The 115,343-nt window shown below is 73.4% G+C and carries 90 protein-coding genes and 1 pseudogene (1 of these 91 running past the window's edge); 45 read left to right on the top strand and 46 right to left on the bottom strand.

Translation table 11 applies throughout. From position 1 onward, the window contains the following. Both V9U70_RS22290 and V9U70_RS22285 read right to left on the bottom strand, forming a co-directional pair. Positions 1 to 1,428 carry the 5' portion of a hypothetical protein gene (locus tag V9U70_RS22290; protein WP_336677864.1) on the bottom strand. It extends 138 nt beyond the left edge of the window, so the window shows 1,428 of its 1,566 coding nt (coding positions 1–1,428); the start codon lies at positions 1,426 to 1,428; its stop codon lies beyond the left edge, outside the window. A 341-nt stretch (positions 1,429 to 1,769) separates the two neighbouring features. Then, positions 1,770 to 3,152, bottom strand: a complete 1,383-nt coding sequence (locus V9U70_RS22285) for an NsdA family TPR-like regulatory protein (RefSeq protein WP_336677862.1) — start codon at positions 3,150 to 3,152, stop codon at positions 1,770 to 1,772. Positions 3,153 to 3,489: 337 nt separating this feature from the next. On the opposite strand from V9U70_RS22285, the gene V9U70_RS22280 reads away from it, so the two are divergent. From V9U70_RS22280 to V9U70_RS22270, 3 genes are all read left to right on the top strand, one after another. After that, entirely contained in the window at positions 3,490 to 4,176 is a 687-nt protein-coding gene (locus tag V9U70_RS22280) for a bifunctional DNA primase/polymerase (RefSeq protein WP_336677861.1), read from the top strand. A 61-nt stretch (positions 4,177 to 4,237) separates the two neighbouring features. Next, entirely contained in the window at positions 4,238 to 5,062 is an 825-nt protein-coding gene (locus V9U70_RS22275; RefSeq protein WP_336677860.1) for an ABC transporter ATP-binding protein, read from the top strand. Next, positions 5,059 to 6,702, top strand: coding sequence for a transporter (locus V9U70_RS22270; RefSeq protein ID WP_336677858.1), 1,644 nt, complete (start codon positions 5,059 to 5,061; stop codon positions 6,700 to 6,702). The genes V9U70_RS22275 and V9U70_RS22270 overlap by 4 nt, the downstream gene beginning before the upstream one ends. A 295-nt stretch (positions 6,703 to 6,997) precedes the next feature. Here the strand turns inward: V9U70_RS22270 and V9U70_RS22265 are convergent, their stop codons facing one another. Together V9U70_RS22265 and V9U70_RS22260 are read right to left on the bottom strand one after the other, a co-directional pair. After that, the gene (locus V9U70_RS22265) at positions 6,998 to 7,891 is read right to left on the bottom strand and encodes an alpha/beta fold hydrolase (protein WP_336677872.1); all 894 of its coding nucleotides are present in this window, start codon (positions 7,889 to 7,891) and stop codon (positions 6,998 to 7,000) included. An 822-nt stretch (positions 7,892 to 8,713) separates the two neighbouring features. After that, complete coding sequence (locus V9U70_RS22260) at positions 8,714 to 9,406, bottom strand: iron-dependent transcriptional repressor DtxR (RefSeq protein WP_336677857.1); 693 nt, start codon at positions 9,404 to 9,406, stop codon at positions 8,714 to 8,716. A gap of 233 nt (positions 9,407 to 9,639) precedes the next feature. On the opposite strand from V9U70_RS22260, the gene V9U70_RS22255 reads away from it, so the two are divergent. Next, entirely contained in the window at positions 9,640 to 10,395 is a 756-nt protein-coding gene (locus V9U70_RS22255) for an SIS domain-containing protein (protein ID WP_336677856.1), read from the top strand. A 118-nt stretch (positions 10,396 to 10,513) separates the two neighbouring features. Here V9U70_RS22255 and V9U70_RS22250 read toward each other — a convergent pair whose 3' ends face one another. Further along, a complete protein-coding gene (locus V9U70_RS22250; RefSeq protein ID WP_336677854.1) occupies positions 10,514 to 11,950 on the bottom strand; it encodes a PAS domain S-box protein in 1,437 nt (478 codons plus the stop codon). A gap of 423 nt (positions 11,951 to 12,373) precedes the next feature. Further along, complete coding sequence (pdxH, locus tag V9U70_RS22245) at positions 12,374 to 13,012, bottom strand: pyridoxamine 5'-phosphate oxidase (RefSeq protein WP_336677852.1); 639 nt, start codon at positions 13,010 to 13,012, stop codon at positions 12,374 to 12,376. A 400-nt stretch (positions 13,013 to 13,412) separates the two neighbouring features. On the opposite strand from pdxH, the gene V9U70_RS22240 reads away from it, so the two are divergent. Then, complete coding sequence (locus V9U70_RS22240; RefSeq protein WP_336677851.1) at positions 13,413 to 14,516, top strand: citrate synthase 2; 1,104 nt, start codon at positions 13,413 to 13,415, stop codon at positions 14,514 to 14,516. A 126-nt stretch (positions 14,517 to 14,642) separates the two neighbouring features. Here V9U70_RS22240 and V9U70_RS22235 read toward each other — a convergent pair whose 3' ends face one another. From V9U70_RS22235 to V9U70_RS22225, 3 genes are all read right to left on the bottom strand, one after another. Beyond that, positions 14,643 to 15,746, bottom strand: coding sequence for a methyltransferase domain-containing protein (locus V9U70_RS22235; RefSeq protein ID WP_336677849.1), 1,104 nt, complete (start codon positions 15,744 to 15,746; stop codon positions 14,643 to 14,645). After that, complete coding sequence (locus tag V9U70_RS22230) at positions 15,743 to 15,871, bottom strand: hypothetical protein (protein WP_336677848.1); 129 nt, start codon at positions 15,869 to 15,871, stop codon at positions 15,743 to 15,745. Before V9U70_RS22230 ends, V9U70_RS22235 begins: the two co-directional genes overlap by 4 nt. A gap of 644 nt (positions 15,872 to 16,515) precedes the next feature. Next, positions 16,516 to 16,668: a hypothetical protein gene (locus V9U70_RS22225; protein ID WP_336677874.1), complete on the bottom strand. Its 153-nt coding sequence runs from the start codon at positions 16,666 to 16,668 to the stop codon at positions 16,516 to 16,518. A gap of 171 nt (positions 16,669 to 16,839) precedes the next feature. On the opposite strand from V9U70_RS22225, the gene V9U70_RS22220 reads away from it, so the two are divergent. The 3 genes from V9U70_RS22220 (at position 16,840) to V9U70_RS22210 (ending at position 20,079) form a co-directional block, all read left to right on the top strand. Beyond that, positions 16,840 to 18,084 (top strand): NsdA family TPR-like regulatory protein, encoded by a 1,245-nt coding sequence (locus V9U70_RS22220; RefSeq protein ID WP_336677846.1) that lies wholly within the window; start codon positions 16,840 to 16,842, stop codon positions 18,082 to 18,084. Positions 18,085 to 18,086: 2 nt separating this feature from the next. Then, positions 18,087 to 18,401: a 4a-hydroxytetrahydrobiopterin dehydratase gene (locus V9U70_RS22215; protein WP_336677844.1), complete on the top strand. Its 315-nt coding sequence runs from the start codon at positions 18,087 to 18,089 to the stop codon at positions 18,399 to 18,401. A gap of 559 nt (positions 18,402 to 18,960) precedes the next feature. Next, positions 18,961 to 20,079 (top strand): MarR family transcriptional regulator, encoded by a 1,119-nt coding sequence (locus V9U70_RS22210; protein ID WP_336677842.1) that lies wholly within the window; start codon positions 18,961 to 18,963, stop codon positions 20,077 to 20,079. Positions 20,080 to 20,181: 102 nt separating this feature from the next. On the opposite strand, the gene V9U70_RS22205 is transcribed toward V9U70_RS22210, so the two are convergent. The 10 genes from V9U70_RS22205 to V9U70_RS22160 form a co-directional block, all read right to left on the bottom strand. Further along, complete coding sequence (locus tag V9U70_RS22205; RefSeq protein WP_336677871.1) at positions 20,182 to 20,703, bottom strand: TetR/AcrR family transcriptional regulator; 522 nt, start codon at positions 20,701 to 20,703, stop codon at positions 20,182 to 20,184. Between the two features lie 236 nt (positions 20,704 to 20,939). Next, positions 20,940 to 21,674 carry an enoyl-CoA hydratase family protein gene (locus V9U70_RS22200; protein ID WP_336677840.1) on the bottom strand — a complete coding sequence of 245 codons (735 nt, stop codon included), beginning with the start codon at positions 21,672 to 21,674 and terminating at the stop codon, positions 20,940 to 20,942. Continuing rightward, on the bottom strand, positions 21,671 to 23,260 hold the full coding sequence (locus V9U70_RS22195) for a 4-coumarate--CoA ligase family protein (protein WP_336677839.1): 1,590 nt from the start codon (positions 23,258 to 23,260) through the stop codon (positions 21,671 to 21,673). Before V9U70_RS22195 ends, V9U70_RS22200 begins: the two co-directional genes overlap by 4 nt. Positions 23,261 to 23,397: 137 nt before the next feature. Continuing rightward, positions 23,398 to 24,570, bottom strand: coding sequence for an acyl-CoA dehydrogenase family protein (locus V9U70_RS22190; protein WP_336677837.1), 1,173 nt, complete (start codon positions 24,568 to 24,570; stop codon positions 23,398 to 23,400). Next, entirely contained in the window at positions 24,567 to 26,534 is a 1,968-nt protein-coding gene (locus tag V9U70_RS22185) for an acetyl/propionyl/methylcrotonyl-CoA carboxylase subunit alpha (RefSeq protein ID WP_336677835.1), read from the bottom strand. The genes V9U70_RS22190 and V9U70_RS22185 overlap by 4 nt, the downstream gene beginning before the upstream one ends. 7 nt (positions 26,535 to 26,541) lie before the next feature. Continuing rightward, complete coding sequence (locus tag V9U70_RS22180) at positions 26,542 to 28,149, bottom strand: acyl-CoA carboxylase subunit beta (RefSeq protein WP_336677833.1); 1,608 nt, start codon at positions 28,147 to 28,149, stop codon at positions 26,542 to 26,544. After that, a complete protein-coding gene (locus V9U70_RS22175) occupies positions 28,146 to 29,903 on the bottom strand; it encodes an acyclic terpene utilization AtuA family protein (RefSeq protein ID WP_336677869.1) in 1,758 nt (585 codons plus the stop codon). Before V9U70_RS22175 ends, V9U70_RS22180 begins: the two co-directional genes overlap by 4 nt. A gap of 74 nt (positions 29,904 to 29,977) precedes the next feature. Next, positions 29,978 to 30,781, bottom strand: coding sequence for a TIGR03084 family metal-binding protein (locus tag V9U70_RS22170; RefSeq protein WP_336677831.1), 804 nt, complete (start codon positions 30,779 to 30,781; stop codon positions 29,978 to 29,980). 302 nt (positions 30,782 to 31,083) lie between these two features. After that, a complete protein-coding gene (locus V9U70_RS22165) occupies positions 31,084 to 31,239 on the bottom strand; it encodes a hypothetical protein (RefSeq protein WP_336677829.1) in 156 nt (51 codons plus the stop codon). Between the two features lie 89 nt (positions 31,240 to 31,328). Beyond that, the gene (locus tag V9U70_RS22160) at positions 31,329 to 32,297 is read right to left on the bottom strand and encodes an EamA family transporter (protein ID WP_336677827.1); all 969 of its coding nucleotides are present in this window, start codon (positions 32,295 to 32,297) and stop codon (positions 31,329 to 31,331) included. Positions 32,298 to 32,492: 195 nt separating this feature from the next. Between V9U70_RS22160 and V9U70_RS22155 the strand changes: the two genes are divergently transcribed. Both V9U70_RS22155 and V9U70_RS22150 read left to right on the top strand, forming a co-directional pair. Continuing rightward, on the top strand, positions 32,493 to 33,407 hold the full coding sequence (locus V9U70_RS22155; RefSeq protein WP_336677826.1) for a LysR family transcriptional regulator: 915 nt from the start codon (positions 32,493 to 32,495) through the stop codon (positions 33,405 to 33,407). Between the two features lie 129 nt (positions 33,408 to 33,536). Then, positions 33,537 to 34,694, top strand: a complete 1,158-nt coding sequence (locus V9U70_RS22150; RefSeq protein WP_336677825.1) for a serine hydrolase domain-containing protein — start codon at positions 33,537 to 33,539, stop codon at positions 34,692 to 34,694. Positions 34,695 to 34,780: 86 nt separating this feature from the next. Here the strand turns inward: V9U70_RS22150 and V9U70_RS22145 are convergent, their stop codons facing one another. Continuing rightward, entirely contained in the window at positions 34,781 to 37,708 is a 2,928-nt protein-coding gene (locus tag V9U70_RS22145) for an FAD-binding and (Fe-S)-binding domain-containing protein (protein ID WP_336677823.1), read from the bottom strand. Between the two features lie 242 nt (positions 37,709 to 37,950). On the opposite strand from V9U70_RS22145, the gene V9U70_RS22140 reads away from it, so the two are divergent. The 7 genes from V9U70_RS22140 (at position 37,951) to serC (ending at position 44,595) form a co-directional block, all read left to right on the top strand. Next, positions 37,951 to 39,465 carry a sensor histidine kinase gene (locus V9U70_RS22140; RefSeq protein WP_336677821.1) on the top strand — a complete coding sequence of 505 codons (1,515 nt, stop codon included), beginning with the start codon at positions 37,951 to 37,953 and terminating at the stop codon, positions 39,463 to 39,465. Further along, entirely contained in the window at positions 39,462 to 39,899 is a 438-nt protein-coding gene (locus tag V9U70_RS22135) for a roadblock/LC7 domain-containing protein (protein WP_336677820.1), read from the top strand. Before V9U70_RS22140 ends, V9U70_RS22135 begins: the two co-directional genes overlap by 4 nt. Further along, on the top strand, positions 39,896 to 40,267 hold the full coding sequence (locus V9U70_RS22130; protein WP_007449967.1) for a DUF742 domain-containing protein: 372 nt from the start codon (positions 39,896 to 39,898) through the stop codon (positions 40,265 to 40,267). The genes V9U70_RS22135 and V9U70_RS22130 overlap by 4 nt, the downstream gene beginning before the upstream one ends. Beyond that, the gene (locus tag V9U70_RS22125; RefSeq protein ID WP_336677818.1) at positions 40,248 to 40,892 is read left to right on the top strand and encodes a GTP-binding protein; all 645 of its coding nucleotides are present in this window, start codon (positions 40,248 to 40,250) and stop codon (positions 40,890 to 40,892) included. The genes V9U70_RS22130 and V9U70_RS22125 overlap by 20 nt, the downstream gene beginning before the upstream one ends. Continuing rightward, positions 40,889 to 42,151 carry a cytochrome P450 gene (locus V9U70_RS22120; RefSeq protein ID WP_336677816.1) on the top strand — a complete coding sequence of 421 codons (1,263 nt, stop codon included), beginning with the start codon at positions 40,889 to 40,891 and terminating at the stop codon, positions 42,149 to 42,151. The genes V9U70_RS22125 and V9U70_RS22120 overlap by 4 nt, the downstream gene beginning before the upstream one ends. Further along, positions 42,148 to 43,386: a cytochrome P450 family protein gene (locus V9U70_RS22115; RefSeq protein WP_336677814.1), complete on the top strand. Its 1,239-nt coding sequence runs from the start codon at positions 42,148 to 42,150 to the stop codon at positions 43,384 to 43,386. Before V9U70_RS22120 ends, V9U70_RS22115 begins: the two co-directional genes overlap by 4 nt. 90 nt (positions 43,387 to 43,476) lie before the next feature. Then, a complete protein-coding gene (gene serC, locus V9U70_RS22110; protein ID WP_336677812.1) occupies positions 43,477 to 44,595 on the top strand; it encodes a phosphoserine transaminase in 1,119 nt (372 codons plus the stop codon). A 150-nt stretch (positions 44,596 to 44,745) separates the two neighbouring features. On the opposite strand, the gene V9U70_RS22105 is transcribed toward serC, so the two are convergent. From V9U70_RS22105 to V9U70_RS22080, 6 genes are all read right to left on the bottom strand, one after another. Then, a complete protein-coding gene (locus V9U70_RS22105) occupies positions 44,746 to 45,159 on the bottom strand; it encodes a DUF4259 domain-containing protein (RefSeq protein ID WP_336677811.1) in 414 nt (137 codons plus the stop codon). Positions 45,160 to 45,261: 102 nt separating this feature from the next. Further along, positions 45,262 to 45,717 carry an Asp23/Gls24 family envelope stress response protein gene (locus V9U70_RS22100; RefSeq protein ID WP_336677809.1) on the bottom strand — a complete coding sequence of 152 codons (456 nt, stop codon included), beginning with the start codon at positions 45,715 to 45,717 and terminating at the stop codon, positions 45,262 to 45,264. Between the two features lie 226 nt (positions 45,718 to 45,943). Beyond that, a complete protein-coding gene (locus V9U70_RS22095) occupies positions 45,944 to 46,624 on the bottom strand; it encodes a class I SAM-dependent methyltransferase (protein WP_336677807.1) in 681 nt (226 codons plus the stop codon). A gap of 10 nt (positions 46,625 to 46,634) precedes the next feature. Next, positions 46,635 to 47,138, bottom strand: coding sequence for a GNAT family N-acetyltransferase (locus V9U70_RS22090; RefSeq protein ID WP_336677805.1), 504 nt, complete (start codon positions 47,136 to 47,138; stop codon positions 46,635 to 46,637). Positions 47,139 to 47,191: 53 nt separating this feature from the next. Continuing rightward, positions 47,192 to 48,067, bottom strand: a complete 876-nt coding sequence (locus V9U70_RS22085; RefSeq protein WP_336677803.1) for an ABC transporter permease — start codon at positions 48,065 to 48,067, stop codon at positions 47,192 to 47,194. Next, positions 48,064 to 49,170 (bottom strand): ATP-binding cassette domain-containing protein, encoded by a 1,107-nt coding sequence (locus V9U70_RS22080; RefSeq protein ID WP_336677801.1) that lies wholly within the window; start codon positions 49,168 to 49,170, stop codon positions 48,064 to 48,066. The genes V9U70_RS22085 and V9U70_RS22080 overlap by 4 nt, the downstream gene beginning before the upstream one ends. Before the next feature lie 111 nt (positions 49,171 to 49,281). On the opposite strand from V9U70_RS22080, the gene V9U70_RS22075 reads away from it, so the two are divergent. Together V9U70_RS22075 and V9U70_RS22070 are read left to right on the top strand one after the other, a co-directional pair. Beyond that, a complete protein-coding gene (locus V9U70_RS22075) occupies positions 49,282 to 50,118 on the top strand; it encodes a TetR/AcrR family transcriptional regulator C-terminal domain-containing protein (RefSeq protein WP_336677799.1) in 837 nt (278 codons plus the stop codon). Between the two features lie 31 nt (positions 50,119 to 50,149). Beyond that, the gene (locus tag V9U70_RS22070; RefSeq protein WP_336677797.1) at positions 50,150 to 50,554 is read left to right on the top strand and encodes a PPOX class F420-dependent oxidoreductase; all 405 of its coding nucleotides are present in this window, start codon (positions 50,150 to 50,152) and stop codon (positions 50,552 to 50,554) included. Between the two features lie 107 nt (positions 50,555 to 50,661). On the opposite strand, the gene V9U70_RS22065 is transcribed toward V9U70_RS22070, so the two are convergent. Continuing rightward, positions 50,662 to 51,687, bottom strand: coding sequence for a YncE family protein (locus tag V9U70_RS22065; RefSeq protein ID WP_336677795.1), 1,026 nt, complete (start codon positions 51,685 to 51,687; stop codon positions 50,662 to 50,664). Here V9U70_RS22065 and V9U70_RS22060 point away from each other — a divergent pair. After that, positions 51,686 to 52,450, top strand: a complete 765-nt coding sequence (locus tag V9U70_RS22060) for a GDSL-type esterase/lipase family protein (protein WP_336677794.1) — start codon at positions 51,686 to 51,688, stop codon at positions 52,448 to 52,450. The two genes, V9U70_RS22065 and V9U70_RS22060, sit on opposite strands and share 2 nt — an antisense overlap. A 52-nt stretch (positions 52,451 to 52,502) precedes the next feature. Here the strand turns inward: V9U70_RS22060 and V9U70_RS22055 are convergent, their stop codons facing one another. Together V9U70_RS22055 and V9U70_RS22050 are read right to left on the bottom strand one after the other, a co-directional pair. Then, positions 52,503 to 53,141: a TetR/AcrR family transcriptional regulator gene (locus tag V9U70_RS22055; RefSeq protein ID WP_336677793.1), complete on the bottom strand. Its 639-nt coding sequence runs from the start codon at positions 53,139 to 53,141 to the stop codon at positions 52,503 to 52,505. A 326-nt stretch (positions 53,142 to 53,467) separates the two neighbouring features. Next, positions 53,468 to 55,759, bottom strand: coding sequence for an exo-beta-d-1,3/1,6-glucosidase (locus V9U70_RS22050; protein WP_336677867.1), 2,292 nt, complete (start codon positions 55,757 to 55,759; stop codon positions 53,468 to 53,470). A 151-nt stretch (positions 55,760 to 55,910) separates the two neighbouring features. Between V9U70_RS22050 and V9U70_RS22045 the strand changes: the two genes are divergently transcribed. Continuing rightward, entirely contained in the window at positions 55,911 to 56,510 is a 600-nt protein-coding gene (locus tag V9U70_RS22045) for a TetR/AcrR family transcriptional regulator (RefSeq protein WP_336677791.1), read from the top strand. Positions 56,511 to 56,703: 193 nt separating this feature from the next. Here V9U70_RS22045 and V9U70_RS22040 read toward each other — a convergent pair whose 3' ends face one another. Continuing rightward, the gene (locus V9U70_RS22040; RefSeq protein ID WP_336677790.1) at positions 56,704 to 57,717 is read right to left on the bottom strand and encodes a CPBP family intramembrane glutamic endopeptidase; all 1,014 of its coding nucleotides are present in this window, start codon (positions 57,715 to 57,717) and stop codon (positions 56,704 to 56,706) included. 197 nt (positions 57,718 to 57,914) lie between these two features. Here V9U70_RS22040 and V9U70_RS22035 point away from each other — a divergent pair, with 197 nt between their 5' ends. Further along, positions 57,915 to 58,700 carry an SAM-dependent methyltransferase gene (locus V9U70_RS22035; RefSeq protein WP_336677789.1) on the top strand — a complete coding sequence of 262 codons (786 nt, stop codon included), beginning with the start codon at positions 57,915 to 57,917 and terminating at the stop codon, positions 58,698 to 58,700. A 290-nt stretch (positions 58,701 to 58,990) separates the two neighbouring features. Here V9U70_RS22035 and V9U70_RS22030 read toward each other — a convergent pair whose 3' ends face one another. Further along, positions 58,991 to 59,401: a very short patch repair endonuclease gene (locus V9U70_RS22030; protein WP_336677787.1), complete on the bottom strand. Its 411-nt coding sequence runs from the start codon at positions 59,399 to 59,401 to the stop codon at positions 58,991 to 58,993. Between the two features lie 176 nt (positions 59,402 to 59,577). On the opposite strand from V9U70_RS22030, the gene V9U70_RS22025 reads away from it, so the two are divergent. The 4 genes from V9U70_RS22025 to V9U70_RS22010 all read left to right on the top strand — a co-directional run bounded on the left by V9U70_RS22025 (position 59,578) and on the right by V9U70_RS22010 (position 65,478). After that, complete coding sequence (locus tag V9U70_RS22025; RefSeq protein ID WP_336677785.1) at positions 59,578 to 60,807, top strand: DNA cytosine methyltransferase; 1,230 nt, start codon at positions 59,578 to 59,580, stop codon at positions 60,805 to 60,807. A gap of 99 nt (positions 60,808 to 60,906) precedes the next feature. Further along, positions 60,907 to 61,917 (top strand): DUF4928 family protein, encoded by a 1,011-nt coding sequence (locus tag V9U70_RS22020; protein ID WP_336677783.1) that lies wholly within the window; start codon positions 60,907 to 60,909, stop codon positions 61,915 to 61,917. 363 nt (positions 61,918 to 62,280) lie between these two features. Beyond that, positions 62,281 to 63,072: an SDR family oxidoreductase gene (locus tag V9U70_RS22015; protein WP_336677781.1), complete on the top strand. Its 792-nt coding sequence runs from the start codon at positions 62,281 to 62,283 to the stop codon at positions 63,070 to 63,072. Between the two features lie 138 nt (positions 63,073 to 63,210). Then, positions 63,211 to 65,478 (top strand): serine/threonine-protein kinase, encoded by a 2,268-nt coding sequence (locus V9U70_RS22010; RefSeq protein ID WP_336677779.1) that lies wholly within the window; start codon positions 63,211 to 63,213, stop codon positions 65,476 to 65,478. Between the two features lie 150 nt (positions 65,479 to 65,628). On the opposite strand, the gene V9U70_RS22005 is transcribed toward V9U70_RS22010, so the two are convergent. After that, a complete protein-coding gene (locus tag V9U70_RS22005; protein ID WP_336677777.1) occupies positions 65,629 to 66,114 on the bottom strand; it encodes a hypothetical protein in 486 nt (161 codons plus the stop codon). Between the two features lie 59 nt (positions 66,115 to 66,173). On the opposite strand from V9U70_RS22005, the gene pip reads away from it, so the two are divergent. Next, the gene (gene pip / locus V9U70_RS22000) at positions 66,174 to 67,148 is read left to right on the top strand and encodes a prolyl aminopeptidase (RefSeq protein ID WP_336677774.1); all 975 of its coding nucleotides are present in this window, start codon (positions 66,174 to 66,176) and stop codon (positions 67,146 to 67,148) included. 80 nt (positions 67,149 to 67,228) lie between these two features. On the opposite strand, the gene V9U70_RS21995 is transcribed toward pip, so the two are convergent. Further along, the gene (locus tag V9U70_RS21995; RefSeq protein ID WP_336677773.1) at positions 67,229 to 68,470 is read right to left on the bottom strand and encodes a hypothetical protein; all 1,242 of its coding nucleotides are present in this window, start codon (positions 68,468 to 68,470) and stop codon (positions 67,229 to 67,231) included. 905 nt (positions 68,471 to 69,375) lie between these two features. Further along, entirely contained in the window at positions 69,376 to 75,669 is a 6,294-nt protein-coding gene (locus V9U70_RS21990) for an RHS repeat domain-containing protein (protein WP_336677771.1), read from the bottom strand. Positions 75,670 to 76,334: 665 nt separating this feature from the next. Here V9U70_RS21990 and V9U70_RS21985 point away from each other — a divergent pair. Next, positions 76,335 to 79,037: an FG-GAP-like repeat-containing protein gene (locus tag V9U70_RS21985; protein ID WP_336677770.1), complete on the top strand. Its 2,703-nt coding sequence runs from the start codon at positions 76,335 to 76,337 to the stop codon at positions 79,035 to 79,037. 196 nt (positions 79,038 to 79,233) lie between these two features. Here V9U70_RS21985 and V9U70_RS21980 read toward each other — a convergent pair whose 3' ends face one another. From V9U70_RS21980 to V9U70_RS21970, 3 genes are all read right to left on the bottom strand, one after another. Next, the gene (locus tag V9U70_RS21980) at positions 79,234 to 80,223 is read right to left on the bottom strand and encodes an aldo/keto reductase (RefSeq protein WP_336677768.1); all 990 of its coding nucleotides are present in this window, start codon (positions 80,221 to 80,223) and stop codon (positions 79,234 to 79,236) included. A 434-nt stretch (positions 80,224 to 80,657) separates the two neighbouring features. Further along, positions 80,658 to 81,992: an MFS transporter gene (locus tag V9U70_RS21975; RefSeq protein ID WP_336677766.1), complete on the bottom strand. Its 1,335-nt coding sequence runs from the start codon at positions 81,990 to 81,992 to the stop codon at positions 80,658 to 80,660. Positions 81,993 to 82,121: 129 nt separating this feature from the next. Next, a complete protein-coding gene (locus V9U70_RS21970) occupies positions 82,122 to 82,562 on the bottom strand; it encodes a MarR family winged helix-turn-helix transcriptional regulator (RefSeq protein WP_336677764.1) in 441 nt (146 codons plus the stop codon). A 133-nt stretch (positions 82,563 to 82,695) separates the two neighbouring features. Between V9U70_RS21970 and V9U70_RS30620 the strand changes: the two are divergent. After that, positions 82,696 to 82,869: pseudogene (locus tag V9U70_RS30620) on the top strand (ribbon-helix-helix protein, CopG family); the annotation flags it as partial. Between the two features lie 139 nt (positions 82,870 to 83,008). Here the strand turns inward: V9U70_RS30620 and V9U70_RS21960 are convergent. Continuing rightward, positions 83,009 to 84,463 carry an NCS2 family permease gene (locus tag V9U70_RS21960; RefSeq protein WP_336677763.1) on the bottom strand — a complete coding sequence of 485 codons (1,455 nt, stop codon included), beginning with the start codon at positions 84,461 to 84,463 and terminating at the stop codon, positions 83,009 to 83,011. 251 nt (positions 84,464 to 84,714) lie between these two features. On the opposite strand from V9U70_RS21960, the gene V9U70_RS21955 reads away from it, so the two are divergent. Then, positions 84,715 to 85,035, top strand: coding sequence for a DUF2530 domain-containing protein (locus V9U70_RS21955; protein WP_336677761.1), 321 nt, complete (start codon positions 84,715 to 84,717; stop codon positions 85,033 to 85,035). Positions 85,036 to 85,135: 100 nt separating this feature from the next. Then, a complete protein-coding gene (locus tag V9U70_RS21950; RefSeq protein WP_336677759.1) occupies positions 85,136 to 87,610 on the top strand; it encodes a cation-translocating P-type ATPase in 2,475 nt (824 codons plus the stop codon). Positions 87,611 to 87,654: 44 nt separating this feature from the next. Here the strand turns inward: V9U70_RS21950 and V9U70_RS21945 are convergent, their stop codons facing one another. The 3 genes from V9U70_RS21945 to V9U70_RS21935 form a co-directional block, all read right to left on the bottom strand. Next, positions 87,655 to 88,539 (bottom strand): calcium-binding protein, encoded by an 885-nt coding sequence (locus tag V9U70_RS21945; RefSeq protein WP_336677758.1) that lies wholly within the window; start codon positions 88,537 to 88,539, stop codon positions 87,655 to 87,657. 232 nt (positions 88,540 to 88,771) lie between these two features. Further along, positions 88,772 to 91,972: a sacsin N-terminal ATP-binding-like domain-containing protein gene (locus tag V9U70_RS21940; protein ID WP_336677866.1), complete on the bottom strand. Its 3,201-nt coding sequence runs from the start codon at positions 91,970 to 91,972 to the stop codon at positions 88,772 to 88,774. A 200-nt stretch (positions 91,973 to 92,172) separates the two neighbouring features. After that, complete coding sequence (locus V9U70_RS21935) at positions 92,173 to 93,099, bottom strand: DUF3027 domain-containing protein (protein ID WP_336677756.1); 927 nt, start codon at positions 93,097 to 93,099, stop codon at positions 92,173 to 92,175. A 416-nt stretch (positions 93,100 to 93,515) separates the two neighbouring features. Here V9U70_RS21935 and V9U70_RS21930 point away from each other — a divergent pair, with 416 nt between their 5' ends. From V9U70_RS21930 to V9U70_RS21915, 4 genes are read left to right on the top strand one after another with little or no spacing between them, the layout of a single operon-like run. Beyond that, the gene (locus V9U70_RS21930; protein WP_336677755.1) at positions 93,516 to 94,955 is read left to right on the top strand and encodes an MFS transporter; all 1,440 of its coding nucleotides are present in this window, start codon (positions 93,516 to 93,518) and stop codon (positions 94,953 to 94,955) included. Positions 94,956 to 94,982: 27 nt separating this feature from the next. Further along, complete coding sequence (locus V9U70_RS21925; RefSeq protein ID WP_336677754.1) at positions 94,983 to 95,459, top strand: DUF2771 domain-containing protein; 477 nt, start codon at positions 94,983 to 94,985, stop codon at positions 95,457 to 95,459. 40 nt (positions 95,460 to 95,499) lie between these two features. Then, positions 95,500 to 96,222: a futalosine hydrolase gene (locus V9U70_RS21920; RefSeq protein WP_336677753.1), complete on the top strand. Its 723-nt coding sequence runs from the start codon at positions 95,500 to 95,502 to the stop codon at positions 96,220 to 96,222. Further along, positions 96,200 to 97,087, top strand: coding sequence for a 1,4-dihydroxy-6-naphtoate synthase (locus V9U70_RS21915; RefSeq protein ID WP_336677751.1), 888 nt, complete (start codon positions 96,200 to 96,202; stop codon positions 97,085 to 97,087). The genes V9U70_RS21920 and V9U70_RS21915 overlap by 23 nt, the downstream gene beginning before the upstream one ends. A 44-nt stretch (positions 97,088 to 97,131) precedes the next feature. Here the strand turns inward: V9U70_RS21915 and V9U70_RS21910 are convergent, their stop codons facing one another. Next, entirely contained in the window at positions 97,132 to 97,515 is a 384-nt protein-coding gene (locus V9U70_RS21910; protein WP_336677749.1) for a cold-shock protein, read from the bottom strand. A 169-nt stretch (positions 97,516 to 97,684) separates the two neighbouring features. Here V9U70_RS21910 and V9U70_RS21905 point away from each other — a divergent pair, with 169 nt between their 5' ends. Next, positions 97,685 to 97,924: a hypothetical protein gene (locus V9U70_RS21905; protein WP_336677747.1), complete on the top strand. Its 240-nt coding sequence runs from the start codon at positions 97,685 to 97,687 to the stop codon at positions 97,922 to 97,924. A 34-nt stretch (positions 97,925 to 97,958) separates the two neighbouring features. Here the strand turns inward: V9U70_RS21905 and V9U70_RS21900 are convergent, their stop codons facing one another. Next, positions 97,959 to 98,594, bottom strand: coding sequence for an HAD family hydrolase (locus V9U70_RS21900; protein WP_336677746.1), 636 nt, complete (start codon positions 98,592 to 98,594; stop codon positions 97,959 to 97,961). Between the two features lie 179 nt (positions 98,595 to 98,773). On the opposite strand from V9U70_RS21900, the gene V9U70_RS21895 reads away from it, so the two are divergent. Genes V9U70_RS21895 through V9U70_RS21880 form a run of 4 tightly spaced genes read left to right on the top strand, consistent with a single transcriptional unit; the run spans position 98,774 to position 102,833 of the window. After that, positions 98,774 to 99,805 (top strand): FecCD family ABC transporter permease, encoded by a 1,032-nt coding sequence (locus V9U70_RS21895; protein ID WP_336677745.1) that lies wholly within the window; start codon positions 98,774 to 98,776, stop codon positions 99,803 to 99,805. Further along, on the top strand, positions 99,802 to 100,980 hold the full coding sequence (locus V9U70_RS21890; protein WP_336677744.1) for a FecCD family ABC transporter permease: 1,179 nt from the start codon (positions 99,802 to 99,804) through the stop codon (positions 100,978 to 100,980). The genes V9U70_RS21895 and V9U70_RS21890 overlap by 4 nt, the downstream gene beginning before the upstream one ends. Next, a complete protein-coding gene (locus V9U70_RS21885; RefSeq protein ID WP_336677743.1) occupies positions 100,977 to 101,855 on the top strand; it encodes an ABC transporter ATP-binding protein in 879 nt (292 codons plus the stop codon). Before V9U70_RS21890 ends, V9U70_RS21885 begins: the two co-directional genes overlap by 4 nt. Before the next feature lie 3 nt (positions 101,856 to 101,858). Next, positions 101,859 to 102,833, top strand: a complete 975-nt coding sequence (locus V9U70_RS21880) for an ABC transporter substrate-binding protein (RefSeq protein WP_336677742.1) — start codon at positions 101,859 to 101,861, stop codon at positions 102,831 to 102,833. A gap of 19 nt (positions 102,834 to 102,852) precedes the next feature. On the opposite strand, the gene V9U70_RS21875 is transcribed toward V9U70_RS21880, so the two are convergent. Further along, positions 102,853 to 104,361, bottom strand: coding sequence for a hypothetical protein (locus tag V9U70_RS21875; protein WP_336677740.1), 1,509 nt, complete (start codon positions 104,359 to 104,361; stop codon positions 102,853 to 102,855). Between the two features lie 54 nt (positions 104,362 to 104,415). Between V9U70_RS21875 and V9U70_RS21870 the strand changes: the two genes are divergently transcribed. The 3 genes from V9U70_RS21870 to V9U70_RS21860 all read left to right on the top strand — a co-directional run bounded on the left by V9U70_RS21870 (position 104,416) and on the right by V9U70_RS21860 (position 109,507). Then, the gene (locus V9U70_RS21870; protein WP_336677738.1) at positions 104,416 to 106,917 is read left to right on the top strand and encodes a helicase C-terminal domain-containing protein; all 2,502 of its coding nucleotides are present in this window, start codon (positions 104,416 to 104,418) and stop codon (positions 106,915 to 106,917) included. 35 nt (positions 106,918 to 106,952) lie between these two features. Further along, positions 106,953 to 107,705 carry a YqjF family protein gene (locus V9U70_RS21865; protein WP_336677736.1) on the top strand — a complete coding sequence of 251 codons (753 nt, stop codon included), beginning with the start codon at positions 106,953 to 106,955 and terminating at the stop codon, positions 107,703 to 107,705. 158 nt (positions 107,706 to 107,863) lie between these two features. Next, positions 107,864 to 109,507 (top strand): DNA repair helicase XPB, encoded by a 1,644-nt coding sequence (locus tag V9U70_RS21860; protein ID WP_336677734.1) that lies wholly within the window; start codon positions 107,864 to 107,866, stop codon positions 109,505 to 109,507. Between the two features lie 23 nt (positions 109,508 to 109,530). Here V9U70_RS21860 and V9U70_RS21855 read toward each other — a convergent pair whose 3' ends face one another. Next, positions 109,531 to 109,722 (bottom strand): hypothetical protein, encoded by a 192-nt coding sequence (locus V9U70_RS21855; RefSeq protein WP_336677732.1) that lies wholly within the window; start codon positions 109,720 to 109,722, stop codon positions 109,531 to 109,533. Positions 109,723 to 110,159: 437 nt separating this feature from the next. Here V9U70_RS21855 and V9U70_RS21850 point away from each other — a divergent pair, with 437 nt between their 5' ends. After that, positions 110,160 to 112,235, top strand: a complete 2,076-nt coding sequence (locus tag V9U70_RS21850; RefSeq protein WP_336677730.1) for a HelD family protein — start codon at positions 110,160 to 110,162, stop codon at positions 112,233 to 112,235. Between the two features lie 103 nt (positions 112,236 to 112,338). Here the strand turns inward: V9U70_RS21850 and V9U70_RS21845 are convergent, their stop codons facing one another. Further along, positions 112,339 to 113,028 (bottom strand): copper homeostasis protein CutC, encoded by a 690-nt coding sequence (locus V9U70_RS21845; RefSeq protein ID WP_336677728.1) that lies wholly within the window; start codon positions 113,026 to 113,028, stop codon positions 112,339 to 112,341. A 267-nt stretch (positions 113,029 to 113,295) separates the two neighbouring features. Here V9U70_RS21845 and V9U70_RS21840 point away from each other — a divergent pair. Beyond that, positions 113,296 to 115,343, top strand: a 2,048-nt coding sequence (locus tag V9U70_RS21840) for a heavy metal translocating P-type ATPase (RefSeq protein ID WP_336677727.1), incomplete at its 3' end; no start/stop codon positions are given.

Genomic DNA, 115,343 nt, shown 5'->3' with positions numbered 1-115,343 from the left:
CTGGCCGCCCTTGCAGACGGTCTTGTTCTTCTTGGCCTGCCGGGACCAGGTGGCGTAGTGCTCGTCGGCCGCGGCCGACGCCTTCCACGCGCGGGTCAGCGACGACGTCAGCTCGGCGTGCCGGGGCAGCTGGTCCAGGGTCAGCGCGTCGAGCCGGGTCACCAGGTCGCGGCGTTGCTGGGCGGCTCCCCTGAGGTCGGTGTTCGCCTGGTCCAGGTCCTTGCATGCCTTGACCTTCTCGACCGCGCTGATCACCGCCGCTCGGCTGTTGTTGCTGTCGGCGAGCAGCTTGTCCAGCGCCTCGGCCTGGGGCTTGGCCGGATCGACGGTGGGCTCCGCCGTGGGCTCGGCCGTGGGGGACGCGGCCTGCGAACTCTGCGCCGCGACCGGCTGCTTGTCGTCCTTGCCCGGGTCGTCGCCACCGCTCATCAGCGCGCCCGCGCCGAGCCCGACGACCGCGCAGCCCACGACGACCGCGGCGATCAGGGGAACGTGCGCCGACCGCCTGCGCGGCGGCGCGTCGGCCGGGTACGCCGCCCCGCCCGGCTCCTGACGGCTCTGGAGACCGGGCGGATGGCCCTGCGAGGTCGTGGGCGGCAACGGGGCGCCCTGCCGGGGCCGGTGGCCCTGCCGGTACGGCGGAGGCTGCTGCCCCGCGTCGAGCTGCGGCATCTGCTGGGTGGCGCCCGCCGGCTCGTCCGTACGGAACAGGTTGTCGAACTCCGCGGGCGGGTGCCGGTCCTCCGGCCCCCCCGCCCCGGTCCCGTAGGGGGCCCCTGCGGGCACCGCCGCTATGTACTGCGTCGCGTCCGCGTCTCCGCCCTGCGGCGGCACTCCGGCGGGCCCTGGGCCGCCGGGGACGGGAGCGATGTACTGCGTGGCGTCCGCCTCCCCGCCGGGAGCACCGTGGGCCCCGTGAGCGCCGGTCCCGGACTCCGGCGGCAACGGCTGGGCGTACGGCAGGGGCTGGGCCGGAGGCCGGTGCGCCTGCTGGTGCGGCTGATAGGCCCCGGGCTGCTCATACGGCGCGGCCTGCTGATACGGGCCGGGCTGCTGATACGGCCCGGGCTGCTGGCGCCCCTGATACCCCTCCGGCTGCTGGTACGCGCCGGACTGCTGGGGCTGCTGGTACGCGTCGGACTGCTGGTACATCCCTTGGCCCGGCGGCTGCTGCGCGGGCGGCAGGGGCTGGGCCTGCGGATAGCCGTAGTGGCCCGGCGCCTCCGGCTGCGGCGGCGCGTCGGACTGCGGCCCCCAGGGGCCGCCCCACGGCTGCCCGCCCGCGGGCGCCGTCTGCTCGCCGCCCTGCCCTGCCGCGGGCCCTCCCGGGCTCCACGGGGCGCCCCCGTCGGCGGGCAGCACGACACCCTCGTGCGCGGGTCGTGCGGCGGGGAGCTGCTGCTCGCCGCCCTGTCCGCTCTGCGTCACCAGGACTCCTACGTGTGAACCTACGGAATCGTCGGCTCACGCTATCGGGTGGTCGCCCCCCTCCGCCAAGCGCGTGGTACCCCTCACCACCCCTTCACAGGGCAGGTAACATCCGGCCGGTCCCCGGCGCTGTCGACGGCCGGCGCCGTCAACGCCCGGTGCCGTCGACGGCGGGCGTCAGCAACGACCTGGGGCGTCAACGGCTGCGTCCTGGACACCCGTTGCCGTGGGCGCCCATCCCGGCCCACCGCGGCCGCGACGCGCCCCGCCCCGTGGCCCCGGGCCCTCGGGCCGCAGGACCGCGCGGGGCCCGGTCCGCCGCACTCCGGGCCCCGGGGCGTTCAGGCCGCCTGGAGCTCCAACCGCTGCCCGAACTCCCGCACCGCGGGCTCCTCGGCATACGGGGCGAGGCGCTGCTGGAGGTCGTCGAGATACTCGGCTCCCCGACTGGAGCGCACCGTCCCCAGCAGCTCCATCGCCCGTGTGCCCGTGTGGCAGGCCCGCTCGACCTCGCGCTGCTGCACCTGGGCCGAGGCCAGCAGCACCAGCCCGATCCCCCGGCGGCGGGCCCGCGTCCGCGGCAGCGCGGCCAGCGCCTCCTCGGCCCGCCGGGCGGCCTCCTCCGCCTGCCCCAGGTCCCGGTGGCAGTGGGCCAGTTCGTCCGCGAGGTAGCCCGCGTCGAAGTGCGCGATCCAGGCCGGGTCGTCGCCGGTGTCCGGATCGGCCTGCTCCAGTGCGGCGACCGCCCGCCCCGTCACCACCTGGCAGGACCGGGCGTCGCCGAGCAGGGCGTGCCCCCGGGCCTCCGCGGCGTAGAACATCGCCTGGGCCCGGGGAGTGACCTGCCCCCGGGCCCCTTCCTGGGCCGCGCGGGCCAGTTGGGCGATCTCGCGCGGGTTGCCGAGCTGGGCGGCGAGGTGGCTCATCGATGCGGCGAGCACATAACCGCCGTACGCCCGGTCGCCCGCAGCCTGCGCGAGCCGCAGGGCCTGGATGTAGTACCGCTGGGCGAGACCGGGCTGACCGGTGTCGACGGCCATGTAGCCGCCCAGCTCGCTCAGGCGCGCCACCGCGCCGAACAACGCGCGCCCCACCTGTTCGCGGTAGGCCCCGGTAAGCAGCCCGGAGACCACGCTGTTGAGGTAGTGCACGAGGACGGGGCGCACATGGCCGCTGCCGAAGCGGTGGTCGAGGTCGGTGAGGGCGGCGGTCATCGCCCGCACCGCCTCGACGTCGGTCATGCCGACCCTGGCCCCCGCCGTCCGCTCGACCTGGGGGTCCGTGCCCGAGATCAGCCAGTCGCGGCTGGGCTCGACCAGCGCGGAGGCGGCGACCGCCGAGCCGGTGAGCAGATCACGCCGGCCCACGTCGCTGCGCCACAGCTCACAGACCTGCTCGACGGCGCCGGCCACGGTCGGCGCGTACTGGAGGCCGACGCCAGAGGCCAGGTTCTTGCCGTTGGCCATGCCGATCTCGTCGATCGTGACCGTACGGCCGAGCTTGCGGCCGAGCGCCTCGGCGATGATGCCCGGGGCCCGCCCCCGCGGCTGCTGGCCGCGCAGCCAGCGGGCGACGGACGTCTTGTCGTAGCGCAGGTCGAGCCCGCGTTCGGCCCCGACCATGTTCACGCGGCGCGCGAGGCCCGCGTTGGAACAGGCGGCTTCCTGGATGAGCGTCTGGAGCCGTTCGTTGGGCTGGCGGGCTACGAGAGGCCTTGCTGCCATATGTCCCCCTGGAACAGTAGGTATGGGCAGTGATCGGTGGAAGGGGATCACTGCCCGGCGCATACACAAGAAATGCGCATATTCCTCGGCATTCGGTACGGTCGCGGCGTGTTGACGCCGTGACCGCGGCTCTGTCGATGGTTCCGGTGCGGCTCCTGACGGCCCTCTTGCCGGTGGCCCGGCGACGCCGGCGGCGGTGGTCCCGGTGGTGGTTACCCGCCCTTCGGCGCGACGCCGCACGCGCGCCCCCGCCCATGCACCGATGCGCCCCGTGTGAGGGCGCGGTGCGCCGTGTCCCCGCCCGCCACGCCCGTAACTCCGGTTGGCGGCGGGAGTTGTGCTGGTCGTGGAAGAGCCCATCGGAGTCACGGAAGCCGCACAGGTCCCTCAGCAGCGGGGGGACCACCTGCTCGACGCCGCGGTGCGGTATGCGGAGGAGCGTCACTGGGACGTGTTCCCCGGCACCTGGCTGGAGGCGGTGGACGGTGCGGAGCGCTGCTCCTGCGGCGAGCCCGCCTGCCCCCGGCCCGGCGCGCACGCGCCCCGGCCCGACTGGGCGGGCGGGGCGACGGGCAGCGGCGCGGCCGCCCGGCGCCTGTGGACCCGGCAGCCGCGCGCCTCGGTGCTGCTGCCGACCGGGCGCGCCTTCGACGCGCTCGACGTCCCCGAGTCCGCGGGGTTCCTGGCGCTGGCCCGGATGGAGCGGATGGACGTGACGCTCGGCCCGGTCACCCGCACGCCCGACCGGCGCATGCTGTTCTTCGTCCTGCCTGGCGCGGCGGCCAAGGCCTTTGAGCTGGTGCGCGCGCTGGGCTGGGACGCCGCGGCGATCGATCTGACCGCCCGCGGCGAGGGCCACTACATCGCCGCCCCGCCGACCCGGGTCGGCGGACGCGGGGCCGTGCAGTGGGCCCGCAGGCCCACCCACGCCAACCGCTGGCTGCCCGAGGTGGAGGAGTTGATCAGCCCGCTGTCCTACGCGTGCGCACGCGCGGCGGCCGACGCGCGCACCCGCGTCCCGTAGGGGCCCGGCGCCCCTTTCGTAGGGTGGTCCCTGTTCAGCGGGGATATCGAAAGGTTGTGCCATGCCGGACCAGGCAAACGCACGTACGGAGACAGAGGCGGCGGGCGGTGCGCGTCCACCGCGGCCCGCCGTGCGCATACAGGGGCTGTGGAAGCGGTTCGGGGACCAGGTCGCCGTGTCGGGGATCGATCTGGAGGTCCCGGCGGGGAAGTTCATCGGGCTGGTGGGGCCCAACGGCGCGGGCAAGACGACCACGCTCTCCATGGTCACCGGGCTCCTCCGGCCGGACATGGGCACGATCGAGGTCGCGGGCCACGACGTGTGGGCGGACCCGGTCGAGGTGAAGTCCCGGATCGGGGTGCTGCCGGAGGGGCTGCGGCTCTTCGAGCGACTCTCGGGGCGTGAACTGCTCGCGTACAACGGCCGGTTGCGGGGGCTGCCCGGCGACGAGGTCGACAAGCGGGCCACCCAGCTGCTGGACGTGCTGGACCTCGCGGGCTCGCAGCACAAGCTGGTCGTGGACTACTCCACCGGCATGCGGAAGAAGATCGGGCTGGCGGCCGCCCTCCTCCACAACCCCGAAGTGCTCTTCCTGGACGAGCCGTTCGAGGGCGTCGACCCGGTCTCCGCCCAGACGATCCGCGGTGTGCTGGAGCGCTACACCCGGTCCGGGGCGACGGTGGTCTTCTCCAGCCATGTGATGGAGCTCGTCGAGTCGCTGTGCGACTGGGTGGCCGTGATGGCGGCGGGCCGGATCAAGGCCCACGGCACGCTCGCCGAGGTGCGCGGCGACGCGCCCTCCCTTCAGAGCGCCTTCCTCGAACTGGTCGGCGCGGGCGGCCGGGACGCCGGCGACTCCCTCGACTGGCTGGGCGGCTCCCGATGAGCGTGCTGGACGCCCCGGCGGGCGCCGCCGCCCCAGCGGCCTCTGCCCAGGGCCTGACCTCCGTCTTCGTCCGGCTGAAGCTGACGCTCCTGCGGAACGGGCTGCGGCAGTCGTCCGGGCGGAAGGCCGCGTTCGTCGTCTCGCTCGTCCTCACCCTGCTGCTCGCCGCCGGCCAGGTGCTGGGCCTGGTCCTGCTGCGCGGCAACGAGCACGCGGGCACGGTCGTGGTGCTGCTCACCGGCGTGGTGGCGCTCGGCTGGGCGGTGCTGCCGCTGTTCTTCCCGAGCGGGGACGACACCCTCGACCCGACCCGGCTGGTGATGCTGCCGCTGCGGCCCCGGCCGCTGATCCGGGCCCTGCTGGTGTCCTCGATGATCGGCATCGGCCCTCTGTTCACCCTGTGCCTGGTGGCCGGCTCGGTGCTCGCGCTGGCGCACGGGGCGGCGGGCGTGGCGTTCGGGGTCCTCGCGGTCCCGCTGACGATGCTGCTCTGCGTGGCGCTGTCACGCGCGGTGGCCACGGCCAACGTCCGGCTGCTGAACTCCCGCAAGGGCCGCGACCTCGCGGTGCTCAGCGGGCTGGTGATCGCGGTGGGCATCCAGTTCGTCAACTTCGGCGCGCAGCGGATCGGCCAGTCCGGCGGACTCTCGGCCCTGGAACCCGCGGCGGACGTGGTCCGCTGGCTGCCCGGCGCCTCCGCCGTGGGGGCGGTGGACTCGGCGTCGGACGGCGCGTACGGGGTCGCGGTCCTCCAGACGTTCATCACGGTGGGCGCCCTGGCCGCGCTGGTGTGGATGTGGCAGCGGAGCCTGACGCGGTTGATGACCTCACCGGACGGCTCGACGCTGGCCGCGGCGGAACCGTCCCGCAAGGAGTCGGGGACCGGCCGCACCGGTCTCTCGGCGCTGCTCCCGGAGGGCCGCACGGCGACGGTGGTCCAGCGCGGCCTGCGGTACGTGGCGCGGGACCCGAAGACGAAGGCCGCCTGGGTGACGGCGTTGGCCATCGGGGCGATCGTGCCGCTGCTCAACGCGTTGCAGGGCGCCGGCTCCGTGTACTTCGCGTGCTTCGCCGCCGGGATGCTCGGCATGCAGATGTACAACCAGTTCGGTCAGGACACCTCTGCCTTCTGGATGGTGGCGCTGACGATCTCCTCGACCCGGGACGCTTACGTCGAGCTGCGGGCCCGGGCGCTGACCCTGTTGCTGATCACCCTGCCGTACACGCTGGTGGTCTGCGTGGGGACGGCGGCGCTGGTCGGTGACTGGCAGTCGCTGCCGGGGGCGCTGGGACTGTCCTTCGCCCTGCTGGGCGCGATGCTGGCGACGGGGGCGGTCGCCTCGGCGCTGTCCCCGTACTCCATTCCGCAGGACGGCGCGTTCAAGAACGCCGTCCCGGGTCAGGCCGGTCTGGTCTGGATGTCGATCCTCGGCGGCATGCTGGCCGCCGCGCTGCTGGCCGCGCCGGTGATCGCGCTGACGGTCTGGGCCCACCTCGCGGACCACCACGACGGGCTGTGGCTGCTGGTGCCGGCCGGTCTCGGCTACGGGGCGCTCGTCGGGTGGGCGGGGCTGCGGTTCGCCGCACCGCGCACCGCGAACCGGCTGCCGGAGATCCTGGCGGCGGTCAGCAAGGGCTGACGCACCGGCGGGCGGCGGACCGGGGCGGGGCAGGGACAGCCCCGGGCCAGGGCGGGGCTGGGCGGGGCGGCCAGGCTGGACCGGTGCGGGCGGACGGGTACGGGGCCCGGGCTCATGGGCTCGCAGCGGGTCGCACGGGCGGTGCGGGTCACACGGGCGGTGCCTGGTCGCACGGGCAGCACGGCGCGCACGGGCAGCACGGCACGCGGGCGGTGCGGCACGCACGGGCCAACACGGGCTGCGGGCTGCGGGCTGCGGGTCGGGCGCCACGCTCGGGTCGGCCGCTCCGTGCGGCTTACGGCGCGACCGGTTCGCGATCCTCCCGGCTGTCCTCCGCGAGCTGCTCCAGGAACGGCTCCACCGCCGCCCGCCAGCCCTCCGGCTGGTCGTAGTGGACGAGGTGCCCCGCGTCCGCCACCTCCGCGTACTGGCCGCGGGGCAGCACCCGGACCATCTCCTGGGCCTCGGCACGGCCCAGCTCACCGTCGAGGCCGCGCAGCACCAGGGTGGGGCAGCGCACCTGGGCCAGCTCGTCCCAATGGGCGTCGAAGACCCAGGTGGCGCGGGAGCGGAGCATGTGGCGGCGGGAGAAGACCGGGCGCCAGCCGTCCTCCCGCTCGGCCATCACCTCGGCGTAGAACTCGCCGCGCGAGGGGTTCGGCCGTTCGACCCAGGGGTCGTCCTCGCCGAACCACTTCCGTACGTCGGCGAGGGTGGCGAAGGGCAGGGGCCAGGCGTCGAACCAGTCGCTCCACTCGCGCTGGGAGGCCGCACCGAGGGAGGAGGCCCGCATGTCGCAGATGACGAGGGCGCGGACGAGGTCGGGGCGCTTGGCGGCGAGCTGCCAGCCGGTGAGCGCTCCCATGGCGTGACCGACGATGGTGACGGGGCCGAGTTCGAGCTGTTCTATCGCGGCCTCGACGTCAAAGACGTAGGCGTCGCGGGTGAAGGGGCCGTCGGCGGGCTTCTCGCTGCGGCCGTGGCCGCGCTGGTCGAGGCCGACCGCACGGTAACGCTCGGCGAGCCAGCGGGCGGTCGGAGCCCAGTGGGAGGCCCGTCCCATCAGTCCGTGCAGCAGTAAGACCCCCGGCGCGCTGTCGTTCTCCGCACGCCCCTTGGGCGGATCGGCGAACTCCCACGCCGCGAGGCGTACGCCGTCGAATCCGGTCACATCGATGCGCCGCACCATGAATCCTGGCATCTCCTTCTGGTCCTCGATCACCCTGGCCCCCGCTCGCCGTGTGGTCGCACCCCGCCAGGCTATCGAACATTTATTCGAGAACAGGGTTTCGCCACCCAACACCCCACCTTCGAGTGACACCCGTCAACGATTGACGCCGTCCGTCGGGGGGAGATCTTCACCGGGAGGCGGGCCGCTCGGGGACAAGGGCCCGCAGGGGACGACCTTGAGAGCTCGGGGCTCCGGGTCGACACAGGGGAGGACAGGCCCCGGCGTCCTCGGACGCCGGGGCCGCACCTCGTCCGGGAGCGGCGGCCCCGGAGCCGACTCCGGGACGGGCCCTCCAAGGCCGCCGGGCCCCCTGCGGCCACCGCCGGGGCCACTGCGGCGGCGATGGACGGGCCCGCTTCGACAACAATGGCGAGCGGTGGCGCGACGCCCGCCCCGCCCTTCAGAACCAGGGCGCCTGGAAGCCCGCCACCGGACACCGTCCGGTGCGCGTGCCGGTACGACGGGTGCATGCCCTGCTCCCTCCCCGACCGTGCCGACCGCAGCCGGCCGACACCCTCAGGTCCTCTGCCTGGCCTCAGCCTGGCACGGGATGCGTCCGGGCGCTGCGATTCCGGACGGAAACCGGGAAGCGCACATCACGGTTCGGTCGCCATGACGGCCCCGAAACCGCCGTCGCCGGGGCCGCGTCGGCGCCCCGCCCCGGCGACGCGGGCGGACGCCGCGCCCTCTCCCCGGCGACGAGGACTGCCGACGCCTCAGCGCTCGGCGCCCCACGACTGCCGACACCTCAGCGCTTGGCGCCCGACGACTGCCGACACCTCAGCGCTTGGCGACGAAGACGTGCGACGCGATGTCCGCGCCGAGCTCGGCCGCCTCCCCGCTGGAGCCGACCAGCACCCCGCCGGGCGACTCGGTCACGCTGACCACGGAACCGGGCTGCACCCCGGCCCTGCGCAGCGTGTACATCAGCTGGGCGTCGGTCTGGATCGGCTCCCCGATCCGCCGCACCACCACCGTCTTGCCCTCTGGGCCCGGGTCCAGCTCGGACAGGCTCACCATGGACTCGTCCAGGAACGGATCGGCCTCGGCCTCCTCGCCCAGCTCCTCCAGCCCCGGGATGGGGTTCCCGTACGGCGACTCCGTCGGGTGCCGCAGCAGCTCCAGCACCCGCCGCTCCACCGCCTCGCTCATCACGTGCTCCCAGCGGCAGGCCTCGGCGTGCACCTGCTCCCACTCCAGGCCGATCACGTCGACGAGCAGGCACTCGGCGAGCCGGTGCTTGCGCATGACGCGCGTGGCGAGGCGGCGGCCCTCCTCTGTCAGCTCCAGGTGGCGGTCGCCGGCGACCTGGACCAGCCCGTCGCGCTCCATGCGGGCCACCGTCTGACTGACGGTGGGACCACTCTGGTCCAGCCGTTCAGCGATGCGGGCGCGCATGGGGACCACACCTTCCTCTTCCAGTTCGAGGATGGTGCGGAGATACATCTCCGTGGTGTCGATCAGTCCGGACATACGTGCCCCTCGGTGCTGTGACAAAAAACGTCGTGCGACGGCCCTGCCCCAATTCTGACCCATCGCGACGCCAACCGTGCCGCCCCGGTGCGAGACCACCCGGTCGAGGCCGTCAGGCGCTATTGACAGGCCACTGGTCCAGACCGCAACGTGATCGGCGGCACCGGCATTCCCAGCCGTCGGACGCCCCTGTGCCCCCTCCCGCCCCACCCCCGCCGAAAGGGCTCTCCTCGATGAGCGAAAGCAAGCTGGCCGGTCAGTTCTTCGACGCAGCGATCGGCTTGCTGACCCGGGTGCGGGACGAGGAGTCGGGCAGCATCGCCGCCGCCGGCACGGCGATCGCCGACACCGTCGTGGCGGGCGGGCGGCTGTTCGCCTTCGGGGCGGGGCACTCCTCGCTCGCCGCCCAGGACGTCGTCTACCGGGCGGGCGGCCTGGCCCTGATGAACCTGCTCACCGTCCCCGGCACCACGGGTGTGGACGTCATGCCGGCCACGCTCGGCTCTGCGCTGGAGCGGGTGGACGGCCTGGCCTCTGCGGTCCTGGACTCCAGCCCCGCCACCGCCGGGGACGTCCTCGTGATCATCTCGCTGTCGGGGCGCAACGCCCTGCCCGTCGAAATGGCCCAGAACGCCCGCGCCCTCGGACTGAAGGTCATCGGCGTCACCTCGGTCGCCTACGCGGAGAACACCCGCTCCCGGCACACCTCCGGCGGGTTCCTGCGCGACCACTGCGACATCGTCCTGGACAGCAAGATCGCCATCGGTGACGCGGAGCTGACGGCCCCCGGCGTCGAGGCGCCCTTCGCCCCGGCCTCCACCGTGGTGACCAGCGCGATCATGCAGGCGATGATGGCGGCCGCCGCGGAGGAGCTGGTGGCCCGGGGCGTCGAGCCGCCGCTCCTGCGCTCGGGGAACGTCGACGGCGGCCACGAGTGGAACGGCCGGGTCATGACGGAGTACCGGGAGCGGATCTTCTACCGCCACTGACGGCACACCGGGCCGCGCCACGACGGAACGCGCCCACGGGAGCCCGCCCTCCGGACGCCACCACGGGGACGCCCCCCGGGCCGCACCACGGGGGCGGTCCCCCCGGGCCGTCGCCCCGCTACGGCGCGCCCGCCCCGTCCGCCTGCGGCCCCGACGTCGCCCGGGCCAGGTCGACCGCGCCCGCGACCCGGGCCGCCACCGTCTCCGCGTACGCCGTGTCCGGGCGTTCGAACGCGGCCCGGTTCGCCGCGCGCAGGAAGGTCAGCACGCCCAGCGTCCGCCCCCGGCTGCGGAGCACCGCGCACAGCGCGTGCGCCGCGTCCGGGGGCCAGCGGCGCTCGGCCGCCCAGGCCGGGCCCGCGTCGGCGGAGGCCACGCTCGTACGGACCGTGCCGGTGCGCTCGACCGACGCGAGCGCGGGGTGGCCGGGGCCGTAGCGGGCCGGGGCGGAGCCGCCGGAGACCGGGAGGCAGGGGCCCGGGGCGTCGAACGGGGTGGCCGCCGTACGGACCAGGCGCTCGCCCGCCACCAGGTCGACCAGGACGTGGTCGGCGAAGCCGGCCAGCGCGAAGTCCAGCAGGGCGGTCGCCGCCTCCATCGGGTCCTCGCATTCGGACGCCGCGCGGGCCGCCCGGTGCAGCTGGCTCGTCCGGAAGCGCAGCCGGTCCGCCTCCTGCTCCGCGAGCTTCGCCGCCGTGACGTCCCGGAACAGCCAGCCCAGCCCGAGCGGAACCGGTTCTTCCGTCAGCGGCGACGCCAGCCGCAGGAAGCCGCTGCGCCAGCACCGGCGGCGCTCGCCCTCCGCGGTCCGCAGCGTCACCCAGAACTCCGCCGGGTCGCTCGGCGCACCGTCGGCCAGCACATGCTGAAGGGCGGCCTCCAGCTCCTCGACGCCCTGGGCGACCAGCTCGCCGAGGGGGCGGCCCAAGAGGCCGGTGCGCCCGCCGCCGAGCGCGCGGGCGGCGTAGGCGTTGACCACGGTCGGGCGGAGGTCGACGTCGACGAGCACCACGCCCCAGGCCGCGTCCTCCAGCAGCGCCTCGCTCAGCGCGATGGCCCGCTCCAGATCGATCTGGGCGTGCACCTCGCTGAACGCGCAGTAGACCCCGGCAGGCCTCCCGTCCGCACCGCGCACCCCGGCGGACTGGGTCCGCACGAGCACCCGGCCGCCGTCCTTGCGCAGCAGCGCGAACTCGTGCACCTGCCGCCCCGGGGCGCCCATGGCGGCCATCAGCCGCGCCTGTACCTCGTCCGCGTCGGCCCGGCGCACCGCCCAGCCGGCGAACCCGGTGCGCCCGACGGCCTCCTCTGCGGACCAGCCGAGAATGCGCTCGGCCTCCCGGTTCCAGTGGGTGACGGCGCCGCGTGCGTCGAACGCGCAGAGCGCGGCGTCCATGCCGTCGAGCAGAGCCGCCAGCAGCCGGGAGCCGTCCGGCCCGTCGCCGGCCCCGCCGCCCCCGGGTCCCTGGCCCCCGGGCCCACCCGGCCGCCCGCCGCCGGGAACCTCGTCCGGCCCGAGCGCGTCGGTGGTCCCGCTGCTCCTGGAAGCACTCACTCCGTACCCCCCGCAGAACGTGTCCGCCGTTTCCCCTCGCGTCGCCGCGCGTATCGCCGCACGTCACACCATTCAACTCGAACGTGGCGCGGCGCACAGCCCTCTTCGCCGAATAAATGGCTTGAACCGCAGAGGAGACGGCTCCTAGGCTGAGACCAGCGAAGAAAGGAGGTGTTCCGGAAGTGATTTCTTTTCGGACTCGTGAGGTGACTGCGGGCTGACGCCCGTTCGTCGCGCTCTTTGCCGTGCAGGCCGGACGTCGGCCAATCCACAGCAGTCACCGACCCGCAGGCTCGCCGGTAAGTCCGGCCGGCTCCTCTGTGCACGGAGGAACCAGAGCCTGCGGGTTTCTGCGTTGCCGGGGCCCGGCTCCGGGAGCGAGGCCCCCGAACTCACAGGGGCGGGCGGTGAAGGCCCCCGCGCTCACGGGCAGAGCCGCTCCACCCGCCAGGCCGCGGGCGTCCCCTCCCCCTCGCGCACGTACCGCAGCCGGTCGTGCAGCCGGTTCTCGTGGCCCTGCCAGAACTCGATCGCCTCCGGAATCACCCGGAAGCCGCCCCAGTGCGGCGGGGCCGGGACCTTCTCGCCCTCCGGGTAGCGGGCGGCCAGCTCCTCGTAGCGGGTGATCAGCTCCTGGCGGGAGCCGACCGGCGTGGACTGGGCGCTGGCCCACGCGCCGAGCTGGGAGCCGTGCGGGCGGGTCCGGAAGTAGCCGACGGTCTCCTCACGCGGCACGCGGGAGGCGGTGCCGGTGACGATGACCTGGCGGGCCATCGGGTGCCAGGGGAAGAGCAGCGAGACGTACGGGTTCGCGGCCAGTTCGCGGCCCTTGCGGGAGTCGTAGTTCGTGAAGAAGACGAAGCCCCGGGTGTCGTACTGCTTCAGCAGCACGGTGCGCGAGGACGGGCGGCCGTCCGGGGTGGCGGTGGAGACGACCATCGCGTTGGGCTCGTGCAGCACTCCGCCCACGGCGACCTGGCGGAACCAGCGGGCGAACTGGTCCATCGGATCGGAGCTCAGGTCGTCCTCGGTGAAGTCCTCCGAGCGGTACTGCTCGCGCATGGCCGCCGGATCGGTGGTGCAATCGGTGCGGGGGCCGTCGAGGCCTTCGGGAGGCCGCGTGGCCCCCGACGGCCGGGGGCCACGGCCGTCGCCGGAGGAAGGAGCATGGTGCGCGGCTGCGCGATCCGGTGCGGGCACAGCGTGATCCGGACGCGGCACGGAGTGATCTGATGTGGGCACGGAACCCATCCTGCCGCAGCGACCGAGTGTGCCCGGCGTCGAGGGGCCGTAACCGCGCACCGCCGAAATGGGGCCCTGTGCCGGATGTCACGCTTCCCCGTATGGGAGGAACCCGCCAATATCTTGGGGCGGGCCCCTGTGGCCTTCGTACAGCGGCGGCCGTCGTCCCCTGCCTTCGTAGGTCCACGGCCGCCGACCGCCGATCTGAGGGAGCCGCCTGATGTCCGACTTCGTACCCGGTCTTGAGGGAGTCGTCGCGTTCGAAACGGAGATCGCCGAGCCGGACAAGGAGGGCGGTTCGCTCCGCTATCGCGGGGTCGACATCGAGGACCTCGTCGGCCAGGTCTCCTTCGGCAACGTGTGGGGCCTGCTCGTCGACGGGGCGTTCAACCCCGGTCTGCCGCCCGCCGAACCGTTCCCGATCCCCGTCCACTCCGGTGACATCCGCGTGGACGTGCAGTCGGCGCTGGCCATGCTCGCCCCGGTGTGGGGCCTGAAGCCGCTGCTGGACATCGACGAGGCGACCGCCCGCGACGACCTGGCGCGCGCGGCCGTGATGGCCCTGTCGTACGTCGCCCAGTCGGCGCGCGGCCAGGGGCTGCCGATGGTGCCGCAGAGCGAGATCGACAAGGCGCAGTCCGTGGTGGAACGCTTCATGATCCGCTGGCGCGGCGAGCCGGACCCCCGGCACGTCAAGGCGGTCGACGCCTACTGGACGTCCGCGGCCGAGCACGGGATGAACGCCTCCACCTTCACCGCCCGGGTCATCGCCTCGACCGGGGCCGATGTGGCGGCCGCCCTGTCCGGCGCGGTGGGCGCGATGTCCGGCCCGCTGCACGGCGGCGCGCCCTCCCGCGTCCTCGGCATGATCGAGGAGATCGAGCGCACCGGCGACGCGACGGCGTACGTCAGGAAGGCGCTGGACCAGGGCGAGCGCCTGATGGGCTTCGGCCACCGCGTCTACCGGGCCGAGGACCCGCGCGCCCGCGTGCTGCGCCGTACGGCCCGTGAGCTCGCCGCACCGCGCTTCGAGGTGGCGGAGGCGCTGGAGAAGGCCGCGCTGGAGGAGCTGCACAACCGGCGGCCCGACCGGGTCCTCGCCACCAACGTGGAGTTCTGGGCGGCGATCGTGCTGGACTTCGCGGAGATCCCGGCGCACATGTTCACCTCGATGTTCACCTGCGCCCGCACGGCCGGCTGGTCCGCGCACATCCTGGAGCAGAAGCGCACCGGCCGCCTGGTGCGCCCGTCGGCGACCTACGTGGGGCCGGGGACGCGCGACCCGCGCGAGATCGACGGATACGCGGACATCGTCGCGCTCTGAGGCGGGGCGGCGGGCGACCGGGGCGGCGGGCCGGGGCCCGGCGCTCCCCTGGCGGCCTGGACCAGCGCCCGGGCGCCCCGGGGCGCCCGGGACACCGGCCCGTCGAGTGCTCTTCCAGGGCGGCCCCTACGGCCTCGTGGGCCCGATCGGAGCACCCTGGTCACGAAGCCAGACGCGCTGCCCCCGGTCGGTCACGGTCAGCCCGAACTGATCGGCGTCGGGACGGCCGAGCCTTTCGTACTCCTGCCAGACCTGCTCGATCTCCTCCCACAGAAGCCCCGGCCCGTACTGCCACACCTCCTCCCCGCTCGCGGTCGTCGCGGCAGCCCCGTCCTCACGCGTCGCCCACACCCGGGCGCCTGCCCCGGTGGCCTGGTGGACGAGCCGCACGCCCGGCAGCCGGGCCCCCGCGTACAGCGCGAACCCGAGGGTCAGCAGCCGGGCGGGGTCCAGGCCTGCGGCGCGGGCCCTCCCCTTGCCCCGCACCTCATGGAGGTCGGCCGCGCGGTGCGACCGCATCGGCATGTAGGACGCCCCGCCGCAGAACGTCCCGGTCGCGGTGGCGTCGCCCTGGACGTGCAGCCGGACCAGCGCCCCGGACCAGAACGCGCGGGCGAGCGGAGCTACCACGATCCCGCCGGGCCGGACCTGTCGGAGCAGCGCGTACGGCACGTGACGGAGGGCGCACGTGGCGATCAGCCGGTCGACCGGGGCCAGGCCCGGCCACGGCTGCTCGCCGTCCCCGACCCGCAGGTGCGGCCGGTACCCGGCCCGCGCGAGGGCCTCGGCCGCTCGCCGGGCCAGGGCGGGGTCCACTTCCACACTGTGGACCCGATCGTCTCCGAGCCGCTCCGAGAGCAGCGCGGCGACATATCCCGTACCGGTGCCGATCTCCATGACCCGCTGCCCGTCCTCCACTCCGAGCAGCCCGAGCATCCGGGCGACCATCGACGGCATCGAGCTGGACGACGTCGCCACACCGGGTCCGTGCTCGGCCCCGTCGTCGATCTGCGTGACGACGGGTTCGTCGCTGTTGACCAGGGCCAGCCACGCGTCCGCCCCCACGACCGGCTCGCACCGGTCGGGCGACTGCCGCCAGATGTCCGCTGGGACGAACCGGCTGCGCGGTACGGCCTCGAACACCTGCCGCCACCGGGCGTCCAGGAGCCCTCGGTCGGCGAGAGCCTGCACCAGGGCCGGATAGGTGGGGGCCTGCTGTGCGGTGCTCACGGCTGCGGGGCGTGCTGAGGGCCGCTGCCGTCCGGAGAGGGCTTGGGCTCCGAGGGCGGGGCCCACGGCTTGTCGGAGGGTGCGCCGCCGTGCTTGCCGTCGTCGGTCAGCGGGGTACTGCTCATCGTGCATCTCCTCTGTGTGGTGGGGTCGTTCAGCTGCCGGGGGGAGGGAGTCGGTCGAGACCGTACGGCGGAAAGAGGTTGACGCGACACGGACAGCCGCCCTCGGCACAGGCGCGGCACAGGAGGTCCCGGCCTTGTTGCGTGTGCCGTACGGCGGTGGCCGGGGCGCGCCAACACGTCTCACAGGCGAGGACATCCGTAGCCGACCTGCGGATCACTCTGCTTCCCGGAGGGTGGCTGCCGTCGTGTGACACGGACAGGCGCATCCCGGCCGCAGGCAGAGTTCATGCGCGGCGGCCAGATGCGTCATGCAGGCCCCGCGGCACACAACGCCGTACGAGCCCTCCGCGCCGGCCGGCACCTCGTCTGGATGGATCTCCGCTTCCCCGGACAGATCGGCTTTGGTGGTGCGGTCACCGCGCCTCAGCAGCGTCACACCGTGCTCGGGGCAGTGGGCACCGCTATGGTCCTCGACCGGGAAGTCGTGCACATCGCCCTCCGCGTAGCACCTCATCCCCGAGTCTTCCGCCAGGCACGGGCCAGTTCGGCGGCCGTCGGGCAGCAGAATCCGGTTCGGCAGGTGGAACAGTGCTGAGTGTGCCCGAGCCACATCCGGTAGGCGGCGTCTCCCGAAGCAGCGGTCCTCACGACGCGCCCTCGGCACAGGCGGTGCACGTGCAGGCGGGGAACCGGTGCGACAGTTCGGTCCCTTCGAGCGGTGTCACCTCGAATTCTTCCCGCAGGACTCGAACAGTGCCGGTGCGATTCACCTCATACACCTTCAGCGTCATCGGCACGGTCGTCTCCCTGTCCAAATCGGTGGGCTCTGTCATTCCGTTGCGGGGCCCGTTGCCACCGCCTGATGATGTGCCACTACTCCAAGGAGGAAATAGGCCATTGCATGGCCACGCGTGGCCATCTGGCGGCCACGGCCGGGAGAGCGGACGATGGCGCCTCACACTGAACACATGGGCCGTAATGACGCGCTACGAGCCGCCCGCTTACGCCGTGCGTGGCGGACCGTCGAGGCCGCTGCCGGAGCACTGACCGAGCACGGGCAGCAGCTCCTGGGTGACCGTCAGTTCACCGTGTCTGCACGGACGTGGCGCCGCTGGGAAGGCGAGCGACCGGGGTGGCCGGCGGAAGAGACCGCGATCGTGCTCCATGACGCCCTCGGCCGGTGGCCCGAGGACCTGGGCTTCACGACACCACCGGGCTGGATGCGGCCCGAGCACCATGAGGAGGAACAGGCGAACCGCCGGGCCTTCAACTCCGTCACCGCGGCGGCACTCGTCGCCGGTCCGGTGAGCCCACAGCACGTCGACCCTGCTCTGGTCGACTACTTCCAGCAGCAGTTGGAGGGGCACTACCGGGCTGACATGCTCCTTGGCCCCCACGACCTGATCGGCACGGTGTCCGCGCAGTACCAGCTCATCGACAAGTTGGTGCGCTCCGCGAAGGGCGAGACGCGGCGTGGTCTGCTGCGCGCGGGCGCGGCCTATGCGGCGCTCATCGGCTGGCTGTACCAGGACGCCGGCGACATGGACGGCGCGGCGTTCTGGCGAGGCGTGACGCAGGAGATAGCGACGCGATCCCGCGACTTGCACCTCATCGGGTATTCGCTGGTGAATCAGGCACAGGTGCGTACCGATCTGGGCGACGGCCATGCGGTCCTCGAGCTGTGCGAGGCCGTCCTGGACGATGCCGACCGACTCGTTCCGAAGGTGAGGATCATGGCGATGCAGCAGCAGGCGCACGGGGCCAGCCTCACGGGCGAACGGCGTGCTGTCGATCACCTCCTGGACCAGGCCGAACGCTTGCTGCCCGCCGTTGACGACGACCTGCCGTGGGGCAACGCATGCCGCCGCACGCCGGGATACCTGGAGGTGCAGCGGGCCACCTGTTACGGACGGCTCGGCCTCGGCGCCGAGGCCGGAGCCCTGTGGGCGCACGTGCTGGCGGGGGTGCCCGAGACAGCTCGCCGAGACCGCGGGGTGTACATGGCTCGACAGGCAACCGCCGCCGCAGCAGCCCGCGAGCCGGACCAGGCAGTGGAGATCGCCCGCGCCGTGGCCACGATTGCTGTCGAGACCCGCTCCGCCCGTATGCGTCGAGAGCTTGCCGCGCTGGAACGGGCGATGCGCCCGTGGCACGATGCCCCGGTCGGCCGGGACCTCGGGGAGATCCTGGCACCGGTGGCCGAAGGGAGCTGACGATGGGCAAGGACCCGCTGTCCGACAAGGAGATCACGGCGAGACTGGCCGAGTTGCCGGGCTGGGGGCGCGAAGGAGACACGATCACCCGCGCCTTCGGCATTCGGTATCACGGTGGCGTCGCCATGATTGTCAACGTCGCAGACTTCGAGCGGCTCATCGGCCACCACGCGGACATCGACCTGCGATGGGACCACGTGCGGTTCAGGATCACCACGCATGACGCCGGGCACCGGCTCACCGCAGCCGACTTCGCTCTGGCCGCTCGGATCGACCGGATCGCTGCCGCGCACGAGGCGCAGCCTCACAACGCTTGACCTTACGAGGCCAAGAAGTCACCGGAGTCGGTCTGCGCCAGGGAGCAGCCCTGGCCTGGGGGTGGTGATGCCACACTCATCGGTACTCCGAGCCAGTCGGCCAATGTGCCTGACCCCGTGGCGGGCGCGCTCTCCGGCACGGGGCCGAGTCGGTCGGCCTACGTACTCGGCCCGGTGGCCTCGCCGCTCAGCTCCCGGCGCCCGGGTCCCGCTGCCCGTGCCCCGGGACCCGGGCTTCGAGACCCGGTGCTGCCCGTTCACTCCTCCGAGGGACGTGTGCCGAGGCTCCGCCCCGAAGCCCGGCCCCCGAGCTCCGGGCGTCGAGACGCGGGGCCCGGGATGCGAGCTTCTTCTTTGACCGGCGGGTGCAAGAAGGGGGTTGGGGTAGACCTCCCCTGCCTCCCCACCCCGTCACGGCCAGCAAGTATGACTAATCGTGACAGCTTGCGGCGCAGCGTCACGACTGCTTACGGTGCCAGAACCAAACGACCCCGACACGGTGTAGGAAGCACCAGGCCGGGGTCTCACCGCAAGATCGCTACCCTAGAAAGACGATCCCGTGGCTACCCAGCACCCTAGCCCCGCCCTGCTCGCCCCCGCACACTCCGCCGCGTACCCGATGGCCAAGCCCGGGTACGGCAAACGCTCCGCGCCGGACCAACATCCCCGCACACGTCACGACTTCGCCCTCCTGCCGACGCGTGAGCGGTACGTCGCCGGATTCGTCGACCACCTCCCCGAGGGCGCGGCCATGAGCGTCAAGCACCTGGCCAAACAGCTTCCGCTCTACGGACAGCAGGCCGTCTCCACCGCGTTGACGGCGCTCTCCGTCGCCGGCCACCTGCGGCGCGTCCGGTGCGCGGTCGGCGTGGGCGACGAGACACGGTGGGTCTTCCGCACCTTCTGGTCGCGCACCGCACGCGACAACGAGTGGTGGAACGCCTACCTCGCCGCCGAGGAGGCCCGGGGCACGCGATCCGCGCCGGGGGCGCCGCGCCCCGACACGACTCCCCCTCGGGCGCCGGCCGAGGAGCCGCCTCCCGCGCCGCAGGAGGGCCCCTGCACGGAACAGGCCCCCGCCGCCCCGCAACCCCCAAAACCCACCGCCGTGCCGCACCAACGCCCCCGGCCCCAGGACCCGTACGCGGCATCCGCCCCCGACGCCGGCCCGGTCGCCGCTCCTTACCCACCCCGGCCTTCCGCAGCCGCCCCCTCCGCTCCCTCACCGGCCTACCTCGCCCTGGCCCGGCTCGGCCGCACGGACCACCGCCTCGCGCTCTCCGCCGCCGACTGCGCCGCGCTGGAGGCCCCGGCGGCGCAGTGGCTCGCCCGAGGCGTGACCGTCGACTACCTCACCACCGCCCTCACCGCCGGGCTGCCCGCCCACGTCGACTCCCCCGTCGGGTTCGTCCGCCGCCGTCTCGTCGACAAGGCCCCGCCCCTGCTGCCCGCCGACAGCGCCCCGCCCGGCGGCCCCGCCCGGCGCATCCTGGTGGAGTGCAGCGACTGCGGCGTCCCCGGGCGGCCCGAGGCCCTCCCCGACGGCCTCTGCCGCCCGTGCCGCACCGCCCACCGCACCGAACCCGCCGCGCCCTGCGCCGACGTGCCCGCCGCCGACGTGCCCGACGACATCAGAGCGCGCATGGCCGACCTCCGCGGTCTGCTCAGAGCACCCTGAGGCCGGCGTCCGGGGCCTGCTCCGGGCCCCTGGAGGCCGCCCGCGTCAGGGTTCCTCCGGTGAGGCCCCCGGGCCCGTCTGACGGCCGCGTCCCCTGCCCCCTCAGCCCAGCCCCTCGTCCACCAGTGCCGCCCACTGCTCGACCACCCGGGCGCGCCGGGCGGCGTCGTCGGTCAGCAGGTTGGCGAGGCCGAGGCCGCGGGCCATGTCCAGCAGGCCCTGGACCGTCTCGCGGGAGCCGGGGCGGGACTCGTCGGCGCCGAGGAGTTCGACGGCGATGCGGTGGGTCTCGCGTCCTACCCGTGCTTCCAGTTCCGTGACGCGCGGGCGGAGCTGGTCCTCGTTGGAGGCGGCGACCCAGAGCTGGAGTGCGGCCCGGAACAGCGGCCCGGTGTAGAGGTCGACCAGGGCGGCGACCACTTGGGCGCGGCCCTGGACGGGGAGCGCGCGCAGGGCCGCGGAGCGTTCCTCGGCCACGTACTCCACCGCCCCCGTGAACAGGTCCTCGCGGGTGGGGAAGTGGTGCTGGGCCGCCCCGCGCGAGACGCCGGCGCGTTCGGCGACGACGGAGACGGTGGAGCCCGCCCAGCCGTGGTCGGCCAGGCAGGCCACCGCGGCCTCCAGGAGGCGTTGGCGGGTCGCCCTGCTGCGGTCCTGCTTGGGGGCGTTGGCGGGCTTGGGGGCAGGAGAGGGCTTGGCGGCAGGGGAGGGCTTGGAGGCGGGGGAGGGCTTGGAGGCGGGGGGCGACGTGAACCCGCCGGCCGGCTCGGGCCGCTCGGACCCGTCGGCCGGCTCGGGCCGGCCGGGGGCGCCGGCGGGGTCGGAGTGGCCGGGCGGCGCCCCAGCCGGGTCAGAGGAGGTCACCGCACCCATGCTGCATCCCGTCGTTCGAGGAAGGCCGTCATCCCCTCCCTGGCCTCGTCGGAGGCGAACAACGCGGCGGAGCGGGCGATGAGGTCTTCGGCGTACTGGTCGAAGTCCCTCAGCACCGTAGCCGTGACCAGCTCCTTCGATGCCGCCAGCCCCTGCGGGGACGCCCTGCGCAGCCCCTCCAGGACCGGCAGGAGTGCCGTGTCCACGTCCTCGGCGGCCAGCGTGACCAGCGAGATCCTGGCCGCTTCCGCCGCGTCGAAGCGTTCCCCGGTGAGGTAGTAGCGGTGCGCGGCGGTCCGGTCGAGGCGGGGCAGGAGCGTGAGGGAGACGACCGCGGGGGCCAGGCCCAGGCGGGATTCGGTGAGGGCGAAGGTCGAGGACGGGCCCGCCGCCGCGATGTCGCACGCGGCCAGCAGGCCCAGGCCGCCCGCCCGGACGTGGCCGTCGACCCGGGCCACGACCGGTTTGGGGAGCGCGACGATGTCCCGCAGCAGGCCGACGAAGGCCTCCGGTTCCGGCGGCGCGGTCAGGTCCGCCCCGGCGCAGAACGTCGTGCCGGTGTGGGTGAGCGTCACCGCCCGTACGGTCTCGTCTGCGGCGGACCGGGCCAGCGACGCGCGGAGTCCGGCCACCAGGGCGGCCGAGAGCGCGTTGCGGTTGGCCGGGGAGTCCAGGGTCAGCGTGGCGATGCCGCGCTCACGGGCCGTGTGGATCAGGGTCACTTCTGCTCCGTCTTCTCCCGGTCGCGCAGCTCGCGCCGGAGGATCTTGCCGGAGGCGGCCCGCGGTACCTCCGCGATGAACTCGGCCTGCCGGACCTTCTTGTAAGGGGCGACCCGCTCGGCGACGTAGGCCATCACGGCGTCGGCGGTCAGGCTCTCGGCCGCTGCGGACGGGCCCCGGACGACGTACGCCTTGGGGACCTCGTTTCCGTCGGCGTCGCGCACCCCGATCACCGCCGCGTCCGCGAGGTGCTCGTGGCCCAGCAACAGGGCCTCCAGCTCCGCGGGGGCGACCTGGTAGCCGTTGTACTTGATCAGTTCCTTGACCCGGTCCACGACGTACAGCCAGCCGTCCGCGTCGACGTGGCCGATGTCCCCGGTGTGGAGCCAGCCGTCCGCGTCGATCATGGCGGCGGTGGCTTCGGGGCGGCCGAGGTAGCCCTTCATCACCTGCGGGCCCCGGATCAGGATCTCGCCGTCCTCTCCCGGCTCCGCGTCCCGCGCCGGGCCGTCCAGCGGGGCGATCCGCATCTCGGTGCCCGGCAGCAGCTTGCCGACCGTGCCCGGCGGCGGGTGCTCCACGGAGAGCGGGACGACGTGCGTGCCGGGCGACAGCTCCGTCATCCCGTACGCCTGCCGGACCGGGGGCAGCCCCAGGCGGGCGGAGCAGGCCGCAGCCAGTTCGGCGTCGAGCGGGGCGGCGGAGCTGACGATGTACCGGAGCGAGGAGAGGTCGTACTCCCCCACCAGCGGGTGCTTGGCGAGCGCCAGCACGATGGGCGGGGCCACGTACAGGCCGGTGATGCGGTGGGTCTGGACGGCCTGGAGGAACTGCGCCAGGTCGAAGCGCGGGAGCACGACGATCGTCGCGCCGCAGCGCAGGGGAACGTTCATCAGAGCGGTAAGCCCATAGATGTGAAAAAAGGGCAGAACGGCCAAAATGCGGTTGCCCTCGGTCACCGGGATGACCGGTCGCAACTGCTCCAGGTTGGTGGCGATGGAGCGGTGCGTGAGCATCACGCCCTTGGGCGTGCCGGTGGTGCCGGAGCTGTACGGGAGGGCCGCGACGTCCACGCCCGGGTCGATGGCGACCTCCGGTTCGGGGGCGGTGGAGGACAGCATGTCGAGGACGGAGGTGTGGCCCTCCGCCCGGTCGCAGACGAAGATCTCCCGGACGCCGCCGGCGAGTTCGGCCGCCCGCCGGGCCGTGGCCAGGAGCGGGGAGACGGTCACCAGCCAGCGGGCCCCGCTGTCGCCCAGCTGCTTGGCCAGCTCCTTCGGGGTGGCCAGCGGGTGGGCGGTGGTGACGGAGGCCCCGGCGCGGGTGGCCCCGTAGAAGACGGCCGGGTAGGCGATGGTGTTCGGGCTGTGCAGGGCCAGGACGTCGCCCTTGCGGAGTCCGGCCTCGGCGAGCGCGGCGGCGATGCGCCGGTGGAAGCGGTCGAGCTGGGCGTACGTGAGGGAGGCGCCGTCCGTCCCGTCGATGAGGGCGACGGTGTCGCCGAACTCGGCGGCCCCGCCGAGGACCGCTTCGTGGATGGGTGTGTCGAGGGCCGGTACGTCTGCGTACTCGCTGCGGAACACCATGGCAGTCCCCTGTCGTCGCGGCGGTCGCGGCTCCGGAGGGCTCCGGAGCCGCGGTGGCGCTGTGCGGGTGTGAAGGACCAGGATCGCCCGTGCGCCCACGGTTCGGGGAGGGTCCGGACCGGACCGGGGTGCGCGGGTCAGTACGACTTCGGCAGGCCGAGCGACTGGTGCGAGACGTAGTTGAGGACCATCTCGCGGCTGACCGGTGCGATCCGGGCCACCCGGGACGCGGTGATCAGGGAGGCGAGCCCGTATTCCCGGGTCAGGCCGTTGCCGCCGAGGGTGTGGACGGCCTGGTCGACGGCCTTGACGCAGGCCTCGCCGGCCGCGTATTTCGCCATGTTCGCGGCCTCGCCCGCACCGGCGTCGTCGCCCCGGTCGTAGAGCCGGGCCGCCTTCTGCATCATCAGGCGGGCCAGTTCCAGGTCGATGTGCGCGGTGGCGAGCGGGTGGGCGATGGCCTGGTGGGAGCCGATGGGGGCCTTCCACACCTGGCGGGTCCTGGCGTACTCGACGGCCCGGCCGAGCGCGAAGCGGCCCATCCCGATGCCGAACGCGGCCGTCATGATCCGCTCGGGGTTGAGCCCGGCGAAGAGTTGCAGGAGCCCCGCGTCCTCGTCGCCGACCAGCGCGTCGGCGGGCAGCCGCACATCGTCCAGAACGAGTTCGAACTGCTTCTCGGGGGCGTGGAGTTCCATGTCGATCGGGGAGCGGCGGAAGCCGGGAGCGTCACGCGGGACGATGAACAGGCAGGGCTTCAGGCTGCCGGAACGGGCGTCCTGAGTGCGGCCGACGATGAGGGTCGCGTCGGCCGTGTCGACACCGGAGACGAAGACCTTGCGCCCGGTGAGCAGCCAGTCGGCGTCCGCCGTGCCGCCGTCGCGGCGGGCGGTGGTGGTGATGCGGTGGGAGTTGGACCCGGCGTCGGGTTCGGTGATCCCGAAGGCCATGGTGAGGCTGCCGTCGGCGAGGCCGGGCAGCCACTGCCGCTTCTGTTCGCCGGTGCCGAAGCGGGCGATGACGGTGCCGCAGATCGCGGGCGAGACGATCATCATGAGCAGCGGCGACCCGGCGGCCCCCAGCTCCTCCAGGACGATGGAGAGTTCGGCCATGCCCCCGCCCCCGCCGCCGTACTCCTCGGGGAGGTTGACGCCGAGGTAGCCGAGCTTCGCGGCCTCGGCCCACAGTTCACGGGTCTGGGCGCCCTCGCGGACGACGGTGTCCATGTAGTCGCGCCCGTAACGCTTTCCGAGGGCGGCGACGGCGGCGCGCAGGGCCTGGTGCTCTTCGGTTTCGAGGACGGTGCTCATGCGTTCTCCTCCGGTGGGACGGTGGCGGGCGCGGAAGGCGCTTCCTGGACGACGGCGAGCAGTGCGCCGACCTCGACCTGGTGGCCGGGTGCGGCGTGCAGGGCGGTGAGGGCGCCGGAGGCGGGGGCGAGGACGCGGTGCTCCATCTTCATGGCCTCCAGCCAGATCAGCGGCTGCCCGGCCCGGACCCGCGCCCCCACCGCCAGTCCTTCCGCGAGGCGGACGACGGTGCCGGGCATCGGGGCGAGCAGGGAGCCGGGCTCGGTCTGTGCGGCGGGGTCGGTGAAGCGGGGCAGGGCGGTGAACGTGTACGAGGCTCCGGCGGTGTCCACGTGGACCCGGTCCCCGTGCACCGTGACGTCGAAGCGTCGGGTGACCCCGTCCACGTCGAGGGTGACGCGGTCGGGGGCGGCGGCGAGGACCCGGACGCCGGGGTCGTCGTACGGCTGGAGGCCGGTGCGCGTGGCGCGGTAGGCGATCGTCTGCTCGACACCGTCGGGCTCGCCCCGGTAGCGCTTGGTCTGCGGCTGCGAGGGGAGGTTGCGCCAGGCCCCGAAGCGGGCGGGGCCCGCGGCGGGGCGCGCGGCCTGGGCGAGGGCGGCGGCGAGGGCGGCACGGGCCGGGTCGCCGGACACCGGGGCGGTGAGGGATTCCAGATGCCGGTCGTAGAAGCCGGTGTCCAGGCGGGCGGCGGTGAAGTCGGGGTGGCGCAAGGACCGCACGAGCAGGTCGCGGTTGGTGACCGGGCCGTGGACGCGGGCGCGTTCCAGGGCGCGGGCCAGCAGCCGTACGGCCTCGGGGCGGGTCGGGGCGTGGGCGACGACCTTGGCGAGCATCGGGTCGTAGTGCACGCCGATGGTGTCGCCGGAGGCGTATCCGGCGTCCAGGCGCAGGCCGGGCGCGTGGGGGACCTCCAGCGCGAGGAGGGTCCCGGTCTGCGGCTGCCAGTCGCGTGCGGGGTCCTCGGCGTAGAGCCGGGCCTCGACGGCGTGACCGGAGGCGGCCGGGGGCTCGGGCAGGGGCTGCCCCTCGGCCGTGCGCAGTTGCAGGGCGACGATGTCGACGCCGAACACCGCCTCGGTCACCGGGTGTTCGACCTGGAGGCGGGTGTTCATCTCCAGGAAGTACGGCCGCCCGTCGGCGGAGAGCAGGAACTCCACGGTTCCCGCGCCCCGGTAGCCGACCGCGCGGGCGGCGGCCGTCGCCGCCTCGTGCAGCCGGGTGCGCAGGGCGTCGTCCAAGCTGGGGGCGGGGGCCTCCTCGATGACCTTCTGGTGGCGGCGCTGGAGCGAGCAGTCGCGGGTGCCGAGCGCCCACACCGTCCCGTGGTCGTCGGCCATGATCTGCACCTCGACGTGCCGGCCGCGCTGCACGTACGGCTCGGCGAAGACCTCGCCGTCCCCGAAGGCGGCTGCGGCCTCCGCGGTGGCGGCCTCCAACTCACCCGGAAGCTCTGCCAGTTCGCGGACGATGCGCATACCGCGCCCGCCCCCGCCCGAGGCGGCCTTGAGCAGCAGGGGCAGATCGGCCGGGGTCGCGGCCGCCGGGTCCACGGGGGCCAGGAGGGGGACCCCGGCCGCGGCCATCAGCTCCTTGGCGCGGGTCTTGGACGCCATCAGCTCGATGGCCTTCACCGGCGGCCCCACCCACACCAGGCCGGCGTCCCGCACGGCGGCGGCGAACCCGGCGTTCTCGGAGAGGAAGCCGTAGCCGGGGTGCACGGCGTCCGCCCCGGCCGCCCGTGCGGCGGCCACGACGAGGTCGCCGCGCAGATACGTGTCGGCGGGGGCCGACCCCGGCAGCCGTACGGCGAGGTCGGCCTCCCGTACGTGCAGGGCGTCGGCGTCCGCGTCGGAGTACACGGCGACGGTGGTGATGCCCAGGTCGCGGCAGGTGCGGAAGATCCGGCAGGCGATCTCGCCACGGTTGGCGACGAGCAGGGAGCAGATCACTTCTCTCCTCATGTGCGGGTCACATCCGGAAGACGCCGAAGCCGCCGCGGGCGCCCTCGACCGGTGCGGTGTGGATCGCGGACAGGCACACGCCGAGGACGGTCCGGGTGTCGCGCGGGTCGATGACGCCGTCGTCGTACAGCCGCCCCGACAGGAACATCGGCAGCGACTCCGCCTCGATCTGCTGTTCCACCATGGCGCGCAGCCCGGCGTCCGCCTCGTCGTCGTAGGGCTGTCCCCTGGCGGCGGCGGAGGCGCGGGCGACGATGGACAGCACCCCGGCGAGCTGGTGCGGGCCCATGACGGCGGACTTGCTGCCGGGCCAGGCGAAGAGGAAGCGCGGGTCGTAGGCGCGGCCGCACATGCCGTAGTGGCCGGCCCCGTAGGAGGCCCCCATCAGGACGGACAGGTGGGGGACCTTCGAGTTGGAGACCGCGTTGATCATCATCGCGCCGTGTTTGATGATGCCGCCCTGCTCGTACTCCCTGCCGACCATGTAGCCGGTGGTGTTGTGCAGGAAGAGCAGCGGGATGTCGCGCTGGTTGGCGAGCTGGATGAACTGGGCGGCCTTCTGCGACTCCTCGCTGAACAGCACGCCCTGAGCGTTGGCGAGGATGCCGACCGGGTAGCCGTGCAGCCGGGCCCAGCCGGTGACCAGGCTCGTCCCGTACAGCGGTTTGAAGGGGTCGAAGTCGGAGCCGTCGACCAGCCGGGCGATGACCTCGCACGGATCGAAGGGGGCCTTCAGGTCGCCGGGCACGATGCCGAGCAGCTCGTCCTCGTCGTACTTCGGCGGCTCGACGGGCCCGGGATCGGCGTGTGCCTTGCGCCAGTTGAGCCGGGCGACGATCCTCCGGGCCTGCCGAACCGCGTCCTGCTCGTCCACGGCGAAGTGGTCGGCGAGGCCGGAGGTGCGGGCGTGCATCTCGGCGCCGCCGAGGGACTCGTCGTCGCTCTCCTCGCCGGTGGCCATCTTCACGAGCGGCGGGCCGCCGAGGAAGACCTTGGACCGCTCCCTGATCATCACGGTGTGGTCGGACATCCCCGGGACGTACGCGCCTCCGGCGGTGGAGTTGCCGAACACCACCGCCACGGTGGGGATACCGGCGGCGGAGAGGCGGGTGAGGTCGCGGAACAGCGCACCGCCGGGAATGAAGATCTCCTTCTGGGAGGGCAGGTCGGCCCCGCCCGACTCCACCAGGCTGATGCAGGGCAGCCGGTTGGCGAAGGCGATCTCGTTGGCGCGCAGGGCCTTCTTCAGCGTCCACGGGTTCGACGCCCCGCCGCGTACGGTCGGGTCGTTGGCGGTGATGAGGCACTCGACGCCCTCCACCACGCCGATCCCGGTGACGAGCGAGGCCCCCACGGTGTACTCGGGGGAGGCGCTGCCCCAGGCCGCCAGCGGCGACAGCTCCAGGAACGGGGTGTCGGGGTCGACGAGCAGCTCGATGCGTTCGCGGGCCGGGAGCTTGCCGCGCGAGCGGTGCCGCGCCACGTACTTCTCGCCGCCGCCCGCGAGCGCCTTGGCGTGTTCGGCGTCCAGCGCGGCGAGCTTCTCCAGCATGGCGGCGCGGTGGGCCGTGTAGTCGGGGCCGGTGGTGTCGAGCGCGGTGGGCAGGACGGTCATGGGGTCGCCTCCGGTGCGGGGTCGCGCGTCAGCAGCGGCAGGGGGACGGGAAGCCGCCGCGACCGCAGCCACTCCCCGACGGCCTTCGCCTGCGGGTCGAAGCGGGCCTGGGAGGCGACGCCCTCCCCCAGGAGCCCGGGGACGACGAAGTTCAACGCCCTCAGGTTGGGCAGCACATGGCGGACGACCGGCAGGACGGCGGTCTCCGGGAGCAGCTCCTTGAAGCGTTCGACGGTCAGCGTGTGGGCCAGCCAGCGCCAGGCCTCGTCGTCGCGGACCCAGACGCCCACGTTGGCGTCGCCGCCCTTGTCCCCGCTGCGGGCCCCCGCGACGAGCCCGAGAGGGACGTGCCGGGTGGGCCCCTCGGGGTACGGGGCGGGGAGCGGCGGCTCCGGTGGGTCGGACGGCTCCTGGGTCCGGCGCGGCCCCGCGACGCGCTCGCGGCGGCCGTCCGGGAGGACGGCGAGGTGCTCCACGTCCCCGGCCGGTACGGGGACGGCCTCGAACACCCCGTAGGGCGCGCCCTTTCCGGGCGGGGCGGTGATGTGGAAGCCGGGGTAGCTGCCGAGGGCCAGCTCCACGGCGGCCCCGGAGACGGCGCGGCCGACCGCGTCGGGGTCCTGGTCGCGGACGACGAGCCGGAGCAGCGCGCCGGCCCGCTCCTGCGTGTCGGCGTCGGGGTGGTCGGTGCGGGACAGCTCCCAGCGCATCTCGTGGGGCCGGCGCCCGCCGCCCCTCTCCAGGGCGTCGGCGAACTGGTCCCGCACCAGGTCGGCCTTGGCCTCCACGTCGAGGCCGGTGAGGACGAAGACGACCTCGTTGCGCCAGCCGCCGAGCCGGGTGAGCCCGGCCTTGAGGGTGGGCGGCGGGGCCTCGCCGCGCACCCCGTCGACGCGCACCCGGTCCGGCCCGTCCGGGGTCGGCCTCACCGTGTCGAGGCGGGCGGTGACGTCGGGGCCCGCGTACCGGGCCCCCTGGGTCTCGTAGAGGAGTTGGGCGGTGACCGTGGAGAGGTCGACGACCCCGCCCGTGCCGTCGTGCTTGGTGATCACGAAGGAGCCGTCGGCGTGGATCTCGGCCAGCGGGAAGCCGGGGCGGCGCACGTCGTGGTCGCGGAAGAACGGGTGGTTCCCGCCGGTCGCCTGGGTGCCGCACTCCAGGACGTGCCCGGCGACGACGGCCCCGGCGAGCGCGTCCAGGTCGTCGGGGCCCCAGCCGAAGTGGGCGGCGGCGGGCCCGGTGACCAGGGCGGCGTCGGTGACCCGGCCGGTGACGACGACGTCGGCCCCGGCCCGCAGGCAGGCGGAGATCCCACCGCCGCCGAGGTAGGCGTTGGCCGTCAGGTACCCGTCCGGCACGGGCAGGGCGTCCCCCTCGACGTGGGCGACGCGGACGGGGACCCCCGTCTTCTCCGCCAGCTTCCGCACGGCGTCGGCCAGCCCGGCCGGGTTGAGGCCGCCCGCGTTGGCGACGATCTTCACCCCGCGCTCGTGGGCGAGCCCGAGCCCTTCCTCCAACTGGCGCAGGAAGGTGGTGGCGTACCCCTTCTCCGGGTCCTTGAGGCGGCTGCGGCCGAGGATGAGCAGGGTCAGCTCGGCGAGGTAGTCGCCGGTCAGGACGTCGAGGGGGCCGCCGGTGAGCATCTCGCGCATCGCGTCGAAGCGGTCGCCGTAGAAGCCGGAGGCGTTGCCGATACGGAGGACCGGGCGCGGTACGGGGGCCGGTGCGGGGCCCGGGGGCTGTGCGGGGTCCAGGGCTCGTGCGGGGCCCGGGGGTTGTGCGCCGGACCGCGCGGGCCGTCCGGGGGCGGGCTCCGGGACGCGGGCGCTCACCGGGCGTCCCGTTCGGCGCGGGGCGGGCGGCCCGGCCCGGGGGGCCCGGCGAAGGCCTGGGCGATGGACAGCCACTGCTCGGCGTGGCGGCCTTCGGCGGTGAGGGCGAGGTCGGCGCGGTGGGCGCGGTGGGTGACGAGCAGGCAGAAGTCGAGGAGCGGTCCGGTGACGCGCTGGGCGGCGCCCTCCGGCCCGTACGCGATCATCTCGCCCTGTGGGGTGCGCAGTTCGACGCGGAACTCCTCGTCGGGCGCGGTGATGCCCCGCACCCCGTAGGCGTAGTCCCGGGCCCGCACCCCGATCCGCGCCACGTGCCGCAGCCGGGCGGTGGGGGCGCGGGTCACCCCGAGGGCGTCGGCGACGTCCTGGCCGTGCGCCCAGGTCTCCATGAGCCGGGCGGTGGCCAGGGAGGCGACGCCCATCGGCGGCCCGTACCAGGGGATGCGGGCGCCTTCGGGGGCCTGGCGCAGCACCGCGTGGAGCCGGCGCCGCCCCTCCCGCCAGCGGGCGAGCAGGGCGTCCGGGGCGAGGGCGTCGACCAGGTGCGCGGCCGCCTCGTCGACGAAGGTCTCGGGTGCGGCCAGGGCCCTGGCCACCTCGTCCGCGAAGCGGTCCGGCTCGGTGGCGGCCAGCAGCGCGACCTCGTCGGTCCAGGCGAGGTGGGCGATCTGGTGGGCGACGGTCCAGCGCTCGGCGGGGGTCGGCCCGCGCCAACCCTCCTCCCCCAATCCCGCTACCAGCGCGTCGAGTTGCTCGCTCTCCTCGCTCAGATCATCGATCACGGCTGCGACAGCGGACACGTGCGCTCCCCTCGGGACCGGGTGTGGTGCCCAGGAGCATGGCAGCGCCCGAGGAAACAATCAAGCGTGCTTGCATGATTTTGTAAGACATGGTCTCGTCCGCGCTCCGGCGCGGAAGAACGTGCTCACGCCGGATTCCTCTCACACGCCTGCGGGCCGTCGTCCGGCGCGCGGCTTCGGCGCGGCCGCCTGCGGTCCGTGCGTCGCCCTTCCGGCGCTCGCGCCCCGCGTCCGGTCCGCGCTCCTATCTTGGGGCGGGCCCCGGCAGCCCCGCCCCGGGATGCCCGGGGACGGGGCGGCCGCTACTGGGCTCCTCGTTCGCCCTCGGCCTGAGACGGCTCCGTCCGGGAGACCTCCTGGTGCGGGGCGCGCCGATCGCCTTGAGCGGAGTCGTCGCGCTCGCCCTCGGCCTGAGAGGGGGTGTGGGAGTACAGCTCGTCGGGCTCGGTCGATGCCATGACCTTCTCCTTCGCTTACCCTCCATCGTGCCCCTCGGAGGCCGACTCGTCGCGGTGACGGGTCGCCGGCCGCTCCGCCGGGGCCCGGCTCATCCGTCCGCCGGGCGGCGCCCGCCGCCCGTCCGGCTGCGTACCGCGCCGATGCTCGCCCCGATGACCAGGGCGATCGCGAGGGCGTCCGTGGTGGACAGGGCCTGGTTCAGGACCAGGAAGCCCGCGCCGGCCGCGATCGCCGGCTCCAGGCTCATCATCACGGCGAACGTGGAGGAGGGCAGCCGGCGCAGCGCCATCAGCTCCAGGGTGTACGGGAGGACCGAGCTGAGGAGCGCCACCGCCGCGCCGAGCGCCAGGGTGGAGGGGACCGTGAGTTCGGCCCCCGACTCCCAGACGCCCAGGGGCAGCGAGAGGACGGCGGCGACGACCATCGCCAGGGCCAGGCCGTCCGCCTGCGGGAAGCGGCGCCCGGTGCGGGCGCTGAACACGATGTAGGCCGCCCACATCGCACCGGCCGCCAGCGCGTACGCCGCGCCGACCGGGTCCAGGCGGTCGAAGCCGCCGCCGCCCAGCAGGACGACGCCGACCAGGGCGAGGCCCGCCCACAGGACGTTGATCAGACGGCGGGAGACGAACACCGAGAGGGCGAGCGGGCCCAGCACCTCCAGGGTGACCGCGATGCCGAGCGGGATGCGGTCCAGCGCCTGGTAGAAGAGGGTGTTCATGCCGCCCATCGCGACGCCGAAGGCGACGACCGTCCCCCAGTCGGCGCGCGAGTGGCCGCGCAGCTTCGGACGGCAGACCACCAGCAGGATCAGCGCGGCGGCCACCAGCCGCAGCGTCACGACGCCGAGCGCCCCCGCCTTCGGCATCAGGAGCGCCGCGACGGCAGAGCCGAACTGCACGGAGAGCCCGCCGGCGACCACCAGGACGACCGGTCCCAGCGCCGCACGGCGATCAGCGCTCCCCCGCCCGGGGGCCCCGCCGTCCTCGAGCGCCGTCGCCGCTTCGGGTACGGCGACGGCTGCGGCGGCCGGTTCTGCGGCGCTGTGCTGGTCGTTCACAGGGGGCCTTCCGGGGCGGGAGCAGCGGGCGGGGCGGGCGGGGCCCGGCACGGCCTGCCGCCCCGGCCGGAACACCGCGCAGAGGCACGGACGGGGTACGGCAGAGCACGCGCGCGCCCGGCCTTCCTCCCTCACCGTAAGGACACTCGCGCGTTCCGTGAAATGCTTGACGTGCTCCCGTTATGCTCCGCACGCATGAACTCGGGACCCTCCACCGGCCGCCCCGTCGAACTCCGGCATCTGCGGGCCTTCCTCGCCGTCGCCGACGAGCTGAACGTCACCCGCGCCGCCGCCCGCCTCCGGCTGACCCAGCCCGCCGTGTCCCGCACACTCGCCGCCCTGGAGCAGCATCTGGGCATCCGGCTCGTCGACCGCTCCACGCACCACCTCGCCCTGACCGCAGAGGGCGTCGCCTTCCGCGACAAGGCCGCCGTCGCGGTCGCCGCCTTCGACGCGGCGCTGGACTCGGAGGGGCTGCGCCGCTGGCCCCTGCGGCTCGGGCACGCCTGGTCCGCGTTCGGGCCGTACACCACGCCGCTGCTGCGGGCCTGGCAGGAACGGCACCCGCAGACCCCGCTGGAGCTGCTCCGGATCGACGACCGGACCGCGGGCCTCACCCGCGGCGACGTCGACGCGGCGGTGCTGCGGGGGCCGGTGGACACGCCGGGGCTCGTGGCCGAGGCGCTGTTCACCGAGGCCCGGGTGGCCGCGGTGGCGGCGGACGGGCCGCTGGCCGGGCGCGCTTCGCTCACCCTCGCCGACCTGGCGGACGGCCCCGTCGTCCTGAACACCGTCTCCGGCATCACCACCGTCGAGCTGTGGCCGCCGCACGCCCGGCCCCGGGGGACCGTGACCGTCGGCAACACCGACGACTGGCTCGCCGTCATCGCCGCCGGACGCGGCAGCGGGGTCTCCACCGCGTCGACCGCCGGCACGCACCCGCACTCGGGGGTCGTCTACCTGCCGCTCGACGACGCCCCCGGCGTGCCCGTCCTGCTCGTCCGCCGCGATGGGCCGGGCCACCCGGCGCTGCCGGAACTCACCGCCCTGGCCCGGGAGATCGTCGCGCGCGGACCGGCCCGGTCGGCCGGCGGCCACGGGGGGACGTGAGGGCCGACCAGGAATGCAGCGGCGATGGGGCCTTGTTGGGGCGTGGGAACGGGCCGGAGAAGCGACGTCCGGCCCTCCGCGCACACCGCCGCCGTCCGCGGCGCGTCAGACCGATCAGGGGGAGACACCATGGCGCACGACATCGCCGTCCGGGGCACGGTCGCCGAGGGATTCGAGGGCGTACGGGAGGAGTTCGCCGCGGTCCTGGCCGAGGAGACCACAGAGCCCGGCGGCCAGCTCGCCGCCCATCTGGACGGCCGGCTGGTGGTGGACCTGTGGGCCGGGGACGGGTTCACCGGCGACCTCATGCCCGCCGTCTACTCCTCGACCAAGGGCGCGGCCCATCTGGTGGTCGCCCTCCTCGTGCAGGACGGGGTCCTGGACCTGGACCGGCGCGTCAGCGCGTACTGGCCGGAGTTCACCGGCGGCGGCAAGGAGCGGCTGACCCTGCGCGAGCTGCTCGGCCACCGCGCGGGGCTGATCGGCGCGGACGGGGGGTTCACCTTCGACGAGCTGGCCGACGACCGGGTGATCGCCGCCCGGATGGCGGGGCAGGACCCGCACTGGGAGCCCGGTACGGCGTTCGGCTACCACGCGCTGACGATCGGGGCGCTCAGCGGCGAGGTGGTGCGCCGGGTGACGGGCCGCTCGATCCAGGAGCACTTCGAGGAGCGGGTCCGCGCCCCCCACGGGCTCGACTTCCACCTCGGGCTGCCCGAGGCGCTGGAAGACCGGTATGTGCCGATCCGCCCCATGGTCCCCACGCCCGGGCAGCTCGCGGAGATGCTGGCGAACCCGGCGGACCCCGCGAGCCCGGCCGCCGTCGCGTTCAGCGCGGGCACGAGCCCCGAGATCGACCTGGTGGCCCTGGTCAACTCCCGTACGACCCGGGCTCTGGGGCCCGCGTCGGTGGGCGGCGTCGCCTCCGCGCGGGGCCTCGCGGGGATGTACGCCGCCGCCGCGTCCGGCCTCGACGGCCGGGCCCCGCTGCTCAAGCCGGACACCCTGGCCGAGTTCGGCCGGGTGCACTGGCGCGGCACCGACCTGGTGACCGGCTCTGAAGACCCCTTCGGGCTGGGTTTCGAGCTGGCCCGGCAGGCGTACGCGTGCCTGGGCGAGGGCGCGATCGGCCACTCGGGCGCGGCCGGCTCCCAGGCCTTCGCGGACCCGGCGAGCGGGGTGGCGTACGGCTACACGCGCCGCACCTGGGCCTATCCGGGCGGCGCGGCCCCGGAGAACGCCCGGCTGGCCAAGGCGGTCATCCGCGCGGCGGCCGCCGCGCGCTGAGCGGCGAACGGCGGGGGCGGCCTCGGGGACGCCGACTGCGGGCGCGGCCCCGGAGACGGGAGGCGGCCCCCGGCGGCCGGGCGGGTTTACGGGGTGGGGCGCGCGCCCTCGTCCGGCCCCTCCCCGGGGCCTTCCCCCGCTCCCGCCCCCGGCGCCGCCGCGTCCAGCCGCTCCGCGATCACCTCCGCGAGGTGCCGGGCCCGGCGCCCGGCCAGCTGGTCGAGCTGGGTGCGGCAGGAGAAGCCGTCCGCGAGGATTTCCGTGCCGGGCTCCGCGGCCCGCACAGCGGGGAGCAGACGCTCCTGCGCGCAGGCGACGGACACCTCCCAGTGGCCCTTCTCGAAGCCGAAGTTCCCGGCCAGGCCGCAGCAGCCGCCGCTGAGTTCGCCCGTCAGCCCCATCCGCTCGCGCAGCCGCCGCTCCGCCGCGTCGCCGAGCACCGCGTGCTGGTGGCAGTGCGTCTGGCCGGCGACCGGGCGGTCCAGACGGGGCGGGGTCCAGTCGGGGGCGTACTCCTCCAGGTACTGGGCCAGGGTGCGGACGGCGGCGGCGACCTCCGCGGCGCGCGGGTCGTCGGAGAGGAGCTCGGGCAGGTCGGTGCGGAGCGTGGCGGCGCAGCTTGGTTCGAGGACGACGAGCGGGCGGCCGGGGCCCGGGCGGAGCCGGTCCAGGGTGCGGCGCATCACCGCGCGCGCCCGGTCCAGCTGGCCGGTCGAGACATAGGTGAGGCCGCAGCAGACTCCGCGCGGCGGCGGCAGCACCCTGCTCCCCGCGGCCTCCAGGACCCGGACCGCCGCCCGCCCCACCTGCGGCGAGAGGTACTGGGTGAAGGTGTCCGCCCAGAGGACCACCGCACGGCCGGACGCGGGGGGCCGGCCGTCCGGGGCCCGGCGGCGGGAGGCGAGGGCCCGGGAGCGGGAGCGGGGGGAGCGGCGGCTCAGCCACCGGGTGTACGTCTGCGTCGCCAGCACCGGGATCGCCCGCTCGGGGGCGATGCCCGCCAGCCGTTTCGCGAGCGCGGCGAGGGGGCGCGACCGGGCCAGGGCGTTCAGCGGCCGGGCGAAGGGGGCGGCGAGCCGCAGCCACCGCGAGAGGCGCCCCATCGTGTAGTGGGTGGCGGGTCGCAGCCGCCCCCGGTAGTGGTGGTCCAGGAACTCCGCCTTGTAGGCAGCCATGTCGACGCCCACCGGGCAGTCGCTGCGGCAGCCCTTGCAGGACAGGCACAGGTCGAGCGCGTCCCGAACCTCCTCGCTCCGCCAGCCGTCCGTGATCACCTCGCCGGCCAGCATCTCGTGCAGCAGCCGGGCCCGCCCCCGGGTCGAGTGGGCCTCCTCGCCCGTGGCCCGGAAGGACGGGCACATGACGTCCGCGCCCGTCGTCGCCGTCGTACGGCACTTGGCGACGCCGACGCAGCGGCGGACCGCGCCCGTGAAGTCGCCGCCGTCCGCCGGGTAGCCGAACGCCACGTCCACCGGCCGCTTCGGCAGGACCGCGAAGCGGAGGTTCTCGTCGAGGCGGGCGGGCCGGGCGAGGATGCCCGGGTTGAGGCCGCCGTCCGGGTCCCACAGGTCCTTGTACCGGTGGAAGAGGCCGACGAGTTCGTCCCCGTACATCCGGGGCAGCAGCTCGGCGCGCGCCTGGCCGTCGCCGTGCTCGCCGCTGAGGGAGCCGCCGTGGGCGACGACGAGCCGGGCCGTCTCCTCGGAGAACCGGCGGAAGCGGGCCACGCCCCCGGCGCTGGTCAGGTCGAAGTCGACGCGCACGTGGACGCAGCCGTCGCCGAAGTGGCCGTAGGGGGCGCCGCGCAGGCCGTGCTCGGCGAGGAGGGCCCGGAAGTCCCGCAGATAGGGGCCGAGCCGGGCGGGCGGAACCGCGCAGTCCTCCCAGCCGGGCCAGGCCTCGCTGCCGTCCGGCATCCGGGTCGCGGTCCCGGCGGCGTCCTCGCGGATACGCCACAGGGCCCGCTGCCCGGCCGGGTCGGTGACGACCGTCCCGTCCACGGCGCCGGCGGACCGCACGACCCGTTCCGCGTGCGCGCGGGCCTCTGCCGGGGTGGCGCCGCCCGTCTCGACGAAGAGCCAGGCCGCTCCGCGCGGCAGCCCGGCCGGTTCGCGCACGAGGTCGGCGGCCATGCCCTCGACGGTGAGCGGGCCGAGCGGGAGGAGGCCGGGGGCCGCGTCGGCGGCGGCGGACTCGTCGGCGTACCCGAGGACGGCCAGGGCGCGGGCGCGCGGGGCCTCGACCAGGCGCACGGTCGCCTCCGTGACCACGGCGAGGGTGCCCTCGCTGCCGCAGAACGCGCGGACCGGGTCGGGTCCGCCGGGGTGTTCGGGGAGCAGGGCGTCCAGCGCGTAGCCGGAGATGCGGCGCGGGAGGGCGGGGTAGCCGGTGCGGAGCGGGGCGAGGTGGGCGTCGACGAGGGCGCGGACGCCGTCGGGCCCGCCGTCTCGGCCCTGCTCCAGTCGCAGCCTCTCGCCCCCGTAGCGGACGAGCGACAGCGCCCGCACGTTGTCGGCCGTCGTGCCCCAGGCCACCGAGTGGGAGCCGCAGGAGTTGTTGCCGATCATTCCGCCGAGGGTGCAGCGGCTGTGGGTGGAGGGGTCGGGTCCGAAGGTCAGGCCGTGCGGGGCGGCGGCGGCCCGCAGGTCGTCCAGGACGACGCCGGGCTGGACGACGGCGGTGCGGGCGGCGGGGTCCAGGTCGAGGACGGCGCGCAGATGGCGGGTGAGGTCGAGGACCAGGCCGGTCCCGGTGGCCTGCCCGGCGATGGACGTGCCGCCGCCGCGCGCGACGACGGGGACGCGGTGCTCCTGGCAGAGCGCGAGCGCGGCGGCGACGTCGTCGGCGTCGCGCGGGGCGAGCACTCCGAGCGGGACGCGGCGGTAGTTGGAGGCGTCCATCGTCGTCAGGGCCCGCGCGGCGGCCCCGAAGTCGCTCGCGCCGCGTACGGAGGAGCGGAGCGCCTCGACGAACCCGGCGGGCGGCCCGGCGGGCGGTGGATGGTGTTCGGCCATGGGTTCAGCATGCCGTCGGTGTGGGTGAACTCTTGGGATGCGGACGGATGAATGCCCGCAAGCCTCACAAAAAAGCCCACAAGATCTTCCCAAACAGACCGTCAAGTCTCCTATAGTGACCAAGACTTGAGCAGGAATTGTCAGCTCCAGTTATCACGAATAATCCTTCCTGTGATGAACTGTCCCGAATTTCCTGGGCCGGTTTCGTCCCGCCCCGCACCGTCCGCCACCGAGGACTCCGATTGCGCCCCTCACACCGGCCCACCGCACTCGCCCTGCTGCTCTCGGCAGCCGTCACCGGCCTGCTGACCCTGTGGGCCGTCGCCGCGGCCCCCGACGCGGCACGGACCCCGCTGGCGTGGGGGGCGGGCGTCGCCGCCGTGCTGCTGAGCGTCAGCGTGGCCGCCACCGTCCACACCCTGGGGACCGCGCGTGCGCTGCGCGCCCAGCGGGCCGCCGACGCCCAGCGGTTCACCGCGGAGACCTCGCGCCTGGTCTCCGCCTCCGCGGCCGAGGCCCAGCGGTTCACCGCGGAGACCGCCCGGCTCAAGGCCGCCGCCTCCGCCGAGACCGCCCGGATCTCCGCGGAGGCCCGCGCCGAGCGCGAGCGGATCAGCGCGGAGGCCGCAGCCGAGCGGACCCGCCTCACCACGGCCGCGGAACGCCTCGCCGCCCGCGCCTCCCGCGCCGAGACCGAGCGCTCCGCCGCCGTCGCCGCCTGCGCCAACGCGGCCGGACGGATGCAGGCCCTGGCCACCAGCATGCTGGCCGACCTGCGCGAGATGGAGCACCGGCACACCGACGAGGCGGTGCTCGGGGACCTCCTGCACCTGGACCACCGCACCGCCCAGGCGGGCCGGCTCGCGGACTCCATCGCCGTGCTGACCGGAGCCCGCTCCGGAAGGCGCTGGGCCAAGCCGATCGTCATGGAGTCGATCCTGCGCGGCGCGATGGGCCGCATCGGCAGCTACCAGCGGGTCCGCCTGCACTCCACCAGCGATGTCGCCATCGCGGGCCACGCGGCCGAGGGCGTCATGCACGCGCTCGCCGAGCTCCTCGACAACGCTGCCAACTTCTCCCCGCCCACCGCCGAGGTGCACGTGTACGTGGAGGAGGTCCCGGCGGGCATCGTCATCACCGTCGAGGACAGCGGCCTGGTCATGAGCGAGGTGCAGCTGCGCCGCGCGGAGAAGGCCGTCTCCGCAGAGAACCAGGACCTGACCACCCTGTCCGGCACCCGGCTCGGCCTCGCCGTCGTCGGCCGGCTGGCCCGCAAGCACGGCCTGACCGTCTCCTTCCGGCCGTCCGCCCGCGGCGGCACCGGCGCCCTGATGATGCTCCCCCAGGACCTCATCGCCCGCGCCGCCACGCCCGCCCCGGCCGCCGCCGAGCCGGCCGCCACCGCCCCCGTCGAGCCGGAGCCCTCCCACGCCCCGGCCGGCGGCCACGACTCCGCCGACGCCGCCCCCGCGGCCCGGTCCGTCTTTGACGACAGCTCCGCGCCGCTGACCCCGGCAGCGGAGTCGGAGTCCGAATCCACCGGCTCCGTGCCCGCGTTCGGCGAGAGCGGCCTGCCCAAGCGCCGCCGCGGCCGCACCCTGGCCGCCGCCGAGTCCCGTACCGGCAACGCCGCCCCCGGCGGAGCCGAAACCCCCCGGGCCCGTACCGCCGACCCGAAGGTCCAGGCAGCCCGCTTCAGCACCTTCAGCAGGGCGGTACGAGCCAACTCCCCGCACCCGGAAGGCAACACCCGATGACCGCGACCACCGACGAGAAGCTCAACTGGCTGCTGGAGGGGCTGCTCGACCGCACCCCCGGCACCCGCCACGCCCTCGTCCTGTCCCGCGACGGCCTCAAGCTGTGCCGCACCCCCGAGCTCTCCGTCGACCAGGCGGACCAGCTGGCCGCGATCTCCGCCGGCATCCAGAGCCTGTCGCACGGGGCGTCCATCGAGTTCGGCGACGGCACCGGCGGCGTTCGCTCCGCGATGGCCGAGTTCTACGGCGGTGTGCTGTTCATCGTCGAGGCGGGCGCGGGCGCGCACCTGGCCGTCGTCGCCGACGAGGACTCCGACGTGGGCCTGGTCGGCCACAACATGAGCGAGCTCGTCGAGCAGCTCGGCGAGCACCTCGTCGCCCCGCCGCGCTATCCGGCCGACGCCCCGGCCGCGGCGGAAACCTCGGCCGTATGACGACGGCGCCCCGCCCCCGACCGGGCCGCGACGACGATCCGGACCGGCTCTACACCCTCACCGGGGGCCGCAGCCGCTCCGACTCGGCCGCCTTCGACCTGGTGACGCTCGTCGTCGCCGAGTGCGACCCGGCCCCCGGCATGCAGTCGGAGCACGTCGCGATCCTGCGGATGTGCCAGGGCCCCACCGCCGTCGTCGAGATCGCCGCGAGCCTCAACCTGCCGGTCAGCATCGTCCGCATCATGCTGTGCGACCTGCTCGACACCGGCCGGATCAGCGCCCGCCACCCCCGTACAGCCCGTGTCGCGGACCGGCTCCCCGACCCCGACATCCTGGAACAGGTGCTCGTTGGACTCCGCAACCTCTGACCGCGCCGCCCTGAGCGCGACGGCCGACAACGGACTCAAGATCGTTGTCGTCGGCGGCTTCGGGGTCGGCAAGACCACCATGGTCCGATCCGTGAGCGAGATCCGTCCGCTCAACACGGAGGAGACCATGACCCGCGCGGGCGAGGCCGTCGACCACCTCGACGGCGTACAGGCCAAGACGTCCACCACCGTGGCGTTCGACTTCGGCCGCATCACCCTCGACGCGCGCTCCGTGCTGTACCTCTTCGGCGCGCCCGGACAGGAGCGCTTCTGGTTCCTGTGGGACCGGCTGTTCTCCGGCACGCTCGGCGCGGTCGTCCTCGTCGACACCCGCCGGCTCGCCGACTCCTGGTACGCCATCGACCGCCTGGAGCACCACGGCACCCCCTTCATCGTGGCGTGCAACGACTTCGGCGGCCCGCTCCACACCGAGCAGCAGATCCGGGAGGCCCTGGACCTCTCCGAGGACGTACCGCTCGTGGAGTGCGACGCCCGCGACCGCTCCTCCAGCAAGTACGTGCTCATCACGCTCGTCGAACACCTCGCCGCGCTCTCGGCCGCCCGCCTCCGCACACCCGAGGCGGCGCTCGCCACCAGCGGACCGACCCCGGAGCCCGCCCCGTGACCTCTGCCTCCGGCTGTCCCGTCGCCCACGGGTCCGTCCCCCTGTCCGGCCCCCGCTTCCAGACCGACCCCATCCAGCTCTACCGGGAGATGCGGCGCGACCACGGCGCGGTCGCCCCGGTCGTCCTGGACGGCGACGTCCCGGCCTGGCTCGTCCTCGGCTACCGCGAACTGCACCAGGTCACCGGCGACCCGGTGCTCTTCAGCCGGGACTCCGAACTGTGGAACCAGTGGGACCGCATCCCGGACGACTGGCCGCTGCTGCCGATGATCGGGCGCAAGCAGCCCTCGATCCTCTACACGGTCGGCGAACGGCACAGCGTCCGCGCCATGATGATCAGCAACGCCCTGGAGGGCGTCGACCCGTTCTCCCTGAAGCGGTACGCGGAGGAGTTCGCGGACGCGCTGATCGACCGGTTCTGCACCAAGGGCTCGGTCGACATCATCGCCGACTACGCCAAGATGCTGCCCGCCCTCGTGCTGGCCAGGATCTACGGCTTCTCGGACGAGGAGGCCCACCCGCTGGCCGACGCAATCAACGACATGATCGACGGCGGGGAGCGGGCGCTCGCCGGGCAACAGCACCTGGGCGCCTCCATGGCCCGGCTGCTCGCCGACAAGCACGCCGAGCCGGGCGACGACGTCGCCAGCCGGATGCTCGCCGACCCCGGCGGCTTCACCGACGAGGAGATCATCCAGGACCTCATGGTCATGATGGCGGCCGGACACCAGCCGACCGCCGACTGGATGGGCAACTCGCTGCGCCTGATGCTCACCGACGACCGCTTCGCCGCCTCCCTGTCCGGCGGTCGGCACAGCGTCGCCGAGGCCATGAACGAAGTGCTCTGGGAGGACACCCCCACCCAGAACGTGGCCGGCCGCTGGGCCGCCCGCGACACCCACCTCGGAGGCCGCCACATCCGCGCCGGGGACCTGCTGCTCCTCGGCCTGGCCGCCGCCAACGGCGACCCGCAGATCCGGACCCACGCGTCGGCGCTGACCGGCGGCAACAACGCCTTCCTCTCCTTCGGCCACGGCGAGCACCGCTGCCCGTTCCCGGCCCAGGAGACCGCCGAGGTCATCGCCCGTACCGGGACCGAGGTCCTGCTGGACCGGCTGCCCGACGTGGACCTCGCCGTCCCCGCCGCGCAGCTCACCCGCCGCCCGTCGCCGTGGCTGCGCGGCCTGACCGACCTCCCGGTGGCCTTCACTCCCACGCCCGCCCTCGGCAGACCCGGACCCCTCGGAGGACCCGCATGACCCGCATCGCGCTCGACCCCTTCGTCACCGACCTCGACGGCGAGAGCGCCGCGCTGCGGGCGGCCGGGCCGCTCGCCGAGGTGGAGCTTCCGGGCGGGGTGCACGTCTACGCCGTCACCCACCACGCGGAGGCCCGGGCGCTGCTCACCGACAGCCGGGTCGTCAAGGACATCAACGTCTGGAACGCCTGGCAGCGCGGCGAGATACCCCTGGACTGGCCGCTGATCGGCCTGGCCAACCCGGGCCGCTCGATGCTGACGGTCGACGGCCCCGACCACCGCCGGCTGCGCACCCTGGTCGCGCAGGCCCTGACGGTCAGGCGGGTGGAGCGGCTGCGCGCGGGCATCGAGGCGCTGACCGAAGCGAGCCTGGAGCGGCTGGCCGCACTGCCGGCCGGTCAGCCGGTGGACCTGAAGGCGGAGTTCGCCTACCCGCTGCCGATGAACGTGATCAGTGAGCTGATGGGCGTGGACCCGGCGGACCACCCCCGGCTCAAGGAGCTGTTCGAGAAGTTCTTCTCGACGCAGACCCCGCCCGAGGAGGTCCCGCAGATGATGGCGGACCTCGCGGCCCACTTCACCAAGATCGTGGAGGGCAAGCGGGCCCGGCCCGGCGACGACCTGACGAGCGCGCTCATCGCGGCCTCGGAGGACGGCGACCACCTCACCGACGAGGAGATCGTCAACACGCTGCAACTGATCATCGCCGCCGGACACGAGACCACGATCAGCCTGATCGTCAACGTCGTGGAAGCGCTCCAGACCCACCCCGAACAGCGCGAGCGGGTGCTGAACGGCGAGATCCCGTGGGAGGGCGTGATCGAGGAGACCCTGCGCTGGAACACCCCGACCTCCCACGTGCTGATCCGCTTCGCCACCGAGGACATCGAGGTCGGCGACAAGGTCCTGCCGAAGGGCGAGGCGCTGATCGTCTCGTTCGGGGCGCTCGGCCGGGACGAGAAGCAGTACGGCCCCACGGCGGGCGACTTCGACGCGACCCGCACCCCCAACCGGCACATCGCCTTCGGCCACGGCCCGCACATCTGCCCGGGCGCGGCGCTCTCCCGGCTGGAGGCGGGGATCGCGCTGCCCGCCCTGTACGAGCGGTTCCCGGAGCTGGAACTGGCGGTGCCCGCCGCCGAGCTGCGCAACAAGCCGATCGTGACGCAGAACGACCTGTACGAGCTGCCGGTGGAGCTGGGCTGCCCGGCGGGCCGCGGCACGCAGGACGCCTGACCGGAACCACCGGGCCACGGGCCGGAGCGCGCGTCTCATCCGACGGACACGGTTGCCGGGCCGTGCCGCCGAGGGACTACGCTCCGACTCGTGGCCGACATCCAGATTCCCGCTGACATCAAGCCCGCCGACGGACGCTTCGGCGCCGGTCCTTCCAAGGTGCGGACGGAGGCGCTCGACGCGCTGGCCGCCACCGGCACCTCCCTCCTCGGCACGTCCCACCGCCAGGCCCCGGTCAAGAACCTGGTCGGCGAGGTACGGGACGGCGTGCGCAGCCTCTTCTCCCTCCCCGAGGGATACGAGGTCGTCCTCGGCAACGGCGGCTCCACCGCCTTCTGGGACATCGCGACGCACGGTCTGATCGAGACCAAGTCCCAGCACCTGAACTTCGGTGAGTTCTCCTCGAAGTTCGCCAAGGCCGCGAAGCTCGCGCCCTGGCTGGCCGAGCCGACCGTCATCGCCTCGGAGCCGGGCGCCCACCCGGAACCGCGGGCCGAGGCGGGCGTCGACGTCTACGCCTTCACCCACAACGAGACCTCCACCGGTGTCGCGGCCCCCGTCCGGCGCGTCGCGGGCGCCGACGAGGGCTCCCTCGTCCTGGTGGACGCCACCTCCGGCGCGGGCGGCCTGCCGGTCGACATCACCGAGAGCGACGTCTACTACTTCGCCCCGCAGAAGTCCTTCGCCTCCGACGGCGGCCTGTGGATCGGCGTGTTCTCGCCGGCCGCCCTGGAGCGCGCCGCCCGTGTCCACGCCTCGGGCCGGCACATCCCGGAGTTCTTCTCGCTGCCCACGGCGATCGACAACTCGCTGAAGAACCAGACGTACAACACCCCGGCGCTGTCCACCCTCTTCCTGCTGAACGAGCAGCTGACGTGGATGAACACCCAGGGCGGCCTGGACTTCACCACCGGCCGCACGGCCGCGTCGTCCGGCCACCTCTACGGCTGGGCCGACAAGTCGACGTACGCGACCCCCTTCGTCACGGACCCGGCGAAGCGCTCGCAGGTCATCGGCACGATCGACTTCGCGGACGAGATCGACGCGGCGGCCGTCGCCAAGGTGCTGCGGGCCAACGGCATCGTCGACACCGAGCCCTACCGCAAGCTCGGCCGCAACCAGCTGCGCGTGGCGATGTTCCCGGCTATCGACCCGGCGGACGTGCAGGCGCTGACGGCGTGCGTCGACTACGTGATCGAGAAGCTGTAACTCCCCGGTCCACGACCGCACGGAGACGGCCCGGCGCCCACGCGGTGTGCCGGGCCGGCTCTGTCTCACCGCCCCGGACCGGACGGCTCCGCCCCGGACCGGGCCGTCCCGAGCGGCGGCGGCTCGCCCGAACGCCGACCGGGCCCTCGGCTACTCCCCCGGCGCGCCCGCCAGCACCGCGCGCAGCGTGGCTATGCCCGCCAGCCACTCCCGCCCCGCCCCGGCGTCCGCCCACAGATCCAGCGGCCCCGCGTTCTTCGCGGTGAGGCGGTCCAGAGCCCGGACAGCCAGCGGACGCAGATCCGCCGGGAGCGGGGGCAGCGGGGCCTTCGGACCGTACGGCGTGGTGACGGGGTCACCACCGGGGCACTGGGCGGCGACCAGAGCGGCGGCGGCCACCGCTTCCTGCCCCTCGTGCGCGTACTCCTGCGGGGCGGTGGCGGCGACGGCGGTCAGGACGTCTCTGAGCACCTCCGCCTTCTTCTCCGCCGCTGCGGCGTCCACCCGCCCGCCGAAGTCCGCCGCGGTGTCGTTGTCGAAGTGGCCGATGTCCCAGGCGCCCATGGCGGTTCCTCTCAGCGCGTGCTGTGGTGGTGTTCCCCATCCTCACAGCCGCCACTGACAGTCGCCGCGGGGCCCGCGGGCGGGCGGGCCGGGACCTCCGCGTCACCGCACGCGGGCGCTCCCTCCGTCGTCCTCGTCCTCATCGTCGTCGTCGCCGGGGATGTGGACGTCGAAGACGTTGATGTTGATCTCGACGACTTCGAGTCCGGTCATGCTCTCGACCGCGTCCGTGACGTTGCTCCGGATCTGGTCGGCGAGTTCGTGGATGGCGACGCCGTACTCGACCTTGACGTCGACGTCGATCGCGGTCTGCTTCTCGCCCACCTCGACCTTGACCGAGCGGCTGGCGGAGGGGGAGCCGGACACCCGGCCCGTGACGGCGCCCAGCGCCTTCGACGCGCCCTTGCCCACGGAATGGACGCCGTCGGTGTCGCGGATCGCTATTCCGGCGATGGTGGACACCACGGTGTCGGCGATGGTGGTCGTGCCGCGCCCGCGTGCCCCTTCCTTGCCGCCGCGCTTCTCCATGTTCCCGTTCTGGGGTTCGTTGTCGGCCATGTCCGCCTCACAGAGAGTCGTCCACGAGCGGTTCCCCCGCCCGCACGGGCCCCTCGTCCAGGGTCCCCCGGCCCGCCGCCCTCCGCCATCCGGGGACGCGGGCCCCCGGACTGCGGGCGGCTCGGGGGTGGGCGGCTCGGGGGGTGGGCGGCTCGGGCGGTGGGCGGCTCGGGCGGTAGGCGCGCCCCGCGCACCGGCCCCGCCGGTAGGCCGCCTGCGCGCCGGCTCAGCCGGTGGGCGGCCTGCGCGCCAGGATGAACCCCTGGGGCGCGCGCTCCGGGTACGGCCCCTGCGTCTCCCGCTCCCGCCACACCACGGATCGCACCTCCAGGCCCGCGTCCCTCAGCAGTCCGGCCATCCGCTCCGGCTGCCGCCGGTGGAAGACGAGGGAGACCTCGTGGCCCAGCGCCTCCGTGAGGCGCAACGGCTCCTCCCCCACCTGGAAGCCGAGCTGCACGTGTCCGCCGGGGGCCAGGACACGACGGAACTCCGCGAACACGCCGGGAAGTTCGTCGTCCGGGACGTGGATGGTCGAGTACCAGGCGAGCAGGCCGCCCAGCGACGCGTCCGGCAGGCCGAGGCCGAGCATGGACCCCTCGTCGAAGCGCAGCTCCGGGTGCTCGCGACGCGCGACAGCCAGCATCCCCGGGGAGAGGTCGATGCCGAACACGTCGAGGCCCAGGCCGAGTCGGTGCAGGTAGGCGGTCACCCGGCCCGTGCCGCAGCCGACCTCGGCCACCGGGAGCCCGCTGCCGCCGGCCGCCGCGGTCTCGGCGAAGGCGGTGAGCAGCGCGCGCTCCAGGGGCTTGGCCGCCAGCTCGTCCCGGGTGAGGTCCGCGTAGCCGACGGCGATGGCGTCGTACGAGTCCCGGGTGGTGCGCAGGAAGGCGGGTTCGTGTGCGGTCATGGCCGCAACCCTAAGGCCGCCCCGCCCACCGCCTCTCGCCGTCCTCCCACTCCCCGGTCGGCGCGAGGCCGGCCGCCGCCGCCACCGCGGCGGACGCGGCGTGGTCGGGGTGGATGTGCGCGACGAGGCCACGGACGCCCTCGGCCGACGCCAGGTGCGCGGCGAGGCCGCGTACCGCCTCGCTCGCGTAACCCCGGCCCTGCCACGGTGTCCCGACCACCCAGGCGATCTCCGCCCGCGGGCCCCGCACGGTGGCCTGGACGTATCCGGCGAGGCGGCCCTCGGCCCGGACCCGGAGCACCCAGTTCCCCCACGAGGCGTCCGGGTCCGGCGAACCGGCACTCTGGCGTGCGTACCGCGCCCGCAGCGCCTGCGGGTCCGGCGGGCCGCCGCCGGTGAACGCGTACAGCGCCGGGTCCGCGAGGACGCCGGCCATCTCCTCGGCGTACGCCGGATCGAGGGGCAGCGCGTCCAGGCGCTCGGTGGTGAAGGGCCGGGGCCCGGTGGTCGCCATGGTCGCCGACCCTACGCGCCCCGCCGTCCGCGGCCCGCCCCGGCGATCAAGGCTCAGCGGCTCAGGCGCTGGTAGCGGCGGACCGCCAGCGGCAGGAACACCAGCGTGATCACCGTCGGCCAGACCAGCGCCATCAGCAGGGCGTGCTCCTCCACCCAGGCGCCGCCGCCGGCCACCGGATTGCCGAACAGCTCGCGGGCGGCCGTGGCGGTCGAGGAGACCGGGTTCCAGGCGGCGACCGTGCCGAGCCAGCCCGGCATCAGCGAGGGAGCGACCAGGGCGCTGGAGACCATCGTGACGGGGAAGGCGACCGCGTACAGCCCGCCGGCCGCCTGCGCGTCGGGGACCAGCAGCCCGAGCCAGACGCCCACCCAGATCAGGCTGAGCCGCAGCAGCAGGAGCAGCCCGAACGCCCCGGCGGCCGCCACCGCCCCGCCGTCCGCGCGCCAGCCGATGGCCAGCGCCGTGAGAGCCAGGATCGCCAGCTCGGCGGCGGCCACCACGAGGTCGGCGGCCCCGCGTCCGGAAACGACGGCGGACGGGGCCATCGGCATGGACCGGAAGCGGTCGATGACGCCCTTGCCCGCGTCGGTGACGACGGCCGTCGCGGTGTTCATGAAGCCCATCGTCATGGTGGTCACGAACATGCCGGGCATCAGGAACTCCCGGTAGTCGCCGCCCCCCGGCACCTTCATCGCGCTGCCGAAGACGTAGCCGTACAACAGGACGGAGAGGATCGGGAAGCCCAGCTGCCAGACGATGGCGGACGGCCGGCGCCCGTAGTGCGTGAGGCTGCGCCGGGTGACGTTCCAACAGTCGGCCAGCGCCCAGTGGGCGCGGCCCCGCTCCAGGGGGCGGAGGCCCCCGTCGGGCGCCGGGCCGGGGCCGGGGGCGGGCTCGCGGAGCAGAGGGCCGGGCACCGTGGTCATGCGGCCACCGCCTTCGACGCGTCGCGGGCACCGGCGTCGGGGCCGGCGCCCCGGCCCGAGCCGGAAGCCGCGCCGCGGTCCGCTCGGGGGCCCGAGCCGGCCCCGGGGCCGCAGTCCGCGCCGCGCTCCGTGTCGCCGCCCGTTCCGCGTCCGGTCAGCCGCAGGAACACGTCGTCCAGGCTCGGCCGGCGCAACCCGATGTCCTCCACCGCGACCCCCTCGTCCTGGAGGTCCCCGGCCACCCGGGTCAGGGCCGCCACCCGGTCCGCGACCTGGGCGTGCACCCGGCGCGTGAGGGGGTCCGTGACGACGAGCCCGCCCCCGGCCGCCCGGCCCACGGCCCGCTCCACCGCCGCGAGGCCGCTCGCGTCGGCTGCCACCACCTCGATCCGGTCGCCGCCGACGCGGTCCTTCAGCTCGTCCGGGGTGGCGTCGGCGATGGCCCGGCCCCGGTCGATGACGGTGACGCGGTGGGCGAGCCGGTCCGCCTCGTCCAGGTACTGCGTGGTCAGCAGCACCGTCGTACCGCCCGCCACCAGGGCCCGGACCGCGTCCCAGACCTCGCCCCGGCCGCGCGGGTCGAGCCCGGTCGTCGGCTCGTCCAGGAAGAGGACGTCCGGCGCGAGGATCATGGAAGCGGCGAGGTCCAGCCGCCGCCGCATCCCGCCGCTGTACTCCTCGGCACCCTGGTCGGCGGCCTCCACGAGGCCGAAGCGCTCCAGCAGTTCCCCCGCCCGCAGCCGGGCCCGGCGGGCTCCGAGGTGGAAGAGGCGGCCGAACATCTCCAGGTTCTGCCGACCGGTGAGGGCCTCGTCGACGGCGGCGTACTGGCCGGCGAGCCCGATCCGCGCGCGGACCCGGCGCGGCTCGCGGCTCACGTCGAGCCCGGCCACCTCGGCCCGGCCCCCGTCGAACCGCAGCAGGGTCGCCAGGACCCGTACGGCCGTGGTCTTCCCGGCCCCGTTCGGCCCGAGCAGGCCGTGCACGGTGCCGGGGCTGACGGCGAGGTCGAGGCCGTCCAGAGCCCGTTCCTCGCCGCCTCCCTTCTTCCTATAGCGCTTCACGACACCCTCCGTGAGCACCGCGTGTCCGGATGCGGGCATGGCACGACCTCCTGGTTCCCGACCGACGGATCGACCGCTCCAACTGAGTACACCGTACCCGATACTGAGTACACCGTACCCATATCGGGTTCGGGCCCTTACGCTGGGGCCATGACGAACGACGGAACGGCAGCGGCGGCGGGGGCGGGCGGCGATGCCCGGGGCGCGAGGGCCGCGGCGGACGGGACGGCCGCGGGGAGCGGCGACATCGGGCGCAGCCTGGAGCTCCTGTGGGGCACCGGTGAACGCCCCAGCCGCGGCCCCAGGCCGGGGCTGTCCCTGGACCGGATCGTCACCGCGGCCGTCGCCGTCGCGGACGCGGAGGGGCTGGCCGCCGTCTCCATGCGCCGGCTCTCCACCGAGCTGGGCGCGGGCACGATGTCGCTCTACCGGTACGTCCCCGGCAAGGCCGAGCTGCTGGACCTGATGCTCGACCGCGTCCTCGGCGAACCGCTGTCGGCCGGACCCGCGGACGTCCCCGACGACTGGCGGGCCGCGATCGACACGATGGCCCGCTCCTACCTGGAGAACCTGCGGCAACACCCCTGGCTGCTCAAGATCAACCAGGCGCGTACGGTGCTCGGCCCCAGCGCCCTGCGCGGGCTGGAGCTGGCGCTCACCGGCCTGCGCGGCATGGGGCTGCGGGACCCGGAGCTGATCGGCGTGATCATCACGGTCAACAGCTTCGTGGAGGGTCTGGCCCGCACCCAGGGCGACGCCGCGGAGGCGGTGCGGCAGACCGGGTTGAGCGACCACGACTTCTGGGAGCGCCAGCAGCCCTATCTGGAGCGGGCCATGCTCAGCGGCGATTACCCGGTGATGGCGGGGATGTCGGAGGACACCTTCAGCGCCGGCTTCGACCACTTCGCGTTCGGCCTCCAGCGGCTGATCGCCGGTTTCGAGGCGCTGGTCGAGGAACGCACCCGGGAGCGTGACGGCCGGAAGTGACAGGGTCCTCGGCCCGTGCCCCAATGGAGGTATGGACGCCAGCGAGGAGCTCGCTCCCTTCGTCAAGCAGTACGCCGTCCTGCTGAGCACCCGCCGGCAGAACGGGACCTCCGTCGGCACACCGGTCAACATCGCCGTGGAAGGCGACCACGCGTTCATCCGCACGTTCTCCTCGGCCTGGAAGGTCGAGCGGATGCGCAACCATCCGCAGGTGGAGATCGCCCCGTGCACGGTCCGGGGCAGACCCACCGGCCCCCGGATGACCGCGCACGCCCGGCTGCTGCGGGCCGGCACGAAGGAGAACACGCACGCGGCGCGGATGCTGTCGCGCAAGTACCCGATCGTGCAGGGCGTGCTCGTGCCCCTCGTGCACCGGCTGAAGCGGGACCGGACCCTGCACTACGAGGTGTGGCCGGTGACGGAGGACGACGGCTGACCCCCGGGCGGCACCGGAGACCCGCTGCGAACGCGCGCCCGCTGGGCCCGGGGCCCAGCTGTGCGCGAGGGCCCGCCGAGGATGTCGCGCCCCGGAGCCCCGCCCTCTCAGCCCTGCCCGCGCCGCCGCCGCTTCAGCGCGAACCAGAGGGCCGCCACCGCGGCGACGGCGACCGCCCAGAGCGCCGCGTCGCCGCCCTCGCCGTTCCCTTGCCCCCCGCCCCCGGCGGCCTCCCCCGCCTCCTCCCCCTTGCCGGAACCGGCACTGGGACCGGAGCCGGAACCGGAGCCGCCGTCCACCTCGACCCGGACGACCCCGCTGCGCGCCCCCTCCGTGCCGAACATCAGGGCCGAGCCGTCCGCCGTGTACGTCACCGACTCCGCCTGCCGCTGGAACGGGGCCGCGACGGCACGGTCCTCGCCGAGGCGTCCGTCCTCGAAGGCGTACTCCCGGGCGCTGAAGTACGAGCGCAGGGCCAGCCGGGTCCCGTCCGGCGAGAAGGCCCCGTCCGTCACCCAGGGCACCTCGTCCACCCTCCGGAACACGTTGGCGGAGCCGGTGGAAAGCCGCGCGGGCCCCTCGTAGAGGCCGCCGCCGCCCTCGTTCTTGGAGGCGATGTAGACGCGGCCGTTCTTCGGGTGGACCATCAGCGCCTCGGCGTTGCGGGCCCCGTCGGCGTACGTCACGTCGTACTGGACCGCCGTGACCGCCGCGTCGCGCAAGGTGTCCGGCTCGGGGAAGCGGTAGATCCAGACGTGGTCCCAGGCGCCGTCGAGGTTGTCGCCGATGTCCCCGACGTACAGGTCGCCGTCCGGTCCGATGGACACGGCCTCGACGTCACGCGGCTCCCCGACCCCGCGCAGGGTGATCGTCGCCACGGTCTTCCCGGTGCGGGAGTCGACGGCGTAGACGTAGGGGCCGTCGTCGCTGTCGTTGTGCGTCCAGTAGACGCCGGGATGCACGCGGCTGGCGGCGAGGCCGCTGGACTCGGTGATACGGGGGTCCCCGATCGTGAAGTCACGGTCGGGCCGGCCGTCGTCGGCCACGGCCGGACCGGCCCCCGCGAGCAGCAGCAGAGCGGCGGCGAGGGCGAGGGAGCCGGGCCTCGCCGGGCCAGTCAGATACGAACGCATGGCTCAAGTGTCCATCGTCACGTCGCAGGCCGGAGCCGTGATCGGCCATGATGACGCCATGCGTTTCCTCTTCGTCGGCGACTCCATGACCATCGGGCGCGCCGGCGACTTCACCTGGCGTTACCGGATGTGGCAGCACCTGGAGTCGTCCCCCGGGCTCCCGTACGAGATCGTCGGCCCGCGCTCCGCCCTGTACGACGACGGCCCGCACGGCTCGTCGTCGCAGGCGTACGCCGACCCGTCCTTCCCGGCCTCCGCCCGCCGCCACCTGGCCGGCTGGGGCGAGGGCTGGCTGCACATGGCCCCGGTGATCGCGGACGCGGTGCGCGAGGCGGACGCGGACACGCTGCTGGTGTCGCTCGGCCTGATAGACCTCGGCTTCTACACGGACGCCGAGCAGACGGCCGCCAACGCCCGCGCGTTCATCACGGCCGCGCGCACGGCCGGACCGCGCGTCCGCATGGTGCTGCTTCCGGTGATACCGAACATCCGGGCCGAGTCGGACGCCCCGTTCGCCGCCTCCTGCGCCCACTTCAACGAGCTCCTCGCGAAGGCCGTCGCCGACCTCGACGATGCGGCCTCACCGCTCCTGCTGGCCTCGCACCCCACGTCGTACGACCTCCGCACGGACACCTACGACGGCACGCACCCCGGCCCCACGGGCGAACACAAACTCGCCGCCGCCTTCGCCGACGCGATGCACCAGGCGTGGGGCCTGGGCAGCCCGTACACCGGGCAGCCGGCCGAACCGCTGCCCGCCTGAGCCGGGTGCGGCGCCCCGGTTCCGCCCGACGACACCGGACCGCGGAGCAACCTCACGCGGACCGCGACCCCAGCATCGACAGCGCGAGCTGGGTCAGCTCGTCGGAGACCTCTCCCGGGTGGGCCCGACGGCAGCGGCGGGCGTGGTGGGCCATCAGCTCGTGGACGGTGCCGACCATCACCATGACGTCGACCCGGTAGTCCCGGTCCTCCGCCTCGCCCTGCTCCACCGCGCGCTCGGCCTCGCCGGTGAGGAACTCCGTCCACAGCGCCCGCCAGAGCTTGCAGTGCTCGTCGACCACGGCGCTCACGCCCAGCACCTCGACGAAGGTCACCCGCGCCTCGCGCGGGTCGCGGGTGACGGCCTCCACGTACGCGTCGAACAGCCGCCGCACCCGCTCGGCGATCGAGCAGGCCTCGATGCCCTGCGTCCGCAGGGCGCCCTCCGCTGCCCGCAGTCCGGCCGTGGTGACCCGGTTGTGGAGGGCGATGAGGAGGCCCTCCCGGGAGCCGTACTCCTGACGCAGCACCTCGACCGGCACCCCGGCCGTCGCGCACACGTCCATCTCGGACGTCTGCTGGTACCCGTTGATCCCGTACAGCTCCCTGGCCGCTTCGAGGAGCTGCTCCCGCGCCTGCGTGCGGACGACATCCCCGGGCCCGGCCCGCTGAACCGTCCAGCTCTCCGCCACCGGTCCTCCTTGAGCGCAAGGTGCGGGAGAGGGCCTGTGCGCCTCTGCACGAACCGCCGCCCCATTGTGCTCGCCCCGTCGCCACGCGGACCGCCACTCCCCACCCGAACGGGCGAATACCCGCACGCGGAAACGCTTCTTCCCTCATGCGCGCCTCGGCCGACCGCCGCGTAGACACCGGTCAGAGCCGGGCTCCGGGTCCCGCCACCGACACCAGTTCGGCGGGTCACCGTCAGCGCGGCGCACCCCGCGTCGAACATGCGCGCACGGCCCGGACGTCAGTGCGGAGCTGCCGCCCGGACCGCCTGCCACGAGCCGCCCCCGCGTCACCCCTTGACCGTGAACTCGCCCCGCAGCAGCACCTCGTCGCGCGAGGACGGGCCGACGAGGAGTTCGAAGCGGCCCGGCTCCACGACGCGTCGGCCCTCCGCGTCCACGAGGGTGCAGTCGGCGGCGGGGAGTTCGAGGACCACCCGCCGCGACTCCCCCGGGGCCAGCCGCACCTGCCGGTGGGCCTTCAGCTCCTTCTCCGCCCAGGTCACGGACGTCACCGCGTCGCTGACGTACACCTGCACCGTCTCCAGGACGGGCCGCTCCCCCGTGTTGGCCACCGTGACCCGCGCCCGCACGGTCTGCGACGCGTCCACGACGGCCGTCAGCACCTCCAGGTCCGTGTACGCGACCGTCGAGTAGCTCAGCCCCTCGCCGAACGCGAACGCCGGGCTCTGTGTGAGGTCCGCGTAGCGCGCACCGTGCTGGCCGCGCACCTGGTTGTAGTACGTCGGCTGCTGCCCCGCGTGCCGGGCGAAGGAGAGCGGCAGCCGCCCGGTCGGCTCGATCAGGCCGAGCAGCAGCTCCGCCACCGCCCGCCCGCCGAGCATCCCCGGGTTGGCGGCGTACACGATCGCCGCCGCACCGAGCGCGGACGGCGGCAGCACCAGCGGCTTGGAGCTGACGACCACGACGACCAGCGGGGTGCCCGTCGCCGCCAGCGCGTCCAACAGGGCGGTCTGGTCGCCGACGAGTTCCAGGGTGGCGGTGGACCTGCCCTCGCCGATCAGCTCGATCCGGTCCCCGACGACGGCGACCACGTGGTCGGCGGCCTCGGCGGCGGCGACCGCTTCGGCGATCAGCTCCGGGTCGGGGGCCGCCGGGACGACGATCTCCGGGCGGGGCTGGCCGTCCGGGAAGAAGGCGCCCTCCGGGTCAGGCCCGACGTCCAGCATCCGGGCCCCGGGAGCGTACGAGACGGCCCAGTCGGCGGGCGCGTGGTCGCGGAAGCCGTCGAGGACCGTACGGATCATGGCGCGCGGCTGGCCGTCCGGGAGCCAGTCGACCTGCCCTGACGAGCCCGCCCAGTCACCCAACTGGGTCTGCGCGTCGTCCGCGTTGGGGCCCACGACCGCCACCGTACGGGGGCGGCCGGGAGCGGCGGCCCGTGCCCGGCCGTCAGCGTCGGCCGTGCAGCCGCCCGCCAGGGGCAGGGTGCCGTCGTTGGTCAGCAGCACCAGCGAACGCCGGGCCGCCTCCAGGTTCAGCGCGGTGTGCGCCGCGCTGCCGATGACCTCGGCCTGGCGCGCGGCGTCGGGGTGGCGCGGGTTCTCGAAGAGGCCCAGGGCGAACTTGAGCGTCAGGACCCGGCGTACCGCCGCGTCGATCTCCTCCTCCGCCAGCACGCCCCGCGCCACGGCCTCCTGCGCGCCTTCGAAGAAGGCCTCCGTGGCCATCACCATGTCGTTGCCCGCGCGGACCGCCGCCGCCGACGCCTGCGCGTAGTCGGTGTGGACCTTCTGCTCCCACACCATGCGGCCGACGTTGTCCCAGTCGGTGACCAGCGTCCCGGTGTAGCCCCACTCGCCGCGCAGCACCTCGTTCAGCAGCCAGTGGTTCACCGTTACGGGCACGCCGTCCATCGACTGGTAGCCGAGCATGAACGTGGCGCAGCCCTCCCTCGCGACCCGCTCGAACGGCGGCAGGAACCAGGAGCGGAGTTTGCGACGGGAGAGGTCGGCCTCGCTCGCGTCCCGGCCGCCCTGCGTCTCGGAGTAGCCGGCGAAGTGCTTGGCGCAGGCCAGGACGGCGGTCGGATCGCCGAGGCCGTCGCCCTGATAGCCGCGCACCATCGCAGAGGCCAGCTCCCCGATCAGATACGGGTCCTCGCCGAACGTCTCGCTCACCCGGCCCCAACGCAAGTCCCGGGTGACGCACAGGACCGGCGAGAACGTCCAGTGCACCCCGGTCGCCGCGATCTCGACCGCGCTCGCCCGCGCGATCCGCTCCACCAGCTCCGGGTCCCAGGTGGCGGCCATCCCGAGCTGTGTCGGGAAGATCGTGGCCCCCTCCCAGAAGGAGTGCCCGTGAATGCAGTCCTCCGCGACGAGCAGCGGGATGCGCAGCCGCGTCTTCTCTGTGAGCGCGGCGGCCTCCCGCACCCGCTCCGGCGAAGCGTGCAGGATCGAGCCCGCGTGCAGGTCCTCCACGAGCCTGCGCACTCCCTCCTTGGCGTTGAGCTGGAGCATCTGGCCGACCTTCTCGGGCAGCGTCATGCGTCCCAGAAGGTCGGCGACCCGCTCCGCTACGGGCAGGGCGGGGTCGAGGTACGGCGGCAGCAGCCCCACAGGAGTTCCTTTCACGACGACACTCCGCAGTACCGTACGCTCAATCCCGACCATACGGTAAGTATTCAGGAATCTTCCAGTGCGCCCCTGTGAGAATCTGTGCCGGGGCGGCGGAGCGGGAAGGGTGTTCGATGACAGCGGGTGATGGGGCGTGACCGCCGACGCGCGGCGCGGCTACGCCAAGGGCCGGGCCAAGCGGACCGAGATCCTCGACCAGGCGATGGCCCTGTTCGGCGAGGTCGGCTACCGGGGCGCGTCGCTGCGCGTCATCGCCACCCGTTGCGGCATCTCGCACCCGGGCCTCCTGCACCACTTCCCGACGAAGGAGGCCCTGCTCCTCGCGGTGCTCCAGCGGCGCGACGACGTGGACGACGCGTGGCTGGACCCGGCCGTCGCCCAGGGCGTCGACCACCTGCGCCGGCTGACCGGCCTGGCGGAGCTGAACGCCGCGCGGCGCGGGATCGTGGAGCTGTTCTCGGTGGTCGCGGCGGAGGCGACCTCCCCGGACCATCCGGCGCACGCGTATTTCGAGAACAGGTACCGCACCTCGGTCGCCAACACCGAACGCGCCTACCGCCAGGCGCGGGCGGCGGGCGAACTGCGCGACGGCATCGAGCCGTCGGACGCCGCCCAGCAGCTCATCGCCCTGATGGACGGCCTCCAGATCCAGTGGCTGATCGGCGGCTGCGAGACGGACATGGCGGCGGTGCTGCGGGCCCACGTGCAGGCCCAGTTGACCGTGCCGCTCTGACGCGCCCGCCGCGTACGCCTCGCACACCTCCTCGCGCTCGTCGCCGCTCGTCGCCCCTCGTGGCGCCGCGTCGCGCCTGCCGCGCCTGCTCACGCGTTGCGCGTCTTTTGCGCGCGGGCGTGCGGTGTCGCGTACGCCTTCGGCCGTTCCCGCGGCTCCGGCCGCCGGGGCGACGAGCCGCCCGGCCGCCAGGTCAGGGCGACAGGCGGGCGAGCTCGCGGCGGTCGGCGATCCGGGCCATGGTCAGGCAGTACAGCGGGGCGAAGACGAGCTCGACCACCATGGCCTGCCAGGGGGCGTCGGCCGCGGTCCCGGTGTCGGCGAGTTCACCGAAGCCCGCCGCCAGGCCGAAAGCCAGCAGGTTGTTGGCGGTGTGCATGGCGATCACCGCCTCCAGCCCACCGGTGCGGATCACCAGCCAGCCCCACCACAGCGCCGAGTAGAACAACAGGATGAAACCGGTGAGTTCACCGAACCCGTGGGCCAGGGCGAACAGGAGCGACGCCAGGACGACCGCGGGCCACGGGGAGCGCACGACCCGGCCGATCACCTGGACCAGCCAGCCCCGGAACACGTACTCCTCCGCGGCCGCCTGGAACGGGACCAGCGCCACCAGCACGACCAGGCTGACGAGGAAGGCGGTCCAGCCGGGAAAGCCCGTGCCGGAGGAGTCCCCGAGCGGCTCGTCGTTCCAGGTCCACGCGATCATCAGCCCGATCTGCACGACCATCAGCGGGAAGGCGACGGCAGCGCACCACCCGAGCCAGCCCCAGCGCAGCCGGCCGGCGACGGACGACACCGTCCCGGCCGGGCGCCGGCCCAGCCAGCGCACGCCTCCCAGGACGATGGGGATGGCGGCCGCGAGGCCGATGAGCTGCACGGACACATCGGCGACCGGGTCCTCGAAGAACAGGTCGCTGTCCGCCGCCGCGGGGCCCGCGTCCAACAGCTCCGCGATGATGATGCCGGCCAGGGCGACGGCGAACAGGGCCACCACGACCAGCACCAGGACGACGGTCAGCTCGCCCAGCCAACCGAGCTTGCCCCCCTGCCCGTTCCTGCCCTGCTGGTCGTAGCGGGACCCGGAGGGAGCGCGTACGGGCCCGGCCGGGGGGTGGTTCCACGCAGGGGGCGTCTCCCACCCCTGCCAGGCGGGTCCGGAGGGGCGGGGGGGCTCGCCCCAGGGCTCAGGCACGTCAGGTTTCACAGCAGCGATCTTGGGCGGCCCACGCGGGCGAGGTCAACGCGGTTCGGGGGCGGGTGAGCTTGTTCACGGCGCCGCACCCGCCGGACCGAGGAGACGCCCGGACCCGCTCGGAGTCCCCAAGCCCTGTGCTGTGCGACGGAGTTGCTGTGGCAGACTGCGCCGACTGACTGGTCCACACCATGTGTCTGGAGTTCGGCATGCCGACAGAGACGTCCCACCCCCCGATCGACACGAGCAGGCCCCACTCGGCCCGCGTCTACGACTTCCTGCTCGGCGGCAAGGACAACTATCCCGTGGACCAGGCGGTGGCCGAGCGCCTGCCCGTCGAGGCCAGGATCGGGGCCCACCAGAACCGCGCCTTCATGAACCGCGCGACCACCTGGCTGGCCGGCGAGGGGGTGGACCAGTTCCTGGACATCGGCACCGGCATCCCCACCGCGCCGAACCTGCACCAGAGCGCCCAGGAGGTCCGCCCTTCCGCCCGGGTCGTCTACTGCGACAACGACCCCATCGTCCTGCGCCACGCCGAGGCCCTGCTGATCAGCCGGCCGGAGGGGGCCACCGACTACGTCCACGCCGACGTGCGCGAGCCCGCCTCCATCCTCGACGCCGCCCGCAGGACCCTGGACTTCGACCGCCCGGTCGCGCTCTCGCTCCTGGGCCTCCTCCACTTCCTGCCCGACGCGGAGGACCCGATCGGCATCGTCCGCACGTTCACCGACGCCATGGCGCCGGGCAGCTACGTCGTGCTGTCCCAGGGCGCCGCCGACGTGAACCCCGAGCGCGGGCAGCAGGGCGCGGACGAGTACGGGAAGGGGGGCATCCAGCTGGCCCTGCGGACCCGCGGGGACTTCGCACGGTTCTTCGAGGGCCTCGACATCGTCGCACCCGGCCTGGTGACGGCCCCCGAGTGGTTCAACGGCACGCCCGCCCCGGCCCCGGAGGAGAGCGGCCTCTACGTCGCGGTGGCCCGAGTGCCGTAACCGGGGACGCCCCCGGCGCGCCGGGCGGTGGCGTCGACTCCCCGGGGGGTCAGGCGGGCCCTCCCCCGGGGGCGCCCGTCGGCCGGCGCGGCGCTCGCGTCGACCTCTGCGACCCGCCCGTCGAGGCCTACGCCGCCCTCGTCGCGCCCTGCGGCGCCTCCGCCGAGAGGCGCGAGGGGGCCCGTCCACCCCTGCGGCAGGCAGGTCGACCTCCACTGCGGCCACGCGGAAAGCGCCCGGGCTGCGGCGCGGGACGAGGGCCGACGCGGGGCCGCGGCCCGGACCGTAGGTCAGGCGTCCCCGGAGTCAGGGCGGCGCCCCAGGGCCGCCCGGGCTTCGGCTACCGCCGCCTCCACCCGGCTCGCCGCGTCGAGGGAGTCCTCGTGCTCCCAGATCCGCACCACCGTCCACCCCGCTGCGGCGAGCTTGCGGTCGGTGTCCGCGTCCCGTGCCCGATTGCGTTCCACCTTCGACGCCCAGTAATCGCGGTTACGCACCGCAACGGTGTGGTGCTCAGGGCAACCGTGCCAGAAGCAGCCGTCGAGGAAGACCGCGACCCTGACTCTGGTGAACACCAGGTCCGCGGTGCGCCGCAGTTCCTTGATCGGACGGGCGGCCACCCGATAGCGCAGGCCGCGCGCGTGCACCGCCCGGCGCAGTGCCAGCTCCGGCCCGGTGTCCCGGCTCCGGTTGGCCCGCATACTCGCTCGTACGGCTCCGGACGAGGCCCATGAACGCTCCGGCCGCGCCCCATCAGCGCCTGCCGCCATCACCGAACCCTTCTCCCTGTGCCCCTTCCCACACTGTAGGCCGGGCGATCTCCCGTGCCCCACAGCCCTCCGAAGAATTGTCGGCGCCCTCCCGTACCATCAACCGAGTGACAGCAGCGCTCGCCTCCGCCTCCGATACCACGGGCCCGGCCCCTGACCCCGCCGCAGGCCAGACCGTCTTCGAGGTCGCCGAGTTCTTCGCCGGGATCGGCCTCGCCCGTCTCGGGCTCGAACGCGGAACCGGGTTCAAGGTCACGTGGGCCAACGACCTGAGCGAGCAGAAGCACGACATGTACCGGGGGCATTTCGCCGACCCGGAGGACCACTACGTCCTCCGCGACATCCGCGAGATCGCCCACGACATCCGCTCCCCCCTCGCCCCGCGCCGCGTCGACCTGGCCTGGGCGTCCTTCCCGTGCACCGACCTGTCCCTGGCCGGAGGCCGCTCAGGCCTCGCCGGCGAGCACTCCAGCACCTTCTGGAACTTCACCGATGTCATCGCCGCCATGGACGAGCGCGACGGCGGAGCACCCGACGTGATCGCCCTGGAGAACGTCAACGGCTTCGCCACCAGTCACCAGGGCGCCGATATGAAGGCCGCCGTCAAGCGGTTGAACAACCTCGGTTACTGGGTCGACGTCGTCACCCTGGACGCCCGCCGCTTCGTCCCACAGTCCCGGCCCCGCCTCTTCGTCGTCGCCAGCCGCCGGCCGAAACCCCCTGCCGACGAACGCCGCGATACGGTGCTGCGGCCCTCATGGCTCGACCGCGCCCTCGACGACGAGAGCGTCGACACACACCGCACCCTGCTCCCCGAGCCGCCCGCCCCGCTCACCGCGGGCTGGAGCGGTCTGGCCGACGACGATGACGACGACTTCGTCGAGTGGTGGGACGAGGACCGGGTCGCTCGGTTCGTGAGCCAGCTCTCCGGGGTCAATCTGGCCCGCGTGGAAGCGCTCGGCGACGAGCCCGAAGTCTCGTACCGCACTGCCTACCGCCGGACCCGCGGCGGAGCCCCCGCCTGGGAGATCCGCGCCGACGACGTCGCCGGCTGCCTGCGCACCGCCGGCGGGGGCTCCTCGAAGCAGGCTGTCGTGCGCATGCAGAAGGGGGAGCCGCTGCGCGTGCGCTGGATGACGGCCCGCGAGTACGCCAAGCTCATGGGCGCCCCCGGGTATGTTCTGCCCGCCAAGCGCAATCAGGCCTTGACGGGTTTCGGCGATGCCGTCTGCGTCGATGCCGTCGCCTGGCTCGCCCAGCACTACCTCCAGCCCCTGCTCACGGGCGCTCTCCATGCCGAGCCCCTCCCCGGACAGCGGCCCGCCGTCACCCGGTAGCTCCCGGTAGCTCCCGGTAGCTCCCGAGGAGCGGACGACGTCTACAGAACGTCGATCTCCCCCGCCTACTACAGCCTTCGTCATCACAAGGAGTCACTGATGGTCGCCCCTCAGCCGAACACGGCCGGAACGCCGGTGGAAGAGGTGGCCACGAAGCTCTCAGCCGCGTTGGAGACCTGGTACGAGGACCTGCGGGACACGAAAGGCAACGTCGCTTCCAACGTCATGTGCGCCGGTCTGTACATGACGGAATTCCTCGCTTCCCACTTCCCGCTCGAAGCCGATCACTACAGCACTCGATCCCAGGTGAAGACGGCCGGCGGCAAGCAAGCGCAGAAGCTGCTCGCCCAGCACGGCGAGGACCGTAAGTTCACCAGCGAGGGAGGGCGCACCTCACGAGCCACCCTCGACCACGCTCGCGCCCTGGCAGATCTTCTCAACGCCGAAGGAATCGAAGCGGGCGTCGGCGCTCTCACCGCCTTGGAACTCACCGCGCTGGCCGGGCTCCTCCAAGCATGGTTCGTCGAGCGCGTCCAGGACGACTACTTCGGCCGTAAAAGCATAGAAGCCGACATCAGCCCCGACAATCCCGTCCGCACCGCCGTGGCAGCCCTGATCCAGGCGGGGCGCCTCCGTGGCGGCAACACCGCAGGGGCCGTCGCCCAGCATCTCGTCGGTGCGAAACTCAAGATCCGGTTTCCCGACGAAGACGTCAACGTCGAGAGCTACACCACCGCCGACGTCCAGACCGGGCGTGCCGGCGATTACCAGATCGGCGACACCGCCATCCACGTCACCATGTCGCCCGGCGAGAAAGTCTTCCTCGAACGCTGCGCCGACAATCTCCGTCACGGCTACCGGCCCCGCGTCCTCGTCCCCGAGGACCGCGCAGCCGCCGCGTCCCAACTGGCCGCCAACTACGGCCTGGCCGACCGCGTGGCCATCCAGTCCATCGAAGACTTCGTCGGGACCAACGTCGAGGAGATCGGCGGCTTCACCAGAGACGGTGTGCGCGATCGGCTGCGCGAACTCCTCGTCGAGTACAACGCCCGCATCGACGAGGCCGAGGCCGACAAGTCACTGAAGATCCAGATCCCCGAGAACCTCTGATCCCGCCTGGCCGCCGGGCGGCCGGCGCGTACCCGCTTGGCCACCGCCCTCACCGCGCGCGGCCGGGGACGCGGCGTACGGCCGCGGACGCGGTGGTCCCGCTGGGGACCCCCACCGGGCGACGGGCCCCGCAGTGGCGACGTGCCGGGCCGCGGCCCGGCATGGCCGCCTCTCAAGGAGCGTCGTCCAGTGCGTGCGATCACAAGGCGGCCGTGAGGCCCCTCGTCCGGGTCCCGCTCGAACGCGCCCCCCGTCGAGCCGCCTTACTGATCCCAGCGGGCGAGCGGAAGAGGTGGGGAAGCGGCGGCGCGGGTGACCGGAAAGCCCGTTGACGCACGCCTGCGGGTCGCGAAGGATCACCGCGTGACGACCAACGAAGCCCCCTCCTCAACACCGCCCCGCCCGGTCGCCCTGATCACCGGCGTCGGACGCAGCATCGGCATCGGCGCGGGCATCGCCCGGCGGCTGGCCGCCGACGGCTGGGACATCGCCTTCACCTACTGGACGCCCTACGACCGGCGCATGGACTGGGGGGCCGAGGACGGGGCCGCCCAGACCATCGCGGAGGGGCTGACGGCGGCCGGGGCGCGGACGACGGCGATCGAGGCGGACCTGTCCGACCCGGACGCCCCGGCCCGGATCTTCGACGCAGCCGAGGAGCGCCTCGGCCCGGTGACCGCGCTCGTCCTCTCGCACGCGGAGTCGGTGGACTCGGGCCTGCTGGACACCACCGTGGAGGCGTTCGACCGTCACTTCGCGGTGAACGCACGGGCCAGTTGGCTGCTGATCCGCGAGTACGGGCTGCGCTTTTGCAGCGCGCCCGGCACCGCGGCGGGCCGGATCGTCGCGCTCACGAGCGACCACACCGTCGGGAACCTCCCGTACGGGGCGAGCAAGGGCGCCCTGGACCGCATCACCCTGGCCGCCGCACACGAGCTGGCGCACCTCGGGCTGACGGCCAACGTCGTCAACCCCGGCCCGGTGGACACCGGGTGGATGAACGACGAGCTGCGGGAGGCTCTCACGGCGGGGACTCCGCTCGGCCGTCTCGGCACCCCGCAGGACACCGCGAACCTGGTGGCCTTCCTCTGCTCGGCCGAAGGCCAGTGGATCAACGGGCAGTTGCTCAAGAGCAACGGCGGGGCGGCGTCCTGACGGCCTGCTGAGCGCCCTTCCGTCGGGCCTCCTGGGCGGCCGCCCCGCCGGGCCGCGAACCGGCGTGTCCGCTCCGCACGTCTCCTCCCGGGGAAACGTCTACTGTGGCGTCGTCCATGGAGTGCACAGGGGGTCCACATGCACAACGAAGACACGGGCAGCTGCGCGGGCGCAGGCCCCCACGACCGCTGGGCGGGCCACGACCTCCAGCGCTTCGACACGGGCGCCCCGCAGGAGTGGTCCCGTACGCCGCCGCACGGCACCCCTCCCGCGCCCGCCATGGTGATCGAGGGCCGCTACGAACTGCTGGAACCGATCGGCAGCGGCGGCATGGGCGAGGTCTGGAAGGCCCGCGACCGGCGGCTGCGCCGTCTCGTCGCGGTGAAGGGCCTGCTCGACCGGAACGCCATGACCGCCGGCACCCAGACGGCCGCGATGCAGCGGGCTCGGCGCGAGGCGGAGGCCATCGCCAAGATCGAGCACCAGAACGTGGTGACGGTCCACGACCAGGTCGAGACCGACAACCAGGTCTGGATCGTGATGAAGCTGCTCGAAGCCCGGTCCCTGGCCGACCTGTTGCGCAGCGAGCGGGTCCTTTCCGTACCCCGGGCCGCGGACATCGGCCTCCAAATCCTCCAGGGTCTGCGGGCGGTGCACGAGGCGTCGGTCGTCCACCGCGACGTGAAGCCGGGCAACGTGCTCGTACGGGACGACGGGCTGGCGATCCTGGTGGACTTCGGCATCGCCACGTTCGACGGCGCGGACCGGGTCACCCGGTCCGGGAGCGTCGTCGGCACTCCCTCGTATCTGGCCCCGGAACTCTTCGCCCCCGCGTCACCGGGGCCCGCGCCGGCCTCGGACCTGTGGGCGCTGGGGGTCACGCTGTACGAGATGGCCGAGGGCCGCGTGCCGTTCGGCGGCGGCGAGGTGTGGGAGGTCCAGGAGAACATCAGGCGGTCGCCGGAGCCCGCCCTCCGGTACGCCGGGCCGCTCTCCCCGGTGATCCAGGGCCTGTTGATCCCGGACCCGCGCCAGCGCCTGGACGCGGCCACGGCGGAGGCGATGCTCCGGGAGGCCGTCAAAGACCCCATCACGCCACGCGACACCCCGGCCACCTCCCCGGCCCCGGCCGCCCCTGCCGCCTCCTCGGCCTCGGCCGCCGCTTCCCCCGCCTCCGTGCCGGCCGCCGATTCCGGCCCGGCGGCCCCTTCCCCGCCCGCGCCCTCCCCGCCTCCTCCGTCCCCCGCGCATCCGCCGCTCTCCTCCGCTCCCCCGTCAGAAGCGGCGGCGCGTCCGTCGGCAGCGGTCCGCGCGCCGAGCGCGTCGGCCCCCGCTCCGCGCCTCGCGGTCCCCCCTTCCAGCCCCACGCCCACGCCCGCGCCCGCCGAACCGGGCCCGGCCCCCGGCCCCGTCGCCCAGCGGCCGGGCGGGCGGCGCGGCAGGCCCCCGGGGTGGAAGGCGGCGGCGGCCGTGGTGTGCGCCGCGCTGCTGGCCGGCGCCGTGTGGTTCGCCGCTCAGGGTGACGGCTCGGGCGGCGGTGCGGGGGGCGGCTCGGGCGACCAGGCCGGTGCGGACCGAGGGCAGGGGGAGGGGCCGGCCGGCGACAGGACGAAGGAGTTCTGGAGGGACACGCACCCCACCCTGGAGATCGGCGTCAAGGACGACCAGCCGGGACTGAGCAAGTACGACGAGAAGACGCGGACGTACCAGGGTTACGACATCGACCTGGCCTACGCGATCGCCGACAGCATGGGCTACGAGCGGGGCGAGGTCGCCTTCACGACGGTGGCCACCGACTACCGGAGCACCGCGCTCAAGACGAAACAGGTCGACCTGGTCATCGCGTCGTACAGCATCACGGACGACCGCAAGAGCGCGTCGCCCGGGGAGTACAGCGTCGACTTCGCCGGCCCCTACTACGAGGCGAGCCGGGGTTTCCTGGTGCGCGAGACATCGAAGAAGTACACGATCAACGACTCCAGCGACCTCCAGAAACTCGGCGTCGAGGTGTGCACCGCCAGGGACTCGACGTACGAGACGGAACTGCCCAAGCAGGACTTCGTCATGGCGAGATCACAGCCCAACACCTACCAGGACTGCCTGGACAAGCTGTTGGACCCGAAGTCCGACGTCTACGCGGTGGCCTCGGACGACATCATTCTGGCGGGCTATGTGAAGGCCAACCCGGGCAAGGTGCGACGGCTGGAGAACATCAAGGGCGCCGAGGGTTACGGCGTGGCCATGCGGCCGAAGTCCCCGGTCCTGAAGGGCGAGGTGTGCGCGGCGCTGCGGACCATCCTGGACAGCAAGACCTGGGAGGACATGTACAAGGACAACCTGTCCGGCCTGGTCGGCGACAAGAACCCGCCGGGCCGCCCGGAACTGACCGAGTGCGAGGGCCACTGACGCGGGGCGGCGGTGCCGGCCGGCCGGGGGCGGGGTGACGCCCCGCCCACCGCTGTCGGGCCGCCCCCGGCGCGTCCCCACCGGCGGGGACGCGCCGCCCCGGTCACCGGAGCCCGCACCCTCGGGGCCCGACCCTGCCCGGGCCCGGGCTCATGCCTCCGGGAACCGTTCCCCGCACCGGCTGCAGAACACCGGAGCGGGGTCCGGCGACAGCCGCCCGCACTCCGGGCAGACCCGGTCCAGCAGGCAGGGGCTCTCGCCGCCTTCGTCCGCGCCGCTCGGCGGCTTGATGGCGAGGCCGGGGCGGCGGCGGTGGACGGTGAGGTAGGTGAGTCCGTCCGGGCCCGCGGCGAGGGCGCGGCGGGAGGTGCGGGGCAGCCAGGTGACGGTGGACGGGACGAGGTCCAGGGCCCCGCCGCCCGTACGCACGACCCCGCCGCCCTCCAGCACGACCAGGAGCACGTCGAGGATGTCCTCCTGGTGCTCTCCGACCTCTGAGCCCGGCGGCAGACGCACCAGATTGGCGTCCAACTCCCGCCCGGGTTCGGACAGATGCCACAGCGCGCCGCGCTCGTCGGGGGCGGCAGAGGCGAGGAGTCCGTGCAGGACGGCGAGGACCCGGGGAGTCGCGTTCACGGTGTCCAGGCTACGCCGCTGCCGCTAACATGCCGGGTTCACCAAGGGGAGGAGCCGCGATGGACCGCGAGCCGGACGCGTTGTACCCGCCGATCGAGCCGTACGAGAGCGGCATGCTGGACGTCGGCGACGGCAACCTCGTGTACTGGGAGACGTGCGGCAACCCGCACGGCACGCCGGCCCTCGTGGTGCACGGCGGCCCCGGCTCGGGCTGCACGCCGCGCGCCCGGCAGTACTTCGACCCGGACCGCTATCGCGTGGTCCTCTTCGACCAGCGCGGCTGCGGCCGCTCCACACCGCACGCGAGCGACCCCACGACGGACATGCGGCACAACACGACACCTCACCTGATCGCCGACATGGAGCGCCTGCGGAACCACCTGGGCATCTCGACCTGGCTGCTCTACGGCGGCTCCTGGGGCTCCACGCTGATCCTGGCGTACGCCCAAGAACACCCGGAACGCGTCACGGAGGCCGTCATCGCATCCGTCACCACGACCCGCCGCAGCGAGATCGACTGGCTGTACCGGGGCGTCGGCCAGCTCTTCCCGGAGGCCTGGGACGCCTTCCGCGCGGGCGTCCCCGAGACGACGGACCCGGCCGGGCTGGTCGCGGCCTACGCCCGCCGCATGGAGAACCCGGACCCGGCGGTACGGGCCCGGGCGACGGCCGACTGGTGCGCATGGGAGGACGCGGTCGTCTCGATGGAGCCGTACACCGGCCCGCCCCCGTTCAGCGCCCGCCCGGACCGGGCCCAGCAGGCGTTCGTCCGCATCTGCGCCCACTACTTCGCGCACGGAGCCTGGCTGGAGGAAGGCCGCCTCCTACGCGACGCCCACCGCCTGGCCGGCATCCCCGCCACCCTGGTCCACGGCCGCTTCGACCTCGCCGCCCCCCTGACCACCGCCTGGGAACTCGCCCGCGCCTGGCCGGACGCCGACCTGACGGTGATCGACAACGCGGGCCACCTCAGCGGCACGGAAAGCCGGCGAGCGGTGCTGGCGGCGCTGGACGGGTATGCGGGGAAGAGCTGAGGCTGGGCTGCACCAGCGTGGGCGCGGGGCGGCGGGTCACGCGGACGAGCACAGCGCCGGCATGGGCGGCGGGCGGCGGCTCAGGCCCCCTCGGTGCGGCAGGCCGTCGCGGGGGCATCCTCGTCGATGACCTCCGCGAGCGCCGTGTAGTACGCCGTCGGCCGGGCCTCGAAGTCCGTCCAGGTGGCCAACTCATCGGCATCGACGTCCGGGCCGCGCAGCAGATCGACCGAGGACTGGGCGAACTGCTCGGCCCATGCCTCCCGTTCGGCTTCGGCCAGCACGATACGCAGCTCGGTCACCGCCGCCAGGACGTTGTCGCGCTCGTACGGTCCCGTCCGCAGCATTTCCCGTACTCCGGCCGCGGGTTCGGCCGTGATGAGCAGCGGCGCCAGCCGTGCGGCCAGCTCCCTGCCTGCCCGTCCGGCGCTCCGCGCCTTCGGCCCTGCGTCCACCAGCACCCTCAGAGCGGCCAGCAGCGCGGTGGTACGCGGTTCGGGGCCGCGCGCGTCGAACCGCACCGACACCTCCCGGCCCACCGCGTCGGCCGTCCGCCGCGCGGCGGCCACCGTCTGCTCCGCCGTGTCCCGTTCCATGCCCAGGAGCTGGGCGAGGGCCCACGTCCCGGCGTCGAGTACGTCCCGCACGGTGCGAACACCGCCCTTCTCCATCTCCTGGGTGCGTAGCCGCCCCTCGGCAAGGCCCCGTATTTGGGTCACCGGAATGCGGTCCAGCTCTCCGTCCACCAGCTCGCGGTGCAGCGGCGCCCACGCCGTCCGGACCGCCTCCAGGGCCCGGTGGTGGTCCTGCGCCACCTGCTCGGCGGCCTCCCTGAGCCGTGCCGCCCGGCGGACGACCGCGGGCCGCGCTCCGCGCGCCCGGCGCAGCAAGCGGATGTTCCCGCCGACGACGCCGACGACCATCAGGGGCAGCCCGGCCAGCACCAGGACATCGGAGCGCTCGCGCCTCTCCTCATCCGCTTCTTGGTCTTCCTCCAGGTGGTACAGCCGACCCTGGTCCGGCCCCTCGGCGAGCACCCACCCGCTGTCCCAACCGAAACCGGTGGCCAGCTCGTAGTGCGGCGCCTTCAGCGCCGGGCTCCGCCCGGCATCGCACTGGTAGGGTCCCTCCCGCTCGTCCGCGAACCGGAAGGGATTGGACCAGGCGACCGTGCACGTCCCGTCGGGCTTCTCGTCGAGCACGGTCAGCTCGACCTGCTCCAGCTCGGGAAAGTCCGGGGTGTTCGCGTAAAGAACCGCCGACCAGGTGAACAGGATCAGCCCAAGGGCCAGTACCCACCGGAATACAGGCAGATGCCTCACCCGGACCCTCCCTCTGCTCCTCGTCGGCGGGCGCCCGTGCGGTCCGCACGCTCAGCTTGCGCCGCAAGAAGCCGGAAGGACAAGGCCAGAAGCGGGCAGTGGCGGAACCAGCCTTCCTGCTTCCGGCAACCCACTACAGCGCCCTCACGCTGCGCGCAGCTCCAGGGGCCGCGTTGTTCGATCCGGAGACCTGCCGGGAGGCGCATGGCGCCTCAGAGGGACCGTCCGGCAGACGCACGGCGCCCCCGACCGATGGCTCCTCGGCGCACATCCCTGGTGCTCCGTGGAGGCGCACGTCGGGGGGCCTGCATCCGTTGTACGGCTCAGGCGGGCAGCCGAGACCGCGGTTTTGCGGCACATCAGGACAGGCCGTCATACACCAAAACGGAAAGAGCGGTCAGTCCGACAAGCATCCATCCACCACCCATGACTCTCACAAAAGCCTCCGAAAGTCCGGACCCAACAAGCCCTCCCCTGAAAGAGTGGCCCCACCCTTTCGGGTTAAACAGCACCAGGAAACCAACAGGAAGAAAAAGTAACAGGAAACAAAAAAGAAACATCAAACACCCCCTCGGACCAGCAGATAGAAGAACGCCAAGGCCATAAGAAACCCGAACGCAATCAGAACCCCGCCGAACATCATGGACGCCTTCCACCGCCAAGACTTTTCGTGCCCCAACGACCTCGCGGCCAAATGCCGACCAGACATCTGATCCGCCATCCCCCACCAATTCCTCCTGACAGCCAGTCCCATCAAAATCATGACTAGAGAGAAGAATAGAAGCACAACGAAACATCCCTTCGCTATCAGCAGGACAGAAGGGCGGCGCCCCTACGGCAAGACGTAGGGGCGCCGCGCACTGTTAAGCGTTCGCTCGAGCAGGGTCAGTTCGGCCGATTTGCAGTTAGTTCAGCTTGAACATCCACGTATGGTTCACCCCGAGGCCGAGCCCACCTTGGACTCCTGGGCCGCCACCATAGCTGGTGGCCCAGACAGGTTCCTCGCGGAAATTGCGCACAGCGGTACGGTCCGGATTGACTGCCGCTTCATGGCCAGCCGTAACTCCGCCACCATAGTGGGCGGAAACTGATTTATCTATGCCGTATCCAGCGAGCTGCGCAAGGTCGTCTGCATTGCTTTCGACATAACTTCCGTCTCCGGCAAGCCCTCCCCCGAGCGCCGCAATTCCAGCCGAGAAGCTGATTCCGTACTTCCAATCACCTTCGGCGTTTTTGCTCCACATGAAGCAGGCTCCAGTGCTACCCATGGCATATACACCGCCTGACAGGCCGGCGCACACCCCATGCGTCCGAGTCTCCCCCTTAGTTGAAACCGAATCAACTGCCAGTTTCTTCAGTTTCACCACCTCGCGCTTTACTGCACCGGCCACGTCCGGGCCATTCTGATAGTTCTTGGGGTAGCGGATCTTGTAGCCAGGGATGTACTTCGGAATCCGAGGAATCATAAAGGTCGACGGACTGGCCCGATAATTATTGTAGTAGCGAATCGAGTCAACGTCCTTCTTCGGCGTCTGCTTCCAGACCCACTTGCCGCTCTTCTTCGTGTAGCCGGCCGTCATCCCCCGCTTCTCGGCCCACCGCTCGTCGTTGTAGGAGTTGCCTCCCACCGGGCCGTCCGGGCGCAGGCCCGTCGGGTCGGACTTGGTCAGCGGGTTGTTGTGGGCGTAGCTGTAGGCGTTCATCTGCGCCGGGTCGTGGAAGTCGATGACCGGGTCGACGGAGAGGAAGCGGCCCAGGACCGGGTCGTACTCGCGGGCGCCCAGGTGCGTCAGGCCCGTGGGGTCGTTGGTGCCGCCGACGAAGCCGCGGGAACCGAAGACCGTCGACTGCTCGGACCGCAGGCCGCCGAAGGGGAGCTGCTTCCTGCGGGTCAGGGCCAGGGTGCCGACCGCGATGGCCGTCATCGCCGTGCCCTGGTGGTCGCTCATCAGGTAGGCGATCGCGTTGCCGTTGCGGACCGCCACCGTCTCGCCGTTGTGCGTGTAGTAACGCGTCGCGGTCTTCTTGCCGTTCGCCGCGAGGTTCAGCTGGTCGCCGTTGGGGAGGGTGAGGGTGCTGGACCCGTCGCCGTTCTTCGCGATGATGCGGTTGCCGTCGGCGTCGTAGGTGTAGCCGGTCTTCCTGCCGCCCTCGGTGAGGGTGGCCAGGTGGCCTTCGGCGTCCCAAGTCAGGGTCTGCACCGTGGAGCCGATGGTGCGCCGGGTGGTGTTGCCGCTCTTGTCGTACGCGAAGGTGCTCGTACGCCCGTCGTCGGGGCCGCCGGTGACGGAGGCCTGCTGGACCGCGTGCGGGCGGTCGCTGCCGGGGGTCGGCATCGTGTAGCGGGTGACGGCGGCCGCCGTGCCGGCCGAGGTGGCGTGCTCGGTCTGCTGCGTGCGGTTGCCGACCTTGTCGTAGCGGTAGCTGTGCCAGTACGCGTCCGGGCCGCCGACCGTCGAGGCCGAAGGGGCCGCCGCACAGTCGGACTTCGCCGTCCACGCCTCGGTCAGCCGACCCAGCGGGTCGTTGGTGAAGCACTGCCGGTCGGTGGACTTCTGCGCGTCCTGGCCGCTGACGCCGGTCACCCCGGTGACGTTGCCCGCCGGATCGTAGGCGTACGTGGTGTCGTCGACCCGCTGGGGGGCGATGTCGCGGTCCGTGGTCTGCCGGACGGTCTGGCCGGTGTGCTCGTCGTAGACCTTGGTCCGGTACGCCTTCTGGTTGAGAGTGGCGCCGAACTCCAGGCGGGTCGGCCGTGAGAAGACGTCGTACGCCGTGTTCCCGACGAGCGCGCCGCGCTGGCCGCTGGTGCGGAACGGCTGGTCGTCACTGTTGTAGTTCGTGACCACCCGCTCGGCCGGGATGTCGCCCACGGCCGGGTTGAGGGTCCAGAGCAGCGCCCCGGTCTCCGGCTTGTAGCCGTACGTCCAGGTGAAGGCGCCCGCCAGGCCGCCGGCCGCGGAGGGGACCGTGGTGGTCGTGGACGTCGGCTGGTAGCGGTCGTTGAAGCCGCCGGCCTCCGTGGTGTACGCGGCACCCCCGACGTAGCGCGTGCTGCTGGTCAGCTGCCCCTTGGCGAGCGTGTCGTAAGTCCGCTTCGACAGGGTCGTGTCGCCCTGCTTGACCTCGACCACCCGGCCGAGCACGTCGTATTCCGTGGCGAGCGTGACGCCCCGCTCGTCGGTCGTGGTGACCGCCCGGCCGAGGTCGTCGTACGTCGTGTTGGTGACGCCCTTGTCCGGGTCGTCGGTCCGGGTCTTCTGACCCCGGCTGTCGAACGTGTAGGACCAGGTGTTGCCGTCGGCGTCGGTCACCTTCGTCGGCTCGTCGTACTTGCCGTACGTGTAGGTGGTCTTCTGCGAGGCCGTGCGCGCCGCGTTCGTGTACTGGAGGAGGTCGGTCGTGCGTCCGCGCGCGTCGGTCACCGTGGTGGTGGCCGTGCCGCCCTTGGGCGGGACGACGGTGGTGCGGTCGCCCTCGTGGACCGTCGTGCTGCGCCACTGCTCGTCGCCGAACTTCAGGGAGAGCGCGTCCGTGACCCTGCCCAGTCCGTCGAAGCGGTTCTGGACCGCCGCCGGCACGGTGTTCACCGCGGCGGAGGCCAGCGTCGCCGACGGCGCGCCCTTGGCGTAGTAGGGGGAGTACGTCTGCCAGGCCCAGCCACGGGTGTCGTAGTGGGTCTCGGTCATGATCCGGTCCTGCGTGCCCGCGGCCGGGGCCTGGGTCTGGCGCTCACGCAGCAGGCCGTCGTAGAGCGTGTAGGCAGTGCGGTAGTCGCCGTTCTGCTTCAGCTCCTTGGTGACGACGGCGTTCACGGCGGTCTTGGAGATCGTATAGCCGTACTCGGTGGAGGGCTTGTCCGCGTGGTCGGCCTTGGCCCAGCCCGGCTCCCACACCTTCACCACCCGGCCGAGACCGTCGTGGACGGCGTCGGTCCGCTTGCCGTTCGCGTCCACCGCGGCGGTGGTCGCCCCGCGCACCGGGTCGTGGGTGGTGGTCGCCTCGTGGCCGAGGGCGTTGGTCACGGTGACCGTCGTCGGGGCCTGGAAGGCAGCCGGGGCGTAGGCGGTGCTGGTGGTGTTGTTCAGCGCGTCCGTGGAGGTCTTCTCACGGCCATGCTGGTCATAGGTGTGCGTGGCGGTGGTGAGGTAGCCGGTGCCCTCGGCGTCCTGCTCGTCGAGCCGCGTCACATCGCCCTTGGCCGGTGCCTTGGTCGGACTGGTCGCGCCGTCGTAGTAGTGGCGCTGCGCCGCGATCAGGTCCGCCGGGAGGTCCGGGGTGACACCGCATGCCTTGGCCACGGTCCTGGACTCGGAGATCGTCGTGAGGATGTTCCGCGTCGTGTTGCGGACGTAGGTGTTGGTGGTGCACCTCTCGTCGCCGGTCTTGGCCGTGTCACCGAGCGAGGACTCGGTGAGCACCTGGCCGACCGCGTCGAAGGTCCGCTCGGTACGGGTGGTGCGCCAGCCCGAGCCGACGGCGGTACGGATCTCCTCGCTCTTGCCTCCAGTGGCGTAAGCGTGACGGGCGGGCAGCCCTTCGGCCCGGGTCTCCGTGGCCGTGGGGGCGGACCGCCACGGTTCATGGCTGGTGGTGGCTTCGATCCCGCCGCCGTCCCCGTCGTACGTGGCCTCCCCCCGGGTCATGCCGGAGAAGGCCTCCCGGTCGGTGACCGCGACGCCCGCGTGGTCCTTGACCGCGGCCCCGTCGATGCCCCGGAAGTAGCGGTACTCCTTCAGGGTCCGCTTGTCCGGCGCGACGCCGCTGCGCACCTGGACGCGGCCGTATCCCTTGCGGTCGCCATACGTGAGGTGCTTCGCGTCGCTGAACTCGTCGTCCTTCGACTTGGCCCAGGCCATGCCGTCCAGGTACGCGTAGTCCGTCTGCTTGGCGGGGGCGCCGCCCGTGTTGTCGGTCTCCACGATCTGGGTGACGACGTAGGCGTGGAACCAGTCGAGGTACGGCTCGTAGTCCGCGGCCGGGGCGTCCGGCGGGGACCACTTCACCGGGTAGCAGCGCCGCTTGTTGGAGGTGGGCGTGGGGACGCTGCCCGCCTTGCAGTCGACCGACGAGTAGGTGACGCCGATCGTGCCGCCGGTCTCGGTGTCGATGCCGTGGACACGGTAGCGCCACAGCGGCGGCACCGGGTCCGGGCCGCCTCCGGTGGTGGCCCCCTCGACGCGGTTCGGCAGGGCCTGGCCCTTGAACGTCACGGCGGGGAGGGTGACGGACCCGGTTCCGCCGTGTCCGGTGCGGGTGATCGACTTCAGCCACAGCGCCGGATCGCTGCCGTCGCCCGTGGCGGGGAACTGGTGGGCGAGGGTCCAGGTGTCGACCGGCTTGAAGGCCGTGCCGACCAGCACCGACGTGTCGATCTTCGTCAGACGCTCACGGCTCCAGAACGAGGGCGAGTAGCGGTCCTTGCACTCGGTGCCCTTGGCGCAGTAGCGGTCGAAGGGGACGTCGGGCCAGTTCTTCGCGTGGGCCTTGTCGAAGACGCCGCAGTCGCTCAGGCAGCGCTCGCTGTTCGTGAACTCGACCTTGGCCGCGGGCTTGGCGTAGAAGTCGGTGGACCGCAGGCCGTACTCGATGCGCTTCAGGGAGCCGCCGCGGGTGTACGGGGTCGCGGTGGACGCCCCGGTGCTGGGGTTGACGTTGCGCCCGTAGTAGTTGGTCTCCTTGTCCCAGTAGTACGTGATGGCGTCGCCGTGCGTGTCGATGACCAGGTCCAGGTTCCACCGCCAGCCCTGCTGGCACCAGGCGTCCTTGAACGCCGACGCGTAGCAGGGTTCGCCGGGCTGGTTGCCGAAGACGGGGACGGTCCAGGTCGAGTCGGTCTCGTCCTTGCCCGCGGCCCAGCCGCGCGGCCGGTTGAAGCCGAAGTAGTAGCGCGTGCCGTCCGGGGTCGTCACCCGCCAGTACTCGCCGTTGTCGTCGCCGTTGGCCAGGGAGGTGTTGGTGAGCTGGGCGACTTTGGTGCCGTCGTCGCTCTCCAGGCGCCACTCCCCGCTGTCGGTGTCCTTGATCAGGGTGTTGGACTGGCCGCCGAGGTTGATGACGGCGTTGTCCTTCTTCCAGCAGAGGTCGCCGACCTTGGCCGTGGTGGTGCTGTTCTTGGCGTCCTCGGTGCAGGGGATGTACCGGCGCTCGATGTAGCCCGGTTCCATCGACCAGCCGTCACCGACGGCGTTGGCCTGGTTGTTGGTCGATGCCGTGCGGCCGTCGACCGACTGCGAGGAGTAGCCCAGCTTCAGGTCGGGGACGGCGCCGCCCGCCACGCCCGGTGTGGAGATCGGGTACGTCCAGGAGAAGGCCCCGTTCGAGCCGCCCGCGGACCATGACGCGGACGGGGAGAGCGAGGTGGCTCCGAAGTCTCCGGACGAGCCGGACGCCGCGGCGGTCGCGGCCAGCAGCACGGTCCCGCTGGAGAGGGCACGGGCGCCGGCCTTCGGCTCGACGGGGGCGGCGTCCGCGGAGGCGGTCCCGGCGGTGGCCGCGGGCAGCCGTACGGCGGCCTCGATCGAGCCGGCCTTCACGTCGTTGGCAGTGGGAAGGGCCTCACCGGTGGCGCAGCCCTTCTTGCCCGGGGTGGTCAGCGCACAGGCGGGGAGCGTCTTCAGCGTGAGCCGGGAGGCCCAGTCGCCGCCGTAGGCGTCCCGGAAGCCCGAGTAGTCGACCGTGACGTCCACGTCACCCTCGGCCCCCGCGGTGGGGCGCAGCGCCAACACAACGCCCTCGATGTCCAGCGCGTCGGCGGTGGCACGGTCCAGGACCTGGACCTGGACCTTCTTCGGGCCCGCCTTCGGTTTTCTGTCAGGAGCGGACGTCCGGGCGGAGGACTTCTTCGCCGGCTTCTCCGCCCCGGAGTCGGCCAGACCCACGCTGACGGGCAGGGAGCCGGCCTTCACCGAAGCCCCGTCGACACGGAGAACGGGGGTCGCCGTGCCCGGCTCGGGCCAAGCGGCCTTCGGCTTCTTCCACGGGTGCCGGGCGGTCTGGTCGGGCTTGCCCGAACCCTTCTTCTTCACCTCACCGGTGGGCACCGGTTCCGGTTTCCCCAGACCCAGCAGGTCGAGCTCGGCGGCTGCCGCCACCGGCCCGCCCAGCAGTCCCGCGAACAGGAACGCGGTGAGGACGGCGGCTATCGGTCGCGCCCGTCTCCTCGTCCGTCCCGTACTGACGTCCCCACCCGAAAACATGCGCAGAACTCCCCACCCGGTTGCCGCAAAAGGCCATGACTGAGAACGGAAGTTAGCAGGGCCTCCACAGGTTCAGCACAGCCCGGACATAACAATTCGACCCTCGTAGGCCGTCCCTGCAAGAGAAAGGTGCTCAATTCATTGGCAGATGAACCGAAATAAGAGGAATCACCGCCGCTCATGCGGCTGCGTGACGCCCCATCAGCGGCACATTGCTTTCATCACGCTTCCCTCACGTTCTAGGGTGCGACTCGAACTCACCAGGGAGGGGACCTCATTCAATGGCACGTTTGCGACGCAAGGCCAGATGGAGAACAAAGCGGGGCATCACGGGGGCGGCGACACTCGCCGCCCTCCTGGCGCTCGGCGTTCCCCACTACCAGCCGGAAGCCGCGGCCGCGGGGCCCGAGGCCGCCACGACACCTGAGGCACCCAGGGACGACGACACGGCAGCCGCCTCGGAGCAGGCCTCGAAATCGGGCCGACAGACTGAGGTAATCGCCCAACGCACCGAGACCACAAAGCTGTTCGCCAACCCCGACGGATCGTTTACTCAAGACACCTACGCGCTACCGCAGTTCGTACGACAGGACGGTAAACTCGTTGCCTTTGACACGACATTGAAAACCCATGCGGACGGAACTTTTTCGCCGAAGGCGACCGAGGTGGACGTACGCTTTTCCGGCGGCGGTGAAGGTGCTCTGGCGACCGTCGAGCGCGACGGCCGCAGCATGTCCTGGACCTGGCCCCAGCCGCTGCCCGAGCCCGACGTCGACGGGGACACCGTGACGTACGGGGACGTCCTCACCGATGTCGACCTCAAGCTCAAGGCGAACCCCGCCGGATTCACCAGCCTCCTCGTCGTCAAAACGGCCGCGGCCGCCGCCGACCCCGCTCTCAAGCGGGTTCAGTTCGACCTGGACACCCAGGGCCTGGAGGCACGCACCGACGCCCATGGCAACTTCACGGCGGTCAACCCGGCTGGCGAGGAGGTCTTCACCGCCCCGACGCCCCTGATGTGGGACAGCAGCTCCGCGGCGGCGCCCGCCACCCTCTCGGCCCGCAGCGCCGCCACCGAACCCCCGCCGCCGGCAAACGAGTTCGAGCCCCGCTACGGCGCCCAACAGGCGACCATGGGCCTCGCGGTCACGGACGGGAAGCTGAGCCTCACCCCGGACCAGGAACTCCTGACGGGCGAGGACACGCAGTACCCGGTGCTGCTGGACCCGGCCGTCTCCGGCTCCCGCCACTCCTGGACGATCGCTTACAAGAAACACCCGAACAGCTCGTTCTTCAACGGTGCGAACTGGGACACCACCAAGGGCACCACGACGGCCCGCGTCGGGTACGAGAACGTGACCAACGGGCTGGCCCGGTCCTTCTTCCGGATGAGGGCCGGCAACCTGTGGTCCACCAAGAAGGTGGTCTCCTCGTCCACCTTCCGGATCAAGAACACCTGGTCATGGTCGTGCACCGACCGGACCGTCGAACTCTGGGCGACCAGCGCGTTCTCCTCGTCCACCACATGGAACAAGCAGCCCACGTGGCGCAAGAAGCTGGACTCCGTAAACGACTCCCGCGGCTGGGGGCCGGGCTGCCCGGCAGGCAACCTCGCCTTCGACGTGACCGCGGCGGCGAAGGACGGCATCGCCAACCGGTGGAACACGCTCACCTTCGGCATGCAGGCCTCCAGCGAGGGCGACGTCTACGGGTGGAAGAAGTTCGACGCCAACTCGGCCGTGCTGTCGACGACGTACAACACCGTGCCCAACGTGCCGAGCGGGCTGGACACCATCCCCAGCTCCGGCGGGTGCGACATGGTCGCTCCGTACACCACGATCGGGAACACCGACGTCACCCTGACCGCGAAGGTCTCCGACGCGGACGGGGGAACGGTCCGTGCCCAGTTCCGCCTGTGGGGGACCGACAACCTGTCCGGCGGGTCCGAGATCTTCAACCAGATCGTGTCCGCCAGCTCCGGCACGGTGGCGAAGGTCAAGGTCCCCAAGGCCACACTCCAGCAGCACCTGGCCGCGGCGAAGGGCAACTTCGGGTGGAAGGTGCAGACGCTCGACGCCACGTCCAAGTCCGCCTGGAACCCCAACCCGGGTACATGCCGTTTCGACTTCGACCCCACCCGGCCCAGCACCCCGCCCACCATCAGCTCCCAGCAGTTCCCCGACGGGTCCGACGGCTGGCCCGCCACCACCGGGGAGGCCCGCACCGCGGGGACCTTCGTCCTCGGCAGCGGGGGCGTCGACGACGTGAAGGCGTACGAGTACTGGAGCGACTGGGACCCCGCTGTCCGCACGGTCGCGCCCGGCACCGACCTCGACGGAGACGGCAAGGCCGACGCCAAGCTCGTCCTGACCCCGCCCGCAGCCGGGCCACAGCGGCTCTACGTCCGCAGCCTCGACGCCGCGCAAAACCGCTCCGACCGGGCCTCCTACCTCTTCTACGCGGGCGGGCTCTCCGTCCCCGACAAGGCCGGCGACCTCAACGGTGACGGCCACGCCGACCTCTACGGGGTCCGGAGCAACGGCGAGCTGTGGCTCTACCCCGGTCAGGGCAACGGCTACATCGGAGCCGGAACCGCCGCGAGCAACGGCGACTTCGCCCAGGCCGGCATCACCCACCGCGGAGACTGGACGGGCGACGGCCTTGAGGACCTCGTCGCCGCCATCCCCGGCGACGACGGCAAGACCCTGCAGCTCTACCCGAACAACGGGGTCGGCTGGGCCTGCACCGCGCGCGACGAGCAGGCCGACGGGCACTCCCGCGCCTGCCTGTACGACCGCCAGGAACTCGCCGTCTTCGACGAGGCCGACAACCACTGGGCCGACGCCGACCAGATCCTCGCCGTCGGAGACGTCGACGGCCCGCTCGACGCCGACAACGACGGCACTGCCGATGTCGCCGGCCATCCCGACCTGCTCGTCAAGGAAGGCGACTTCCTCTGGCTGTACTACGGTTCCCCGTCCCTCTACCTGGACGACGCCCGCGCCCCCGTCCTCGTGGGCAACGGGTCCTGGTCCGACTACGACCTGCTGGCCCCCGGTGACCGCACCGGCAACGGACGCGTCGACATCCTCGCCCGTTCGAGGACCAACGGAGAACTGCGCCTCTACGAGGGCACCGGCCCGTCCGGTGAGGGGCTCGGCAACGGAGCGAAGCACACGGTCATCGGGTCCGGGTGGACCCCCGCCTACCGGCCGCTGCTCACCGCCTTCCCCGACGCCGGCTCCGACGACAGGGCCGACATCTTCGCCACCGGCGGTGACGGCAAGCTGTACGTCTACCCCAATCTCTCCGGCAGCGGCGTCGCCATCGGAACCAGCGGATGGCTCGACTTCCAGGCCCTCAGCTGACGTCCGGACCGGTTGACGTCCAGACCGGCTGACGTCCGGACCGGCTGACAAACGAGCAGCCGCAAAAGGGGGCGCCTCCCGTCACAGCGACGGGAGGCGCCCCCTCCTCGTTCCCTGCTTCCGCCGCCCGGGACGCCGCGAGCCGTTCACGCTCCCGTCCCCCGCTCCCGTTCCGCGAAGAGCGAGCCCGCTCCCACTACCAGGCGAAAGCCTCCGGGGAAGGCCCCGGGCCGGGGAAGATCTCGTCCAGGCCGGTGAGCACCTCCTCCGAGAGCTCCAGCTCCAGGGCGCGCAGGGCACTGTCCAGTTGACCGGCGGTACGCGGGCCGACGATCGGGCCCGTGACGCCGGGGCGGGTCAGGAGCCAGGCCAGGGCCGCTTCGCCCGGTTCCAGACCGTGCTGGTCGAGCAGGTCCTCGTACGACTGGATGCGGGCGCGGGCCGCGCTGTCGGCCAGGGCCTCGGCGGTACGGCCGGAGGCGCGGCGGCCGCCCTCCGCCGCCTTCCTGAGGACACCCCCGAGCAGACCGCCCTGGAGCGGCGACCAGGGGATGACCCCGAGGCCGTACTCCTGCGCCGCCGGGATGACCTCCATCTCGGCACGGCGTTCGACGAGGTTGTAGAGGCACTGCTCGCTGACCAGCCCGAGGGAGCCACGGCGGGCGGCGGCCTCGTTGGCCTGGGCGATCTTGTAGCCGGGGAAGTTCGAGGACCCGGCGTACAGGATCTTGCCCTGCTGGACCAGGACGTCGATCGCCTGCCAGATCTCCTCGACGGGCGTGTCCCGGTCGACGTGGTGGAACTGGTACAGATCGATGTGGTCGGTCTGGAGGCGCCTGAGCGAGGCGTCGACCGACCGCCTGATGTTGGCTGCGGAGAGCTTGTCGTGGTTGGGCCAGGCTTCGCCGTCGGCGGCCATGTTCCCGTACATCTTGGTGGCCAGGACCACCTTGTCGCGACGGCCGCCGCCCTGGGCGAACCAGGTGCCGAGGATCTCCTCGGTGCGCCCCTTGTTCTCACCCCAGCCGTAGACGTTGGCCGTGTCGAAGAAGTTGAGGCCCGCGCCGAGCGCGGCGTCCATGATCGCGTGACTGTCCGACTCGTTGGTCTCCGGGCCGAAGTTCATCGTCCCGAGGACGAGCCGGCTGACCTTGAGTCCCGTACGTCCGAGCTGTGTGTACTCCATGACGCCCCAGCCAACTCCTTCGAGCCCGGTCGGGGCAAGCACCGAGGCCGGACGGGTGGGGGCGGGCGGGGCGGGGGCGGTTCTCCGGGGCCCGCCGGACCGGCCCCAGGGCCCGCGCGGCAGGCCGCCGGGCCCGGCGGCCTCACCCGCCGAAGGCGGCCGCCACGGCGACGACGACGAACATCAGCACGAGCACGGCCGCCATGATGCGGTTTCTGGTCTTCGGGTCCACCCTTCGAGCCTAACGGCACCGCTCACCGTCCCGGCCCCCAGGCCCGTGCCTGCCGCCCGGCCTCCCCCTCGCGGGGCGCTCCCACGGCCCCAGGGCGTGCCCGGGGCCCGGGCCCCGTCGTCTACCACGCTCCTGCCCCGCGACGCCGGAACGCCCTCCCCCCGGTCGCTCCGGGGGAGGGCGTTCTCGTGTGCTCGCCGGGCTACGCAGCCGTCGCCAGCTGCTCGCGTGGGACGAAGCGGACGTGCGGGCGGCCCGGACGGAGGTCGACCTTCAGGCGGAGGCCGCCGACGCGGGCGAGGGCGAAGCCGACGCAGAGCGCGGCGATCACCGAAATCGCGCCGCCGGCCGCGAAGCCGACGCGGGCTCCGTACGTGTCGCTGATCCAGCCGACGATCGGCGCCCCCACCGGGGTGCCCCCGGCGAAGACCATCATGTAGAGGCTCATCACCCGGCCCCGCATCTCGGGGTCGGCGGCCATCTGGACGCTCGTGTTGGCGGTGATGTTCGTCGTCAGGCCGAGCATGCCGATCGGGACCAGCAGGAGGGAGAACAGCCAGACCGACGGGGACAGCGAGGCGGCGATCTCCAGCAGCCCGAACGCCGTGCCGGCGAGCACCAGCATCCGCAGCCGCGAGGAGCGGCGGCGGGCCGAGAGCAGGGCTCCGGCCAGCGAACCGGCCGCCATCAGGATGTTGAAGAACGAGTACATCCCCGCGCCGCCGTCGAAGATCTCGTCGGCGAAGGCCGTCAGCCAGATCGGGAAGTTGAAGCCGAACGTGCCGACGAAGCCGACGAGCACGATCGGCCAGACCAGCTCGGGGCGGCCGCGGACGTACCGCAGCCCCTCGCGGAGCTGCCCCTTGGCGCGGGGCACGGTCACCGAGGCGTGCAGTTCGTTCGTCCGCATCATCAGCAGGCCGACGAGCGGGGCCAGGAACGACAGTCCGTTGAGCAGGAACGCCCAGCCGCTGCCGACCGTGGTGATCAGGACGCCCGCGACGGCGGGGCCGATGAGCCGGGCGGACTGGAAGTTCGCCGAGTTCAGGCTGACCGCGTTGCGCAGCTGCGCCGGGCCGACCATCTCGGAGACGAACGACTGGCGGGCCGGGTTGTCGACGACCGTCACCATGCCGAGCAGGAAAGCGACCAGGTAGACGTGCCAGACCTCGACGACCCCGGTCAGGGTCAGTACGGCCAGGGCGATGCCGCAGAGGCCGAGCAGGGCCTGGCTGACGAGCAGGATCTGCCGCTTCGGGAGCCGGTCGGCTATGACGCCGCCGTACAGGCCGAAGACGAGCATCGGGAGGAACTGCAGCGCCGTCGTGATGCCGACGGCGGTGGCGGAACCGGTGAGGCTCAGGACGAGCCAGTCCTGCGTGATGCGGGACATCCAGGTACCGGTGTTGGAGATCACGGCGCCTGTGGCGAACAGGCGGTAGTTACGGATCTTCAGCGACGAGAAGGTCCCGCCGGCGGTGCTCTCGTGGGTGGAAGTCGGTGCGGGGGCGGAGTCTGCTCCGGGTCCCGTACTCAAAAAAGTTCGCCTCCTCGGGCGTCTGGCGGCGTTCGGTCCGACGAGGACGTGACGACGGGCGCTCCGGCGGTGACGGTCCCCGGCCGGCTGGGGCAGCCGGTAGGGCGTCACGCCGACGCGCCCGTGGGGTCACAGGTGGGCGAGCTTCTCCAACACGGGCGCGGCGGCCCGCAGCGTCTCCCACTCGTCCTCGTCCAGGCCCTCGGCGAGGTGGGCCAGCCAGGCGTTCCGCTTGATGCGGCTCTCCGCGAGCATGGCTTCCGCCCGCTCGGTCTGGCTGACCCTCTTCTGCCGACGGTCATCGGGGTGCGGTTCGAGCCTGACCAGCCCCTTCGCCTCCAGCAGCGCGACGATGCGGGTCATCGACGGCGGCTGCACATGCTCCTTGCGGGCCAGCTCGCCGGGGGTGGCGGAGCCGCAGCGGGCGAGCGTGCCGAGCACCGACATCTCGGTGGGGCTCAGCGACTCGTCGACTCGCTGGTGCTTCAGGCGCCGGCCCAGCAGCATCACGGCGGAGCGGAGGGAGCTCACGGCGGCGGCACTGTCGCCGTCGTGGTTCAGGTCAGGCATGTTTGTTAGCGTAACTCATTACCCAGGCTAAATACCACCTGGCGCACGCGGATGAGATTCCCATCACCCGAACGAGTGAGTTGGAAGTGGAAAGCGGCGCACGGGGCGCTGCGGGGCGGCGACCCTGCTGGACATGGGATCGACAGTGCTCAGCCTGCGGATGGACGGTGAGCTGCTCGACCGGCTCCGGCAGCACGCCGCCAAACGCGGCATGAGCGTCCAGGACTACGTGGTCCAAACGCTCATGCGCGACGACTTCGACGAACGCTTCAACGCCGCCGTCGACGAGACGGAGAAGTTCTACGGGGACGGAAGCGGGGGCAGTGGCGGAGAAGGAGGCGCAGGCGCAGGCGGAAGCGAGGGCGACGACGGGGCCGCCCGGCGGGCGGTCCCGGCCGAACCGGCCGTCCGGGACCGGCCCGGCCGGCGGCAGGTGACGCCGACGGTCACGTGAGGCCGAGCGCCGGCATCGCGTAGTAGAAGACGAACACCGCCGACACCGCGTACATGGCCGGCGGCACCTCACGGCCGCGTCCGGTCGCCAGTCGCAGCACGGAGAAGGCGATGAACCCGATGCCGATGCCGTTGGTGATCGAGTACGTGAACGGCATCATCACCATGGCGAGGAACGCCGGGACCGCGAGCGTGAAGTCGCTCCAGTCGATGTCCCGCACCGAGCCCGCGATGATCAGGAAGCCGACCGCCAGCAGGGCGGGCGTGGCCGCCTGCGACGGGACCATGGTCGCCAGCGGCGTCAGGAACAGCGCCACAGAGAACAGCAGGCCGGTCACCACGCTCGCCAGCCCGGTACGGGCCCCTTCCCCGACGCCCGCGGTGGACTCCACGAAGCACGTGGTGGCGGAGGAGGAGGAACCGCCGCCCGCGGCGACCGCGATGCCGTCCACGAACAGCACCTTGTTGATGCCGGGGAAGTTGCCCTCCTTGTCCATCAGCTTCGCCTCGTCGCCGACGCCGAGAATCGTGCCCATCGCATCGAAGAAGCACGACAGCAGCACGGAGAAGACGAACAGGGCGCCCGTCAGATAGCCGACCTTCTCGAAGCCGCCGAACAGGCTGACCTCGCCGAGCAGGCCGAAGTCCGGCGCGGCGACCGGGTTGCCCGGCCACGACGGCGTCGTCAGCCCCCACGCCCCCTCGGGCAGACCGGCCACCGCTTCCATGACCAGGGCGACGACGGTCATGGCGACGATCGAGATGAGGATCGCGCCGGGCACCTTGCGCACGATCAGCGCGAGCGTGAGCAGCGCGCCGAGGACGAAGACCAGGATCGGCCACCCGTTGAGGTGCCCGTCGGCGCCGAGCTGGAGCGGCACGGTGGTGTGGGCGGCGTCCGGCATGCGCGAGACGAAGCCGGAGTCGACGAGGCCGATCAGCAGGATGAAGAGGCCGATGCCGATCGCGATGCCCTTGCGGAGCGACCTCGGTACGGCGTTCATCACGCGCTCCCGCAGTCCGGTGGCCACCAGGAGCATCACCACGATGCCCGCGAGCACCACCATGCCCATCGCGTCCGGCCAGCTCATCCGGGGGGCGAGCTGGAGCGCGACGACGGTGTTGACACCGAGGCCTGCGGCGAGCGCGATCGGCACGTTGCCGATGACGCCCATCAGCAGCGTGGAGAACGCGGCGGACAGCACGGTCGCGGTGACCAGCTGCCCGTTGTCGAGCTGGTGGCCGTACATGTCCTTCGCGCTGCCCAGGATGATCGGGTTGAGCACGATGATGTAGGCCATCGCGAAGAACGTGGCGAAGCCGCCGCGGAACTCGCGCCCGACGGTCGACCCGCGCTCGGAGATCCGGAAGAACCGGTCCACGCCGCTGCGGGGCTGGGGGACCGGGGGCTGCGGTGCGTCGACCTGAGCAGGGGCCGAGGGGGGCATGGGTGACCTCAGTCGTACGTAGGGAGGCGAGACACGGAGGTGGAGCGTTCTGCGATCTGGGTCGTAACGATCGGATTTGGACGTTCACACGAACAAAACGGGCCAACCCAAAGCAGATTCAGTATGAATACATCAAGCGAAGATCGCTATCTCCGCGCGTAGACCCTTGTGCCACCGCCTCCCCGCGCACCTCCCGCCCCCGCCCGTACCGACCCCGGGGCCCCGCTCCCCCGGCTCCGTACACTGGACGCATGGAGAAGTGGACACCGAAGCACGAGGCGCCCGAGCCCCTGGAGGGCCCCGTCGTCGCCACCGTCGTCGGCGGCACGGTCCTGTGGCTGGTCCTCTTCCTCGCCCAGCTCCCCTTCTACGGCTGGTTCGCCGACCGCGGGCACACCTGGTGGGTGTGGACGCCGCTGGCCGGCGCCGGACTCGGGCTGATCGGCCTCTGGTACGTCCGCGGCCGCGACGCCGCCCTCAAGCGGCACGCCGCCCAGGCCGACGCCGGGCGCACCGCCCCTGCCGACGCCGGGCGCACCGCCGCCACCGGGGACGCGGAGCGGAGCACCTGAGTCCGCTCCGTACGACCTCAGGACCGACCTGATCATCCCCCGGTCGGATCTTCGGCCCTCCGGCGGGTGATTCCCCCCGCGCCCCCGTAACGTCGGAACCATGACGCAGCGGGCACTCGATTCCTCCGGGGAGCAGACCCCCGGGCCCCATGGGCCGGGCAGAGACGACGCGGGGGCCGAGGCCGACCCCGCCCACCCCAGGGAGCCGGCTCCGCCGGCCCGCGTCTCCGGCGGACTCACCGCCGGAGAGGTCGCGGAGCGGGTCGCGCGGGGCGAGGTCAACGACGTACCGGTGCGCTCCTCGCGTTCTCTCGCCGAGATCGTCCGCGCCAACGTCTTCACCCGGTTCAACCTGATCATCGGCGTGCTCTGGGTGATCATGCTGTTCGTCGCGCCGATCCAGGACAGCCTCTTCGGGTTCGTGATCGTCGCCAACACCGGCATCGGGATCATCCAGGAGTGGCGGGCCAAGAAGACCCTGGACAGCCTCGCGGTCATCGGCGAGGCGAAGCCGACCGTACGGCGTGACGGCGTCGCCGCCCAGATCCCCACCTCCGAGATCGTGCTCGGCGACCTGGTGGAGCTGGGCCCCGGCGACAAGGCGGTCGTGGACGGCACGGTCGCCGAGGCCGACAGCCTGGAGATCGACGAGTCGCTGCTGACCGGTGAGGCCGACCCGGTGGTCAAGCGGCCCGGCGACCCCGTGATGTCCGGCAGCTTCGTCGTCGCGGGCGGCGGCGCGTTCACCGCCACGAAAGTGGGACGCGAGGCGTACGCCGCCCAGCTCGCAGAGGAGGCGTCGCGTTTCACGCTCGTCCACTCGGAGCTGCGCAGCGGCATCAGCACGATCCTGAAGTACGTCACCTGGATGATGGCGCCGACGGCGATCGGGCTGATCGTCAGCCAACTCGTCGTGAAGGACAACAACTTCAAGGACTCCGTGGCCCGGACCGTCGGCGGCATCGTCCCGATGATCCCCGAGGGCCTGGTCCTGCTCACCTCGGTCGCCTTCGCCATCGGCGTCGTACGCCTGGGCCGCAAGCAGTGCCTGGTGCAGGAGCTGCCCGCCATCGAGGGGCTCGCCCGGGTCGACGTGGTCTGCCTGGACAAGACCGGCACCCTCACCGAAGGCGGCATGGACGTCACCGAGGTCCGTCCGCTGAACGGGAGCGGCGAGGCGTACGTGCACCAGGTGCTGCGCTCCCTCGGCTCGTCGGACCCCCGCCCCAACGCCAGCCTCCAGGCCATCATCGACGCCCACCCGGAAGACGGGGAGGGCGCGCGGGCGTGGACGGTCACCGACGCGATGCCGTTCTCCTCCGCGCGCAAGTACAGCGGCGCGGCGTTCGAGGAGAGCGACGGGACCGCCTCCGCCTGGCTGCTCGGCGCGCCCGACGTGCTGCTCGTCGAGGGTGACCCGGCCCTCGACGAGATCGAGCGGCTCAACGAGCGGGGCCTGCGGGTGCTGCTGCTGGCCCGCGCGCCCGGTGCGCTGGACGCGCCCGACGCCGCCGCCGGGGCCGTGCCCACCGCCCTGGTCGTGCTGGAGCAGCGGCTTCGCCCCGACGCGGGGGACACGCTCGCCTACTTCGCCCAGCAGCGGGTGGCGACGAAGGTCATCTCCGGCGACAACGCGGTCTCCGTCGGCGCGGTCGCAGGGAAGCTCGGCCTCGCGGGCGCGGAGAACACCCTGGACGCCCGCCGGCTGCCCACCGACCCGGACGAGATGGCCACGGCCATGGAGCAGAACGCGGTCTTCGGCCGGGTCACCCCGCAGCAGAAGCGGGACATGGTGGCCGCCCTCCAGTCGCGCGGGCACACCGTCGCGATGACCGGCGACGGGGTGAACGACGTGCTGGCCCTCAAGGACGCCGACATCGGGGTGTCGATGGGCTCGGGTTCCGAGGCGACGCGCGCGGTGGCGCAGATCGTGCTGCTGAACAACAGCTTCGCGACGCTGCCCTCGGTCGTCGCCGAGGGCCGCCGGGTGATCGGCAACATCACCCGGGTCGCCACCCTGTTCCTGACCAAGACCGTCTACTCGGTGCTGCTGGCGATCCTGGTGGTGTGCTCCCAGGTGGAGTACCCGTTCCTGCCGAGGCACCTGACCCTGCTGTCCACGCTGACCATCGGCGTCCCCGCGTTCTTCCTGGCCCTCGCGCCGAACCGGGAACGCGCCCAGCCCCATTTCGTACGCCGTGTCATGCGGTACGCGATCCCCTCGGGCGTCATCGCGGCGATCGCCACCTTTTCGACGTACCTGATCGCGCGGACCTACTACGCGGGCGAGGGCGCGTTGGAGGCCGAGACGAGCGCGGCGACGCTGACGCTGTTCCTGGTGTCGATGTGGGTCCTGGCGATCATCGCCCGCCCCTACACGTGGTGGCGGATCGGCCTGGTCGCGGCGATGGGGCTCGCCTTCCTGATCGTGCTCGTCGTGCCGTGGCTCCAGGACTTCTTCGCGCTGAAGCTGGTGGGGGCGCCGATGCCGTGGACGGCGGTCGGTATCGCGGGGGCGGCGGCCGTCCTGCTGGAGTTCACCTGGCGCTGGGTGGGGCGGCGCTTCGGGGCCTGAGCCCGCAAGCGCCGCGGGGGCGCCCCCGTGTACGGGCGCCGTCGTTACCTGACGTCGACGAAGTCACCGGCGGCAGAGACGGCCGGCGTGGTGGACGTGCCGGCGAAGCTGTAGCGCCAGTAGCCGTCGACCGAGGCCTTGACGGCAGTCTTCAGCGCGCCGGTCGAGCTCGACGTGATCGTCTTGACCGTCGTGTAGCTCTTGGCGCCCTTCTTCCTGAACTGGAGCTTCACGGGCTGCTTGGTGTAGCCCTTGTACGTCCCCGTGTCCCAGTTGGCGCGGGTCAGCTTCCCGGTGACGGTGAGGGTCCCGCCCTTCTTCACCGGCTCGGGCGAGGCGTTGACGGTCAGCTTGGAGAAACGCTGGACGCGGGTCTTGGCCTGCGCGTCGTTCCAGACGAAGTCCTCGTCGCCGCCGGTGGCGGCGAGTGCGCCCGCCGCCACCTTCCAGGTGCCCGCCAGGCTGCTGGTGTACAGGTCGTCGGAGCGCGGGTCGACCGTGACCGTGACGGTGCAGGTGGACGTGGTCGGGTCGGCCGACACCTTGCAGGTTCCGGCGTCCTGCGTGGGGCCGAGGAAGCCGTCGATCTCGTCGATGTGGCCGTGCCACAGGTAGGCGTACGCGTCGGCGATGCCCGAAGGCGAGGAGGCCGTGATCGCGATGGTGAACTTCTTCTTGGACTTCGTGCCCACCACGATGTCCTTGCCGCCGTTGACGACGACCTTCTTGATGACGGGCTTCTCTGCCGCACGGGCGGCCCGCCGCCCGGCGGCGGGTGCGGACGAACCGCTCTCGGCGCCGAACACGTCGGCGCCGGAGGGCAGGGTGGCGCCGGCGACCGGCTTCTCGTCGGCCTGGACGGCCGGTACTGCGAGGGCGGAAAGAGCCAGGGCGCCGGAGGCGGCGGCCACAGTGGCACGAATACGCATGAGTCCCCAAGTGGAGAAGGGGCCCCGGGGCACGTCATCCGCCCGGCGGGGCCCATCTGATCCATGAGCCTGTTGGCTCCTCGGTACAGACGGGCGAACCGGGCGAACGGTTGTGCGGCCCTGTGACCTTTCTGTGAAGGCCGCCGCCGCGCCTGGCCGGACGAGACGGGCCGGCCGCCCGGACCCCGCCCGGGGCCCCGGCCGCCCTGCCGCTCCCCCGCCGCCCCGGTCCTCAGTCGAACCAGCGGTCCCGCGCCAACTCCTCCGTACGCGAGGGGTCCTCCAGCAGCGCCGCGACCTCGAAGCGGCGGGGCCACTGCCCGGCCGCCCAGGCCAGGCCGGCCGCCACGCCCTCCAGCGTGGCGGCGTGGACCGTGCCGTCCGGGGTGCGGCGCCAGTCCAGCTCGACGCCGTCCGCGCGCAGTTCTGCGTACTCGACGTACGTGTCCGGGGCGCCGGGGCCGAGCAGCGCCCGGACCGCTTCCGGCACCCGGCGCTCCTCGCCCTCACCGGCGACCCGGGCCTCCACCGTCTCGCTGAGCCGCCGCACCTGGAGGAGTTCGGCCAGCTCGGCGGCGCGGGCCGGGGCGACCGGCAGCAGGGGCAGCCCCTGGGCCAGCGGCAGCACGTCCGGGGCGTCCGCGATCACCGCGTCCGACGCGTCGACCACCCGCACCCCCTCGCCCGTCACCGCGCGCAGCTCGTCCGGCAACGTCACCTCTTCCGGGTCGAGCTCGGCGAGGGCCGTGTAGAGGGCGCGCAGGTGCACAGCGGTCACCGGACGGTCCTCTTCGGCCAGCCGGCCCAGCAGCTCGGCCGCGCCGCCCGGCTCGTCCAGGAGCGCGGAGAGGGAGGTGCGCACCCCCAGCGCCCGCAGCACCTCCGCGTCGTCGAATCCGGTGGCGTCCACCGCGTCGTAGAGCCCGGCCAGGCGCGGGTCGCCGCCCGCCGCGCGCAGTCCGGCCGGGCGGCGGCCGTCCAGGACCGGGTGGTCGCGCAGCCACCACGCGGTGTACGGGCGCACGGACCGCGTCGTGCCGTCCGGGAGCAGCACCCGCACCGGCTGGGTCAGCGCGTCGCGCAGCGGCGGCCGGGCCAGCAGGGCGAGGGCCTGCGGCCAGGCGTCGTCGTCGACCAGGTCGAGGTCGCGCACCGCGACGAGCTCTGTGGCGACGGGCGGCACGGGCGTGTCGGGCAGCTGGTCCAGGAGGTCCTCGCACCAGACGTCGACGGCGTCCAGCAGACCCGCGTCGTCGGGTTCGGCGAAGTCCCCGACGCGTGGCTCCAGTTCGTCCGGGTCCAGGACGACATCGGTGGCGCGGACGAGGGTGAAGCCGGCGAGGACCCCGCACGCGGTGAGCGGCGCCTCGCCCCACCGGTCGGCCAGTTCCGCGTCGCACAGGGCGAGTTCGCCCTCGCGCATGATCGACGCGAACGGGCTGCCGGGCAGGACGAGTTCACCGGCGGGGGCCGGCTCGCCGTCCTCGTCGGGCAGGGCGAGCGCACCGAGCCACGGTTCGTCGCCGGGGGCCAGCTCGGCGTCCCGGACGAGGGTGAGGACGGTCTCGGCCAGCTCGTCGCCGTCCAGCGCGTCCTCGTCCCACACCTCCCCCGCGTCCAGCGAACCGGCGACCGCCGCCCGCACCTGAGGCGTCGTCAGCACGGCGTGCGGGGTGGCGGGCAGCGCCCCGAGCTTCTCCAGCAGCGGGTGGGCGGCGTCCGGGTGGGCGACCTTCAGCCCGAGCCGCGCGAGACGCCCGAGAACGGGACCGGTCAGCGCGTCCGGGAGCGGCAGCAGGACCTGGCGGGGGCCGATAGTGGTGCGCGGCGGACGGCCCGCCCCGTCGCCGGGGTCCGCGGCGAGCGGGACCGGGAGGCCGGAGAGCCGGTCGGGGTCGGTCCCCGCGAGGCTGTCGTAGAGGCGGCGCCACCAGCCGGGGTCGCGCTCCAGGCCGGCCAGGCGGTCGATCGCCTCGGTCAGGGGGACCCGGGCGACGCCGAGGGTGCGCAGTTCGGTGCGGCGTTCCAGGCCCGCGGGCAGCAGGCAGGGCAGCACCTCGGCGAGGACCCGCACGGTCTCGGCCCCCACCCCCTCGACGACCTCGGCCTCCACGGGCCGCAGCGCGGTGGTGCCGGGGACCGCCGCGTCCGGCTGGTCCCAGGCGTCCCAGCGGTCGGCCTCCGCGGACGTGTCGCGAGCCACCGCGGGCTCCAGGAACGCGATCCGGGGCAGCCGCTCCAGGATCGCGCCGCGCAGGGCCCCGTCCAGGGCGCCCTTGCCGAGCGGCCCGGGAACCAGGTCGATGGTGCCGGTCGAGACCGGCTGCCAGCCGCCCAGCAGCTCCGCGTACGCGTCGGCCGCCCGGTCGACGAGGAAGTCGGTCAGCGGCCCCGGCGCGGGGTGTCTGCGGGCGGTGTCCAGCGGCAGCGAGGCGATGAGCAGGGCCGGGATGCCGAGCGGTTCGTCGGTGGGCGTCGGCGCGTGGACGACCGGAGCCGTGCGGGGGTTCAGCGGTGACCCGGACTCGTCCACGGGCACCGCCCAGGTCACCGACCAGTGCGGGCGCAGCCGCTCCTCGACGGGCCGGTCGGCGAGCAGGGCGGGCTCGACAGGGCCGTGGTGGGAGACCGTGCGCCACCGGGTGAGGCCGCGCGCGGAGTCGTCGACGTGCGTGTACGGGCCGTGGAGCGAGCGGCTGAGGGTGCGGGTCCCTTCCGGCGTCTCGACGACGATCTCGTCCAGACCGGGCAGGGTGAGCAGCAGCGCGTCGTCCACGGCGGCCAGCAGCCGGGCCGCCAGATCCTCCGCGGTGCCGTCGCGCAGCGGCAGCACCACGACGGTGTCGTACCCCTCGGGCGCGCTGCCCTCTGCGGGCAGCGGGAGGCGCAGCAGCGGTACGTGCCCGTCGCGGCGGCGCAGTTCGTCCCCGAGGCCGGGGCTGCCGACGGCCGCGCCCCGGGCCATCTCCCGCGCCTCTGCCAGCGACCAGCGCACGCCCCCGTGCCGGCCGAGCACCGCGGGTTCGTCGCTGACCGCGAGGACGGCGGCGAAGCCGACGCCGAAGCGGCCCACGGAGGCCGCGTGGCCCTCGCGCTTGGCGGAGGCCCGCAGGGTGCTCAAGGACTCGACGCCGGTGGCGTCCAGCGGTGCGCCGGTGTTCGCGGCGGCCAGCACGCAGCGGGCCTCCGCGTCGCCGGGGGCGGCGGGGTGCAGGGTGAGCCGCAGCCGTCCGGCCACCCGGGCGCGGGCGGCGGCGTCGGCGGCGTTCTGGGCCAGCTCGACGACCAGGCGGTCGCGGTAGCCGCCGAGCGCGAGGTCCTCCTCGGCGTTGGCGTCCTCGCGGAACCGGGCGGGCCCGGCCCCCCAGGCGTCGAGCACCCCGCGCCGCAGCCGCGCCGTCCCGAACGGATCGGCCTCCTCGGTCGCTTTCATGCTCACGCTCTCGACTCCGCTCTGTGTGCCGGTGGGCGCGCGTCCGGGCACGCGTGTGCCCCTGCCGCCCAGTGTGCGCCCGAAGGTACCGCGCGGGGAGCGTATTCAGCGCGTCCGGCGACCCGGGCCCGTGCGGGGAGCGTCTTCGGCCCGTGGCCGCGGGCGGGACACGGCAAGAAGAGCGCGGGCGGCGGGGTCCGTCAGGAGTGGCCCAGGTCCTCCGAGGCGCCGTCCGGCTCCGCGGGCACGGAGCCGCCGTCCCGCTCAGGGCGCAGCGCGTACGGGTCCACCTTCATGGTGTCCATCGCGTGCGGCGGGGGCTTCGGCGGCGTGGGCATCACCGCGGCCTCGGAATGGCCGCCGCAGCCGTACGCCAGGGACACCACATGGCCGTCGGCGGGACCGAACTCGTTGGCGCAGACCCCGAAGGCCTGCTTCAGCGAACCGGCCATCGGGATCAGGAAGGCGCAGCTCACACAGGTCGCCGGAGCGGCCTGGGCCATCGGCGTCTTCGGGCCGAACTCCTCGTCCCAGCGGTCGGCCGCCGCGTACAGACCGTAGCGGGACAGCACCCGTGCCCGGCGGGTGCCCAGCTCGTCGGCGACGGCGGCGATGGACCCGCGGCTGGTGGCCACCGGCCGGTCGGTGAGCTCGGCGTCCTCCGATTCGACCAGATCCGCCAGCTCCTCGGAGACGGCGGAGTTGGGCGGCGGCTCGTCCTCGCCGGTCCATCCCGGCTCCAGCCGCAGGTCCTCCGCCTCGGTGGGCAGCAGGTCCCCGGGGCCCATGTCGCCGGGGCGCAGCCGCTCGCTCCACGGCACCCACTCGGGGGCCAGGAGCGCGTCGGTCCCGGGCAGCAGCACCGTTTCGTCGAGGGTGACCTTCTTGGCGCGGGAGGCCCGCGCCACCGTCACCGCCCAGCGCCAGCCGCGGTAGCCGGGCTCCCTGGCCTCGAAATAGTGGGTGACGACCCGGTCCCCTTCAGCGACCAGGCCGAGGTGTTCGCCGATCACACCGGGCGCGGCGGCCTCCTCCGCGCTCGCGCGCGCGAGGTCGACCGCTTCCGCGCACAGGCGGTCGGGAGCGGGGGTACGGGCCGTACGGCTTCGCGTCGTCGCAGCACTCACAGGTCTTCGCTTCTTTCCATACGCCAGTCTCACGAGCGCGCCAGCTGCTGCACGATTGCCGTTTCGGCCAGACAGCTGCGGGCGGAGCGGACCTGGGGGCCGCGTCGACGTCCACACCCGTTGTGCCTGCCTCGGGCGCGCCTTCTGCCACCCATTCTGCGGGATCGCCGAGAGGCGCGCGGCCAAGAACAACCGCCGGTGGCGCGTTACGCACGCTACCCTCTCCGCCGCTCCGCGCCCACCTGCCCGTCCCAAACGTGCCGTATCCGTTGCCGCCGGCGCTGCCCTGAGGCGTCGCGGGAACCGGGGCCGCAGGCTCTGCGGCGGTCTGCCCCGCCGCCGGCCCGGCAGGGCGCGCGACGCGCCTCCGCGGCCGGTCCCCGTTCATCCGGCCCCGGTTGGGGCACTATGACGGGGTGACTTCCGCCAGGTCGCACGACGGCCCCGGCCCGCTGCGCAGGGCGGGGCGGGCGGCCGGCCGTGCCCTGCGCTCCCCGTTCACCGGCACGGCCCGGGGTATCCGCAGGGCGACGCACGCCCACGGGGCGGGGGAATCGGGCCTCGGGAAACTGATCGAGCTGCACGCGGTGAACGGCGCGGGCGACGTCATGATCACGGTGGCGCTCGCCTCCACGGTCTTCTTCTCGGTGCCGACGGACGAGGCGCGCGGGCGGGTCGCCCTGTACCTCGCCATCACGATGGCCCCCTTCACCCTGCTCGCCCCGGTGATCGGTCCGCTGCTGGACCGGCTGCCGCACGGCCGCAGGGCGGCCATGGCGGGCGCGATGCTGGCCCGCGCGCTGCTGGCGCTCACCATGTCTGGCGCGGTCGCCACGGGAGGGCTGGAGCTGTATCCGGCGGCGCTGGGCGTCCTGGTGTCGTCGAAGGCGTACGGGGTGGTGCGCAGCGCCGTCGTGCCGCGTCTGCTGCCACCGAAGTTCTCCCTGGTGAAGGCCAACTCCCGGGTCACCCTGGCCGGGCTGCTCGCCACCGGGGCGGCGGCCCCGATCGGGGTCTGCCTCCAGACCGTCGGTCCCGCCTGGCCTCTCTACGGCGCGTGCGCGATCTTCGTCGCGGGCGCCTTCCTCGCCTTCACGCTGCCGCACAAGGTCGACTCAGCGAAGGGGGAGCGCCGGGCGCGGCTGATCGTCCCGCACGGCGAGGAGAGCGTGCCCCGGCCCGCCCCGCGGAGGAGGGGCGGCAGCACCCGGGCCGGTCTCCGCAGGAGCAACGGGGAGAGGCCGGCCAAAGTGCGGGCGCCCGGTCTGCGGTCCGTCGGCGGGGCCGTCCTGCACGGGCTCCAGGCCAACGCGGCGCACCGGGCGCTCTCGGGCTTCCTCATCTTCTTCCTGGCGTTCCTTCTGCGGGAGCACCCGATGGCCGGGCAGAGCGCCGCGGTCTCGCTCGGCATCGTCGGCGTGGCGGCCGGCGCCGGCAACGCCTGCGGTACGGCGGTGGGCTCCTGGCTCCGGGCACGCGCCCCCGAAGTGATCATCGCGACGGTGCTGGGGCTCGCCCTGGGCGTGGCGCTCCTGACCGCGGTCTTCTTCTCCACCGTGCTGGTCGCCGCGCTCGGCGCGGTCGCCGGCTTCACCCAGGCCCTGTCGAAGCTGTCGCTGGACGCGATGATCCAGCGGGACGTCCCCGAGGAGGTCCGCACCTCCGCGTTCGCCCGGTCCGAGACGCTGCTCCAGATGGCGTGGGTGGTCGGCGGCGGCATCGGCATCGCCCTGCCGCTCAACGCGGTGCTCGGCATGGCGGTCGCCGCGGGTCTTCTCACCCTGGGCGCGGCCACGTCCGTACGGGGCCTCCTGGGGGCCGCACGGCGCGGCACGCCGCACCCCCGCGTGGCGTGAGCGGAGGCGACCGATAGCCTTCGCCCCATGACCGTTGCGTTCTTCTCCGGTAAGGGCCGTCGAATCGGCGTCGCTCTCGGTGCCGTGTCCGCGGGACTCCTCGTCCTGTCCGCCTGCGACAAGCCGACCCCGCTCGCCACCGTGACGGTCGGCAGCGACTCGGTGCAGACCGAGGCCGCCTGCTACAACGACGGCAAGGCGATCAAGGAGTCCCTGATCCAGGACTGCCTGAACAAGAAGGCCGAGCACACCATCAAGGTCTCGATGGACGACAAGGTCCGCTTCGGCGTCGAGCCCGAGATCGCCGACCACGGCTGGACGCTCTTCATCAACGGCCAGCAGGCCGAGCAGGAGCCGTTCACGAAGACCTACCGGACGATCCCCGGCAGCGCCTTCTTCGCCAGCCAGACGGGCGAGCCCGCCGACAAGACGAACATCTCCATCGTGGAGACCAGGGGCAAGAAGCTCACCGGCATCTGGCAGTTCGAGTTCAAGAAGGACTGACCCGCCCCTCCCTTGTCTCCCCGGCTTTGAGGCTGTTCCTGTGCGTGTGCTCGTCGTGACCGCTGTCCCGGTGGAACGGGACGCGGTCACGCGTGCGTTCGGGGGCGGCCCGCAGACCGTGGCCCTGCCGGGGGCCGTGCTGCACCGCAGCGGCGCGTTCGACGTCCTGGCCGGCGGGGCGGGCCCGGCCGCCGCCGCCGCGGCCACCGCCTTCGCCCTGGCCTCGGCCCCGCGCGGCGGCGGCCCCCGGCCGTACGGTCTCGTCGTCTCGGCCGGGATCGGCGGCGCGTACACCCCCGTGACCCCGCTCGGTTCGCCGGTCGTGGCGAGCGGCATCGTGGCGGCCGATCTGGGCGCCGAGTCCCCCGACGGCTTCCTGCCCGTCACCGCCCTCGGCTTCGGCCGGGACCGCTTCGCACCGCCGCCCGCCCTGGTCCGGGAGGTCGCGGCCGCCACCGGCGCCGCCACCGGGCCCGTCCTCACCGTCTCCACCGCGACCGGCACCGCAGAGCGGGCCGCCGCCCTGCTCGCCGCGCACCCGGGGGCGCTGGCAGAGGCGATGGAGGGGTTCGGGGTGGCGGAGGCCGCCGAGCGGGCCGGTGTACCCGTGATGGAGCTGCGGACCGTGTCGAACGCCGTGGGCCCCCGCGACCGGGACGCCTGGCGCATCGGCGACGCGCTGGCCGCGCTCACCGAAGCGTTCGGGAAGAGCGCCCCCGTACTGGAAGGTTGGAACCGGCATGACGACCGACACCGCGGCTAGCGGCCGCACGGCCCGGGACGCGATCCGCATCGCCTTCTCGCCCTGCCCCAACGACACCTTCGTCTTCGACGCCTGGGCCCACGGCCGGGTCCCCGGCGCGCCCGCGCTGGACGTGACCTTCGCCGACATCGACATCACCAACGGCATGGCCGGACGCGGCGAGCTGGACGTGCTGAAGGTCTCCTACGCCGTCCTGCCGTGGGTGCTGGACGACTACGCGCTGCTGCCGTGCGGCGGGGCGCTCGGCCGGGGCTGCGGCCCGCTGGTGCTGACCAAGGAGCCGGGCCTCGACCTGACCGGCCGGACCGTCGCCGTGCCGAGCGAGCGTTCGACGGCGTACCTGCTGTTCCGGCTGTGGGCGGCGGAGAGGGTGCCCGGCGGCGTCGGGGACATCGTCGTCATGCCGTTCGACGCGATCATGCCGGCCGTACGGGACGGCACGGTGGACGCGGGCCTGGTCATCCACGAGGCTCGCTTCACCTACCGGAACTTCGGGCTCCACAGCCTGGCCGACATGGGGCGGCACTGGGAGGACACCACCGGGCTCCCCATCCCGCTCGGCGCGATCATCGCGAAGCGCTCCCTGGGCGCCGCGACGCTGGGACGGCTCGCCGACGCCGCCCGCAGCTCGGTGCGCCTGGCCTGGGACCACCCGGAGGCCTCCCGGCCGTACGTCCTGGAGCACGCCCAGGAGATGGACCCGGCCGTCGTGGACCAGCACATCGGGCTGTACGTGAACGAGTTCACCGCCGACCTGGGCGAGGACGGTTACGCGGCGGTCCGCGGGCTGCTCACCCGCGCGGCGGCCGAGGGGCTGGTGCCGCCCCTCGGCCCCGACGCGCTGGCGTTCCCCGCCGCTCCCTGAGGGTGCGCGCGAGAGGTGTCCGGCCCTGATCCGCCGGACGCCCCCTAGACGTCGAGCTGGTCGGCGACCGCCCGCAGCAGGCCCGCGATCTTCGCACCGGCGGCCTTGTCCGGGTAGCGGCCCCGCTCCAGCTGGGGCGTGATGTTCTCCAGGACCGTCGTCAGGTCCTGCACGATCGACGCCAGCTCGTCCGGCTTGCGGCGCTGGGCGGCCGCGACGGACGGGGCGGGGTCGAGGACGACCACGGAGAGCGCCTGGTCACCGCGCTGGCCCGCGACCACCCCGAACTCCACGCGCTGGCCGGGCTTGAGTGCGTCGACTCCGTCAGGGAGAACCGACGAGTGGACGAAGACGTCGCCGCCGTCGTCGCGGGAGAGAAAGCCGAAGCCCTTCTCACTGTTGAACCACTTGACCTTGCCGGTGGGCACGTCTGTCCTCGTCCTCGTACTCGTCGATGCTGCGGGAGAGCCGGGCGAACGGCTCCGGATAGCAATACAGCGGGTCACCATGGCCCGCCCGGTCCCAGGCTAATCGGATGACGGCCGGTGACAAGACGTCGCCGGAGAGTTCCTCCGCGCTGGGAACTACCCTGGTGGCGTGAGTACTACTCCTTCAGGCGCAGGCGACCGGCTCGTTCAGGTCGGCGCGATCGTCTTCTTCGTCGGCGCACTGGCCACCCTGGTCACCGTGGCCCCGCTCTTCCTGGGCACGGACCCGTTCCCCACCGTCGCGTACGGGGTCAGCATGCTCATGGGCGTGGGGTTCCTGATCGCGGGGGCGGGCGTCGTGCGTTCGGTGTGGACCAGCTCCCCCAAGCGGGCCGCCGACCGTACGTAGGGGCGCCCGGACGCCCGGCGGCCGGGCCCGCCCGCTACGCCGCCCGGCCGGCCTCGAAGGCCGTGAGCCAGGCCGGGAAGCGGGTCAGGTCCTCCAGCACCACGTCCGCGCCCGCCGCCCGCAGCTCCGCCGCGTCGCAGGGCCCGGTCGGCACGGCGACCGACAGCGCACCGGCCGCCCGCGCCCCGCGCACGTCCCCGGTGTGGTCGCCGACGTACACCTGCGCGCCGTGCTCCCGCAGGGCCTCGCCCTTGGCCTCCGCCCAGAGGCGGCCGATCAGGACGTCCGGCTCGATGCCGAGGTGGTCCAGGTGCAGGCGCGCGCTCGGCCCGTGCTTGGCGGTGACGACGAGGGCCCGGCCGCCGAGCGCCCGTACCGCCGCCACCGCCTCCAGGGCCCCGGCGAGCGCCCCGGTCGGGGTGATCGCGTGGGTGGCGTACAGCGCGCGGTAGCGGTCGGCGACGGCGGGCACCTCCTCTGCCGGGAACCAGTGCGCCAGCTCCGTCTCCAGGGGCGGGCCGATCCGGCTCACCGCCAGGGCCTCGTCGATCGGGACGCCCGTGCGGGCGGACAGCGCGCGGTAGGTGGCGGCGATGCCGGGGCGGGAGTCGATGAGCGTCATGTCGAGGTCGAAGCCGACCGTCAGGGGGCGCGGAACCGTGGAAGCCATGCACGCCATTGTGCCGACCCGCCGCCGTCGCCCGGGAAGACGGGCCACCTAGACTTAGCCGAGCCTTACCGACCCGGTCTCCCGCGGGCGCCGTGCGCGGCGCCCACGGGACCGGGCTCTCCCCGTGCCGCCGCGAACGCCCGCGTGCGCGCCCCGTGTGTCCGTCCCGATGGGGTCAGATGTCCGTCTCAGCGCCAGTCGCCGCGCCCCGCGTGCCCCGCTTCTCCCGGCGCGCGTCGGCGATGGCAGCGGCCGTCGTGGCGCTGCTGCTGGCCGTCCTGCTGAGCCTCGCCGTGGGGGCGCGCTCCATCCCCCCGGCCCAGGTGCTGGACGTGCTCCTGCACGGCGGGCACTCCGACGCCGCCGAGGTCGTCCGCACCATGCGGGCGCCGCGCACGCTCATCGGGCTGATGGTCGGCGCGGCGCTGGCGCTCGCGGGCACGGTGCTCCAGGGCATCACCCGCAACCCCATCGCCGACCCCGGCGTTCTGGGCATCAGCCAGGGCGCGTCGGCGGCGGTGGTGCTGGCCATCGCCTACGCGGGGGTCCACACGCTCAGCGGGTACGTCTGGTTCGCCTTCGCGGGCGCGGCGGCCGCCTCCGTGGCGGTGTACGCCATCGCCTCCGGCGGACGGGGCGGGGCCACGCCGGTGAAGCTGGCGCTGGGCGGTGCGGCGATCAACGCCCTGCTGGTGTCGGTGATGACGGCGGTCCTCACGACGAAGGCGTCCGCGCTGGACGAGTTCCGCTTCTGGCAGGTCGGCTCGATCGCGGGCCGGGAGACGCAGGTCGTCGAGCAGATCTGGCCGTTCCTCCTCCTGGGCGCGCTGCTCGTGGCGTCCGTCGCCCGCGGCCTGGACGCGCTCGCGCTGGGCGAGGACGTGGCCAAGGGGCTCGGGCAGAACGTCGCGGCGGTCCGGATCGTCGGCGGCCTCGGGGCGACGGTGCTGACCGGGGCCGGGGTCGCCGCCGCCGGGCCGGTCGCGTTCGTCGGGCTCGCCGTGCCGCACATCGCCCGCGCGGTCGTCGGCGCCGACCACCGCTGGGTGCTGCCCATGGCGGCGCTCCTCGGGCCGGTGATGCTGCTGGTCTCGGACGTCGTCGGCCGGATCGTGTTCCCGCCGAGCGAGGTCCCCGCGGGCGTGATGACGGCCCTGATCGGGGTGCCGTTCCTCGTCGCCCTCGTACGCCGGAAGGCGGTGCCCGCATGAGCGACACCCGTACGCCCGAGCAGGGCGCGCCCGACAGCGACGCCCGTACGCCGGAGCAGAGCGCGCCCGGCAGAGACACCCGTACGCCGGAGCGGGGCGCGTCCGGGAGCGCGCCCCCGCCGCGCCTCCGGCCCGCCGGGTACTCCCTCGTGAAGGCCCCTTCGCGCGGCCGGTTCCTGCTGCACCGCAGGGCGGCCGCCACGTCGGCCGCCCTGACCGCGCTGCTGGCGGCGGTCTGCGTGACCTACCTCTGCGTCGGCGAGAGCTTCGTCGCCCCCGGCGAGGTGGTGCGGGTCGTCCTCGGGCAGCCGTCCCCCGCCGAGCTGGTCGTGGGCACGCTGCGGCTGCCCCGCATGGTGGTGGGGCTGCTGGTCGGCGCGGCGTTCGGGATCGCCGGCGCGCTGATCCAGACCGTGGCCCGCAACCCGCTGGCCAGCCCCGACATCATCGGCGTCAGCCAGGGCGCGAGTGCGCTCACGGTCGGCGCGATGACGTTCGGCGTCACCTCGTACACCGTCCTGCCCTGTCTCTCCGTCGCCGGCGGCGTCGCGGCGGCGGCCCTGGTGTACGTCTTCGCCTGGCGGGGCGGGCTGCACGCCGCGCGCTTCGTGCTCATCGGGATCGGGTTCGCCATCGCCCTGCGGTCGGTGACCACGCTGTTCCTGACGAAGGGCGACTACCTGGTCGCGCAGCAGGCGCAGATCTGGATGACCGGGTCGCTGAACGGGCGCGGCTGGACGGAGGCCGGGCCGATCGGCTGGACGCTGCTGCTCCTGCTGCCCGCCGTGCTGTGGGCGGCCCGCGCGCAGCGCACCGTCACGATGGACGACGACACCGCCACCGCGCTGGGCGTGCGCCTGGGGCGCGTACGGCTGGGGCTCGTCGCGCTCGGCGTGGTCCTCGCGTCGGTGGCGACGGGCACGGCGGGCCCGGTGGACTTCGTGGCGCTGCTCGCCCCGCAGATCGCACGCCGGATGACCCGGACCGCCCAGATCCCGCTGCTGTGCTCGGCGCTGCTCGGCGCGGTGATCGTCGTCCTCGCCGACCTGCTCGCCCGCCGGCTGTTCTCGCCCACCGAACTGCCGGTGGGCATCCTCACGGCGGCGGTCGGCGCCCCGTACCTGATCTGGCTGATCGTCCGCGGCCACCGCGGCCGCAGTGGAGGCACCGCATGAGCCCGACGACCGACACAGCCGCGACCGGGGCCGCCGCGCCGACGAGCCGGCTCGCGGCCCGCGCCCTGACCCTGGCCTACGAGGACCGCACCGTCGTCCACGAGCTGGACCTCGCCGTGCCCGACGGGGAGGTCACCGTCATCGTCGGGCCGAACGCCTGCGGCAAGTCCACCACCCTGCGGGCGCTCGGCCGGCTGCTGAAGCCGCGCGGCGGGGCGGTCCTGCTGGACGGCACGGAGCTGGCGCGGATACCGACGAAGCGGATCGCCCAGTCCATCGGGCTGCTTCCGCAGGCCCCCGTGGCCCCCGAGGCCATCACCGTCTCGGACCTGGTCGCCCGGGGCCGCCAGCCGCACCAGAGCTGGTGGCGGCAGTGGTCGGAGGCGGACGAGCGGGCGGTGAGGGAGGCCATGGCCCGTACGGATGTGACGGCGCTGGCCGACCGGTCGGTGGACGAGCTGTCCGGCGGGCAGCGGCAGCGGGTGTGGATCGCGATGGCGCTCGCGCAGGACACGGATCTGCTGCTGCTCGACGAGCCGACGACGTATCTGGACATCGCCCACCAGGTGGAGGTCCTGGACCTGGTGCGGCAGCTCGCCGCCCCAGCCGCCGACGGCACGCACGGCCGTACCGTCGTCACGGTGCTGCACGACCTCAACCAGGCCGCCCGGTACGCGGACCACCTGGTCGCCATGAAGGCGGGCCGGATCGTCGCAGAGGGCCGGCCCGGTGACGTCGTCACCGCCGATCTGGTCCGCGAGGTCTTCGGCCTGGACGCCGTGATCGTCCCCGACCCGGTGACGGGCTCCCCGCTCGTCGTCCCGGGCGCCCCCTGGACCCCCACCCCCGCCCCGACCCCCGGAAAGGCCCTCTGAGCCATGCCCCTCCCCTTCCGTTCCCGTACCCTGACCGCCGTCTCCCTGACCGCCGCCGCCGCGCTGGCCCTGAGCGCCTGCGGCACGTCGTCCGGCGACGCCTCCGACGACGCGTCCTCCGCCGCCCCCACCCGTACGGTGAAGACGGCGATGGGCGACGTGAAGGTGCCCGGGACCCCGCAGCGGGTCGTCGTCCTGGACACCGCCGAACTCGACTCGGCCCTCACCCTCGGCGTGAAGCCGGTCGGCGCGACCCACGCGGACGTGGAGTCGGGCTTCCTGAACTACCTCCCGGAGAACCAGGTCTCGGGCATCACGGACGTCGGCGCGATGATGACGCCGAACCTGGAGGCCATCGCCGCTCTCCGGCCCGACCTCATCCTCACCAGCAAGATCCGCCACGGCGACAAGTACGCCGAGCTGAGCGAGATCGCGCCGACCGTGATGACGGAGAACACCGGCTACCCCTGGAAGGAGAACTTCCAGGTCCACGCGGAGGCCCTCGGCAAGAAGGCCGAGGCGAAGATGGTCACCGACGAGTACGCCGAGCACGTGGCGGACGTCACCGAGGCCCTCGGCGGCAAGGAGAAGGCCGCCCGGACCGAGGTCAACATGGTCCGCTTCGTCGAGGGCGCGGACATCCGCATCTACGGCAGGAAGAACTACATCGCCACGATCCTGGCCGACGTCGGCCTGGGACGCCCGGCCATCACCGACAAGGCGGCGGACGGCTTCTCCTACGACGTCAGCCCGGAGAGGATCGACCTCGCGGACGCGGACGTCGTCTTCCACTCGACGTACGGCGACCCGGAGAAGTCCAAGGAGACGCGCACCACCGGCAGCGGCCTGTGGAAGAACATGTCGGCGGTGAAGAACGACAAGGTCTTCGCCGTCGACGACCAGCTGTGGATTCAGGGCATCGGCTACACGGCCGCCGGCCAGATCCTCGGCGAGCTGCGCAAGGACCTGACGAAGTAGTGCGGGGCCCCTTCGGGCCTCACGCCCGCCGCCGCGCCCGCCACACCAGGTAGAGCGCGGAGGCGACGGCGGCGACGCGGACGACCACCGGCCAGGCGCCGATCAGGACGTCGCCCAGCGCGCCGTCGCGGACGGGGTCGCCCCAGCGGCCGTCCAGCCGGCCCCACACCCACACCAGAGCCCCGGCCGCCACCACGCCCGGCAGCCCGAGGGCCGCCCACTTCGCCTCCGTACGGGAGAGGGTGCGCGAGCTGTACGCGATCAGCCAGCCTCCCGCCAGCGGCCACCAGGAACCGGTCACCACTCCGGCGACGAGCAGCACGGCCGCGAGCAGCAGCAGCGGGTGCGCGAAGCCGCGGCGGGCCGGAGCCGGGGCGGGGGCCACGGGCTCCGCGACCACCGCGGCCTTGCGCCGGCGGAGCTTCAAGAGGCGGGCGGCCCGGCGGCGCGCGGCGGTCTGGGCGCCCGCGCCGGCGGGCCCGCCCCCGGGCCCGATCCCGGCCTCGCCGGCGCCGGCCGCGCCCTCGGCGTCCTCCTCCGGAGCGCCGGGCTCCGGCCGCCGCTTCAGCAGCTCGGGGGCCTCGATGCCGCCGGAGAACCCGGGGATGCGGACGCCCTCGTCGAAGGGCCCGGCATCCAGCCGCCACCAGTCGGGGGCCCCGTCCTCGCCCCCCCGCTGGTCCTGGGCGAGGACGTGCGGGGCGAAGGGGTCGGGCCAGGCGCCGGTGGAGGCGGGGCCGGGGCCGGGGCCGGGGTCGGAGTGGGGGCCGAAGGGCCGGTCGTCGGGGGGGCCGTCGCTCCGCTGACCGGGCAGGCCGTGGGGGCCGGTGTCGCGGAGGTCGTCGGGCGCGGCGGCCGGCCGGGGCACGGACGCGGCCCCGGCCCCTTGCCCCGCCTCGCGGTCGTTCGGGGGCCCGTCGCCGGGGCGCCCGTCGCGAGGGCCGCCGAAGGACTCGTCCCGGGGGTTGCCGGGGCGCTCCTCACCGCCCCGGCCGCGGAGCTCGCCGCCCGGCCCTCGGGGGTCGCCGCCCCCGGGGCGGTGCGACGCGCCCCGCCCCGAACCGGCTTTCAGCGCCTTGGGCAGGAGCCCCCACCCCCTCGGCTCCCCGGGTTCCGCAGCCGCTTCCCGCGCCGGCCCCGACGCCCGCGCCCCCTCGGGCCCGCCCGGCCCCCCGCGTTCCTTCCGCCCGCCCGGCTCCCTGCGGAGGAGTCCGCCGCGGGTCCGGGGGAGGGCGCGCCGGGACGCTTCGGCGGCGGAGCCGGAGGGCGGCGCGGCCGCATCCTCGGCAGGCTCCGCCGCCGCCGCCGCGACCAGCGCTTCCGGGCTGCCGAGCCTGCCGATGACGCGCCGCACGGCCGCCGGGGAGTCAGCGCCCGCCGCGCCGCGCTGCCGGTCGATCTCGCCCCGGAGCTCCGCGACGAGGCGCATCCGGGCGCCGGAGGACAGCTGGTGTCGCTGCGCCAGGTCGCCGACCCGGCTCAGATAGTCGTAGACGAGCTGGTCGCTCTCGATCCCCACGCGGTGCATCCCCTCTGCCGGCCCTGCCCCGACGGTAGCGTTCCAGCGGCTACCGTGGGGCGGATGGGGACGACCACACCACCGCGCACGCTCGCCGAAGCCCTGCGCGCCCGGGGCGACGAATCGCTGGCCGGGCTGTTGCGTGCCCGCCCCGATCTCCTCAACCCGGTGCCGAACGACATCACTCAACTCGCCACCCGGGCCGGCACCCGGGCCTCCGTCGTGCGCGCCCTGGAGCATCTGGACCGGTTCGCGCTCCAGACCGCGGAGGCGCTCGCGGTGGCCCCGGACCCGGCCCCGTACGCCACGCTCCTCTCCCTGCTCACCGGCGACGGGCTCGACGACGGCGAGCAGCGCGACGACGCGGGCGCGGCGGTCGCCGCCGCGCTGCCCGGGGCGCTGGCGACCCTGCGCGAACAGGCCCTCGTCTGGGGCGAGGACGACCGGCTGCGGCTGGTGCGCACCGCGCGCGAGCTGCTCGCTCCCTCGCCGCAGCACCCCTCGCCCACGGGGCTGGGCCCGACGGTGTCCGAGGCGACGGCAGGCATGTCGCCCGGTCGGCTCCAGGAGATCCTGTCGGCGACCGGGCTGCCCGCGACCCACGACCCGGTGTCGGCCGTCGCGGCGCTCTCGGCGCTGTTCACGGACCGTACGCGGATGGCGGAGCTGCTGGACACCGCCCCGGTGGAGGCCCTGGCGGTCCTGGACCGGCTGGTGTGGGGCCCGCCGTACGGGGAGGTCACCCCCAACCCGACCCCGCCGGTGAAGTGGCTGCGCGACCGGGGGCTGCTGCTGCCGGTGTCCACCCGCACGGTGGTGCTGGCGCGCGAGGCGGCACTGCATCTGCGCGCCGGGCGTGCGCACCGCGTGCCGGAGCCCGCGCCCCCGGCCGTCGCTCCGACCGCGGAGCGCGATCCCCAGGCGGTGGACAGGGCTGCGGCGGGCCAGGCGTTCACGGCGCTGTCCACGGTCGAGGAGCTGCTGAAGCTCTGGAACGGCGGCGGCCCGGCGATCCTGCGCGCGGGCGGGCTGAGCGTACGGGAGCTGAAGCGGGCCGCGAGCGCGCTGGACGCGACGGAGCCGGTCGCCGCGTTCTGGATCGAACTCGCCTACGCGGCGGGGCTGCTGGCCTCCGACGGGGCGAGCGACGAGCGGTACGCGGCGACGCCCGCCTACGACGAGTGGCTCGACCTGCCCGCCCAGGACCGCTGGACGCACCTCGCCGCCGCCTGGCTGGCCGCCACCCGGACCCCCGGCCTGGTCGGCGGGCAGGACGCCAAGGGCCGGACCCTGGCGGCGCTCGGCCCTGACCTGGACCGCTCGGCCGCGCCGGAGGTACGCCGCCGGGTGCTGGCCCTCTTCGCCGGACTGCCGCCCGGCACCGCGCCGGACCCGGACACCCTGCTGCGGCGGCTGCGCTGGGAGCGCCCGTTGCGCGGCGGCGCGAAGGCCCCGGCCGCCGCACCCCCGACCGCGCCCTCCGGCCCGGCCGCCCCGCACCCGGACACCTCCGACCTGCGTTCCCGGCTCGCCCTGTGGACGCTCAACGAGGCGGAGCTGCTGGGCATCACGGGCCGGGGCGCGCTCTCCTCGCAGGCCCGCGCCCTGCTGGAGGAGGGCCCGGACGCTGCGGCGGCCCGCCTCGCGCCGCTGATGCCCCAGCCGCTGGACCACGTCCTGCTCCAGGCAGACCTGACGGCGGTGGCCCCCGGCCCGCTGGAACGCCCCCTGGCCCAGATGCTGTCGGTGCTCGCGGACGTCGAGTCGAAGGGCGGCGCGACGGTCTACCGCTTCACGCCCGGCTCCGTGCGCCGCGCCCTGGACGCCGGTCAGGCGGCGGCCGAGCTGCACGCGTTCCTGGCCGCCCACAGCCGTACGCCGGTGCCGCAGCCGCTGAGTTATCTGATCGACGACGTGGCGCGCCGCCACGGCCACCTGCGGATCGGGGCCGCGTCCGCCTACGTGCGCTGCGACGACGAGTCGGTCCTCAACGAGATCCTGGCCGACCGCCGCTCGACCGGCCTGCGGCTGCGCCGCCTCGCCCCGACGGTCCTGGCCTCCCCGTCCGACCCGGGCCCCCTCCTTGAGGCGCTGCGCGAGATGGGCTTCGCCCCGGCAGCGGAGTCCGCGGAGGGCGACGTCCTGGTCACCCGTGCCGGCGCCCGCCGCACCCCGCCCCGCACGCCCCCCGCCCCGGTCCCGGAAGGCCCGCCGGTCCCCGACGAGGCCCTGCTCGGCGCGGCGGTCCGGGCCATCCGCGCCGGCGACACCGCCGCCACGGTCGTCCGCAGGGAACCCGCAGACGGCGCCGGGGCCCCGCCTCCCGGCACGCTCCCCCGCACCACCCCCGCCGAGACCCTGGCCACGGTCCAGGCCGCCGCCATGACGGGCTCCGCGGTCTGGATCGGCTACGTCAACGCGGACGGCGCGGCCAGCCAGCGCGTCATCGCCCCGGTCCGTGTGGAGGGCGGCTTCGTCACGGGGTACGACCACACGGCCGACGAGGTCCGCACCTACCCGCTGCACCGGATCACGGGGGTGGCGGAGCTGGCGGAGGAGGGGTAGGGGACGGGTCGCGCAGCCCGTGCGATCCTGCGGACATGCCCTTCGCCGCCCCCGTGCCCGAACCGTTGTCGCCCGACCCGCCCACCGCGCCGATGCGGTCGCTGCTCACGCAGTCCTGGCTGGACCTGGCGTTCGTGCACTGGGCGGCCGAACCGGCGGAGGTGGCACCGCTGTTGCCGCCGGGGACGGCGCCGGACACGTTCGAGGGCAGGACGTACGTGGGCCTGGTGGCGTTCCGGATGTACCGGGTGGGCTGGCTGGGGCTGCCGGGCGTCCCGTATCTGGGGACGTTCCCCGAGACCAACGTCCGGCTGTACTCGGTCGACGCCCGGGGGCGGCGCGGCGTCGTCTTCCGTTCCCTCGACGCCTCCCGGCTGGTCCCGGTCGTCGTCGCACGGACCCTCTTCCGGCTGCCGTACGTGTGGTCCCGGATGGCGGTGACGCGCTCGGGCGACACCCTCACGTACACGAGCTCCCGGCGCTGGCCCGGTCCGCGCGGGGCGCGGAGCAGGATCGTGCTGCGGGCCCGGGAGGCCGTCGAGGAGCCCACGCCTCTGGAGCACTTCCTGACGGCCCGCTGGGGGCTGCACACCGCGGTCGCCGGGCGGACGGCGTATCTGCCCAACGTCCATGTGCGGTGGCCGCTGCACCGGGCGGACCTGGTGGAGTGCGACGAGGACCTGGTGGCCGCCGCGGGCCTGTCCGCTCCGGCCGGCGACCCGGTGAGCGTGCTCTACTCCCCCGGGGTCGCGGTGCGGTTCGGCCGCCCGGTGCGCCGCGGGCCCTGAGCCCGCGGCGGCGCGGCGCCCTTCGGGCGGGACAGCGGGGGCGCCGCCCGGGCCGCTCTCGTCCTCCCTCCACGCCCGCCCCGTACCGGCCGCGGATGCGGCACACTGGACGTTTGGCCGCAGCCGCGGTCCGCCCCCCGCAGAAAGGTCCGAAGCGCGTGACAGGACCCCTCATCGTCCAGAGCGACAAGACGCTGCTCCTCGAAGTCGACCACGAGCTGGCGGACGCCTGCCGCCGGGTCATCGCACCCTTCGCGGAGCTGGAGCGTGCGCCCGAGCACATCCACACCTACCGGGTCACCCCGCTCGGGCTGTGGAACGCCCGAGCGGCCGGGCACGACGCCGAGCAGGTCGTCGACGCGCTCGTCGAGTACTCCCGCTACCCCGTGCCGCACGCGCTCCTGGTCGACATCGCCGAGACGATGGCGCGGTACGGACGGCTCACCCTGTCCAAGCACCCCGTGCACGGGCTCGTCCTCACCTCCACCGACCGGCCCGTGCTGGAGGAGATCCTGCGGTCGAAGAAGGTGCAGCCGCTGGTCGGGGCCCGGATCGACCCCGACACGGTGGCCGTGCACCCCTCCGAGCGCGGACAGATCAAGCAGACGCTGCTGAAGCTCGGCTGGCCGGCGGAGGACCTCGCCGGATACGTGGACGGGGAGGCCCACCCGATCGAGCTGGCCGAGGACGGCTGGGCGCTGCGGCCGTACCAGAAGCAGGCCGTCGAGGGGTTCTGGCACGGCGGGTCCGGCGTCGTCGTCCTGCCCTGCGGGGCCGGGAAGACCCTGGTGGGGGCCGGCGCGATGGCCGAGGCCAAGGCGACCACCCTGATCCTGGTCACCAACACCGTCTCCGCCCGGCAGTGGAAGCACGAGCTGATCAAGCGCACCTCGCTCACCGAGGAGGAGATCGGCGAGTACAGCGGGACGAAGAAGGAGATCCGCCCCGTCACCATCGCCACCTACCAGGTGCTGACGACCCGGCGCAAGGGCGTCTACCCGCACCTGGAGCTGTTCGACTCCCGCGACTGGGGCCTGGTCGTCTACGACGAGGTGCACCTGCTGCCCGCCCCCGTCTTCAAGTTCACCGCCGACCTCCAGGCCCGCCGCCGGCTCGGCCTCACCGCCACGCTGGTGCGCGAGGACGGCCGCGAGTCGGACGTCTTCTCGCTGATCGGGCCCAAGCGGTTCGACGCCCCCTGGAAGGAGATCGAGGCGCAGGGGTACATCGCACCCGCCGACTGCGTGGAGGTGCGGGTCAATCTCACCGAATCCGAGCGGCTCGCGTACGCGACGGCCGAGGCGGAGGAGAAGTACCGGTTCTGCGCCACCACGGCGACGAAGCGGAAGGTGACGGAGGCGCTGGTGCGCAAGCACCAGGGCGAGCAGACCCTCGTCATCGGCCAGTACATCGACCAGCTCGACGAGCTGGGCGAGCATCTGGACGCCCCCGTCATCAAGGGCGAGACGAGCAACGCCCAGCGCGAGAAGCTCTTCGAGGCCTTCCGGCAGGGGGAGATCAGCGTCCTGGTGGTGTCCAAGGTGGCCAACTTCTCCATCGACCTGCCGGAGGCCACCGTCGCCATCCAGGTCTCCGGGACCTTCGGGTCGCGGCAGGAGGAGGCGCAGCGGCTGGGCCGTGTCCTGCGGCCGAAGGCCGACGGGCACGAGGCGCGCTTCTACTCGGTGGTCGCCCGCGACACCATCGACCAGGACTTCGCGGCGCACCGCCAGCGGTTCCTGGCGGAGCAGGGGTACGCGTACCGCATCGTCGACGCCGACGAGCTGCTGGCCGGGAGCTGAGGAGGGCGGAGGCGGCGGGTGTCTCAGCGGCCTCGGCCGACGACGCCCGCCTCCTCCGCGTACTCCCCCAGGACGACGACGCCGAAGGCCGTCGTCAGGAAGACCTTCGCGGCGCGCACCGCGTCTCCGAGACGGTGGGGTCGGTGGTGACCGGTGACCGCGGTCGCGCCGTGCGCGGGTCCGGTCCTGCGGGGGTTCAGGGTCGCTGTGCTCATGTATCCATGGTGCTCCTGTCACCCGTACGGCCGCGTCGGTCCGCGGGCGGAGCCGACGGGGAGGGCCGGTAGCCCTCCGGTACCGCGGCGGAGCGGACCGTCCCCTACGGGAACCCCTGGTCCCGGCTCCCCGCGGTGAGGGTCCCGCTCCGTTTCGATCACACCCCGCGCTGTGGCTACAATCACCCCTCTGCCCGCCTCCCGCACCGTGGTACCGGCCCCGGGGGCGCCCGGTCGCGATCCGGGCCCCCGCCGCGCCGGCAGCCGGGGGAGCGCCGCCGACCGGACGGAAACCGGCCGACACCTACGCGAACGAACCTTCCCGAGCGGACCGCCGCCCGGCCCCGGCACGGAATCCGGCCCCTCGGCACGGAGCACGGGGCCGCCGTGCGCGCTCCGCCGTCCCGCGTCGACGTTGAAGAGCCGGAGGCGACACCGTGCCCGCGCACGTAGCAGAAAGCGATTCCCCCCACGACCCCCTGGCGCGTGAACGCGCCCACCTCGCCGCGTCCCGCGCCGCCCTGCGGGGAATGCGCGAGGACGTCCAGGCCCTCGACATCCGCGATGTCACCGCGAACTGGGTCAACGCGGCCGTGCTCCAGTCCCAGATCGACGATCGCGTCAAGGCGCTCGCCGACCTCTCCCACACCCCCCTGTTCTTCGGCCGCCTCGACTACCTGCACACCGTCGGCGGGGAGCAGGCGGAGGGAGCGGAGGGCGAACGGTTCTACATCGGGCGCCGGCACGTCCACGACGCCGCCGGGGACCCCATGGTCATCGACTGGCGTGCGCCGGTCTCCCAGCCGTACTACCAGGCCTCCCGCAGGAATCCGCAGGACGTCGGGCTGCGCCGCCGGTTCGGCTACACCGGCGGCGAACTGACCGCGTACGAGGACGAGCACCTCACCGACCCCGCCGAGACCGAGCAGACCAGCCGGCTCCTCCAGGCGGAGATCGAGCGGCCGCGCGTCGGCCCGATGCGCGACATCGTCGCCACCATCCAGCCCGAGCAGGACGAGATCGTCCGCGGAGGGCTCGGCGGCACGGTCTGTGTGCAGGGCGGGCCCGGCACCGGCAAGACCGCCGTCGGCCTGCACCGGGTGGCGTTCCTCCTGTACGCGCACCGCGAGCGGCTGGCCCGCACCGGCACTCTCGTCATCGGGCCGAACCGTTCCTTCCTGCACTACATCGAGCAGGTCCTGCCCGCCCTCGGGGAGCTGGAGGTGCGGCAGGCCACCGTCGACGACCTGGTGAGTGCGGGCATCGAGGTCCGGGGCACGGACGAGGCCGCCGCGGCCGTCGTCAAGGGCGACGCCCGGATGGCCGAGGTGCTGCGCCGGGCGATCCGCTCGCACGTGAGTGCCCCCACGGAGCCCGTCGTCGTGGTGCGCGGTTCGCGCCGGTGGCGGGTGCCCGCGTACGAGGTGCGGGAGATGGTCGAGGAGCTGCTGGCCCGTGACATGCGGTACGGGGCGGCGCACGAGGCGCTGCCCCAGCGGATCGCGCACGCCGTCCTCGTACGGATGGAGGAGGCCGGCGAGGCCCCCGACGACCGGGTGCAGAGCGCGGTCGCCCGCAACCCCGCGGTCAAGGCGGCCGTCAAGGCCGTCTGGCCCGCCGTCGACCCGGTGAAGCTGGTGCTGCGGCTTCTGGGCGACCCGGAGTTCCTGGCCGCGCACGCGGACGGGCTGCTGAGCCCGGACGAGCAGAAGGCCGTCCTGTGGGCGAAGCCGGCCCGCGGGGTGAAGTCGGCCCGGTGGTCGGCGGCGGACGCGGTGCTGATCGACGAGGCCCGCGACCTGGTGTCACGGACCCACTCGCTCGGCCATGTCGTGCTCGACGAGGCGCAGGACCTGTCCCCCATGCAGTACCGGGCCGTGGGCCGCCGGTGTTCCACCGGTTCGGCCACCGTGCTCGGCGACCTCGCCCAGGGCACGACCCCGTGGTCCACGGAGAGCTGGACCGACGCGCTGCGCCACCTGGGCAAGGCGGACGCGGTGGTCGAGGAGCTGACCGCCGGTTTCCGCGTGCCGCGCGAGGTCATCGCGTACGCCTCACGGCTGCTGCCCGTGATCTCGCCGGGGCTCGCCGCGGTCGAGTCGGTGCGTGACGCCCCCGGTTCGCTCTCCGTACGGGAGGTGGCGCCGGGGCCGGGGGGGCTGGACGCGGCCGTCGTCGCGGCGGTCGAGGAGTCGTTGCGCCGGGAGGGGTCCGTCGGGCTGATCGCGGCCGACGCCCGGCTGCCCCGGCTGGACGAGGCGCTGACGGCGGCGGGGCACGCGTATCTGTCGCCCGGAGAGGAGACGACCGCCGCCTGTCGGCTGACGCTGGTCCCGGCGTCGCTCGCGAAGGGCCTGGAGTACGACTACGTGGTGCTGGACGAGCCGGCGGCCGTGGTCGACGGCGAGCCGGACGAGCGGACGGGGCTGCGGCGGCTGTACGTCGCCCTGACCCGCGCGGTCTCCGGGCTGACGGTGCTCCACGCGGCGCCGCTGCCGTCGGCGCTGCGCTGACGGCAGCGGTGGGGCGGGACGGGGGCGCCGCTGCCCCGGGCCCGCCTCTCCACCGCGTCCTTCCGGCTCCGCCTCGTGGGCGGTGCGGCCCCGGCGGCGGCCGTCAGCCGTCCAGCGCCTCGCGCCACTCCCGTACGGCTGCCGCGTCCACCGGTGCGGACCAGCCCCGGGGCCGCGCCGCCCCGCCGATGTGGAACGCGTCGATGCCTGCCGCGCGCAGGACGGGCAGGTGGTGCAGGTGGAGGCCGCCGCCGACGAGGATCTGCGCCTCGTAACCCGGCTCCCGGCTGCGGGCCGCCTCCGCGAGGAGGGTCGGGACGCCCGTTTCCACCCCGGCCGGCGAGCCCGCCGTGAGGTACGCGTCGAGTCCGGGCACGTCGGCGAGCTGCTTGCGCAGGGCGTCGCGGTCGGCGGCCCGGTCGATCGCCCGGTGGAACGTCCACCGGCAGCCGTCCAGCTCGGCGACGAGCCGCTCGACGGCGACGAGGTCCGGGTGGCCGTCCGCGTCGAGGAAGCCGAACACGAACTCGTCGGCCCCCTCCGCCCGCATCGCGTGGGCCGCGCCGACCAGCGCCTCGATGTCACCGGCGGCGAAACCGTCCGCCATTCTGAGCATCACGCGCAGCGGGATGTCGACGGCGGACCGGACGGCCGCGAAGGTCTCCCGTGACGGCGTCAGACCGTCCGCCGCCATGTCGGTGACCAGTTCGAGCCGGTCCGCACCACCGGCCTGAGCGGCGACCGCGTCCTCCGCGTCGAGAGCGATCACCTCCAGGACTGCACGGTTGCTCATGGTTTCCCCATTCCTCCAGAACGCGGCTATAGGTCTAGTCCAATGACCAGCCTACGGGGCGGCCGACGGGCAGCCCAGCCCTCTATCTGAACGCATGATCACGACATCGCGCGACCCGCCCCCGCAGAAGAGTGACGCGCCACGTGCACATGTCACGCAGAACGGACGCCCACCCCGTCCGCACCTTGCGTTTCATAGGGGAGGGGGGTATACATGAACGAGAAAGGATACCCCCTAGGGGTATAAAACCGCCTCAGGGAGGACCACGTGTCCGCGCATTCCGGCACCACGACCACGACCACCACCGCCGACGCCGCCGGCTCCTCTGCGGTCGAGCTGGCGATCGGGGGGATGACCTGCGCTTCGTGCGCGGCCCGTATCGAGAAGAAGCTGAACCGGATGGACGGTGTCGAGGCCACGGTCAACTACGCCACCGAGAAGGCGAAGGTCGTCTACCGGGGCGAGGACGTCTCCGTCCAGGACCTGGTCGCGACCGTCGAGGCCACCGGCTACACCGCCCAGCCGCCGCCTCCCGCCGCCGCCCGCCCCGCGGACGGCCCGGCCGCGACGGGGACAGGGACGGGGGCGGAGGAAGGCGACCACGCGCTCACCGACCTGCGCCGACGTCTGGTCACCGCGGTCGTGCTCGCGGTCCCGGTGATCGCGATGGCGATGATCCCGGCGTTGCAGTTCACGTACTGGCAGTGGCTGAGCCTCACCCTCGCCGCGCCCGTCGTCACCTACGCCGCCTGGCCCTTCCACCGCGCCGCCTGGACGAACGCCAAGCACGGCGCGGCGACCATGGACACCCTGGTCTCTCTCGGCACGTCGGCGGCGTTCGCGTGGTCCCTGTGGGCGCTGTTCTTCGGGACGGCGGGCATGCCGGGGATGACGCATCCCTTCACGTTCACGATCGCCCGGAGCGACGGGGCGGGGAACATCTATCTGGAGGCCGCCGCCGGGGTCACCGCGTTCATCCTCGCCGGACGGTACTTCGAGGCCCGTTCCAAGCGGAAGGCCGGGGCCGCGCTGAGGGCGCTGCTGGAGCTGGGAGCCAAGCGGGTCACCGTCCTGCGCGACGGCGCAGAGGCGACCGTCGACATCGGCGACCTGGAGGTCGGGGACCGTTTCGTCGTGCGGCCGGGGGAGAAGATCGCGACGGACGGGACCGTCATCGAGGGCGCCTCCGCCGTCGACGCCTCCCTCCTCACCGGCGAATCCACCCCCATCGAGGTCACCACCGGCGACACCGTCACCGGAGCCACCCTCAACACCGGCGGACGCCTCCTCGTCCAAGCCACCCGCATCGGCGCCGACACCCAACTCGCCCGCATCACCCACCTCGTCGAAGAAGCCCAGAACGGCAAAGCCGCCGCCCAACGCCTCGCCGACCGCATCTCCGCCGTCTTCGTCCCCCTCGTCATCACCCTCGCCCTCACCACCCTCACCCTCTGGCTCGCCAACGGCTCCGGCCCCACCCCCGCCTTCACCGCCGCCGTCGCCGTCCTGATCATCGCCTGCCCCTGCGCCCTCGGCCTCGCAACCCCCACCGCCCTCATGGTCGGCACCGGCCGCGGCGCCCAACTCGGCATCCTCATCAAAGGCCCCGAAACCCTCGAAAACACCCGCACCACCGACACCATCCTCCTCGACAAAACCGGCACCATCACCACCGGCCACATGACCCTCCACACCACCCACACCACCCCCACCACCACCCCCCACCACGCCCTCCACCTCGCCGGAGCCCTCGAAAACGCCTCAGAACACCCCATCGCCCAAGCCATCACCACCGCCGCCACCACCCACACCACCACCCCCCTCCCCACCCCCCACCACTTCACCAACCTCCCCGGCCTCGGCGTCCACGGCACCATCGACGGCCACACCGTCCTCGTCGGACGCCCCCACCTCCTCACGGAATGGGACATCCCCCTCCCACCCGAACTGTCCACGGCGAAGGACACCGCAGAGGCCGCCGGCCGCACCGCCGTCGCCGTCGCCTGGGACGGCGAGGCCCGCGCGGTCCTGGAGATCGCCGACGCGGTGAAGGACACCAGCGCCGAGGCCGTCCGCCGCCTCCGTGCTCTCGGTCTGACCCCGATCCTCCTCACCGGCGACAACCGGGCGGTCGCGGAGAGCGTCGCCGCCGAGGTCGGCATCGACGAGGTCCACGCGGAGGTCATGCCGCAGGACAAAGTCGACGTCGTCAAGCGCCTCCAGGCCGAGGGCAGGGTCGTCGCCATGGTCGGCGACGGCGTCAACGACGCCGCCGCCCTCGCCCAGGCCGACCTCGGTCTGGCCATGGGCACCGG

Source organism: Streptomyces pratensis, assembly GCF_037137275.1.
Taxonomy (GTDB): Bacteria; Actinomycetota; Actinomycetes; order Streptomycetales; family Streptomycetaceae; genus Streptomyces; species Streptomyces pratensis_B.
Note: the sequence above shows the minus strand (reverse complement) of the source record. Positions and strands in the feature narration are given on the sequence as shown.

What these genes read in the sequence shown, in the direction of transcription:
- V9U70_RS22100 (WP_336677809.1), bottom strand. Translation starts at nt 45,717, where the DNA reads ATGGCCGACAACGAACCCCAGAACGGGAACATGGAGAAGCGCGGCGGC.
- V9U70_RS21865 (WP_336677736.1), top strand. Translation starts at nt 106,953, where the DNA reads ATGCCCTTCGCCGCCCCCGTGCCCGAACCGTTGTCGCCCGACCCGCCC.
- V9U70_RS21880 (WP_336677742.1), top strand. Translation starts at nt 101,859, where the DNA reads ATGCCCCTCCCCTTCCGTTCCCGTACCCTGACCGCCGTCTCCCTGACC.
- V9U70_RS22070 (WP_336677797.1), top strand. Translation starts at nt 50,150, where the DNA reads ATGGACGCCAGCGAGGAGCTCGCTCCCTTCGTCAAGCAGTACGCCGTC.
- V9U70_RS22095 (WP_336677807.1), bottom strand. Translation starts at nt 46,624, where the DNA reads ATGACCGCACACGAACCCGCCTTCCTGCGCACCACCCGGGACTCGTAC.
- V9U70_RS21870 (WP_336677738.1), top strand. Translation starts at nt 104,416, where the DNA reads ATGGGGACGACCACACCACCGCGCACGCTCGCCGAAGCCCTGCGCGCC.
- V9U70_RS21895 (WP_336677745.1), top strand. Translation starts at nt 98,774, where the DNA reads ATGTCCGTCTCAGCGCCAGTCGCCGCGCCCCGCGTGCCCCGCTTCTCC.
- V9U70_RS22240 (WP_336677851.1), top strand. Translation starts at nt 13,413, where the DNA reads ATGTCCGACTTCGTACCCGGTCTTGAGGGAGTCGTCGCGTTCGAAACG.
- V9U70_RS22020 (WP_336677783.1), top strand. Translation starts at nt 60,907, where the DNA reads ATGGTCGCCCCTCAGCCGAACACGGCCGGAACGCCGGTGGAAGAGGTG.
- V9U70_RS22065 (WP_336677795.1), bottom strand. Translation starts at nt 51,687, where the DNA reads ATGCGTTCGTATCTGACTGGCCCGGCGAGGCCCGGCTCCCTCGCCCTC.
- V9U70_RS22150 (WP_336677825.1), top strand. Translation starts at nt 33,537, where the DNA reads ATGGCGCACGACATCGCCGTCCGGGGCACGGTCGCCGAGGGATTCGAG.
- V9U70_RS22255 (WP_336677856.1), top strand. Translation starts at nt 9,640, where the DNA reads ATGAGCGAAAGCAAGCTGGCCGGTCAGTTCTTCGACGCAGCGATCGGC.
- V9U70_RS22270 (WP_336677858.1), top strand. Translation starts at nt 5,059, where the DNA reads ATGAGCGTGCTGGACGCCCCGGCGGGCGCCGCCGCCCCAGCGGCCTCT.
- V9U70_RS22080 (WP_336677801.1), bottom strand. Translation starts at nt 49,170, where the DNA reads ATGCCCGCATCCGGACACGCGGTGCTCACGGAGGGTGTCGTGAAGCGC.
- V9U70_RS21990 (WP_336677771.1), bottom strand. Translation starts at nt 75,669, where the DNA reads ATGTTTTCGGGTGGGGACGTCAGTACGGGACGGACGAGGAGACGGGCG.
- V9U70_RS22285 (WP_336677862.1), bottom strand. Translation starts at nt 3,152, where the DNA reads ATGGCAGCAAGGCCTCTCGTAGCCCGCCAGCCCAACGAACGGCTCCAG.
- V9U70_RS22030 (WP_336677787.1), bottom strand. Translation starts at nt 59,401, where the DNA reads ATGCGGGCCAACCGGAGCCGGGACACCGGGCCGGAGCTGGCACTGCGC.
- V9U70_RS22260 (WP_336677857.1), bottom strand. Translation starts at nt 9,406, where the DNA reads ATGTCCGGACTGATCGACACCACGGAGATGTATCTCCGCACCATCCTC.
- V9U70_RS21845 (WP_336677728.1), bottom strand. Translation starts at nt 113,028, where the DNA reads ATGAGCAACCGTGCAGTCCTGGAGGTGATCGCTCTCGACGCGGAGGAC.
- V9U70_RS22090 (WP_336677805.1), bottom strand. Translation starts at nt 47,138, where the DNA reads ATGGCGACCACCGGGCCCCGGCCCTTCACCACCGAGCGCCTGGACGCG.
- V9U70_RS22075 (WP_336677799.1), top strand. Translation starts at nt 49,282, where the DNA reads ATGACGAACGACGGAACGGCAGCGGCGGCGGGGGCGGGCGGCGATGCC.
- pdxH (WP_336677852.1), bottom strand. Translation starts at nt 13,012, where the DNA reads ATGCGCGAGCAGTACCGCTCGGAGGACTTCACCGAGGACGACCTGAGC.
- V9U70_RS22155 (WP_336677826.1), top strand. Translation starts at nt 32,493, where the DNA reads ATGAACTCGGGACCCTCCACCGGCCGCCCCGTCGAACTCCGGCATCTG.
- pip (WP_336677774.1), top strand. Translation starts at nt 66,174, where the DNA reads ATGGACCGCGAGCCGGACGCGTTGTACCCGCCGATCGAGCCGTACGAG.
- V9U70_RS22190 (WP_336677837.1), bottom strand. Translation starts at nt 24,570, where the DNA reads ATGAGCACCGTCCTCGAAACCGAAGAGCACCAGGCCCTGCGCGCCGCC.
- V9U70_RS22165 (WP_336677829.1), bottom strand. Translation starts at nt 31,239, where the DNA reads ATGGCATCGACCGAGCCCGACGAGCTGTACTCCCACACCCCCTCTCAG.
- V9U70_RS22010 (WP_336677779.1), top strand. Translation starts at nt 63,211, where the DNA reads ATGCACAACGAAGACACGGGCAGCTGCGCGGGCGCAGGCCCCCACGAC.
- V9U70_RS21915 (WP_336677751.1), top strand. Translation starts at nt 96,200, where the DNA reads ATGACGACCGACACCGCGGCTAGCGGCCGCACGGCCCGGGACGCGATC.
- V9U70_RS21960 (WP_336677763.1), bottom strand. Translation starts at nt 84,463, where the DNA reads ATGCCCCCCTCGGCCCCTGCTCAGGTCGACGCACCGCAGCCCCCGGTC.
- V9U70_RS22105 (WP_336677811.1), bottom strand. Translation starts at nt 45,159, where the DNA reads ATGGGCGCCTGGGACATCGGCCACTTCGACAACGACACCGCGGCGGAC.
- V9U70_RS22215 (WP_336677844.1), top strand. Translation starts at nt 18,087, where the DNA reads ATGGGCAAGGACCCGCTGTCCGACAAGGAGATCACGGCGAGACTGGCC.
- V9U70_RS22060 (WP_336677794.1), top strand. Translation starts at nt 51,686, where the DNA reads ATGGCTCAAGTGTCCATCGTCACGTCGCAGGCCGGAGCCGTGATCGGC.
- V9U70_RS22085 (WP_336677803.1), bottom strand. Translation starts at nt 48,067, where the DNA reads ATGACCACGGTGCCCGGCCCTCTGCTCCGCGAGCCCGCCCCCGGCCCC.
- V9U70_RS21885 (WP_336677743.1), top strand. Translation starts at nt 100,977, where the DNA reads ATGAGCCCGACGACCGACACAGCCGCGACCGGGGCCGCCGCGCCGACG.
- V9U70_RS22275 (WP_336677860.1), top strand. Translation starts at nt 4,238, where the DNA reads ATGCCGGACCAGGCAAACGCACGTACGGAGACAGAGGCGGCGGGCGGT.
- V9U70_RS22220 (WP_336677846.1), top strand. Translation starts at nt 16,840, where the DNA reads ATGGGCCGTAATGACGCGCTACGAGCCGCCCGCTTACGCCGTGCGTGG.
- V9U70_RS22035 (WP_336677789.1), top strand. Translation starts at nt 57,915, where the DNA reads ATGCCGACAGAGACGTCCCACCCCCCGATCGACACGAGCAGGCCCCAC.
- V9U70_RS22135 (WP_336677820.1), top strand. Translation starts at nt 39,462, where the DNA reads ATGACCGCGACCACCGACGAGAAGCTCAACTGGCTGCTGGAGGGGCTG.
- V9U70_RS21950 (WP_336677759.1), top strand. Translation starts at nt 85,136, where the DNA reads ATGACGCAGCGGGCACTCGATTCCTCCGGGGAGCAGACCCCCGGGCCC.
- V9U70_RS22230 (WP_336677848.1), bottom strand. Translation starts at nt 15,871, where the DNA reads ATGAGCAGTACCCCGCTGACCGACGACGGCAAGCACGGCGGCGCACCC.
- V9U70_RS21970 (WP_336677764.1), bottom strand. Translation starts at nt 82,562, where the DNA reads ATGCCTGACCTGAACCACGACGGCGACAGTGCCGCCGCCGTGAGCTCC.
- V9U70_RS22180 (WP_336677833.1), bottom strand. Translation starts at nt 28,149, where the DNA reads ATGACCGTCCTGCCCACCGCGCTCGACACCACCGGCCCCGACTACACG.
- V9U70_RS21940 (WP_336677866.1), bottom strand. Translation starts at nt 91,972, where the DNA reads ATGAAAGCGACCGAGGAGGCCGATCCGTTCGGGACGGCGCGGCTGCGG.
- V9U70_RS22185 (WP_336677835.1), bottom strand. Translation starts at nt 26,534, where the DNA reads ATGAGGAGAGAAGTGATCTGCTCCCTGCTCGTCGCCAACCGTGGCGAG.
- V9U70_RS21855 (WP_336677732.1), bottom strand. Translation starts at nt 109,722, where the DNA reads ATGAGCACAGCGACCCTGAACCCCCGCAGGACCGGACCCGCGCACGGC.
- V9U70_RS21875 (WP_336677740.1), bottom strand. Translation starts at nt 104,361, where the DNA reads ATGCACCGCGTGGGGATCGAGAGCGACCAGCTCGTCTACGACTATCTG.
- V9U70_RS21955 (WP_336677761.1), top strand. Translation starts at nt 84,715, where the DNA reads ATGGAGAAGTGGACACCGAAGCACGAGGCGCCCGAGCCCCTGGAGGGC.
- V9U70_RS21945 (WP_336677758.1), bottom strand. Translation starts at nt 88,539, where the DNA reads ATGCGTATTCGTGCCACTGTGGCCGCCGCCTCCGGCGCCCTGGCTCTT.
- V9U70_RS22265 (WP_336677872.1), bottom strand. Translation starts at nt 7,891, where the DNA reads ATGGTGCGGCGCATCGATGTGACCGGATTCGACGGCGTACGCCTCGCG.
- V9U70_RS22115 (WP_336677814.1), top strand. Translation starts at nt 42,148, where the DNA reads ATGACCCGCATCGCGCTCGACCCCTTCGTCACCGACCTCGACGGCGAG.
- V9U70_RS21890 (WP_336677744.1), top strand. Translation starts at nt 99,802, where the DNA reads ATGAGCGACACCCGTACGCCCGAGCAGGGCGCGCCCGACAGCGACGCC.
- V9U70_RS21900 (WP_336677746.1), bottom strand. Translation starts at nt 98,594, where the DNA reads ATGGCTTCCACGGTTCCGCGCCCCCTGACGGTCGGCTTCGACCTCGAC.
- V9U70_RS22130 (WP_007449967.1), top strand. Translation starts at nt 39,896, where the DNA reads ATGACGACGGCGCCCCGCCCCCGACCGGGCCGCGACGACGATCCGGAC.
- V9U70_RS22145 (WP_336677823.1), bottom strand. Translation starts at nt 37,708, where the DNA reads ATGGCCGAACACCATCCACCGCCCGCCGGGCCGCCCGCCGGGTTCGTC.
- V9U70_RS22195 (WP_336677839.1), bottom strand. Translation starts at nt 23,260, where the DNA reads ATGGTGTTCCGCAGCGAGTACGCAGACGTACCGGCCCTCGACACACCC.
- V9U70_RS21980 (WP_336677768.1), bottom strand. Translation starts at nt 80,223, where the DNA reads ATGGAGTACACACAGCTCGGACGTACGGGACTCAAGGTCAGCCGGCTC.
- V9U70_RS21925 (WP_336677754.1), top strand. Translation starts at nt 94,983, where the DNA reads ATGACCGTTGCGTTCTTCTCCGGTAAGGGCCGTCGAATCGGCGTCGCT.